General features: G+C 66.3%; 97 protein-coding genes and 1 riboswitch (2 of these 98 running past the window's edge). Of the genes, 32 read left to right on the forward strand and 65 right to left on the reverse strand.

All coding sequences use genetic code 11. From position 1 onward, the window contains the following. Both M622_RS21790 and M622_RS0119715 read right to left on the reverse strand, forming a co-directional pair. Nucleotides 1–709: the beginning of a YifB family Mg chelatase-like AAA ATPase gene (locus M622_RS21790; RefSeq protein WP_021247667.1), read on the reverse strand. The gene continues 791 nt to the left of window position 1, outside the view; the window shows 709 of its 1500 coding nt (coding positions 1–709); it begins with the start codon at nucleotides 707–709; the stop codon falls past the left edge of the window. A gap of 90 nt (nucleotides 710–799) precedes the next feature. After that, nucleotides 800–1102 carry an accessory factor UbiK family protein gene (locus M622_RS0119715; protein ID WP_021247668.1) on the reverse strand — a complete coding sequence of 101 codons (303 nt, stop codon included), beginning with the start codon at nucleotides 1100–1102 and terminating at the stop codon, nucleotides 800–802. 282 nt (nucleotides 1103–1384) lie between these two features. On the opposite strand from M622_RS0119715, the gene M622_RS21795 reads away from it, so the two are divergent. Then, the gene (locus M622_RS21795) at nucleotides 1385–1723 is read left to right on the forward strand and encodes a P-II family nitrogen regulator (protein ID WP_021247669.1); all 339 of its coding nucleotides are present in this window, start codon (nucleotides 1385–1387) and stop codon (nucleotides 1721–1723) included. 14 nt (nucleotides 1724–1737) lie between these two features. Beyond that, nucleotides 1738–3069, forward strand: a complete 1332-nt coding sequence (locus M622_RS21800; RefSeq protein WP_021247670.1) for an ammonium transporter — start codon at nucleotides 1738–1740, stop codon at nucleotides 3067–3069. A gap of 59 nt (nucleotides 3070–3128) precedes the next feature. Here the strand turns inward: M622_RS21800 and purU (M622_RS21805) are convergent, their stop codons facing one another. Both purU (M622_RS21805) and thrH read right to left on the reverse strand, forming a co-directional pair. Continuing rightward, nucleotides 3129–4004: a formyltetrahydrofolate deformylase gene (gene purU, locus M622_RS21805; RefSeq protein ID WP_021247671.1), complete on the reverse strand. Its 876-nt coding sequence runs from the start codon at nucleotides 4002–4004 to the stop codon at nucleotides 3129–3131. A 14-nt stretch (nucleotides 4005–4018) separates the two neighbouring features. After that, nucleotides 4019–4630 (reverse strand): bifunctional phosphoserine phosphatase/homoserine phosphotransferase ThrH, encoded by a 612-nt coding sequence (thrH, locus tag M622_RS21810; RefSeq protein ID WP_021247672.1) that lies wholly within the window; start codon nucleotides 4628–4630, stop codon nucleotides 4019–4021. Between the two features lie 201 nt (nucleotides 4631–4831). Here thrH and M622_RS21815 point away from each other — a divergent pair, with 201 nt between their 5' ends. Continuing rightward, nucleotides 4832–6034, forward strand: a complete 1203-nt coding sequence (locus M622_RS21815) for an HD-GYP domain-containing protein (RefSeq protein WP_031346066.1) — start codon at nucleotides 4832–4834, stop codon at nucleotides 6032–6034. A 31-nt stretch (nucleotides 6035–6065) separates the two neighbouring features. On the opposite strand, the gene M622_RS21820 is transcribed toward M622_RS21815, so the two are convergent. After that, nucleotides 6066–7997, reverse strand: a complete 1932-nt coding sequence (locus M622_RS21820) for an ATP-binding cassette domain-containing protein (protein WP_031346067.1) — start codon at nucleotides 7995–7997, stop codon at nucleotides 6066–6068. 87 nt (nucleotides 7998–8084) lie between these two features. Between M622_RS21820 and M622_RS21825 the strand changes: the two genes are divergently transcribed. After that, on the forward strand, nucleotides 8085–8798 hold the full coding sequence (locus M622_RS21825) for a hypothetical protein (RefSeq protein ID WP_021247675.1): 714 nt from the start codon (nucleotides 8085–8087) through the stop codon (nucleotides 8796–8798). Nucleotides 8799–8901: 103 nt separating this feature from the next. On the opposite strand, the gene M622_RS21830 is transcribed toward M622_RS21825, so the two are convergent. From M622_RS21830 to glyA, 8 genes are all read right to left on the reverse strand, one after another. Further along, entirely contained in the window at nucleotides 8902–9510 is a 609-nt protein-coding gene (locus M622_RS21830) for a 2-hydroxychromene-2-carboxylate isomerase (protein ID WP_021247676.1), read from the reverse strand. 45 nt (nucleotides 9511–9555) lie between these two features. Continuing rightward, nucleotides 9556–10014: a dihydroneopterin aldolase gene (folB, locus tag M622_RS0119720; RefSeq protein WP_084520634.1), complete on the reverse strand. Its 459-nt coding sequence runs from the start codon at nucleotides 10012–10014 to the stop codon at nucleotides 9556–9558. A gap of 86 nt (nucleotides 10015–10100) precedes the next feature. After that, nucleotides 10101–10739: a sarcosine oxidase subunit gamma gene (locus M622_RS21835; protein ID WP_021247678.1), complete on the reverse strand. Its 639-nt coding sequence runs from the start codon at nucleotides 10737–10739 to the stop codon at nucleotides 10101–10103. Then, nucleotides 10732–13758 (reverse strand): sarcosine oxidase subunit alpha family protein, encoded by a 3027-nt coding sequence (locus M622_RS21840; RefSeq protein ID WP_021247679.1) that lies wholly within the window; start codon nucleotides 13756–13758, stop codon nucleotides 10732–10734. The genes M622_RS21835 and M622_RS21840 overlap by 8 nt, the downstream gene beginning before the upstream one ends. Beyond that, a complete protein-coding gene (locus tag M622_RS21845) occupies nucleotides 13755–14078 on the reverse strand; it encodes a sarcosine oxidase subunit delta (RefSeq protein WP_021247680.1) in 324 nt (107 codons plus the stop codon). The genes M622_RS21840 and M622_RS21845 overlap by 4 nt, the downstream gene beginning before the upstream one ends. 15 nt (nucleotides 14079–14093) lie before the next feature. Next, a complete protein-coding gene (locus M622_RS21850; protein ID WP_021247681.1) occupies nucleotides 14094–15344 on the reverse strand; it encodes a sarcosine oxidase subunit beta family protein in 1251 nt (416 codons plus the stop codon). 33 nt (nucleotides 15345–15377) lie between these two features. After that, entirely contained in the window at nucleotides 15378–16757 is a 1380-nt protein-coding gene (locus M622_RS21855; protein WP_031346069.1) for an L-serine ammonia-lyase, read from the reverse strand. A 22-nt stretch (nucleotides 16758–16779) separates the two neighbouring features. Then, nucleotides 16780–18042 carry a serine hydroxymethyltransferase gene (glyA, locus tag M622_RS21860; protein WP_021247683.1) on the reverse strand — a complete coding sequence of 421 codons (1263 nt, stop codon included), beginning with the start codon at nucleotides 18040–18042 and terminating at the stop codon, nucleotides 16780–16782. Between the two features lie 290 nt (nucleotides 18043–18332). Between glyA and nhaC the strand changes: the two genes are divergently transcribed. Together nhaC and M622_RS21870 are read left to right on the forward strand one after the other, a co-directional pair. Next, complete coding sequence (gene nhaC, locus M622_RS21865; RefSeq protein ID WP_021247684.1) at nucleotides 18333–19841, forward strand: Na+/H+ antiporter NhaC; 1509 nt, start codon at nucleotides 18333–18335, stop codon at nucleotides 19839–19841. A gap of 74 nt (nucleotides 19842–19915) precedes the next feature. Continuing rightward, the gene (locus M622_RS21870) at nucleotides 19916–20992 is read left to right on the forward strand and encodes a GlxA family transcriptional regulator (RefSeq protein ID WP_021247685.1); all 1077 of its coding nucleotides are present in this window, start codon (nucleotides 19916–19918) and stop codon (nucleotides 20990–20992) included. 11 nt (nucleotides 20993–21003) lie between these two features. Here the strand turns inward: M622_RS21870 and M622_RS21875 are convergent, their stop codons facing one another. The 11 genes from M622_RS21875 to purU (M622_RS21925) all read right to left on the reverse strand — a co-directional run bounded on the left by M622_RS21875 (nucleotide 21004) and on the right by purU (M622_RS21925) (nucleotide 35849). Further along, a complete protein-coding gene (locus M622_RS21875) occupies nucleotides 21004–23412 on the reverse strand; it encodes an ATP-binding protein (protein WP_021247686.1) in 2409 nt (802 codons plus the stop codon). After that, nucleotides 23396–24184, reverse strand: a complete 789-nt coding sequence (locus M622_RS21880; protein WP_021247687.1) for a substrate-binding periplasmic protein — start codon at nucleotides 24182–24184, stop codon at nucleotides 23396–23398. Before M622_RS21880 ends, M622_RS21875 begins: the two co-directional genes overlap by 17 nt. Then, nucleotides 24181–24906: a response regulator gene (locus M622_RS21885; RefSeq protein ID WP_021247688.1), complete on the reverse strand. Its 726-nt coding sequence runs from the start codon at nucleotides 24904–24906 to the stop codon at nucleotides 24181–24183. Before M622_RS21885 ends, M622_RS21880 begins: the two co-directional genes overlap by 4 nt. A 288-nt stretch (nucleotides 24907–25194) precedes the next feature. Next, nucleotides 25195–26763 (reverse strand): BCCT family transporter, encoded by a 1569-nt coding sequence (locus M622_RS21890; protein ID WP_021247689.1) that lies wholly within the window; start codon nucleotides 26761–26763, stop codon nucleotides 25195–25197. Nucleotides 26764–27262: 499 nt separating this feature from the next. After that, nucleotides 27263–28036 (reverse strand): 5,6-dimethylbenzimidazole synthase, encoded by a 774-nt coding sequence (bluB, locus tag M622_RS21895; RefSeq protein ID WP_021247690.1) that lies wholly within the window; start codon nucleotides 28034–28036, stop codon nucleotides 27263–27265. 49 nt (nucleotides 28037–28085) lie between these two features. Continuing rightward, nucleotides 28086–28279: riboswitch (cobalamin riboswitch) on the reverse strand. 131 nt (nucleotides 28280–28410) lie between these two features. Beyond that, entirely contained in the window at nucleotides 28411–29289 is an 879-nt protein-coding gene (locus M622_RS21900) for a methylenetetrahydrofolate reductase (protein ID WP_021247691.1), read from the reverse strand. Nucleotides 29290–29490: 201 nt separating this feature from the next. Beyond that, nucleotides 29491–30945 carry a sodium:solute symporter family protein gene (locus M622_RS21905; protein ID WP_021247692.1) on the reverse strand — a complete coding sequence of 485 codons (1455 nt, stop codon included), beginning with the start codon at nucleotides 30943–30945 and terminating at the stop codon, nucleotides 29491–29493. 374 nt (nucleotides 30946–31319) lie between these two features. Further along, the gene (locus M622_RS21910) at nucleotides 31320–32090 is read right to left on the reverse strand and encodes a creatininase (RefSeq protein WP_021247694.1); all 771 of its coding nucleotides are present in this window, start codon (nucleotides 32088–32090) and stop codon (nucleotides 31320–31322) included. 150 nt (nucleotides 32091–32240) lie between these two features. Further along, nucleotides 32241–33485, reverse strand: a complete 1245-nt coding sequence (locus tag M622_RS21915) for a M24 family metallopeptidase (RefSeq protein WP_021247695.1) — start codon at nucleotides 33483–33485, stop codon at nucleotides 32241–32243. A gap of 265 nt (nucleotides 33486–33750) precedes the next feature. Then, complete coding sequence (locus tag M622_RS21920; RefSeq protein WP_021247696.1) at nucleotides 33751–34875, reverse strand: GlxA family transcriptional regulator; 1125 nt, start codon at nucleotides 34873–34875, stop codon at nucleotides 33751–33753. 110 nt (nucleotides 34876–34985) lie between these two features. Beyond that, on the reverse strand, nucleotides 34986–35849 hold the full coding sequence (purU, locus tag M622_RS21925; RefSeq protein ID WP_021247697.1) for a formyltetrahydrofolate deformylase: 864 nt from the start codon (nucleotides 35847–35849) through the stop codon (nucleotides 34986–34988). A gap of 301 nt (nucleotides 35850–36150) precedes the next feature. On the opposite strand from purU (M622_RS21925), the gene M622_RS21930 reads away from it, so the two are divergent. The 5 genes from M622_RS21930 (at nucleotide 36151) to M622_RS21950 (ending at nucleotide 42327) form a co-directional block, all read left to right on the forward strand. Next, entirely contained in the window at nucleotides 36151–36645 is a 495-nt protein-coding gene (locus tag M622_RS21930; RefSeq protein ID WP_031346075.1) for a formate dehydrogenase subunit gamma, read from the forward strand. After that, nucleotides 36642–38195 carry a formate dehydrogenase beta subunit gene (locus M622_RS21935; RefSeq protein ID WP_021247699.1) on the forward strand — a complete coding sequence of 518 codons (1554 nt, stop codon included), beginning with the start codon at nucleotides 36642–36644 and terminating at the stop codon, nucleotides 38193–38195. Before M622_RS21930 ends, M622_RS21935 begins: the two co-directional genes overlap by 4 nt. 77 nt (nucleotides 38196–38272) lie before the next feature. Next, nucleotides 38273–41206, forward strand: a complete 2934-nt coding sequence (gene fdhF, locus M622_RS21940) for a formate dehydrogenase subunit alpha (RefSeq protein WP_021247700.1) — start codon at nucleotides 38273–38275, stop codon at nucleotides 41204–41206. Beyond that, nucleotides 41199–42077 (forward strand): formate dehydrogenase accessory sulfurtransferase FdhD, encoded by an 879-nt coding sequence (gene fdhD / locus M622_RS21945; RefSeq protein ID WP_021247701.1) that lies wholly within the window; start codon nucleotides 41199–41201, stop codon nucleotides 42075–42077. The genes fdhF and fdhD overlap by 8 nt, the downstream gene beginning before the upstream one ends. A gap of 7 nt (nucleotides 42078–42084) precedes the next feature. Further along, entirely contained in the window at nucleotides 42085–42327 is a 243-nt protein-coding gene (locus tag M622_RS21950) for a formate dehydrogenase subunit delta (protein ID WP_021247702.1), read from the forward strand. A 38-nt stretch (nucleotides 42328–42365) separates the two neighbouring features. Here the strand turns inward: M622_RS21950 and M622_RS21955 are convergent, their stop codons facing one another. From M622_RS21955 to gshA, 4 genes are all read right to left on the reverse strand, one after another. Then, on the reverse strand, nucleotides 42366–43262 hold the full coding sequence (locus M622_RS21955; protein ID WP_031346076.1) for a DUF6279 family lipoprotein: 897 nt from the start codon (nucleotides 43260–43262) through the stop codon (nucleotides 42366–42368). 69 nt (nucleotides 43263–43331) lie between these two features. Further along, entirely contained in the window at nucleotides 43332–44399 is a 1068-nt protein-coding gene (locus M622_RS21960) for an FAD:protein FMN transferase (protein WP_021247704.1), read from the reverse strand. Continuing rightward, complete coding sequence (gene gshB, locus M622_RS21965; protein WP_021247705.1) at nucleotides 44399–45355, reverse strand: glutathione synthase; 957 nt, start codon at nucleotides 45353–45355, stop codon at nucleotides 44399–44401. The genes M622_RS21960 and gshB overlap by 1 nt, the downstream gene beginning before the upstream one ends. After that, nucleotides 45352–46650, reverse strand: coding sequence for a glutamate--cysteine ligase (gshA, locus tag M622_RS21970; RefSeq protein ID WP_021247706.1), 1299 nt, complete (start codon nucleotides 46648–46650; stop codon nucleotides 45352–45354). Before gshA ends, gshB begins: the two co-directional genes overlap by 4 nt. A gap of 328 nt (nucleotides 46651–46978) precedes the next feature. On the opposite strand from gshA, the gene M622_RS21975 reads away from it, so the two are divergent. The 9 genes from M622_RS21975 to M622_RS22015 all read left to right on the forward strand — a co-directional run bounded on the left by M622_RS21975 (nucleotide 46979) and on the right by M622_RS22015 (nucleotide 57726). Continuing rightward, a complete protein-coding gene (locus M622_RS21975) occupies nucleotides 46979–48073 on the forward strand; it encodes a branched-chain amino acid ABC transporter substrate-binding protein (RefSeq protein WP_021247707.1) in 1095 nt (364 codons plus the stop codon). A gap of 201 nt (nucleotides 48074–48274) precedes the next feature. Further along, a complete protein-coding gene (locus M622_RS21980; RefSeq protein ID WP_021247708.1) occupies nucleotides 48275–49189 on the forward strand; it encodes an ABC transporter permease subunit in 915 nt (304 codons plus the stop codon). Then, on the forward strand, nucleotides 49189–50520 hold the full coding sequence (gene livM / locus M622_RS21985; protein ID WP_021247709.1) for a high-affinity branched-chain amino acid ABC transporter permease LivM: 1332 nt from the start codon (nucleotides 49189–49191) through the stop codon (nucleotides 50518–50520). The genes M622_RS21980 and livM overlap by 1 nt, the downstream gene beginning before the upstream one ends. After that, nucleotides 50517–51380, forward strand: a complete 864-nt coding sequence (locus tag M622_RS21990; protein ID WP_021247710.1) for an ABC transporter ATP-binding protein — start codon at nucleotides 50517–50519, stop codon at nucleotides 51378–51380. Before livM ends, M622_RS21990 begins: the two co-directional genes overlap by 4 nt. Then, a complete protein-coding gene (locus M622_RS21995) occupies nucleotides 51380–52093 on the forward strand; it encodes an ABC transporter ATP-binding protein (RefSeq protein ID WP_031346078.1) in 714 nt (237 codons plus the stop codon). The genes M622_RS21990 and M622_RS21995 overlap by 1 nt, the downstream gene beginning before the upstream one ends. Before the next feature lie 60 nt (nucleotides 52094–52153). Next, complete coding sequence (locus M622_RS22000) at nucleotides 52154–53077, forward strand: DMT family transporter (RefSeq protein WP_021247712.1); 924 nt, start codon at nucleotides 52154–52156, stop codon at nucleotides 53075–53077. 102 nt (nucleotides 53078–53179) lie between these two features. After that, entirely contained in the window at nucleotides 53180–54154 is a 975-nt protein-coding gene (locus M622_RS22005; protein ID WP_052028652.1) for an MBL fold metallo-hydrolase, read from the forward strand. A 120-nt stretch (nucleotides 54155–54274) separates the two neighbouring features. Next, complete coding sequence (locus M622_RS22010; RefSeq protein ID WP_021247714.1) at nucleotides 54275–54469, forward strand: hypothetical protein; 195 nt, start codon at nucleotides 54275–54277, stop codon at nucleotides 54467–54469. Between the two features lie 53 nt (nucleotides 54470–54522). Beyond that, a complete protein-coding gene (locus tag M622_RS22015) occupies nucleotides 54523–57726 on the forward strand; it encodes an EAL domain-containing protein (RefSeq protein WP_021247715.1) in 3204 nt (1067 codons plus the stop codon). A gap of 56 nt (nucleotides 57727–57782) precedes the next feature. Here the strand turns inward: M622_RS22015 and M622_RS22020 are convergent, their stop codons facing one another. From M622_RS22020 to M622_RS40470, 3 genes are all read right to left on the reverse strand, one after another. Then, entirely contained in the window at nucleotides 57783–58091 is a 309-nt protein-coding gene (locus M622_RS22020) for a type II toxin-antitoxin system RelE/ParE family toxin (protein WP_021247716.1), read from the reverse strand. Between the two features lie 2 nt (nucleotides 58092–58093). After that, the gene (locus M622_RS22025) at nucleotides 58094–58360 is read right to left on the reverse strand and encodes a hypothetical protein (protein ID WP_021247717.1); all 267 of its coding nucleotides are present in this window, start codon (nucleotides 58358–58360) and stop codon (nucleotides 58094–58096) included. 115 nt (nucleotides 58361–58475) lie between these two features. Further along, on the reverse strand, nucleotides 58476–59072 hold the full coding sequence (locus M622_RS40470; RefSeq protein ID WP_021247718.1) for a PEP-CTERM sorting domain-containing protein: 597 nt from the start codon (nucleotides 59070–59072) through the stop codon (nucleotides 58476–58478). Nucleotides 59073–59522: 450 nt separating this feature from the next. On the opposite strand from M622_RS40470, the gene ycaO reads away from it, so the two are divergent. Continuing rightward, nucleotides 59523–61268, forward strand: a complete 1746-nt coding sequence (gene ycaO / locus M622_RS22035; RefSeq protein ID WP_021247719.1) for a 30S ribosomal protein S12 methylthiotransferase accessory factor YcaO — start codon at nucleotides 59523–59525, stop codon at nucleotides 61266–61268. Between the two features lie 87 nt (nucleotides 61269–61355). Here the strand turns inward: ycaO and M622_RS22040 are convergent, their stop codons facing one another. From M622_RS22040 to M622_RS22050, 3 genes are all read right to left on the reverse strand, one after another. Continuing rightward, nucleotides 61356–61679, reverse strand: coding sequence for a helix-turn-helix domain-containing protein (locus M622_RS22040; protein WP_021247720.1), 324 nt, complete (start codon nucleotides 61677–61679; stop codon nucleotides 61356–61358). Next, the gene (locus tag M622_RS22045) at nucleotides 61663–62046 is read right to left on the reverse strand and encodes a type II toxin-antitoxin system RelE/ParE family toxin (protein WP_021247721.1); all 384 of its coding nucleotides are present in this window, start codon (nucleotides 62044–62046) and stop codon (nucleotides 61663–61665) included. Before M622_RS22045 ends, M622_RS22040 begins: the two co-directional genes overlap by 17 nt. 63 nt (nucleotides 62047–62109) lie before the next feature. Then, a complete protein-coding gene (locus M622_RS22050) occupies nucleotides 62110–63348 on the reverse strand; it encodes an Eco57I restriction-modification methylase domain-containing protein (RefSeq protein ID WP_021247722.1) in 1239 nt (412 codons plus the stop codon). A gap of 221 nt (nucleotides 63349–63569) precedes the next feature. Between M622_RS22050 and cysK the strand changes: the two genes are divergently transcribed. Beyond that, complete coding sequence (gene cysK / locus M622_RS22055; RefSeq protein WP_021247723.1) at nucleotides 63570–64547, forward strand: cysteine synthase A; 978 nt, start codon at nucleotides 63570–63572, stop codon at nucleotides 64545–64547. A 118-nt stretch (nucleotides 64548–64665) separates the two neighbouring features. Then, on the forward strand, nucleotides 64666–65460 hold the full coding sequence (locus M622_RS22060) for a caspase family protein (RefSeq protein WP_021247724.1): 795 nt from the start codon (nucleotides 64666–64668) through the stop codon (nucleotides 65458–65460). A 17-nt stretch (nucleotides 65461–65477) separates the two neighbouring features. On the opposite strand, the gene M622_RS22065 is transcribed toward M622_RS22060, so the two are convergent. The 4 genes from M622_RS22065 to recB all read right to left on the reverse strand — a co-directional run bounded on the left by M622_RS22065 (nucleotide 65478) and on the right by recB (nucleotide 72655). Continuing rightward, a complete protein-coding gene (locus M622_RS22065) occupies nucleotides 65478–66377 on the reverse strand; it encodes an LOG family protein (RefSeq protein ID WP_021247725.1) in 900 nt (299 codons plus the stop codon). A gap of 92 nt (nucleotides 66378–66469) precedes the next feature. Next, nucleotides 66470–66712, reverse strand: a complete 243-nt coding sequence (locus tag M622_RS22070; RefSeq protein WP_031346080.1) for a hypothetical protein — start codon at nucleotides 66710–66712, stop codon at nucleotides 66470–66472. 61 nt (nucleotides 66713–66773) lie between these two features. Continuing rightward, nucleotides 66774–68801, reverse strand: a complete 2028-nt coding sequence (gene recD / locus M622_RS22075; protein ID WP_021247727.1) for an exodeoxyribonuclease V subunit alpha — start codon at nucleotides 68799–68801, stop codon at nucleotides 66774–66776. Beyond that, nucleotides 68798–72655 (reverse strand): exodeoxyribonuclease V subunit beta, encoded by a 3858-nt coding sequence (gene recB / locus M622_RS22080; RefSeq protein ID WP_021247728.1) that lies wholly within the window; start codon nucleotides 72653–72655, stop codon nucleotides 68798–68800. Before recB ends, recD begins: the two co-directional genes overlap by 4 nt. A gap of 329 nt (nucleotides 72656–72984) precedes the next feature. Between recB and M622_RS22085 the strand changes: the two genes are divergently transcribed. Then, complete coding sequence (locus M622_RS22085) at nucleotides 72985–73476, forward strand: Dps family protein (protein ID WP_021247729.1); 492 nt, start codon at nucleotides 72985–72987, stop codon at nucleotides 73474–73476. Nucleotides 73477–73533: 57 nt separating this feature from the next. On the opposite strand, the gene M622_RS22090 is transcribed toward M622_RS22085, so the two are convergent. The 5 genes from M622_RS22090 to M622_RS22110 form a co-directional block, all read right to left on the reverse strand. Beyond that, nucleotides 73534–74127 (reverse strand): IMPACT family protein, encoded by a 594-nt coding sequence (locus M622_RS22090; protein WP_021247730.1) that lies wholly within the window; start codon nucleotides 74125–74127, stop codon nucleotides 73534–73536. 11 nt (nucleotides 74128–74138) lie between these two features. Further along, on the reverse strand, nucleotides 74139–77597 hold the full coding sequence (gene recC, locus M622_RS22095) for an exodeoxyribonuclease V subunit gamma (RefSeq protein ID WP_031346082.1): 3459 nt from the start codon (nucleotides 77595–77597) through the stop codon (nucleotides 74139–74141). Nucleotides 77598–77701: 104 nt separating this feature from the next. After that, nucleotides 77702–79018: a GGDEF domain-containing protein gene (locus M622_RS22100; protein WP_021247732.1), complete on the reverse strand. Its 1317-nt coding sequence runs from the start codon at nucleotides 79016–79018 to the stop codon at nucleotides 77702–77704. Next, the gene (locus tag M622_RS22105; protein WP_021247733.1) at nucleotides 79015–79932 is read right to left on the reverse strand and encodes an ABC transporter substrate-binding protein; all 918 of its coding nucleotides are present in this window, start codon (nucleotides 79930–79932) and stop codon (nucleotides 79015–79017) included. Before M622_RS22105 ends, M622_RS22100 begins: the two co-directional genes overlap by 4 nt. Nucleotides 79933–79943: 11 nt before the next feature. Beyond that, nucleotides 79944–81956 (reverse strand): TonB-dependent receptor plug domain-containing protein, encoded by a 2013-nt coding sequence (locus M622_RS22110; RefSeq protein ID WP_052028656.1) that lies wholly within the window; start codon nucleotides 81954–81956, stop codon nucleotides 79944–79946. Nucleotides 81957–82158: 202 nt separating this feature from the next. Between M622_RS22110 and M622_RS22115 the strand changes: the two genes are divergently transcribed. Beyond that, entirely contained in the window at nucleotides 82159–83814 is a 1656-nt protein-coding gene (locus M622_RS22115; protein WP_021247735.1) for an ATP-binding domain-containing protein, read from the forward strand. A 35-nt stretch (nucleotides 83815–83849) separates the two neighbouring features. Here M622_RS22115 and M622_RS22120 read toward each other — a convergent pair whose 3' ends face one another. Next, nucleotides 83850–84461, reverse strand: a complete 612-nt coding sequence (locus tag M622_RS22120) for a hypothetical protein (RefSeq protein WP_021247736.1) — start codon at nucleotides 84459–84461, stop codon at nucleotides 83850–83852. 230 nt (nucleotides 84462–84691) lie between these two features. Between M622_RS22120 and M622_RS22125 the strand changes: the two genes are divergently transcribed. Continuing rightward, entirely contained in the window at nucleotides 84692–86008 is a 1317-nt protein-coding gene (locus tag M622_RS22125) for an enoyl ACP reductase FabMG family protein (RefSeq protein WP_021247737.1), read from the forward strand. A 79-nt stretch (nucleotides 86009–86087) separates the two neighbouring features. Here M622_RS22125 and M622_RS22130 read toward each other — a convergent pair whose 3' ends face one another. Then, nucleotides 86088–87473 carry a GTPase/DUF3482 domain-containing protein gene (locus M622_RS22130; RefSeq protein ID WP_021247738.1) on the reverse strand — a complete coding sequence of 462 codons (1386 nt, stop codon included), beginning with the start codon at nucleotides 87471–87473 and terminating at the stop codon, nucleotides 86088–86090. Further along, nucleotides 87470–88951 carry a DUF2868 domain-containing protein gene (locus M622_RS22135; RefSeq protein ID WP_021247739.1) on the reverse strand — a complete coding sequence of 494 codons (1482 nt, stop codon included), beginning with the start codon at nucleotides 88949–88951 and terminating at the stop codon, nucleotides 87470–87472. Before M622_RS22135 ends, M622_RS22130 begins: the two co-directional genes overlap by 4 nt. A gap of 195 nt (nucleotides 88952–89146) precedes the next feature. Here M622_RS22135 and M622_RS22140 point away from each other — a divergent pair, with 195 nt between their 5' ends. Then, nucleotides 89147–89623 (forward strand): hypothetical protein, encoded by a 477-nt coding sequence (locus M622_RS22140; RefSeq protein WP_021247740.1) that lies wholly within the window; start codon nucleotides 89147–89149, stop codon nucleotides 89621–89623. Nucleotides 89624–89707: 84 nt separating this feature from the next. Here M622_RS22140 and adeC read toward each other — a convergent pair whose 3' ends face one another. From adeC to M622_RS22155, 3 genes are read right to left on the reverse strand one after another with little or no spacing between them, the layout of a single operon-like run. Then, nucleotides 89708–91135, reverse strand: coding sequence for an AdeC/AdeK/OprM family multidrug efflux complex outer membrane factor (gene adeC / locus M622_RS22145; protein WP_021247741.1), 1428 nt, complete (start codon nucleotides 91133–91135; stop codon nucleotides 89708–89710). Nucleotide 91136: 1 nt separating this feature from the next. Beyond that, nucleotides 91137–94301, reverse strand: coding sequence for an efflux RND transporter permease subunit (locus M622_RS22150; RefSeq protein ID WP_021247742.1), 3165 nt, complete (start codon nucleotides 94299–94301; stop codon nucleotides 91137–91139). Between the two features lie 11 nt (nucleotides 94302–94312). Beyond that, nucleotides 94313–95512: an efflux RND transporter periplasmic adaptor subunit gene (locus M622_RS22155; protein ID WP_021247743.1), complete on the reverse strand. Its 1200-nt coding sequence runs from the start codon at nucleotides 95510–95512 to the stop codon at nucleotides 94313–94315. A gap of 180 nt (nucleotides 95513–95692) precedes the next feature. Between M622_RS22155 and M622_RS22160 the strand changes: the two genes are divergently transcribed. Beyond that, entirely contained in the window at nucleotides 95693–96304 is a 612-nt protein-coding gene (locus M622_RS22160) for a TetR/AcrR family transcriptional regulator (RefSeq protein ID WP_021247744.1), read from the forward strand. Nucleotides 96305–96313: 9 nt separating this feature from the next. Here M622_RS22160 and M622_RS22165 read toward each other — a convergent pair whose 3' ends face one another. The 8 genes from M622_RS22165 to M622_RS39540 form a co-directional block, all read right to left on the reverse strand. Next, a complete protein-coding gene (locus M622_RS22165; RefSeq protein ID WP_021247745.1) occupies nucleotides 96314–97597 on the reverse strand; it encodes a TRAP transporter large permease in 1284 nt (427 codons plus the stop codon). Further along, entirely contained in the window at nucleotides 97594–98085 is a 492-nt protein-coding gene (locus M622_RS22170) for a TRAP transporter small permease (RefSeq protein ID WP_021247746.1), read from the reverse strand. The genes M622_RS22165 and M622_RS22170 overlap by 4 nt, the downstream gene beginning before the upstream one ends. A gap of 95 nt (nucleotides 98086–98180) precedes the next feature. Further along, the gene (locus M622_RS22175) at nucleotides 98181–99212 is read right to left on the reverse strand and encodes a DctP family TRAP transporter solute-binding subunit (RefSeq protein WP_021247747.1); all 1032 of its coding nucleotides are present in this window, start codon (nucleotides 99210–99212) and stop codon (nucleotides 98181–98183) included. A 129-nt stretch (nucleotides 99213–99341) separates the two neighbouring features. Continuing rightward, nucleotides 99342–100244: an alpha/beta hydrolase gene (locus tag M622_RS22180; RefSeq protein ID WP_088178563.1), complete on the reverse strand. Its 903-nt coding sequence runs from the start codon at nucleotides 100242–100244 to the stop codon at nucleotides 99342–99344. A gap of 10 nt (nucleotides 100245–100254) precedes the next feature. Continuing rightward, a complete protein-coding gene (locus M622_RS22185; protein WP_021247749.1) occupies nucleotides 100255–100803 on the reverse strand; it encodes a redoxin domain-containing protein in 549 nt (182 codons plus the stop codon). Between the two features lie 37 nt (nucleotides 100804–100840). Beyond that, the gene (locus tag M622_RS22190; protein WP_021247750.1) at nucleotides 100841–102469 is read right to left on the reverse strand and encodes a bifunctional aminoglycoside phosphotransferase/ATP-binding protein; all 1629 of its coding nucleotides are present in this window, start codon (nucleotides 102467–102469) and stop codon (nucleotides 100841–100843) included. Nucleotides 102470–102606: 137 nt separating this feature from the next. Continuing rightward, nucleotides 102607–102945, reverse strand: coding sequence for a DUF5710 domain-containing protein (locus M622_RS22195; protein WP_021247751.1), 339 nt, complete (start codon nucleotides 102943–102945; stop codon nucleotides 102607–102609). Between the two features lie 137 nt (nucleotides 102946–103082). Continuing rightward, the gene (locus tag M622_RS39540) at nucleotides 103083–103598 is read right to left on the reverse strand and encodes a PepSY domain-containing protein (protein ID WP_021247752.1); all 516 of its coding nucleotides are present in this window, start codon (nucleotides 103596–103598) and stop codon (nucleotides 103083–103085) included. A gap of 251 nt (nucleotides 103599–103849) precedes the next feature. Between M622_RS39540 and M622_RS22200 the strand changes: the two genes are divergently transcribed. Together M622_RS22200 and M622_RS22205 are read left to right on the forward strand one after the other, a co-directional pair. Further along, entirely contained in the window at nucleotides 103850–104887 is a 1038-nt protein-coding gene (locus M622_RS22200; RefSeq protein WP_021247753.1) for an alcohol dehydrogenase family protein, read from the forward strand. Nucleotides 104888–104940: 53 nt separating this feature from the next. After that, nucleotides 104941–105840, forward strand: coding sequence for a DNA-3-methyladenine glycosylase family protein (locus M622_RS22205; RefSeq protein ID WP_021247754.1), 900 nt, complete (start codon nucleotides 104941–104943; stop codon nucleotides 105838–105840). Between the two features lie 102 nt (nucleotides 105841–105942). Here M622_RS22205 and M622_RS22210 read toward each other — a convergent pair whose 3' ends face one another. From M622_RS22210 to M622_RS22220, 3 genes are all read right to left on the reverse strand, one after another. Next, nucleotides 105943–106131, reverse strand: a complete 189-nt coding sequence (locus M622_RS22210) for a hypothetical protein (protein ID WP_021247755.1) — start codon at nucleotides 106129–106131, stop codon at nucleotides 105943–105945. 73 nt (nucleotides 106132–106204) lie between these two features. Then, entirely contained in the window at nucleotides 106205–109453 is a 3249-nt protein-coding gene (locus tag M622_RS22215; RefSeq protein ID WP_021247756.1) for an AAA family ATPase, read from the reverse strand. Continuing rightward, entirely contained in the window at nucleotides 109450–110625 is a 1176-nt protein-coding gene (locus M622_RS22220; RefSeq protein WP_021247757.1) for an exonuclease SbcCD subunit D, read from the reverse strand. The genes M622_RS22215 and M622_RS22220 overlap by 4 nt, the downstream gene beginning before the upstream one ends. A 235-nt stretch (nucleotides 110626–110860) precedes the next feature. On the opposite strand from M622_RS22220, the gene M622_RS22225 reads away from it, so the two are divergent. Continuing rightward, a complete protein-coding gene (locus M622_RS22225; RefSeq protein WP_021247758.1) occupies nucleotides 110861–111172 on the forward strand; it encodes a BON domain-containing protein in 312 nt (103 codons plus the stop codon). 301 nt (nucleotides 111173–111473) lie between these two features. After that, on the forward strand, nucleotides 111474–112850 hold the full coding sequence (locus M622_RS22230; protein WP_021247759.1) for a CHASE3 domain-containing protein: 1377 nt from the start codon (nucleotides 111474–111476) through the stop codon (nucleotides 112848–112850). Between the two features lie 33 nt (nucleotides 112851–112883). Here M622_RS22230 and M622_RS22235 read toward each other — a convergent pair whose 3' ends face one another. The 5 genes from M622_RS22235 to M622_RS22255 all read right to left on the reverse strand — a co-directional run. Next, a complete protein-coding gene (locus tag M622_RS22235) occupies nucleotides 112884–113282 on the reverse strand; it encodes a response regulator (protein ID WP_021247760.1) in 399 nt (132 codons plus the stop codon). 17 nt (nucleotides 113283–113299) lie between these two features. Further along, entirely contained in the window at nucleotides 113300–113935 is a 636-nt protein-coding gene (locus M622_RS22240) for a response regulator (RefSeq protein WP_021247761.1), read from the reverse strand. A 127-nt stretch (nucleotides 113936–114062) separates the two neighbouring features. Further along, nucleotides 114063–114227 carry a DUF1328 domain-containing protein gene (locus tag M622_RS39545; protein ID WP_021247762.1) on the reverse strand — a complete coding sequence of 55 codons (165 nt, stop codon included), beginning with the start codon at nucleotides 114225–114227 and terminating at the stop codon, nucleotides 114063–114065. A gap of 74 nt (nucleotides 114228–114301) precedes the next feature. Further along, nucleotides 114302–114499: a CsbD family protein gene (locus M622_RS22250; RefSeq protein ID WP_021247763.1), complete on the reverse strand. Its 198-nt coding sequence runs from the start codon at nucleotides 114497–114499 to the stop codon at nucleotides 114302–114304. A gap of 103 nt (nucleotides 114500–114602) precedes the next feature. Next, nucleotides 114603–115343, reverse strand: the 3' portion of a protein-coding gene (locus M622_RS22255; RefSeq protein ID WP_021247764.1) for a sensor histidine kinase family protein. 15 nt of this gene lie beyond the right edge of the window; the window shows 741 of its 756 coding nt (coding positions 16–756); its start codon lies beyond the right edge, outside the window; its stop codon occupies nucleotides 114603–114605.

The raw sequence follows: 115343 nt of genomic DNA on the forward strand, positions 1-115343 counted from the left end.
GTGGCAGCAGTCCGGGCAAGCGCTGCGCCAGCATGGACTTGCCCGTGCCCGGCGGCCCGAACAGCAGCAGCGAATGCGACCCGGCGGCCGCCACCTCCAGCGCTCGTCGCGCCTGCAACTGGCCGCGCACATCGGCCAGATCCGGCCCCGTCGGCGCGATCGCCTGCGGTGCGGTGCACGGCTGTGGCTCGAGTGCGCTGTGACCGTTCAGATGCGCGGCCACCGCGCACAGACTGCTTGCCGGCAACACCGTGGCATCACGCGCCAGTGCAGCCTCGGGCGCATTGGCCAGCGCCACCACCACACCGCGTTGCGCCCGCCCCGCGGCCAGCGCCACCGCCAGCACGCCGCGCACCGCGCGCAGCTCACCATTCAGCGACAGCTCGCCGCAAAATTCCAGACCATCCAGGAGTTTGGCCGCGACCTGTCCCGATGCCACCAGAATGCCCAGCGCAATGGCCAGGTCGAAGCGCCCGCCTTCCTTGGGCAGATCGGCGGGCGCCAGGTTGACGGTGATGCGCCGCTGCGGGAATTCAAACTGCGAGGTCTGCAGCGCGGCGCGCACGCGGTCGCGCGCCTCGCGCACTTCGGTATCGGGCAGCCCTACCAGGCTGAAGGCAGGCAGGCCGTTGGCCAGATGCACCTCGACCGTGACCTCGGGCGCATCAAGGCCGACGAGCGCGCGGCTGCGCACGAGCGCAAGAGACATGCGGTTCTCCGGACTGGGCAGAGCGCCAGTCTAGCGGACAACGCATCGATGACAAACAGATAAACCGGGCGTTCTGCCCGGCTGCGGAACTCAGGCCGGCTTGTCGGCCTTGTCGGCACTTTCAGCCGTACCGACATCGGCGGGCTTTGCAGCCACGACCGGCGGCGGGCCCTCGAGTTGGGCAATGCGCAATTCGAGCTCGGCGAGTTTCTGCCGCGCATGTGCCAGCACCTCGCGCTGCACTTCGAATTCCTCGCGGGTAACGAGATCGAGCTTGCTCAAGGCACTGCCGAGCATGGCCTTGACGTTCTTTTCAATATCGCGGGCGGGGCTGTTGGCGGCCAGCTCGGAGAGCTTGGCGCCGATGTCGTCGAGTAAGCGGGGAGTAGCCATGTGGAGTATCGATTACCGGTTGGGAATGGGAGAAAGTCTAGCACGCACATTGCACGCACCTGAGCCGAATCCGGGCATGCGGAGTGCGACGCACCGCGCTGGTGCATCACAGTCCAGATTTGTGCGCATGCGCCTTACACTTCAGCGCGCCCAGGGGCGATGCCGGGCCCGCAACCCGCCTGAATCCGCGCACAAGCAGGAGTTTACGCGTCCTGGCACGGCTAGTGCTTTACGACCTGTGTCACGACCACAATCCACCCGCCCTGCGCACTGGAGACCAGCATGAAATTCATCACCGCCATCATCAAGCCCTTCAAGCTCGACGAAGTACGCGAAGCCCTTTCCGCAGTCGGTGTCCAAGGCATCACGGTGACCGAGGTCAAGGGTTTCGGTCGCCAGAAAGGGCACACCGAGCTCTATCGCGGCGCCGAATACGTGGTCGACTTCCTGCCGAAGATGAAGATCGAAGCCGCCATTCCCGATGCGCTCCTCGAGCAAACCATCGAGGCCATCGAGCGCGCCGCATCGAGCGGCAAGATCGGCGATGGCAAGATCTTCGTGTTCGAGCTCGAACAAGTCATCCGCATCCGCACCGGCGAGACCGGCGCGGATGCCTTGTGAGGGAGAGCACGAAAATGCACAAGAACCCTGCACGCCTGCCGACCCTTGCTGTCGGTGGCACACTCGCGCTGATCTCGGCCGGGGCCTCGGCCCAGGATGTGGCCGCCGTCGCAGTCGAGGTCAACAAAGGCGACGTGGCCTGGATCATGACCTCCACCCTGCTGGTGCTGATGATGGCCCTGCCCGGCCTGGCGCTGTTTTACGGCGGCCTGGTGCGCGCCAAGAACATGTTGTCGGTGCTGATGCAGGTGATGACCGTGTTCTCGCTCAACGCCTTGTTGTTCGCGCTCTACGGCTACAGCCTGGCCTTCACCGAGGGCAATGCCTTCATCGGTTCGCTGGACAAGGTCTTCCTGTCCGGCGTGACGATCACCTCGCTCGCCGACACCTTCACCGCCACCGTAAAACTGCCCGAGTTCGCCTTCATCGCCTTCCAGGCCACCTTTGCCGGCATCACCGGCGCCCTCATCGTCGGCGCCTTCGCCGAGCGCATGCGTTTCTCCGCGGTGCTGATCTTCTCGGTGGCCTGGTTCACCCTTTGCTACCTGCCGATCTGCCACATGGTGTGGGGTCCGGGCGGCTACCTGCTCGAAGACGGCGCCCTCGACTTTGCCGGCGGCACCGTGGTGCACATCAACGCCGGCATCGCCGGCCTGGTGGGTGCCTACATGGTGGGCAAGCGCATCGGCCTTGGTCGCGTGGCAATGGCACCGCACAACCTGACCCTGACCATGGTGGGCGCCGCGCTGCTGTGGGTGGGCTGGTTCGGCTTCAACGCTGGCTCCAACCTCGAAGCCAACGCCGGGGCTGCACTCGCCTTCATCAACACCCTGCTCGCCACTGCGGCAGCCGTGCTGGCCTGGTCGCTGGGCGAGGCCCTGGTCAAGGGCCAGCCCTCGATGCTGGGCGCGGCCTCGGGCGCCGTCGCCGGTCTGGTGGCCATCACCCCGGCCTGCGGCAGCGTCGGCCCGATGGGCGCCATCATCATCGGCGCGCTCTCAGGCTTCATCTGCCTGTGGGGGGTGAATGGCTTGAAGCATGCACTCGGCGCCGACGACGCCGTCGATGTGTTTGGCGTGCATGGCGTGGGCGGCATCGTCGGCGCCCTGCTCACCGGTGTGTTCGCCGCGCCCGCGCTAGGTGGCACGGGTGGCGTAGACTTTGCCATCGGCCCCCAGGTCTGGATCCAGACCTACAGCGTGCTCATCACCATCGTCTGGTCTGCCGTGGTCGCCTTTGTCGCCTACAAGCTCGCAGACCTGACGGTCGGCCTGCGGGTGGCGGAAGAAGACGAGCGCAAGGGTCTGGACATCAGCGCGCACGGCGAAACGGCGTATCGGATGTAAGGAACCTAGGTGCTCAGCGACGGAACCGGCTGCCCGCCGGTTCCGCGCACCCGGAGCGCTCAGCGGAACACGATGGTCTTGTTGCCATGCACCAGCACGCGGTCTTCGAGGTGGTAGCGCAGGCCGCGGGCGAGCACGGTTTTCTCGATGTCCTTGCCGTAGCGCACCATGTCTTCCACGGCGTCGGAGTGGTCGATGCGGATCACGTCCTGATCGACGATCGGCCCCTGGTCGAGGTCGGCGGTAACGTAATGGCAGGTGGCGCCGATCAGTTTCACACCCTTGTCCCAGGCCTGGTGGTAGGGCTTGGCACCGACGAAACTGGGCAGGAAGCTGTGGTGGATGTTGATGATGCGCCCCGGATAGGCAGCGCACAGCGCGGGCGACAGGACCTGCATGTAGCGCGCGAGCACCATGGTGTCGCCACGCACCTCTTCAAAGATGCGCTGCACCTCGGCGTAGGCGGATTCCTTGTTGTCGGCGTTGACCGGCACGTGGTGAAAAGGAATGCCATGCCATTCGACAAAGCCACGAAAGTTGTCGTGGTTGGAGATCACGCAAGGAATCTCGATGTCGAGTTCCTTCGACTGCCAGCGCGCGAGCAGGTCGTACAGGCAATGTTCCTGCTTGCTGACCATCACCACCACGCGCTTCTTGACCGCAGAGTCGGTGATCTTCCATTCCATCTCAAGCTCTTCGGCGAGCGGACGGAAGCGCTCGCGGAACTCGGCAAGATGGAAAGGCAGGGAGTCGGCCTTGATCTCGATGCGCATGAAGTAGCGCCCGAGCGCCTCACCATTTTGTGGCAGTTCGGCGTGCAGTGAGGTCTCGAGGATCCAGCCCTTGTGTTCGGCGATGAAGCCCGACACCCGGGCGACGATGCCGACGCGGTCGGGGCAGGAGGCGGAAAGCGTGTAAAAACGTTGGCGATGCATGGTATCTCGTGAGTTCAGCCGGCGCGGGCGAAGGCGGCGTCGATTTCGGCGCGCAGGGCCGCGTAGTCGCGCACCACCGGATACTGCGGAAATTCGCGCACGACGTTTTCCGGTGGATGAAAGAGGATGCCGCCGTGGGCCTCGCCCAGCATGGCGAGGTCGTTATAGGAATCGCCCGCGGCCACGACCTTGAAGTTGAGTTCCTTGAAGCGTTTCACCGCCTCGCGCTTCTGGTCCGGCATGCGCAGGTGATAATTCACCAGAATGCCTTCGGCATCTGCTTCCAGGCTGTGGCAGAACAGCGTCGGCAAGCCGAGTTGCTGCATCAGCGGCCTGGCGAATTCATAGAAGGTGTCGGACAGGATCACGACCTGGTAAGCGTCGCGCAAGGCGTCGAGGAATTCACGCGCACCTTGCATCGGCCCCATGCTGGCGATGACCGCCTGGATGTCGGGCAGGCCGAGCTTTTTCTGCGCCAGGATGTCGAGGCGGTACTTCATCAGGGTGTCGTAGTTGGGCTCGTCGCGCGTGGTGCGGCGCAACTCGGGAATGCCGCTACGCTCGGCGAATTCGATCCAGATTTCAGGAACCAGCACACCTTCGAGGTCGAGACAGACGATACGCACCGGACACTCCTGCGGGCAAGATTTTGGCGAAGCCGCGATTCTAGCATCGACCCATCCACACCGAATCGCACGGTTTGCCCGGAGGCGGGCAGACGCATGCACGACGTGCGCGCTGTGCGCCATTACTCGAACCGGGCGGTCTTGCACTGGCACGAGGTGAACGCAAATTGGATACTTCCGGCAAATATCGCATTCAAGACCATGATCAAGCTCATCCCGACCGAAAAGCTCCAGACTGGCATGTTCATCCACGACCTCAACTGTGGCTGGATGGATCACAACTTCGTGCGCAGCCGCTTTGCCGTGAAAACCGAAGCGGTCGCGCTCAAGGTACGCGCGCTGGGCGTGAAGGAAATCTACATCGACACCGCGCGCGGGCTAGACATCGTCGAGGGACCGAGCCAGGAAGCCCAGGAGCACCAGGTCGACGCGGCGCTGCAGGCGCTGGCGACCACCAGCGCCTCGGACATGCCGCGCGTCTCGGTGCAGCGCGAAGTCGAGCGTGCACAAAAGCTGCACGGCGACGCCAACCGCATCGTGCGCGACGTGATGGGTGACGTCCGCCTGGGCAAGCAGATCCAGCTGGAGCAGATCGAGCCCCTGGTCGCGCGCATCGTCGACTCCATCTTTCGCCGCGCCGACGCGCTCATGCCACTGGCACGGCTGAAGGAGCACGACGAATACACCTTCCAGCATTCAGTGTCGGTGTGCGTGCTGATGACCTCATTTGCGCGCGCGCTGGAATTGCCGCGCGAGATCATCCACGAGATCGCGATCGGCGCCCTGCTCCATGACGTGGGCAAGGCCAAGGTGGCGGACGAGATCCTGAACAAGCCGGCCAAGCTCACCGACGCCGAGTTCGCCAAGATGAAGAACCACGTCGTGCAGAGCAAGATCATCCTGCAGGCCACGCCCGGCATCAGCAACATCGCGCTCGACGTCGCCGCCCAGCACCACGAGCGCTTCGATGGCACCGGCTATCCGAACAAGCTCAAGGGTGAGGAGATCAGCCTCTACGGGCAGATGGGGGCGATCGTCGACGTCTATGACGCGATCACCTCCAATCGCGTCTATCACAAGGGGATGATGCCGACCGACGCCATGCGCAAGCTGCTCGAGTGGAGCAAGTTCCACTTCAAACCGGAACTGGTGAAGGCCTTCATCCGCGCCGTGGGCATCTATCCGACCGGCTCCCTGGTGCGGCTGGAAAGCCGGCGCCTGGCGGTGGTGCAGGCGCAAAGCGCCGATCAGGTGATGCAGCCGGTGGTGAAGATCATCTTCCACACCCGCGGCTACTATCTGACCCCCGAAATCGTTGACCTGCGGCGCTCGCACGACCGCATCGTTGGTCACGAGGATTTCGCCACCTGGAACATCGACCCGCTGCGCTGGTTGCCGGAGTAGGACGGCACTGAGCCGACGCAGCGCTGCGGTTTCAGTCGGCCGGGATCGCGTCCAGCGTCTCGTGCAGCTCCAGCCAGCGCAGCTCCGCGTCCTCGATGCGCTGCACGAGTTCGGCCTGGCGCTTGTTCAGCGTCGGCACCTCAGCGGCCTGCTGCCCCGTGTAAAGCTCAGGGTCGGCGAGACGCGCATCAAGCTCGCTCTTTTCCTTGTTCCATGCCGCCAGGCGCTTGTCGATCTGCTCGATCTCCTTCACCAGCGGCCGACGTGCAAGGATGCGGGCTTGGCGATCGGCGCTGGCCTGCGCACGATCGGCCTTGCGTGTCGCCTTGTCGGCGGTCTGATCAGGACAGGCTGCCGCGGCCGCCACCACAGTGCGCCGGGTGGCGAGCCAGTCGCGGTAATCGTCGAGGTCGCCGTCGAAGGGCTGGATGCGGCCGTCGTCCACCAGCAGGAAGCGGTCGCAGGTGGCGCGCAGCAGGGCGCGGTCGTGTGACACCAGCACCATGGCGCCCTCGTAATCCTGCAGCGCCAGCGTGAGGGCGTGGCGCATCTCGAGGTCGAGGTGGTTGGTGGGTTCGTCGAGCAGCAGCAGGTTAGGCTTTTGCCAGATCAGCAGCGCCAGCGCCAGGCGCGACTTCTCGCCGCCGGAGAACGGGCCGCAAGGCGTCGTCGCCGGGGTGGAGCTGCCGCCCAGGCCGTCGCCGCGGAAATCAAAGCCACCGAGATAGTCGCGCAGCTCCTGCTCGCGAGTCAGCGGGTCGAGCCGCGTCATGTGCTGCAGCGCGGACTCGTCCGTGCGCAGGGTTTCGAGCTGATGCTGGGCAAAATAGCCGGTGATCAGACCCTTGCCCTCCAGGCGCTCGCCCGCCGCCAGCGCCAGTTCGTTGGCGAGCAGCTTGATCAGGGTCGACTTGCCCGCGCCATTGCGCCCGAGCAGGCCGACACGCTCGCCGGGGCGCAGCGTCAGACCGATGTCGGCCAGCACCATGCGCTCACCGTAGCCCACCGCGCCATCCTCGATCTGCAGCAAGGGGTCGGGCGCGGGCGGCGCGTCACGAAAACCGAAACTGAACGGCGTGTCGACGTGGGCGGCGGCGATGCGCTCCATGCGCTCGAGCGCCTTGATCCGGCTCTGCGCCTGGCGCGCCTTGGTGGCCTTGGCGCGGAAGCGGCGGATGTAGTCTTCCATGTGCGCGATGTCGCGCTGCTGCTTTTCAAACATCGACTGCTGCTGCAGCAGGCGCTCGCCACGCTGACGCTCGAAATCCGAATAGCCGCCGGTGTACAGGGTGAGCTTCTGCTGCTCGATGTGGGCGATATGGGTGACGCAAGCGTCCAGAAACTCGCGGTCGTGCGAGATCAGCAGCAAGGTGCCGCGATAGTCGCGCAGCCAGGACTCGAGCCAGATCACCGCGTCGAGATCGAGGTGGTTGGTCGGCTCGTCCAGCAGCAACAGATCGGAGCGGCACATCAGCGCCTGCGCCAGGTTCAGGCGCATGCGCCAGCCGCCGGAAAAGTCTGCCACCGGGCGCTCGATATCGGACTGCAGGAACCCCAGACCATCGAGCAACGAGGCTGCACGCGAGCGCGCCGCGTAACCGCCAATCTCGTGCAGGCGGGCGTGCAGCTCGCCGATATGGGTGCCGTCGTGTGCGTTTTCCGCCGCAAGCAGCTCAGCCTCGATGCGGCGCAGCTCGGCATCGCCATCGAGCACGTATTCGATCGCCGCCTGCACCAGGCCGGGGGTTTCCTGCGCGACGTGGGCAATCACCCAGGCGGGCGGCATGTCGAGGTCGCCCTGATCGGGATGCAACTGGTCGCGCAGCATGGCGAACAGGCTGGATTTGCCGCTGCCGTTGGCGCCGGTGAGGCCGACCTTCCAGCCCGGATGGATCTGCAGCGTGGCGCTCTCGATGAGCACCTTGACGCCGCGCACAAGGCGTAAATTTCGAAGACTGATCACAAACGTAAAGCGCCGCTGGGTGGCCGCGAACTGAAATAAAGGCGCTATTCTACGCGCCAAGCGAATCGTCTTCGGAAACCTGTGCGCATGTCCCGCTCCACCCTCCGTTCCGCCCTGCCCGTGCCCTTGCTTGCCCTCTCCATGGCCGTGTTGTTGACGCTGTCGCCGGGCACAGCAAGGGCCGCAGATACAAGCAGCGCCGCCCAGGACAGTGCCGACAGCGCGCGCATGATCGAGCTGCAAGCTCAGGCCAGGGCGCTGCGCGCCGAGGCCGAGGCCACCTTCCAGGCCGCGGAACCCGCCTGCTACAAGAAATTTCTCGTCAATCGCTGCATCGATCAGGCCAGGCAGCAGCGCCTGGAAACCATACAGCGTGCACGCGCGCTCGAATCCGAAGCGCATCAACTCAAGCTCGAGCAGCGTCAGCGCGCTGCAGCCGAAGCCCAAGCCGCCCAGCGTGACAGCACCGCCGGCGGTGACGCGGGAGCCGCAACAGACACCTCTGCGGACGAGGTGCACACACCGCCCGCCGCCACGGTCACGCCGCTGCCCTTGCCGGACGGCCGCATCACCCCTGACGCCGCGGCCGAGCGCATCCGCGCCGAGCGCGCACGCAGCGCCGCCGAAGCCGAGGCCGGCGCGCAGGCCGCGCGTGCAGCACGCGACGCCGAAAAAGCTGACAAGCGCGCCAGAACGGAGGCTGAGGCCGCAGCACGCGCCGCCGCCGCAGACCAGGACCGCGCGCGCTACGAAGAGCGCTTGCGCAAATACGAAGAAGAACAGGCCGCAAAAAAGAAATAAGCCGCCGTCAGCGCCTGCGCTCGCCAGCCTCGAACCGCGGCCTTCAGGGCGCTGCTTTCAGACCGCAGCTTTCAGGCCGCTGCGCAACCCATTGCCCAGGCGCTCACCCGGCGCCGTGACTGCGCGCCCAGGCCAGCGCATCATCGAGCCGGTCGTTACCCCAGAACAGCTCATCGCCGACGCGAAAACTCGGCGCACCGAACAGACCCAGCTCGGTCGCGCGCTCGGTCTGGCGGCGCAAGGCCAGCTTGTTGGCATCCGCTTGCGCGCGCTCGATCACCGCGTCAGCGTCCAGGCCCTGCGCGGACAGGATGTCGGCGATCACCGCGCGCTCGCCGATGTCGCGGTCCTCGGCAAAGTTGGCCTGCATCACCGCGCGCGAGAAGCTCGCCACCCAGCCCTCCTCCACGCCGACCAGCGCCACCCGCGCCGCCAGCAGGCTGCTGCGCGGAAAGCCGCTGGGCTTGCGAAAAGGCAGCTCATAGCGGGCGGCGAGGCGCTCGAGGTCACGCCACATGTAGCGCCCCTTGGGCGGATAGATGTTGAACGGCGAGTCGTTCCAGCCCAGGGCGAGGAACACCGGGCCGAGCAGAAAGGGCTTCCACTCCACCTCCACACCTGCCGCCTGCGCCAGCGGCTCGATGCGCATCACCGACAGCCAGGAATAGCTACTGGCGAACTCATACCAGAACTCGACGACGGGACGGGACACGGCAGCACTCCGAAGCAGAAATCAATGCCACCAATATAGCCCTGATCAGGCCCTGGTGGCGGCCGTCGTGGAATCACGGCGGCGACGGCGGATGCTCACGCCCACACAATCAGCGGCGTCGAAGATTCCCGGCTTGCACACACTGACCGCCACCGTGTGCAGGGGAAAGTCGTGCAGCAGGTTGTCGGCCACGTCCTGCGCAAAGGCCTCGAGCAACAAGCGCCGATTGAGCAGCGCCAGGCGGCGCACGGTGGCGACGACGGCGCCGTAATCGACCGCATCCTCGATCTGATCGCTGGTGCAACAGCGCGAATGCAAGAGCTCGAGCTCCAGATCCACCTGCAGGGGCTGGGGGCCCAGACGCTCATGCTCATAGATGCCGATGAGCGCCTCGACGCGCAGGCCGCGCACCGAAATACCGTCATTGCCGACCGGCACTGAGCGCGGCAAGGCGGACGGCGACACCGTCATCCTGGCCGCAGATTCGAAGGATTCAGTTTTCATTGGGTACGAACGCTGTAGGCAGGAAAAGGGTGCATGAAGCAGCTGGAGCTTTGCGACCGGGGCCTCTCAGCCCCGGTCGCTGCTCGTCAGCGCGCGACGAAGACGCCGTACTCCTCGCTGGCGTCGAGCAGCCAGCGGTACAGGTAGTCGGCGAAGCTGCGCCGGATGATCAGCTCCCACTGCGCCTCGCCCACACGGCGAATGACCGCCGTGCTCTTGGCCAGGGTGGTGCTGACGCCCTTGCCGACCGGGAAATTGCGCGGATGGAAGTCATAGCCGGCCGACTTCATCAACACCGCAAGCGCGGAGGGACCGCTCAACTCAAGCACGGTCTGCGCGCCGCTGACCTGCATCACCGCATAGTGACCGCTCAGGGCTTCACGCAGACGTGCTTCGGTCGCGTAGTCCTCGCCTTGCGGCACGACGATCAGCCACTCGTCAGGCGACATCCACTGCACACTGACACCGCGCTCGGCGTCACGTGACACCGGGCCCATCTTCAGCGGCAAGGGCAGACCCAGGGCCACCTCGACCCCGGCGCGGAAGCCCTCGTCGGCGGCCCTGCCGCGCAGGATCAGATGACCAAGCAGGGCGTGCTCGCGCACACAAACCCCCGCGCCTTGTGCCGAAGTGAGGGTGGCCACCGTGATGCGGCTGATGGCAAGCGGCGACTCGGCCTGAACTGCCACCGCCGGGTGGGCATTGAAAGTTGCTACATCAGACATGATGACGAGTTCCTTTTGGATCGTAGAAGACGGGGCTGACCACTTCGGCGGCATGCAACGAACCATCGCCACTCGACAGATAGACGGTCTGACCCATGCGCTCGCTACCCCCCTTGAGCAGGGCGAGCGCAAAACCATGGCCCAGCACCGGGCTGAAGTAGCTGGAGGTGACGTGTCCGTACATCGGCATCGGGATCTTGATCTCCTTCTCGAGCACGATCTGCGCGCCTTCCTGCAGCACCACCTTCGGATCGAGCGGCTTCAGACCGACGAGCTGCTTGCGGTCGGTGCGACGGGTATCGGGTCGTGACAGCGCACGACGGCCGATCCACGAATAAGGCTTCTTGTAGCCCACGCACCACTGCATGCCCAGATCCTCAGGCGTCACCGAGCCATCGGTTTCCTGCCCGATGATGACGAAACCCTTCTCCGCACGCAGCACGTGCATGGTCTCGGTGCCGTAAGGCGTCAGGTCGTACTTGGCACCCTTTTCGAACAAGGCCTTGCAAACATGCATCGCGTAGTTGGCCTGGACGTTGATCTCGTAGGAGAGCTCGCCGGTGAAGGAGATGCGGAAGATGCGCGCCGGCACCCCTGCCACCTTCGCCTCACGCCAGTCCATGTAGGGAAAGGCCTCCGCCGACACGTCGATGTCTGCCACTTCGGCCAGCAGCTTGCGCGCCTTCGGCCCGGTGATCGTCATCGCCACCCAGTTGTCGGTGGTGGAGTTGAAATACACCTCAAGCTCTGGCCACTCGGTCTGGTGCCACAGCTCCATCCAGTCCAGCACCCCGGCGGCACCGCCAGTGGTGGTGGTCATGTGGAAGTGGTTCTCGGCGAGGCAGGCAGTGACGCCGTCGTCCATCACCATGCCGTCGTCCTTGCACATGAGACCGTAACGGCACTTGCCGGGCTCGAGCTTGGTCCACGCGTTGGTATAGAGGCGGTTGAGGAACTCGCGCGCGTCCTTGCCCTGGATCTCGATCTTGCCCAGCGTCGACGCGTCGAGCATGCCGACACCCTCACGCACCGCGCGGCACTCGCGCTGCACCGCGTCGTGCATCGACTCGGTGCCACGCGGGAAGTACCACGGCCGCATCCACTGGCCGACTTCCTCGAACTTTGCGCCGCGCTCGAGGTGCGAAGCATGGAGCGCGGTGTAACGGCGCGGATCGAAGAGCTCGTCGCAATGGCGTCCGGCGATCGCGCCGAATGCGATCGGGGTGTAGTTCGGACGGAACACGGTGGTGCCGGTTTCGGGGATCGTCTGCTTGGTGACGCGTGCGGCGATCGCCATGCCGTTGATGTTGCCCAGCTTGCCCTGGTCGGTACCGAAGCCCAGACCGGTGTAGCGCTTGACGTGCTCGATCGACTCGAAGCCCTCGCGTGTGGCGAGCTCGATGCCGGCCGCAGTGACGTCGTTCTGCTGATCGACGAACTGCTTGGGTGCACGCATCGTCGGCTTGGTGTGCGGCACCTCGTACAGCGCCACCGCCTTGCCTTCGCGCACCGCCGCCACCGCGGGGGGGGTGACCGTAACTGCGTTCAGACCGGCCTCGGCGGCAGCGCGTGCGCCGGCCTCGAAGCCGTCCTCGAGCGCATCGCGCAAGGACCAGCGCCCATTGACGCCGCCGGCGGCGATCTGCCCGGGCACACCGCCCGAGACAAAGCCGAACAGGTCCTCGCGCCACACCGGACGGCGGCCGGTATGCGCCGCGAGGTGGATGACGGGGCTGTAGCCGCCCGAGCTGGCGATGGTGTCGCAGCCCAGCTCCTGGGTGCTGCCCATGACGCGGAAGCCCTCGATGTCGATGGCGGCCACCACGGCCGAGGTGACGCGCTTCTTGCCCTGCGCCTCGATCACCGCGCTGCCGCTGATGACACGGATGTTGCGCGAGCGCGCAGCGGCCACCAGATCGCCGTCCGGCTTGTCGCGTGCGTCGACGATCGCCACCACCGTACGACCGGCATCGTGCCAGTCGAGGGCCGCGCGGTAGCCGTGGTCGTTGGTCGTCGACAGCACCAGGGTCTTGCCCGGGATCACGCCGTAGCGGCGGATGAAGGTCGACACGGCGCCGGCGAGCATGTTGCCCGGAACGTCGTTGCGCCCATACACCAGCGGCCGCTCCAGCGCACCGGTGGCGAGCACGACACGCTTGGCGCGCACCTTGTGCATGCGTGCCCGGCTCTGGCGGCGGCCATTGGCCTGGGGCGCGAGGTCGGCCAGGTGCTCGGTGCGGCGCTCATGCAAGGTCACGAAGTTGTGATCGTGATAGCCATTGGCGGTGGTGCGCGCCAGCAACAGCACGTCAGGCAGGGTGGCGAGCTCGGCCAGCACCGTGGCCACCCACTCTGCGGCCGGGCTACCGTCGATCGACTCGCGGCTGTCGAGCAGCGAACCGCCCATCTCTTCCTGCTCGTCGCACAGGATGACGCGCGCACCGCTGCGCCCGGCGGCCAGCGCGGCGGCCAGGCCACTGGGGCCGGCGCCGACGATGAGCACGTCGCAGTGATGGTTCATGTGGTCGTAGATGTCCGGATCGCTCTCGACCGGGCTACGACCCAGGCCTGCGGCCTTGCGGATGTATTGCTCGTACTTCGGCCACGCCGAGGCCGGCGTCATGAAGGTCTTGTAGTAGAAGCCCGGCGGCATGAACTGACCACCCAGGGAGCCCAGCAGACCCATCACGTCGCGGTCTACGTTGGGCCAGCCATTGGTGCTCTTGGCGACCAGGCCGTTGTACAGCGCCTGCTGCGTGGCGCGCACGTTGGGCACCTGGCCCGCTTCGGTGGAACCCAGCTGCACGATGGCGTTGGGCTCATCGGCTCCAGCGGCCATCACACCACGCGGACGGGCGTACTTGAAGCTGCGATTGACGACGTCCACACCATTGGCGAGCAGGGCCGAGGCGAGCGTGTCGCCGGCAAAGCCCTGGAGGCTGACGCCATTGAAGTTGAAACTCAGCGGGCGCGTGCGGTCGATGCGGCCGCCGGTGCCGAGACGATTGCGTTGGCTCATTTTGCCGCTCCCTTGTCTGAGGCCGAGCCATTGCGCGACTCGGCGGTGACCACCGGTTGCTGACCGGGCTTGTAGGTTTCGAGGATTTCGTAGCTCACGGTGTCGCGTGTGACGTTGAAGAACTTGCGGCAGCCGACGGCGTGGAACCACTGCTCGTGATGCAGGCCACGCGGATTCTTGCGGAAGAACAGGTAGTTGCCCCAGTCTTCGTCACTGGCGCTTTCGGGCTCGGGCGGACGGGCGATGTGCGCCTCACCCTTGGAGCGGAACTCTTCTTCCTCGCGATGCTCGTCGCAATGGGGACAGTAGATGTGCAGCATGGTGTCGTGCTCCTGTCAGTGCGCAACGCCAGCGGCGCCGTGCTCGTCGATCAGCTTTCCGGAGATGAAGCGGTCGATGGTGAAGGGGGCGGCAAGCGGATGTGCCTTGCCGGCGGCGAGGGTGGCGGCGAAGACGTGGCCCGAGCCGGGCGTGGCCTTGAAGCCGCCGGTACCCCAGCCGCAGTTGAAGAACAGGCCGCCCACCGGCGTGGCCGAGATGATCGGGCAGGCGTCGGGCGTGGTATCGACGATGCCGCCCCACTGCCGGTTCATGCGTACGCGCGAGAAGATCGGGAACAGTTCGACGATGGCCTGCAGCGTGTGCTCGATGGTCTGATAGCTGCCGCGCTGGCCATAGCCGACGTAGCCGTCGATGCCGGCACCGATGACGAGGTCGCCCTTGTCCGACTGGCTGATGTAGCCATGGACGTGGTTGGACATCACCACCGTGTCCAGGATCGGCTTCATCGGCTCGGACACCAGCGCCTGCAGCGGATGCGACTCCACCGGCAGCTTGAAGCCAGCCATCTTCGCCAGCACGCCCGAGTTGCCTGCGGTGACCACGCCGACGGTCTTGGCGCCGATGAAGCCACGGCTGGTCTCGACGCCCAGCACCTTGCCGCCACTCGTGCGAATGCCGGTGACTTCGGTCTGCTGCAGCATGTCCACCCCCAGCGCATCGGCGCCGCGGGCAAAGCCCCAGGCCACCGCGTCATGGCGTGCGACGCCGGCACGCGGCTGCCAGGAAGCGCCCAGCACCGGAAAACGGCGATTGGCCGTGCAGTCCATGTGCGGCACGATCTCCTTGACCTGGCGCGCGTCGATCACCTCGCCGTCGATGCCATTGAGACGGTTGGCGTTGACGCGGCGATGGATGTCGCGCATGTCCTGCAGGGTGTGACCCAGGTTCATCACCCCGCGCTGCGAGAACATGACGTTGTAGTTGAGCTCCTGCGACAGCCCTTCCCACAGCTTCATCGCGTGCTCATAGAGCCACGCCGACTCGTCCCACAGGTAGTTGGAACGCACGATGGTGGTGTTGCGCGCCGTGTTACCGCCGCCCAGCCAGCCCTTCTCGACCACCGCAACGTTGGTGATGCCGTGCACCTTGGCGAGGTAGTACGCGGTCGCCAGGCCATGCCCGCCGCCGCCCACGATGATCACGTCGTACTCGCGCTTGGGCGCAGGGTTGCGCCACATGCGCTGCCAGTTCTCGTGGTGGCTCAACGCGTGCTTGACGAGTCCGAAGCCTGAATATTGTTTCATGAGGTGTTCTCCTTTGGCTGCCTGGCTGCGCGCTCAGCACTCGATGACGTTCACGGCTAACCCGCCGCGGGATGTTTCCTTGTACTTGTCCTTCATGTCGCGACCGGTCTCGCGCATGGTCTTGATGACCTCGTCGAGCGACACGAAATGCTTGCCATCGCCGCGCAGCGCGATGCGCGCGGCGTTGATGGCCTTCACCGAGCCCATCGCGTTGCGCTCGATGCATGGCACCTGGACGAGGCCGCCGACCGGGTCGCAAGTCAGACCGAGGTTGTGCTCCATGCCGATCTCGGCTGCGTTCTCGACCTGCTCCGGCGTGCCGCCCAGGACTTCGGCCAGCGCGCCGGCTGCCATCGAGCAGGCCACCCCCACTTCTCCCTGGCAGCCGACTTCGGCACCGGAGATCGAAGCGTTCTTCTTGAACAGCAGGCCGATGGCCGCGGCCGTCAGCAGGAAGCGCACCACGCCGTCCTCATTGGCGCCGGGCACGAAGCGGTAGTAGTAGTGCAGCACTGCGGGGATGATGCCGGCCGCGCCATTGGTGGGCGCGGTGACGACGCGCCCGCCGGCGGCGTTCTCTTCATTGACCGCCAGGGCGTAGAGGTTCACCCAGTCCAGCGTCGTCAGCGGATCGCGCAGCGAAGCCTCAGGCGCACTGGACAGCTTGCGATAGAGCTCGGCCGCACGCCGGCGCACTTTCATGCCACCGGGCAGAACGCCCTCGTTCTCGCAACCACGGCGCACACAGGCCTGCATCACCTTCCAGATGTGCAGCAAGCCGTTGCGCGTCTCCGCTTCGCTGCGCCAGTGCTTCTCGTTCTCCATCATCAGGCTGCTGATCGACAGATTGCTTTCCGCGCACTGCACGAGCAACTGGTCACCGGTGAGGAAGTGATAGGGCAGCTGGGTGTCGTCGAGCACGATGCGATCAGCGCCCGCCGCATCCTCATTGACGACGAAGCCACCGCCGACCGAGTAATAAACCCGGCTCGCCAATTCCACATCGTCCTCACCATAGGCGGTCAGGCGCATGCCGTTGGGGTGGAAAGGCAGACTCTGCCGACGCAGGAAGATGAGGTCGGTCTTTTCAGCGAAGTCGATCTCATGCATGCCCAGCAGCAGGAGCTTTCCGCTTGCACGGATGCGCGCCAGGCGCTCGTCTATCGAGTCCGGATCGACCAGGTCGGGCGCCTCGCCCAAGAGGCCGAGGATCACCGCCTTGTCGCTGGCGTGCCCCTTCCCGGTGGCGCCGAGCGAGCCATACAGCTCGGCACGCACCCGGCGCACGCTGCTCAGCACGCCCTCGTCCTGCAACCGGGTGACGAAGATCAGCGCCGCACGCATCGGGCCCACGGTGTGCGAGCTCGACGGCCCGATGCCGATCTTGAACATGTCAAATACGCTAATAGCCATTGTCGTTCTCCTGGCGCATCGTTCAACGGCTGGCGGGATACACCGGGAAGCGGGCACACAGGGCGCTGGCCTTCTCGCGTACCGCGGCAATCACCGACTCGTCGTCGATGTTGTCGAGCACGTCGCAGATCCAATGCGTCAGTTCCTTGGCCTCGGCTTCCTTGAAACCACGGGTGGTGATGGCTGGGGTGCCGATGCGGATGCCGCTGGTGACGAAAGGCGACTGCGGGTCGTTGGGCACCGCATTCTTGTTGACCGTGATGTGGGCCGCGCCCAGGGCGGCGTCGGCGGCCTTGCCGGTGATGCCCTTGGCGACCAGATCGACCAGGAAGAGGTGGTCATCCGTGCCGCCGGAGACGATGTTGTAGCCGCGCGCGACGAACTCGGCCGCCATGGCGCGGGCGTTCTTGAGCACCTGCTCCTGGTAGAGCTTGAACTCGGGCTGCAGCGCCTCCTTGAAGGCGACGGCCTTGGCGGCGATGATGTGCATCAGGGGGCCACCCTGGGTGCCCGGGAACACCATAGAGTTGAACTTCTTCTCCAGTTCGGGGTTCGAGCGCGCCAGGATCAGGCCACCACGCGGACCGCGCAGGGTCTTGTGGGTGGTAGTGGTGACGACGTCGGCGAAAGGCATCGGGTTCGGGTACAGGCCGGCCGCCACCAGCCCGGCGACGTGCGCCATATCGACAAACAGGTAGGCGCCCACGGCATCGGCGATGTCGCGGAAGCGCTGCCAGTCGATGACGCGCGAATAGGCCGAGAAACCGGCAACGATCATCTTCGGCTTGTGCTCGCGCGCCAGCGCCTCAACCTGGTCGTAGTCGATCTCGCCGGTCTCCAGGACGATGCCGTACTGCACCGGGTTGTAGATCTTGCCCGAGAAGTTGACCTTGGCGCCGTGGGTCAGGTGACCACCGTGAGCGAGGCTCATGCCCAGCACGGTGTCGTGCGGCTCAAGCAGGGCCATGTATACCGCGGCGTTGGCCTGCGAGCCGGAGTGCGGCTGCACGTTGACGTAGTCGGCGCCGAACAACTCCTTGGCGCGGTCGATGGCGAGCTGTTCGACCACGTCGACATGCTCGCAGCCACCGTAGTAACGCTTGCCGGGATAGCCCTCAGCGTACTTGTTGGTCAGCACGCTGCCTTGCGCTTCGAGCACACGCGGGCTGGCGTAGTTCTCGGATGCGATCAGTTCGATGTGCGACTCCTGGCGCACGTACTCGGCGTCCATGGCGGCCTTGAGTTCGTCGTCGAAGCCAGCGATGCGGTCGGTCATTGCAAACATGATGGGGTGTCTCCTCGTTGGTATTGAAATCCGTCGATCACGGCAGGCCCGTCCACACGACGACCTGATGGGAACCGATCTTAGGAACTTAGCCCCTGTCACTTTTGCCTGTATCCGTCATGCGTTTGCCCACTGCAGACAAAGACGCAAAAACCCGGCTAATGCGGTGATAAATGTAAATACGGCCAGCCCAGCCCTTGCACAACATTGCACAAGTCGCCGCAATGGCATTTACACGCCGACCGTAGTCTCCCCATTGACCGCAAGGTCACAATTACAAGGAGACACGCATGACTGCGAAAACGATAAAGCGGCCGACTCTCGGCCTCGCGCTGCTGCCCATCGTCCTGACCCTGGGCGTACTGGGAATCCAGCTGTTCTACTTCAAGGACTTCACCCCCCACGTCCCGCTCGCCTTCGGCCTCGCCATCACCGCCGCGCTGGGCTGGATGCAGGGCCATCGCTGGCATGACATGGAAGCGGGCGCGCTGCGCGTGGTCACCATCGGCCTGCAATCGGTAGCCATCCTGATGGTGGTCGGCATGATCATCGGCACCTGGATCGCCAGTGGCACCGTGCCCTACCTCATTCATGCCGGTCTGCAACTGCTCACTCCGGCCTGGTTCCTGGCCGCCGGCATGTTGCTGTGTGCGGTGGTATCCGTCTCGCTCGGCACCTCGTGGGGCACGGTGGGCACCGTCGGCCTGGCGCTGATGGGCATCGGCGCCGGCTTCGACATTCCGATGTACTGGACGGCGGGCGCCGTGGTTTCGGGTGCCTTCTTCGGCGACAAGGTCTCGCCGCTGTCCGACACCACCAACCTCGCCCCTGCCGTCACCGGCACCAATCTGTTCGATCACATCCGCAACATGATGCCGACCACGATTCCGGCCATGCTGATCGCCTTCGTCATCTACCTGATCGCCGGGTACGAGCTCGTCGATGGCCGCCCGGTGGACTTCGGCAAGATCGAGACCATCACCCTTGGCCTTGAGCAGAATTTCAAGCTGTCATGGATCGCGCTGCTGCCCGCTGCGCTGGTGCTGCTGCTGGCACTGAAGAAGATGCCGGCCATTCCGTCGCTGTTCGCGGGCGCGGTCGCCGGCGCGGTGATGGCGATGACACTTCAGGGTTCCGGCCTGCATGACGTGTTCGCCTACATGCAAAGCGGCTACTCGATCGAGACCGGCGTCAAGGAAATCGACAGCCTGCTCAACCGCGGCGGCATCCAGTCGATGACCTGGGTCATCACCCTGGTGCTGATCGCGCTCGGCTTTGGCGGCGCACTCGAACATACGGGTTGCCTCGAGGTCATCGTCGAGTCCGTGCTCAAGCGCGCACGCAGCTTCGGTTCGATGCAGGCCGCCGCCGTAGGCACCGCGGTTGCCACCAACCTCGTCGCCGGCGACCCCTACCTGTCGATCGCGCTGCCCGGGCGCATGTTCGCCCCCGCCTACCGCGGCAAGGCTTACTCAACCCTGAACCTGTCACGTGCCATTGAAGAAGGCGGCACCCTGATCTCGCCGCTCGTGCCCTGGAATGCGGGTGGGGCGATCGTCATCACCGCGCTGGGTCTGGGCGTGGCCGACGGCAACTTCGACAACCTGCTCTACATCCCGCTTGCTTTCGCGTGCTGGGTGTCACCGGTGATCGGTATCATCTATGCTTACCTTGGCTGGTTCTCTCCCAAGGCCAGTGCTGCTGAGAAGCAGCGCTGGCACGACCTGGGCGAAGCCATCCAGATCATCGAACCCCAAGCTGGCACAACAGGCCTGAAGCCCAGCCTGGCAACCGGCTGACCCGCCAGCACACGATCCGGGGGCCTGTTCGCCCCCGGATCGTGTCGCCGCGGCAGAGTGCACAAGGCGTGGCAATGAGCAACGGCGAGCAGTCAAAGACCGAACAGACCCCCGGCAACCGGCACTTCAACAGCCGCCTGCGCCACAGCAATCAGGCGTATCTGCGTGCACGTCAGAACGACAGTGAACACCCCCCGATCAGCCGGCGTATCGTCTTCGTGCTGCTCGAACACTTCTCGATGATGGCCTTTACCGGCGCGGTGGACACCATCGTCACCGCCAACCTGCTGAGCCGCACGCCGCTGTATCGCTTCCAGGCCTACAGTCTGGAGGGCGGCGCGGTGCTCAGCGATCTGGGCATCAACATCTCGGTCGACGGCGAGCTGAAATCACTCGACGCCAACGATCTCGACATGCTGATCGTCTGTGGTGGCTACCGCTCTGATCTGACTCCACACCGCCCGGTACTTGAACGCCTGCGTGCGCTCGCCTGGCATACGCTGACCATGGGCGGGCTGTGGAACGGCAGCTATCTGCTGGCCCAGGCCGGCCTGCTCGATGGCTATGCGTGCACCGTGCATCCCGACAGCCGGGCGGGCCTTGAGGAGAGCTTCCCGCGCGTGAAGCTGCTCCCCATGCCCTTCGTCATCGACCGCGACCGCATCTCCTCGGCCGGAGCCAACAGCGCCCTGAGCATGATGCTGGCCGTCATCCGCCATCAGCATGGCGACGACGTGGTGCGTGGAATCGAAGAGATCCTGGCCTGTGATCGGGTCGCTGACGACATCCCCGACCGTCCGATGTCCATCCTCGAAGGCAGCGCCACGCTGCCCGACGCCCTGCGTGCGATCCTCAAGCTGATGGAGAGCAATATCGAGGAGCCACTGAGCATCGAAGATCTCGCGCACTACGCGCAGGTTTCACGGCGCCAGATCGATCGCCTCTTCCACCGCCACATGAAGACCACGCCCTCGCGCTATTACCTCGAATTGCGCATCACCCGTGCCCGCCGCCTGCTGCTGCAGACCAATGCGCCGATCACCACTGTTGCCATCGCCTGCGGCTTCACCGGCGCGCCCCACTTCAGCCGCAGCTACCGCGACTTCTTCGGCGTCTCGCCCTCGCAGGCGCGCTCGACACAGCGCCTCTGAGCCAACCCCGCTCAACCCGGCCGCGTGCGCGCGGCAAATTCACGCGCTGCCGCCAGCTCAGCCTCGAAACCGGCATCGAACTGCTGCCACTGTGCGCGGCAAGCGAGCAGCTCATCGGCGGCGGCCATTCTTTCCATCGCCCTCAGGCTGCGCCCACTTGCGTCCAGACCGAGAAGCTCGCAACTGCCGGCGAGCTTGTGCGCGATCGCCTCGGTTTCGTACAGGTCTTCGGCTCTTAGCATCTCGGCCAGCTGTGTGCGCAAGTCACCCGCCTGCTCCATCATCTGCTCCAGCAGCGCCAGCAGGCGCGAGCGGCCGAACACACTGGCGTGAGTTGCGAGCAGGCGCGTATTGACGCTGCCGCCCTGGGCTGGCGCTGCCACCGCGCGCTCGGACCCCGGCACGGGCGCAGGGACAGGCGCATGCACCACCTCGGCCAGCACCCGACGCAAGCGCTCGAGCCGGATCGGCTTGGCCACCACCGCGTCCATGCCACTGTCGAGATAGTGACGAATGTCTTCCGGCGCGACGCTGGCCGTCAGCGCCACGATCGGCGTCGCGCTGTTGAGATTGCCGGAGCTGTCAGGCTCTGCGCGGATGCAGCGCGCCACCTCGGCACCGCTCATGCCAGGCAGGTGCATGTCCATCAGGATCACATCGAAGCCCTGCTGGCGGCACAACGCCAGCGCGCCCTGTCCGTCTTCGGCGGTGAACACGAGGTGCCCCGCACTTTCCAGCAGGCCGCTCAATACCTCGCGGTTGATGGCCACATCCTCGACCAGCAACAGGCTCAGGCTGTGGGCGTCCGCAAGCACCTCCTCATGGCGCGCCGCCCCCGCCTGCACAGCGTCCTCCCCCGCCACCAGAACTGCGCCCGCCCCGGCGTCCGGGCACGCCACCAGCGGCACCTCGAACCAGAAGCGGCTGCCCACTCCAGGTGTGCTGTCCACATCCAGCACCCCGCCCATGCCTTCGACCAGCTTGCGGCAGATCGCCAGGCCGAGGCCGGTTCCGCCAAAACGCCGGGTGATGCTCTCGTCGGCCTGCGTGAAGCGCTCGAATACGCGCTCCTTCTGTTGCGGCTCGATGCCGATCCCGCTGTCTTCGACCTCGAAGCGCAGCCCGCTCTGGTCCTGCATGCGGATCGCTCGCACGCGCACAATCACCCTCCCCGCTGCCGTAAACTTGACCGCATTCGACAGCAGGTTGCCCAGCACCTGGCGCAGGCCACCCACACTGCCGCGGTAGGTGTCGGGCAAGTCCTGCGCAATTTCGGCCTGCAGCAGCAGCCCTTTCTGGCGTGCCGCCGCATCATGCAGGAGCAGCTGCCCCTCCACCAGCTGGCGCAGCGAGAAGCTCAGCGTCTCAGGCAGGTAGGCCTCTTCCTCGAGGCGTGCATAGTCGAGGACCTGATTCAGGGTGGCCAGCAAGGACTCCCCCGACTGGTGCAATACTTCCAGGCGCCCGATGTTTTCAGTCGCGAGCGGGCGCTGACGCAAGAGCTGGATCATGCCCAGCATGCCATTCATCGGCGTGCGGATCTCATGGCTCATGGTGGCAAGGAACTGCGACTTGGCCCGATTTGCCGACTCGGCGGCCTCCTTCGCCGCGCGCAGGCTGCGCGTACGCTTGTCCACCTTGTCCTTGAGCTGGTCGCGGCTGAAGGCAAGCTGCTCATGGGCGCGCTGGCGGCGATTGATATCCTGCTGGATTGCCACCCGCATGTCGTTGAGTGCGGCCACCACCGCATCCAGCTCGTCGGGCGGTACGCTGGCCGCCCGCGCAAGCCGCAGTGGCGCATCGAGCCGCCCCTCGCCCAGCTGGCGGGCATAGCGCGCCATGCTCTCGAGGTGGCGGGTGACGAGCCACTGGAAGATCACCACCAGCACCCCGGCAATCATCAGGATGGTGAAGGTCTGGCTGAGGAAGATCGTCACTCCATTCCACGCCAGGCGCCCCAGCACCGCATCGAGGTCAACCTGGACCACGAGCCGACCAAGCTCGCGCATACCCTCGGGCGCCGCATGGCGCAGCGCGAAGATCTGATCACGCGTCGCCCCCGGCGAGCCTTGTGGGCTCAGCCTCATCTCCATCGCGGTGGCCGCGTCCGTTCCTTCCAGACGCACTGCGCTCACGTCCGGGAAATACAGGATGCCCTGCATCTGCAAACGCAACTGCTCGTCATCGACATCCCACAGGCTGCGCGCAAGGCTGGCTACATAGCCGCTACGGATGAGCTCGAAGCGCTGGTCGATGAGGCGCATCTCGCTGCGGTACTCGATGCCCAGTTGCAGCGCAGTCGACAACAAGGCGAAGCCCAGGCTGCAGGCCAGAACATAGATCGTCAGGCGATGGGCGAGCGGATGTTCCTGACGATAACCAGGTAGCCGGCCCAGGGCGCGTTCAATCCAGCCTTTCATCGCCATCCTCGGCGCTCACCGCCTCGGCCAGATAGGCCTCGGACTGGGTCTGCAAATAGCGCGCGATGCTGCCATCGGCGTGCAGCGCGGTCAGCCGCAGATCGATCTCGGGCAGCAGCGCCTCCAGCTCTGAACCCTTGCGTACCGCCACATGGTAGTACTCGGTGACCAGCATCTGCGGCAAGGCTTCGAGCACTTCGTCGTAGCCCAGACGGCGGCTCTGCAAACGCCCGCTGTCGCGCCCGATGGGCATGAAATCGATGCGCCCGAGCACGAGCTTGCGCACATTCTGGCGGCCGCTGGAAACGCGCTCCACTTTCAGCGCGGTTTCGGCAAAGCGGTCGAAACGCTCGCCGAAGCTGTCTCCCAACAGCAGCCCCACGGCACGCCCGCGCAGGTCTTCCCAGTCGTTGAACACAAAGCGTCGATCGCGGCGCACGAACAGCACGATCGGGTCAGCCACGAGGTAATGCGCGGAAAAGGCAAACTGCTGCTCGCGTTCGCGGTTGCGGTAGGCGGCAACGACGATATCGGCGCGGCCTTCGCGCACTTCCTGCAGGCAGCGCTTCCAGTTACCGAAAGCTTCGAGACGCACGTTCAGGCCGAGCTCGGCGAACAGCTCGCGCACCAGGGTGGGCGCGAGCCCGCGCAATTTTCCATCGGCCACCCAGGACACCGGCGGATAGGCAGGGTGGCCGCAAGCGATCAGCTCACGCCCGTGCGCCTGCAGCGCGCAGCCGCACAACAACAGTGCAGCCAGCAGGCGCTTCATGCGCGCGGACGGGGTGTCGGGCTGAATCGGTAACCGGCTCCATGCACGGTCAGGATGACCCTGGGGTTGGCCGCATCGTCGCGCAGCTTGCGCCGCAGGCGACCAACGAGCACGTCGACGGTGCGATCACTCGGCACCCATTCGCGGTTGCGGATCTGATCGAGCAAGGCATCCCGACTCATGGTCTGCCCGGGGTGGGCGAGGAAGGCGCGCAGCAGCTGAAACTCGCCTTCGGTCAGCGCACACAGCTCACCGTCCTCGAAACACAGCTGGCGACCATCGTCGTCCAGCGCACAGCCCTCGCACACTGGCACCACGACCCGCGCTGGCGGGGGGCTGTGCAGGCCCGCGTGGCGCACGCGACGGATCAGGTTCTTGGCACGCGCCAGGATCTCACGCGGGTTGAAGGGCTTGGTGACGTATTCGTCGGCGCCGCATTCGAGGCCGATGATGCGCTCGACCTCGTCCTGCCGTCCGGACACCAGGATGATGCCGACGTCCGAGCGCACCCGCAGCTCGCGCGTCAGCGTCAGGCCATCCTTGCGCGGCAGGCGGATGTCGAGCAATACCAGATCGACCATCTCGGCAGCCAGTTGCTGCTCCGCGTCCTCGGCCGTCGCGGATTCGCGCACCTCATAGCCCTCGGCCACGAAGTAATTGACCAGGCAGGCGCGAGTCACCGCATCGTCATCGACGACAAGAACCTTCGCATCGAGAGGCATGGACCTTGACTCCACCCACAGACCTTGAGGCCTTGCACGCTGGGAAACTGGAAACTGGACACTGGACACGCTGGAAAACCGCAGTTTGAAGCTAACACAGCCTCAAAGCCGGAGCTTGCCCGAACGTGACATTAATTTGACCTATGACGACATTTGCGCGCCGCCAGACGCCCTATCCCCTTCTCGCTCACCTGCAATGCAAAACTGGCCTGTCAGCCACATGAAGTGACTGCCAGGCCAGCGCTACATCTACATCAGGGCGTGCCTGTGACTGGCACGCATAAGCTCTCAGCTCTGAACATCCTTGAGCTTCACGCTCGGATCAGGGTTATTGATGATCTTCTCCAGTTCCCTGATCACGCTGTCTCTCTTCAGCAGCCGCCTGATCGTATTGACGATCATCAACAGGATCACGATCGAGAACGGGGCGCCGCCAATGATGGTGCCGGTCTGGACCGTATCGACGACGGCGCTGCCACCAAGAGTGAGCAGCACGGTGGTGACCGATGCGATGCTGAACACGAGGATGACGCGGAACCACGGACCGGACTGCTTGGGCGCCGAAACGAAATCAGCGAGCGCATACGTTCCCGCGTCAAGCGAGGTCACGTAGTAAGTGGCCACCAGTATCGTCGCTACCACCATCAGCAAGCTACCGACGATGGGCATCGCGTCCAGCATCACGAACAGCCCGCTGGAAACGTCGCTACTGACCGCGGCCGATACCGCACGACCGCCCAGGTCGTCGTAATAGATCGCGGCAGAGCCGATCACGCCGATCCACAGCATGACGATCAGTGACGGGATGATGGTGACGCCAATGACGAACTCACGCAGCGTGCGGCCGCGCGAAATGCGGGCGATGAAGCCGGCCACAAAGGGCGAGAACGCGATCACCCAGCACCAGATGAACACCGTCCACCAGCCGTTCCAGCTGTCCTTCCAGGACGCCAGCGTCGTCGTCGTGCTGGGCGCATCGGTCCAGAAGCTCATGGCGACGAAATTCGCCGCATAGGCGCCAAAGCTCTCGGTGACGTTGGAGACAATGAACAGCGTGGGGCCAAAGACGAAGACCGCAACGACCAGAACGATGCTCAGCACCGAGTTCGTCTCGCTGAGGATGCGCATGCCCTTGTTGATGCCGCAGAAGGCAGAGATCGCTGCAACGCTGCCGAAGCCGGCGATGACGACCAGCCAGAGTGCGGGGCCGGAAGTAAGACCGGTGAAGGAGGTGAGTCCCGACGAGAATTGCATGGCCGCAAAACCGAAGGAGGTGGACAGGCCGAGGATGGTGGCCATGATCGCCAGCAACTCGATGACCACTCCGGCACCACCGCGCGACCATTCCGGCAACATGTCGACAGTGGCTTCGCGGAAGGTCAGGGTCTTGCCCAGGTTGTGGTGCGAATAGGCCAGACAGACCGCCACCACGCAATACATCGCCCAAGCCGTGAACCCCCAGTGGAAGTAGGACCAGACCAGGCCGTTGCCCGCGAGGTTGGTGCCCAGCGTCTGCACCACCGGGCTTTCCTCACGCAGCATGATCGGCTCGGCCACCGACCAGAAGATCAGGCCGATACCCTGGCCACAGGCGAACAGCATCGAGTACCAGGCAAAGTTGCTGTACTCGGGCTTCGCATTGGGGCCGCCCAGACGCACACGGCTACCGATCTTGCTGAAGATGAGCCAGGCACACACCGCGACGGCAAAGAGCGAATACAACACGAACAACCAGGTGAACTGGCCGGTGACGAAGGTGCGCAGCGTGGAAATGACGGACGCAACACCGTCCGGATTCACCAGTACGCTCACAACCAGCGAGATGATGGCCAGCGGCGGCAGGAACTGGATGAGCAATCTGCTGATGTGCGGCAGATCACATCCAGTGAAGCGTGGAATTGTCACAGGATCGGAGGGTGCTCCCGCACTCACCGACTTGTTGTGCTCCGTTTTTTTGCTTGTCACTTTTGTCCACCTCTCGATTATTTAGTTTTTGGGCTTGGTAAAAATCAGCACGCCACCGGCGCCCTTGCAGCGAACACCTGCCCTTGAGCGACCGCGCCTTGCGGCGGGTCTGGCGACCTCTTTTTAATCAAACAAACTTATTGCTCAATAAGAAAAAGCCGTCGAGCACAGTATGAAAATGTCGGGATTCCTCGACTGTCCTGATACCGCCACATTTTTTCGCGTTATCGACATGGGGGACGGGGCGCAGATGCGCCGGAAGCGCAGGCGCAGGGCACGCAAAATGGCCCTGAGCACGCCGATAAGGGGCGCGCTCAAGGCCAGGGGTCAAGCCGCTAAGAGTGTTACAGAGTCAAACCAAGCTGAAGCCCGTCATAGGCGTGAACTGCGCTCAGCGCAGCGTAGACGGTTGCGCACGCACCGCGTCCAGCAAGCCTTCGCCCGCTTCGTCCGCCGCGCCCTGCCAGCCGTCGAAATGCAGCAGCGCGGGCAGCGCCATGCGCTCGATCCAGCCGGCCGCTTCCAGTTCGGGGCGGGCGTGGAAGTCGCGCACGTAGCCGATGCACAGGTAGGCGATCGGGATGATCTCTTGCGGGATGCCAAGCGCCGCGCGCAGCGCCGGCGGGTGCAGGATGCTCACCCAGCCCACGCCCAGGTTCTCCGCGCGCGCGGCGAGCCACAGGTTCTGCACCGCGCACACGGCGCTATACACATCCATCGCGCCGATGTGGGTGCGGCCGATCACCACCGGACCGTGGCGGCTGCGATCGCAGGTGACGCAAATATTGACCGGCGACTCGAGGATGCCTTCGAGCTTGAGATTGCGGTAGGTGGCACGCTTGTCCGCGTCGAACATCTGCTCGGCTTCAGCGTGGGCGGCAAGGAAGTCGGCATGGATCTTCGCGCGCACTTCGCGCGAGCGCACCACGATGAAATCCCAGGGCTGCATGAAGCCGACCGAAGGCGCGTGGTGGGCGGCGGTGAGCACGCGCGCGAGCACCTCGTCGGGGATAGGGTCGGGCAGGAATTCGCCGCGCACGTCGCGGCGGGTGTGGATGGCGCGATACACCGCATCGCGTTCGGCGGCGCCGAACTGCGGATCAGTCTGGAAGCGCGCGTGGTCGTCGTGAAGCGGCGCGCAATGCGCCGGGGTCGGGCTGCTCATGAAGTATTCCCCTTGTCGTCGAGCAGAAGACAGCCGCCGACCAGACGGCTGTACACAAGGCTTCGAGGCCGGCCTTCCGGCTGCGGATCATCTCATCCGGACGCCTTCCCGGCCCTTGCGAGCCAGTGGCTGGGCGAACCTTGCCCGGACAATCCCCTTCACGGCGCTGGGCGCGCGGTGGGTTTGCACCACCTTTCCGATTCTCCCGCGCCAGGCGCGGGCACCTCGAAGCAAACGAGGGCGCAAGCTTAGCGGCAAACCTGCGCGCGCGCCAAAAGGTGAACACTGCACAGGAGTGCACCCGAAGGCTCGCCACTTACGGCGCTGGCGGCGTCAGTCCCCTGCACTCACAGCGCCCAGCGCCACAACAACGCTCAGGCCACCTTGGCCGCGGCGGTTCCTGTGCCTGTTCCGCTGCTCGGCAGATTCAGGCTGCGCCAGATCTCGGCAACCCGGGCGTCGTCGTTGAGACTGAAGAAATGCAGGCCGGGCGCACCGAGCGTGAGCAGGCGCTCACACAGACGCACTGCGAGCTCGATGCCAAGCGCCCGGATCGAGGCCTTGTCGTCACCGTACGCCGCCATGCGCATGCTGATCCAGCGCGGAATCTCGATGCCACGGGCCTCGGAGAAACCCACCAGGCGCGAGAAACTGCCGATCGGCATGATGCCGGGCACGATCGGGATGGTGATCCCGGTGGCCGCACAACGCTCGATGAAATCGGCATAGGCATCGGGATTGAAGAAATACTGGGTGATGGCCGAATCGGCCCCGGCCTCGACCTTGGCCTTGAAATGGCGCAAGTCCTCATCGCTGTTGCGCGCCTGGGGATGACATTCGGGAAAGGCGGCAACATCCAGATGGAAGTGCGCTCCGCACTCGGCGCGGATGAAGCGCACCAATTCACCGGCAAACAGGAAATCCCCGCTGCCGCGCTGGCCAGAAGGCGCATCCCCGCGCAGGATCACCAGGCGGCGCACACCCAGCGCCCGATAATGCGCCAGCAAGGCGCGCACCGACGCACGCTGCATGCCGATCGCCGACAGATGCGGCACGCCCACCGCGCCTGCAGCCTGCACCTGCTCCAGCGCGGCCAGCGAAGCCTGCTCGGTGGCGCCGCCAGCGCCGTAGGTGACGGACACGAACTCCGGCCCCATCGCCTGCAGACCGGTGATGACCTGCTGCAGGCGCGCGCGCCCTTGGTCGCCCTGCAGCGGAGAGATTTCGACACTGAACTGGCGTGCGTGAGACATGGCTTTATCCCTGGGTTGGCAGTGAAAGCACGAAAAGGAGACGTCGCCGTGGGGCGTCGCCTCCTGCGCGCGCATCAGGATGGTAGAAGTGGCGCAGCGAGGCGATTTGCCTGTCCACGCCACACACTTGTCTGGATACGTCGCTCACCGACCTCGCGGGCGAGCTCTGCGGCAGTCGCCACCGCGCTCGCCCGGCCTCGATCAGGCGCGGCGAACCTGCACCTGGGCGCTGCCCCGGGTCGCCATCGACACCACGAAGTAGCACACCGACGATGCCAGGCAGCCGATCAGCGGGCCCTCGACCCAACCCATGTCGCTCGCCAGCATCAGGGTGCCGCTGGTGAGGAAGCCAACGATCATCGCCGCCAATGCCCCCGGCACCGTGCCCTGCCAGAAGGTCGAGATGAACACAGGACCGATCATCGCCGCGAGCAAGGTGCCCGAACCCAGGATGCCCAGCCACGACAGCATGAACGGCGGTGCGTACATCATCATGAACAAGCCAAGCAGGCCCAGACCGACCACCGCCAGGCGATTGATGGAGAGCGCACGCGGCGAGTCGTGCTGGGCATCCTTGAACAGCGCCAGCCGGATGTCGTGCGAGGTGGCCGAGGCGACCGTGTGCAGCATCGAGTTGGCCGTGGACTTCATCGCAAAGATGATGAACAGGGTGATGATGCCCTGCACCGCAGGGTGCATGAAGGTCTGCAGATACATCGGCATGGCCTGGTCTGCTTCAGCCAGTGCAGGCCCATAGGCGCGCATGTACAGGCCGACGATGGGGATCAGGCTCAGCACCCCGCCCATCAGCGCCACATACACTCCGACCCGGTGCATCTTCACGTCCGGGCGGAAAGCCAGGAAGCGCACCGCCATGTAGGGCAGGACCGCAGCAAACAGGAAGGCGTACGGCAGCACGAAGAACACCGAGCTCTTGCTGTCACCGTAAGGCGCAGCCGTTTCCGGATTGAGCAGCGAGGGATTGATGTCGTTGAGTCGGGTCACCCAGTCGCTCAGGTCGACGCTGAAGAACATCTGCCCGGTGATGACCAGGGCGCCCACGACCATGCCGCACACCATGATGGTGTCGGTCCAGGCCACGGCCGCCAACCCACCCCACATGGTGTAGATGATGATGATGGAGATCATCATCCACGCGCTGGTGGTCATGTCTATGCCCAGCCACGACGCGCCCAGCATGCCGACCGCCTTGATCTGGCTGACCATGAACACCATCAGCAGCACGATGGTGATGATGGCGGCCACGCCTTGCAACAGACGCCCGCCGTCACCGCCGCCATGGATTTGCGCGATGTATTCGGGAATGGTGTTGCTGCCCATCTTGAGCGCGCGCTTCTGCATCGAGTTGGCGAAGAACAGCACGGCAATCATCATCGCCGGGGCAAAGAAGAAGTTGCCCAGGACTTCGATCGCGCCGAACTCATGGGCCACGCCGGGCGAGCCCATGAAGCCCCATCCGCTGAAGCCGGTGGCGACGATGGTGCTCGCGCCGACAAAGGGGCCAAGACTTCGGCCAGCGAGCAGAAAGCCACCTTCGTCGCTTTCACTGACGGTACGCGACGACATCGCGCCCACGCCTATCATCACCGCGAAGGTGGCGATCATCAGCACCCAGTTGAGTGTGGTGTAGTCCATGATCTCACCTTCCGCCCTGACGGTTTTCACGCGAAGAACGCAACCACGCCGTACCGAACGCAATCGCCAGCATCACTGCATTGAGCAGCAAGAAAGTATCAACCACCCAGGAATTCATGTCTGTCTCCTCATTATTTTGGTTCGACACCGGCTTGGGCCGTGTCGACCGACCGAGACTCCGTCGCCGCCTTGGGGAGAACGCGGCGACGGGTTCGGCACAAAATCTCCCGCGCGCGGGAGCAAACCTCGATCAATGGGTGTTTTTTCTCCTGTCATGAGCGGCGCGCAGCGCGCAGGGCTCACCCGCGACCAGACATCGCTACAGGTGAATCACTGGACAAGCCAGGGCCGGCGCCGAAGCACCGGCACGAAGCTCAGTCGAAGGCGGTGGCCAGCTCGTGGCTGATGCCGTCGACGCAGACTTTCAGCAGGGTTTCGCCGTGTTCGGCCGAAGCCCGCTTCGCCGAGGACAGGCAGCCCGAGGCGGGGGTCCATTCCGGCTTGATGGGAAAGAAATCGTAGGGCGGGAACTCGGCCGGGGCGTGGTCGCAGACCTGCTCCATATCGACCAGGTGGGGATGCAGGTGCAGCATGAGCGAGGTCTCGAGCACGCCTCCATGCTCCACTGCCCAACCGGGAAACTCGCCCTGGTAGATGGCATCGATCGCGTCCTGGGTGACGAAGTCCCAGTACGACAGGACTACCGTGGAGAAATCGCGAATGCCGTCCCAGCGCAGCTCGCGCTGGGCAAGGTCGACGCCTTCGACGATGAAGGCGGAGTTCTCGTAGTGACCATTGACCAGCACGGTCTTGCGTACGCCGTGGCGCGCAAGCTCCTTCAGCACGTCCTTGATCGTCGAGGTCACGGTCTGCCCATCCAGGCTGGTCGTGCCCGGCATATGGTTTCCGCCGCCGCTCTTTTGCTGCGATTTGTAGCCGTAGGCGATGGCCGGCGCGACCAGGGCATCGATGCGCGCAGCGACCCGCTCGGAAATGGCAGTCGGCAACAGCACGTCCGGGTTCATGGACATGTGCGGGCCATGCTGCTCGAGCGCGCCGACCGGAATCAGCACCGGCGTCTTGCCGTCGCGGACCTTGGCGTCGTACACGGGCCAGGTCAGCTCGGAAATATGAACACTGTTCATCTCGTGGTCTCCTCTTCATTATTGGGCGTGGCGGATTCAGAGCGCTGAATGGCGCCCGCCGCGCTTGCCTTGAAACGTGTCCAGGGCAAGCCTGCGCCGGGTCAAGCCTTCACTGGCGCCTGACCCGGCGGCGGCTGCAGCAGACTACGCTCAAGCCTTGATGATGTTGTGCTTCGGACCGTAGCCAAAGCCGGTGATGTTTTCCGCACCGTTCTCGGTCACGACCAGGATGTCGTGCTCGCGGTAGCCACCGGCGCCCGGCATGCCTTCGGGCAGCATGATCATCGGCTCGATCGACACCACCATGTTCGGCTCGAGCACGGTTTCGATGTCTTCACGGAACTCCAGCCCGGCTTCGCGACCGTAGTAGTGCGACAGCACACCGAAGGAGTGGCCGTAGCCGAAGGTGCGGTACTGCAGCAGGCCGTGCTCGGCAAAGATCTCGTTGAGCTCAGCGGCGAGGTCGCAGCAGCGCACGCCCGGCTTCACCAGCTTCAGACCGGCCTCGTGCACCTTGACGTTGACCTCCCACGCCTTCAGCGAGGCGTCGTCGACGTGGTCGAAGAACATCGTGCGCTCGAGCGCGGTGTAGTAGCCCGAGATCATCGAGAAGCAGTTCAGGGACAGGATGTCGCCCTTTTGCACCTTGCGTGTGGTCACCGGGTTGTGGGCGCCGTCGGTGTTGATGCCCGACTGGAACCAGGTCCAGGTGTCCATCAGCTCCGAATCCGGGAAGCGCTTGGCAATCTCGCGGATCATCGCCTGCGTGCCGGCCAGCGCCACTTCGTGCTCGGGTGCGCCCTCGTGCACCGCTGCGGCCACCGCTGCGCCACCGACGTCACACACATTGGCGCCGTGCTTGATGAGGACGATTTCCTCATCGGACTTGATCATGCGCATGCGCATCGTGCCCGGGCCGACGTCGACCAGCTGAGCCGCCGGCAGCGCTGCCTTCAGCTTTTCCAGACGCTCGACCGGGATGTGGTCGAACTCCACCCCGACCCGACCCTTGTTGGGGATTTCCTGCTGCACGGCACGGAAATAGTTGTCACGGCGCCAGTCGGTGTAGACCACGTTGTAGTCACCGAAGGTGCGACGCCAGGGTTGGCCACCATCGATGTTGGCGCTGATCGACACCACCTTGTCCTGGGTCACGACCAGGCCGTAGGGGCGACCGAAGGAGCAGTACAGGAAGTCGCTGTAGTAGTTGATGTTGTGCATCGACGTAAACAGGATGGCGTCGATGTTGTTGGCGGCCATGTGGGCGCGCAGCTTGGACTGGCGGTTGATGTATTCCTGGTCGGAGAAAGTGTGCTTCACCTTTTCCCCGTTCTCGATGCGCAACAGATCCTTCATCTCGCTCATCGACTTGATGTCATTGGCCGCATTCGTCATCGCTTGTCACTCCTTTGGTTTCGGTCTTTGGTATCCAGCCTGCCGGTCGCACTCAAACTGCGTACTGACAAGGTGAGCCAATGCTAGAGAAGGCCGCAGGAGCAGAATTTCCGCCTGCCGACGTGCACTTGCGTAAAAACGACTTTTCCACGGATAGACGAAGTTAATGGCATCTGGCGATGTGCACGAGCCCCGTCCGGGGCACGCCACGCACAGGCTCAGGCGCGACAGGCGCGCGCCCGAGCGGGCGGAATGTCAGCCGAAATCAGTGCTGCGGAGCGTTTTCGTCGAGCGCGTCAGCGTCTTCATCGCGCGCGTCGCCGTCGCCGTGCTGGCCTGAAGTGGCCTTGGCGTCCGCGGTCACATTGGCGTACCGATCGCCATCGACAGCCTGCCGGCGGCGATCGGCGCTGGGCGAAATGCCGAAGCACGCGTTGTAGCGATGGGAAAAATGCGCAAAGGAGACAAAGCCGCAAGCCATGACGATGTCGGCAATCGAGCGGTTGGTGCGGGTCATGAGCTGGCGGGCGCGCTCCAGACGCAATTGCAGGTAGTACTGGCGCGGCGTGCAGTTGAGTGTTTCGCGAAACAGGCGCTCGATCTGCCGCGCCGAGAACTGCATGTGTTTCGCGATCTCCTCCATCGTCAGCGGCTCTTCGATGTTGCACTCCATGAGCTTGATGGCTTCGACCAGCTTCGGATGCGAAGTCGCGGCCACGTCACGCAGCGCGGTTCTTTGCCGCCCCTCCGAACCCCGGCAATCGTAGAGCAGCAGCTCGGCCACCGCCGCGCCGACCCGAGGCCCGCCCTCACCCAGACCGATGAGGTGGATCATCATCTCCACCGGCGCAATACCCCCGCTGCACGAGCAGCGGTTGCGGTCGACCTCGTAGAGCTTGGACGACACCACCAGGCGCGGAAAACGGTCGAGCAGCGAATCCATGTCTTCCCAGTGGATGGTGCTGCGATAACCGTCGAGCAACCCGGCGCAGGCCAGAAAGTAACTGCCGGTGTCCACTCCGCCCAGCGCCACGCCGTTCGCGGCCTGCGCTCGCAGCCAGCGCACGATGGGTTCGTTGCCCGTCGTCGGCAAGGGATTGGGGCCGAGCACCAGTATGGCGTCGAGCTCCATGGCATCATCCGCCGCGCAGTCAGGGGTGATGCACACCCCTGCACTGGAGCGCACCGAGGCGCCGTTGAGCGTGAGCGTGACGCACTGATAGAGGGCTTTTCTGGCCACCGTGTTGGCAAGACGCAATGGGTCGACCACTGCACCGAAACTGATCAGCGAGAACCCGGGCACGAGCAGAAAACCAACGCGCACCGGCTCGCCTGCGCCGCGCCCGCCCCAATGGCTGACGGCTCGATCCGAGCTCGACTCCTTGTCCAATTGCTTGTCTCCTTCCCCGCAAAGCCTCCGCTGGCGTGACGCCGCCGCGGGGCCTCGGTTTCCGTGGGATCTGGCGCCCCTGGCGGATTATTCTTGTATGTGAAAGCAGTTTAGATGAGAACCACCGTGCGCGTACCGTTGAGGAATACCCTGCGCTCGAGGTGGTAACGCACCGCGCGCGCCAACGCCTGGCACTCCATGTCGCGCCCCACCGACAGTAGCTGTTCGGCACCGCCGGCATGGCTCACGCGCTCGACGACCTGCTCGATGATAGGACCCTCATCCAGGTCGGTCGTCACATAGTGTGCGGTCGCGCCAATGAGCTTGACCCCGCGTGCGTAGGCCTGATGGTAGGGCTTGGCACCCTTGAAGCCGGGCAGAAAGGAGTGGTGGATGTTGATCGCACGGCCTTCGAGCTGGTGGCACAGCTCCTGCGACAGCACCTGCATGTAGCGCGCCAGCACCACCAGTTCGGCACCGGTCGAGTCCACGATCTGCATCAGCTTGGCTTCCTGCTCCGGCTTGGTCGCCTCGCTGATCGGCAGGTGATGGAAAGGCAGGCCATCGGCCGCCACCAGCGGACCGAGATCGGGATGGTTGGACACCACGCCGACGATGTCGATCTTCAATTCGCCAATGCGCCAGCGGTACAACAGGTCACGCAGGCAATGGTCGAGCCTGGACACCATGATCAGCACCTTCGGCCGCTCGGACAGCGCGTGCATCGCCCATTCCATCTGAAAACGCGCAGCGACCGGCTCGAAGTCAGCGCGCAGGCTTGACGGAATCACAGCAGCATCCGAACCCGGACGAAACACCGCGCGCACGAAGAAGCGCTGGCTCAGGTCGTCGTCGAAGCAGGAGAACTCATTGATGTAACAGCCGTGGCCATCCAGAAACCCCGAGATCGCCGCGACCTGGCCGGATTTGCTCGGACACGCCACCTTCAACACCCAACGCTGCTCTGCAGTCATGATTTTGTCTCCTCTGATTGTGGGCGCCAAACCTTAAGCCCACGCATCACGAACCACTTGTCTGGAAACGACAACTTGGACCTGAATAATGACAACTCCGTCGATGAAGGCGAGGTATTCGCAGCTCACGCTTCAAACCCGCCTCGCCAGCGCCCCCGCCACGTCGCGCGCTGATCACGCGCGGCCGATTCGCTCACCAAGCCCCCCCGGCAAAAACACGTGACCTGAAAACGATTTGCTTTGAAAGAACTCAAACCTCGCCTATCGTCCGCATTATCCGATGCCCCTGCGGAGTCCCGCCGTGACGAACCCATTGCCCACCCAAGCCCGCCTCCACGCCCTGATCGACGCGCACCGTGCCCGCCCGGGCGCCACCCTGCCCATGCTGCACGCCATCCAGGACAGCTTCGGCTACGTGCCTGACGAAGCACTGCCGATGATCGCCAGCGCGCTCAATCTGTCGCGCGCCGAAATACAGGGCGTGGTCAGCTTTTACCCCCACTTCCGCCGCAGCCCACCCGGCCGCCACATCGTTCAGATATGCCGCGCCGAGTCCTGTCTGGCGATGGGCGCGGAAGCGCTCGAGGCCCACGTCAAGGCACAACTCGGCGTCGACTTTCATCAGACCACCGCCGACGGCACGGTGACGCTGGAGCCGGTGTATTGCCTCGGCAACTGCGCCTGTTCGCCGGCGATACGGGTGGATGACGACATCTTCGGCCGCGTCAGCGCGCGCCGCTTCGACGCCATCGTCGAAGAACTCCAGCACCCCGCTGGCGAAGGAGCCTCGGCATGAGCGTCCGCATCTACGTCCCCATCGATTCCAGCGCGCTGTCGCTGGGCGCCGAGCAGGTCGCGCGCGCGATCCGGCACCAAGCCCAAGCGCGCGGCATCGCGATCGAACTGGTACGCAACGGTTCGCGCGGCCTGTTCTGGCTCGAACCCCTGGTCGAGGTCGACACCGCGCACGGCCGTGTCGCCTACGGCCCGGTGCAGGCGGAAGACGTACCCGGCCTGTTCGATGCCGGTTTTCACCAGGGCGAACAGGGGCACGCACTGTGCCAGGGCCAGACCGAACAGATCCCCTTCCTCGCCCGCCAGGAACGCCTCACCTTCGCCCGCGTCGGCGTGACTGATCCACTGAGCCTGGACGACTACCTGGCCCACGGCGGCTTTGCCGGCCTGAAGCGCGCAGTCGCGCTCACCCCCGCCACGGTGGTGCAGGAGGTCACCGACTCCGGTCTGCGTGGCCGTGGTGGCGCCGCCTTCCCCACCGGCATCAAGTGGAAGACGGTGCTCGACACGCCGGCAGCGCAAAAATACATCGCCTGCAACGCCGACGAGGGCGACTCCGGCACCTTTTCCGACCGCATGCTGATGGAAGGCGACCCCTACTGCCTGATCGAAGGCATGACCATCGCCGGCCTCGCAGTGGGAGCAAGCCTGGGCTACCTCTACCTGCGCTCCGAGTACCCGCACGCCCATCGCACCCTGCAGGTCGCCATCGAACGCGCTCGCGCCGCCGGCTGGCTGGGGACGAACGTGGCCGACAGCGGCCGCGCCTTCGACATCGACTTGCGCCTGGGCGCCGGCGCCTACATCTGCGGCGAGGAAACCTCGATGCTGGAGAGCATCGAGGGCAAGCGCGGTGTGGTGCGCGCCAAGCCGCCCCTGCCGGCAGTGTCCGGTCTGTTCGGCCAGCCCACGGTAGTCAACAACGTCATCAGCCTGGCCAGCCTACCCATCATCCTCGCGCGCGGCGCGGCCTTTTACCGCGACTACGGCCTGGGGCGCTCACGCGGCACCCTGCCCTTCCAGCTTGCGGGCAACCTGCGTCGCCCCGGCCTGGTGGAAAAAGCCTTCGGTGTGACGCTGCGCGAACTGCTCGAAGACTACGGCGGCGGCAGCGCCAGCGGACGAGCGCTGCGCACCGCGCAAGTGGGCGGACCGCTGGGCGCCTACCTGCCGGCGGCGCAGTTCGACGTCGCGCTCGACTACGAGCAATACGCCGCCATGGGGGCGATGGTCGGCCACGGCGGCATCGTCGCCTTTGACGACAGCGTGGACATGGCGAAGATGGCACGCCACGCGATGGCCTTCTGCGCCGAGGAGTCCTGCGGCAAGTGCACGCCCTGTCGCATCGGCTCGGTGCGCGGCGTGGAAGTCATCGACCGCATCATCGCCGGCGAGGAGCGCGACCGAAACCTCGCCCTGCTCGGCTCGCTGTGCGACACCATGCTCGCCGGCTCGCTGTGCGCGATGGGCGGCATGACCCCCTACCCGGTGCAGTCCGCACTGAAGCACTTCCCCGAGGACTTCGGCATCGACACCGCCGCAGGGGCGTGAGCCCAGCGCCGCGCCGGCCCCACCAAGGGACAAGCAGCGGGGCAAGCAAGGCGACAGTACAAGAGCAGGAGACAGCAATGACGATTTTTCGTGAACCCGACTACGGCACGCCGGCGCGCAGCTCCGCCGAGATGATCACGCTCAGCATCGACGGCGAAGCCGTGAGCGTGCCCGCCGGCACTTCAGTGATGCGCGCCGCCGAGCTCATCGGCAACCGCATCCCCAAGCTGTGCGCCACCGACAGCATGGAGCCCTTCGGCTCATGCCGCCTGTGCCTGGTCGAGATCGAAGGCCGGCGCGGCATGCCGGCCTCGTGCACCACGCCGGTGGAAGCCGGCATGGTGGTGCGCACCCACAGCACCCAGCTTGCCGAAGTGCGCCGCGGCGTGATGGAGCTCTACATCTCCGACCACCCGCTCGACTGCCTGACCTGCTCCGCCAATGGCAACTGCGAGCTGCAGGACATGGCCGGCGTGGTCGGCCTGCGCGAAGTGCGCTACGGCATGGAGGGGCGTAACCATTTCGATGCGCACAGCGCGGTCGCGCCCGACGTCTCCAACCCCTACTTCAGCTTCGACGCCGCCAAGTGCATCGTGTGCAGCCGCTGCGTGCGCGCCTGCGATGAAATCCAGGGCACCTTCGCGCTGACGATCTCGGGTCGTGGTTTCGATTCGCGCGTCACCGCCGGCATCGAGCAATCCTTCCTCGACTCGGACTGCGTGTCCTGCGGCGCCTGCGTGCAGGCCTGCCCGACCGCGACCCTGATGGAAAAGAGCGTCATCGAACTGGGCCAGGCGGAAAAGAGCATCACCACCACCTGCGCCTATTGTGGCGTGGGCTGTTCGTTCAAGGCTGAAGTCAAGGGCAATGAAGTGGTGCGCATGGTGCCGGACAAGGACGGCAAGGCGAACATGGGCCATTCCTGCGTGAAAGGCCGCTTCGCCTGGGGCTACGCCACCCACCCCGACCGCATCACCACGCCGATGATCCGCAACACCATCGACGAGCCCTGGCAGAAGGTGAGCTGGGAGACGGCCTTGAACCACGCCGCCAGCGAGTTCCGCCGCATTCAAAGCAAGCATGGACGCAACGCAGTGGGGGGCATCACCTCCTCACGCTGCACCAACGAAGAAACCTATCTGGTGCAAAAGCTGGTGCGCGCGGCCTTCGGCAACAACAACGTCGACACCTGCGCCCGCGTCTGCCATTCGCCCACCGGCTACGGCCTCAAGCAGACGCTGGGGGAGTCGGCCGGCACCCAGACCTTCGACTCGGTGCTGCAGGCCGACGTGGTGATGGTGATCGGCGCCAACCCCACCGAGGGCCATCCGGTGTTCGGCTCGCTGCTCAAGCGCCGCCTGCGCGAGGGCGCGAAGCTGATCGTGATCGATCCGCGCAGCATCGAGCTGGTCAAGACCCCGCACGTGCAGGCCGACTACCACCTCAAACTGATGCCGGGCACCAACGTCGCGGTGGCCAACGCGCTCGCCCACGTCATCGTCACCGAAGGCCTGGTCGATTCCGCCTACGTCGCCGCGCGCTGCGAGGATGCCGCCTTCCAGCAGTGGTGCGAGTTCGTCGCGCGCGCCGAGAACTCACCCGAGGCCACGGCGGCGATCACCGGCGTGGCGGCCGAGGCGGTGCGCGGCGCGGCGCGGCTGTATGCAAGGGGCGCAGTGAATACAAGCGCGGATGCAGGCGCAGACGCCTGCGCGAAGCGCCACAATGCCGCCATCTACTACGGCCTGGGCGTCACCGAGCATGCGCAGGGCTCGACCATGGTGATGGCGATCGCCAACCTCGCCATGGCCACCGGCAACGTCGGCCGCATGGGCGTGGGGGTGAATCCGCTGCGCGGCCAGAACAACGTGCAGGGCTCCTGCGACATGGGCTCCTTCCCGCACGAGCTGCCGGGCTACCGCCACGTGTCGGACTCGAGCACGCGCGGCCTGTTCGAAGCGGCCTGGGACGTGAGCCTCGACCCCGAACCCGGCCTGCGCATCCCCAACATGTTCGAGGCGGCGCTGGATGGCAGCTTCCGGGGCCTTTACGTCCAGGGTGAGGACATCGCCCAGTCCGACCCCAACATCCAGCACGTCGAGGCCGCGCTGCGGGCGCTGGAATGCCTGGTGGTGCAGGACATCTTCCTCAACGAGACCGCCAAGTTCGCCCACGTCTTTCTGCCGGGCTCGTCCTTCCTTGAAAAGGACGGCACCTTCACCAACTCCGAGCGCCGTATCTCGCGCGTGCGCAAGGTGATGCCGCCCCTGGCCGGCATGGCGGACTGGGAAGTCACGATCGCGCTCGCGCAGGCGCTGGGCTACGCGATGGACTACGCCCACCCGTCGGCAATCATGGACGAGATCGCCCGCCTCACGCCCACCTTCAAGGGCGTCAGCTACGCCCGCCTCGACGAGCTGGGCAGCATCCAGTGGCCGTGCAACGACGAAGCGCCCGCGGGCACGCCGATCATGCACGTCGACACGTTCGTGCGTGGCAAGGGCCGCTTCATGCTCACCGCCTACGTCGCCACCGATGAGCGCGCCAGCAAACGTTTCCCGCTGCTGCTGACCACCGGCCGCATCCTCAGCCAGTACAACGTCGGCGCGCAGACCCGGCGCACCGCCAACCTCGTCTGGCATGCTGAAGACGTGCTGGAGATCCACCCCCACGACGCCGAAGAGCGCGGCATCAAGGATGGCGACTGGGCGGGGGTGGCGAGCCGCGCGGGCGACACCGTGCTGCGCGCCAATGTCACCGAGCGCGTGCAGCCCGGCGTGGTCTATACCACCTTCCACTTTCCCGAGTCGGGCGCCAACGTCGTCACCACCGACAACTCCGACTGGGCAACCAACTGTCCCGAGTACAAGGTCACTGCGGTGCAGGTGGTGGCGGTGAATCAGCCTTCGGACTGGCAACAGCGCCACCGTGAGTTCAGCGCCCGCCAGCAGGCCTATCTCGAAGCCGCACGCGGGCAGCGCAAGACCGGCAAGGACCGCGTCGATGCTTGATCCACGTCTGCGCCCGGAGGGTTTCGCGATGTCAGCCGCAGCCGCCGACGACGACCTGCCCCCGCCCGCGGACCACGCCGTGGTGCAGGCGACGGCGTGGTCCGACGCCAATCCCGATGCGCCGCCGCGCGTGCTCGACGCCAGCCTGGTCGAGGAAACCGCGGTGGCGCTGGTCTACAACGGCATCTCGCACGCGGTGATGCTGACCACGCCCACCGATCTCGAGGACTTCGCCTACGGCTTCAGCCTCACCGAAGGCATCATCGCGCGCCGCCATGACATCTACGCCATGGACGTCGTGCACACGGCGCTGGGCATTGAAGTACGTATGGAACTGGCGAGCGCATGCTTTGCCGCGCTCAAGCTGCGCCGGCGCTCGCTTGCCGGGCGGAGCGGCTGCGGTCTGTGCGGCGTCGACAGCCTGGCCGCGGCGATGCGACCGGTGACACCGCTGTCACACCGCTTTGCGCTCTCACGCGCGGCACTGGCACGCGCGCTCGATGAACTGCCCCACGATCAGACGCTGCACCGCCTCAGTGGTGGCGCACATGCCGCCGCCTGGGTGGCGGCCGATGGCCGCGTGAAACTGGTGCGCGAGGACGTGGGCCGCCACAACGCGCTCGACAAGCTCATCGGCGCGGTGCTGCGCTGGGGCGACGACGCGCGCGCAGGCTTCGTGGTCATCACCAGCCGCGCCAGCCATGAGCTGGTGCACAAGACCGCCGCCGCCGGCATCGGCTGCCTGGCTGCGGTCTCCGCACCTACCGCGCAGGCGGTGCGCGAAGCCCAGGCCGCCGGCCTCATCCTGATCGGCTTTGCGCGCAGCACGCGTTGCACCGCCTATACCTTTCCCGAAACTCTCACTGCCTGAACAAGACATGGACATCGACAAGCTCGTGCGCATGGCCAACAGCATCGGCCACCACTTCGCCGCCTACCCCGACCGCGAGGAGGCCATGGCCTCGATCGCCCATCATATCGAGATGTCGTGGACACCCCAGATGCGGCGCGAACTGCTCAGCCACGCCAGCCAGCCTGCCAGCACCCACGGGCTGCAGGCGCTGGTGGCCGACGCGCTGGCGAAACACCTGGTCCTGCCCGCCTCCACGAGCGACGCCTGAAGCCGCCGCCCCGGGGGCGCTCGCGCTCATGCACGAGCTCAGCTTGCATCTGCGACCTGCGGCCCCGCACAGGCCAGGGCCCCGAACTGCGCGCCAAGCTCGTCAAGCTCGCCACGCACACGCTCACGCTGGGCCGGGGTGGCGGCATTGAACACATCGGCCAGCAAGCGCAGCGTCAGCTGCCGATTGTGCGCAAGCTGCGCTTGATACGCGGCCGGCGCCTCGGCATTGAACGGGGCCGCAAGGGCGGCGACGCGAGGCGCAAACTGCGCCGCCTGGTCGCGCACCGCCAGGGCATCGAGCACGCGCTGCTGCCACTGCCGCCGCCCGTCCAGCCACTGCTCGGTGGACGGGTGCAGCGCCACGCTCCAGGCCGCGACCAGGCGCTGTTGCTCGGCAGTGAGACGGCCAAACCAATTACGCAGGCGCTTTTCCATGCGCGTGATCTGAGCTGCGGCGCGCTCTTCGGCGCTGCCACCCAGATACTCCTCACGCGCCTCACGATCCTGACGCTCGAAGGCTGCGGCCAGCTCAAGAACCTGATCGTTGCTCAAGCCTGCGAGCAGTACCGCGGCGTCGGCGACGAGCACGCCGCGCAGCTCGTCCCACCACGCCTCGCCGCGCTGCACAAAGGGCTCGAGATCCGCCACCTCGACCTCATCGGCGGCCAGCGTGCTGCGCGCCTCGCGCAGCAACTCGACGTACTGCGGCAAGTGCGCGCGACAGTGCCAGTCGAGGCGTTGGCTCAGGCGTTGATCGAGCACATCGCGTTGCCCGGCGTTGAAGCTGACGTAGTCGCGCAAATACCAGGGCACCAGCCAGTCGAGCTGGGAATACGCAAAACGCGCGCTGCAAGCGCCCAGCAGCAAGACCGCGGTGAGCAGCAGCAGGGCTTGAAGCAAGCGTCGGGGGCGGACCTGGGTAGAGGCATTCATGAGCGCTCAGAGCCCGCAGTGGTCGACAAAGTTCGCCGGCACGCAAGGCCACAGCCGCTGTGTGCCGCCTCAATCGACAATAACGGGCTTGATGTCGCCGATGAACTGCAGGCGCGCACGCAAGGCCTTGGTGAGCTCAACGCTTCCGTCCTCAGCCACGCGCAAGGCATGATCGATGCCAAAACGTCGGGTCTGCTCGCGCCAGCCCGCACCCGCCAGATAGGCCGGCTTGCTGGCCGCGTCGGACAAAGTGCCGACCCCGGTCGCGCTGCCTTCGCGCGGTGTGACGAGCACGGTCAGCGACTGCGTGCCGTGCGCGGGCTGGCCGCTACGTGGGTCGAGAATGTGGGCGTAGCGCTCGCCGTCGAGCATGAAGTAGCGCTGGTAGTCGCCCGAGGTGCCGATCGCCTCGCCGTCATAGAGCGGCAGGGTGGCCAGCGGCGCGGGTTGGCGCGGGTGCTGGATGCCGATGCGCCAGGGCTGATCGCCCTTCTTGCCCAGCGCCAGCACGTTGCCACCGATGTTGATGAGCGCATTGGCCACGCCGCGCTCCTTGAGGATGGCCGCGGCACGATCCAGCGCATAACCCTTGGCATAGCCGCCAAAGTCGAGCTGCACCGCGGGGTTGCGACTTGCGATGCGATTGCCGTCGATGAGCACATCGGCCATGCGCGGGCGCGCATCCAGCAGCGCCTGCAGCTGAGCGGGGTCGGGGCGCACGGGCACGAAGCTGTCGGCGTGAAAGCCCCACAGCGCGACCAGGCCGCCCAGAGCCGGATCGAAGAGTTCGTCGCTGATGGCGGCGAGGTGCTGCGCGTCCTTGAGCATGGCAGCGAGCTCGTCCGACACGATCGCCGCCTCGCCACGCGCCAGCGCGGCGTTGAGGGTGCTGAGCTCGGAGGGTTCCCAGGCGTGGTAGGCGCGGTGCAGGCGATCGAACTCGCGCAGCACCGCCGCCGCCGCGGCATCGGCAGCGGCCTGGTCTTCGGCGTATACGGCGACATCGACACGGGTGCCGAAGACGAAAGCCTCGTGATGGAAGACTTCGGCGCGCGAACACGCACCCAGGAGCAACAGGCAGGCCAGAAGGCCCAGCCCGCGCAGCCAGACCGCCGCCATCGACATGGACGAAGCCATCAGCGGCAGGCCTGCTCCAGCTTGTCGATCACCAGACCGGCTACATCGAAGCCTTGCTGCGCGGCGATCTCGACCATGCAGGTCGGGCTGGTGACGTTGATCTCGGTGAGATGACCCCCGATGACATCCAGGCCGACGATGAGCAGGCCGCGTTCCCACAGGATGGGCGCAAGGTAGTCGGCGATCTCGCGCTCGCGCGCGGTGAGCGCCATCGCCACGCCGCGACCGCCGACGGCGAGATTGCCCCGCGTCTCGCCCGCCGGCGGGATGCGCGCCAGCGCGAAGGGCACGACTTCGCCACCGATGATGAGCACGCGCTTGTCGCCCTCGGCGATCTGCGCCAGATAGCGCTGCGCCATGATGGTGCGCGCGCCGTATTCGGTCAGGGTCTCGAGGATGACGTTGCGGTTGGGGTCGTCCTTCCTGACACGGAAGATCTGGCTGCCGCCCATGCCATCGAGCGGCTTGAGAATGACATCACCCAGTTCGTCGATGAAGGCGTTGATATCGACCGCGTCGCGCGCCACCAGGGAGCTCGCCATGAACTGCGGAAACTCGGTGATGGCGAGCTTCTCGGAGTGGTCACGAATCGCACGCGGGTTGTTGAACACGCGCGCGCCGGCCTGCATCGCGTCTTCCAGCAGCCAGGTGGCGGTGACGTACTCGAAGTCAAAGGGCGGGTCCTGGCGCATCAGCACCGCGTCGAACTCGGTCAAGGCCAGGGCCTGCTCCGCACCCGCGGCCTCGAACCACGGCGCATCGCCCGCGAGCAGGCGGATCGGCAGCGCGCGCGCCACCACCGCGCCGTCGCGCCAGGTGAGCGCGGCGCGCTGCAGCGCCCACACCTGATGACCACGCGCGGCGGCGGCGCGCATCATGGCGATGCTGGAATCCTTGTAGGCCGTGAGCGAGGCCAGCGGGTCAAGGATGAAGGCGAGTTTGAGCGCAGGGCTCATGCTGCTTCTCCGATCTCGTGCACCGGCTCGGTTTCCTCGATCTCGACCGAGGCCGCCAGCAGCGCCAGGCGCGCCACCACACCATAGGCATAGAAGCGGTTGGGCGGCGCATCCGGCGCCAGATCCACGTCGGGCATGATGCAGCTGGTGTCGAAGGCCAGCGGCTTAAACTGCATGCCGGGCGCGTTGAGGTTCTCGTTACGACCGCGCTCGGTGTGGATACGGTAGAAACCGCCCACGACATAGTGGTCCATCATGTACACCACCGGCTCGGCCACGCCCTCGCCGACGGTTTCGAAGGTGTGCACGCCCTCCTGGATGATGACCTCGTGCACCTGCAGGCCTTCCTTCACCACCGCCATCTTGTTGCGCTGGCGGCGGTTGAGACCGATGACCTCGGAGGCGTCGGTCACCGTCATCACGCCCATGCCATAGGTGCCGGCATCGGCCTTGACCACCACGAAGGGCTCGTCGGTGACGCCGTACTCCTTGTACTTGGCACGGATGCGGGTGAGCAGCGCATCGACCTGGGCGGCGAGGCATTCCTCGCCGGTGCGCTCCTGAAAGTTGATCTGGCCACAGACGCCGAAATCAAGATTGATACGCCACGGATCGATTCCGATCGTGGTGGCGAATTCGCGCGCCACGCGGTCGTAGCACTCGGCGTGCTTTGACTTGCGCCGCACATGCCAGCCCGCGTGCAACGGCGGGATCACCCACTGCTCGTCCAGCCCCTTGAGGACGGGCGGAATGCCTGCCGACAAGTCATTGTTGAGCAGCACGGCGCAGGGGTCGAAATTGTCCAGCCCCAGGCGCTTGCCGCTGCGCCGCAGCGGCTCGAGCGTCAGCGTGGTGCCGTTGTTCAGTTCCAGCACGGTGGGCTCGACGATGTCCGGCAGCAGGCTGCCGACCCGCACATCGAGTCCGGTGAGGCGCAGGATGGAGACCAGACTGGCCACGTTCTGCAGGTAGAACTGGTTGCGGGTGTGGTTCTCAGGGATCAGCAGCAGACTGCTCGCATCGGGGCAGATGCGCTCCACCGCGGACTGCGCTGCCTGCACGCACAAGGGCATGAAGGCGTCGTTAAGGTTGTTGAAGCCCCCCGGGAACAGGTTCAGGTCGACCGGCGCGAGCTTGAAGCCCGAGTTGCGCAGGTCGGTGGAGCCGTAAAAAGGCGGCATATGATCCTGCCACTGGGTACGGAACCACTTCTCGATTTCAGGGGCGTTGTCGAGGAACTGGCGCTCGAGCTCGAGCAGGGGACCGGTCAGGGCAGTGGTGAGGTGTGGAACCATGGTTGTGTCTCGGGCGATACCGTCGGCGGCAGGCAGGCGGCGAATTGATTGCCCGGAATGTTACACCAAGCCCCGTCCGGCTCAGGGCGCGAGCGCACGCGCACGCGTAATGAGCGTAATGAGGCTGCACGCATCAGGCCCCGTGCCTCGCCACCTCCGCCACCTCCGCCACCAGGCTGAGGGCGACAGAGCCGGATTATCCTGACCTAGGGCGATCACGGATGGCAAGGCGGGAGAATTGGCTTACCTTACGGGACGCAATCGCTGCGGCGCGCACCGCAGCGGTTCGATGCACCTCTTCCCACCGAAGCAAGAAAGGAGACCTCCCATGAAAAAAACCCTGCTCGCCACCGCCGTGCTCACCCTGGGCGGCTTCTCCGGCGCCGCGCTCGCCGACCTCACGGTCGCCATCGCCGGCCCCATGACCGGCCAGTATGCCTCCGCAGGCGACCAGATCCGCCGCGGTGCGGAAATGGCCATTGCCGACATCAACGCCCGGGGCGGCGTGCTCGGCGAAAAGCTGAAGCTGGAGATAGGCGACGACGCCTGCGATCCGAAGCAGGCGGTTTCAGTGGCCAACACCATGGTCAACAAGAACATCGTGTTCATGCACGGGCACTGGTGCTCGAGCTCGACCATTCCGGCCTCGGATGTGTATGTCGAGTCCGACATCCTCATGGCCACGGTGTCGACCAACCCGCAGGTCACCGAGCGCGGCCTGAAGAACGTGTTCCGCATCATGGGCCGTGACGACCAGCAAGGCCTGGTGGCGGGCAACTACATTGCCGACGCCTTCAAGGGCAAGAAGGTGGCGGTGGTGGACGACAAGAGCGCCTACGGCAAGGGCCTTGCCGACGAGATCGCCAAGGCGATGGAAGCCAAGGGCGCCAAGCCCACCCTGCGTGAATCGATCACCGCGGGCGAGAAGGACTACTCGGGCATCGTCACCAAGCTCAAGCAGGCTGGCGTCGAAGTCATGGCCTATGGCGGCTATCACACCGAAGTCGCGCTCCTGCTGCGCCAGGCCAAGGCGGCCGGGCTGGAGCTGACGGTGATGGGTGGCGACACCATGACCAACTCCGAGCTCGTCACCGCCGCCGGCGACGCCGCCGACAACGTGCTGTTCACCTTCTCGCCTGACGCGCGCAAGAACCCCGACGCCGCCCCCATCGTGGAGAAGTTCCGCGCCGCCAAGATCGAGCCCGAAGGCTATGTGCTGTATGCCTATGCTGCGATGCAGTTGTTCGAGCAGGCCGCCACCACCGCCAAGAGCACGAAATACACCGCGCTCGAGAAGGCGATGCGTGACGGCAGCTTCAAGACCGTGATCGGCGAGCTGAGCTTCGATGCCAAGGGCGACCAGAAGGCGCCGGGCTTCGTCGTATACCGCTGGCAAGGCGGCAAGTACGACTACGTCAAGTAATCACACTGCGGCTCCGCCCGCGGCCTGCACGCGCCGCCTGCCCACAAGGCGGGCGGCGCTGCCCTGACTCAAAACCGCTGGCTCATTACCGCTGACGCAATACCGCTGACCCAACAACAAGATGACGGCAAGCACACGCCCTGCACCGGCCGCGATGGCCACGCCGATGCGACGACCGACGCTGCCGCCACGGGAGACATCGTGGCCTACGCCCTGCAACAACTGATCAACGGCCTGACGCTGGGCTCGATGTACGGCCTCATCGCCATCGGCTACACGATGGTGTACGGCATCATCGGCATGATCAACTTCGCCCACGGCGACATTTTCATGGTGAGCGCATTCATTGCGGTCACCGCGTTCACGATTCTGGCCGCCGCCGACGTGACTTCGATTCCGCTCGCGCTCACCTTCGTGCTGATCGTGTCCATCTTCTTCACCTCGGCCTACGGCTGGGCAGTGGAGCGCACCGCCTACCGCCCGCTGCGCGGCTCGAGCCGTCTGGCGCCGCTGATCTCGGCGATCGGCATGTCGATCTTCCTGCAGAACACCGTGCAACTCACCCAGGGCGCGCGCGTCAAGCCCATCCCGCCGGTGCTCGAAGGCGGCGTGGTGCTGTGGGATGCGCCCGGCTTTGCGGTGCAGATCGGCTGGAGCCAGATCCTCATCATCGTCACCACGGTGATCCTGATGAGCGCCTTCACCTGGATGATCACGCAGACCCCCTTCGGTCGCCAGCAGCGCGCCTGCGAGCAGGACCGCAAGATGGCCGCGCTGCTCGGCGTCAATGTGGACCGCACCATCTCCTACACCTTCATGCTCGGCGCCGCGCTGGCTGCGGTGGCAGGGGTGATGGTCACGGTGTACTACGGCGTGGTCGATTTCTTCATCGGCTTTCTGGCCGGCATCAAGGCCTTCACCGCCGCCGTGCTCGGCGGCATCGGCTCGCTGCCGGGGGCGATGCTGGGAGGCTTGCTCATCGGCCTCATCGAATCCTTCTGGTCCGCCTACCTGTGGGCCGAATACAAGGACGTCGCCACCTTCGGCATCCTGTGCCTGGTGCTGATCCTGCGCCCCTCCGGCCTGCTCGGCCGGCCCGAAGTGGAGAAAGTGTGATGAGTGCCGTCGTCTTTGCGCGTCACGCGATGACGCCGGCCGAACGCTTGCGCGACGCCGCCTGGGTGGCTTTCGTCGGTCTGGTCCTCGGCATCCCGATGGTGGGCCTGACCACGGTGGATGCGGGCGGGCGGCTGGGGGTGGAGACCCGCTTCGGCCTGCTCGCCGCGGTGGTGGCGGCGGTGTTCGGCGGGCGTTTGCTGCTGCGCTGGGCCATCGACCAGGCGCGCAACCGCAAGCTCGAACGCGAGCGTGCCAGCACCGCCACCGCCGCCGATCGCGCCTCCGGTGCCCTCAAGCTGGTCAACTTCCTCGGCTGGGTGGCGCTGGGCACGGCAATCACGCTGCCGATCCTGTTCTCCGACAACCGCTACGTGGTCGACACCGCCACCACGGTGCTGATCTACGTGATGCTGGGCTGGGGCCTGAACGTGGTGGTGGGGCTGGCGGGGCTGCTCGACCTGGGCTACGTCGCCTTCTACGCGGTGGGGGCGTATTCCTACGCCCTGTTGTCGACCCAGTTTGGCTGGAGCTTCTGGGAGGCGCTGCCGGTGTCGGGGGCGCTGGCCGCCAGCTTCGGCATCCTGCTCGGCTACCCCATCCTGCGCCTGCGCGGCGACTATCTCGCCATCGTCACTCTCGGCTTTGGCGAGATCATCCGCATCATCCTGGTGAACTGGACCGAGTTCTCGGGCGGGCCCAACGGCATCAGCTCGATTCCACGGCCGAGCTTTTTCGGCCTGGACTTCACCCGCAGCCCGGCCGAGGGCGAACAGAGCTTTGCCGGCTTCTTCGGGCTGGAGTTCTCGCCCATGCACCGCCTGATCTTCCTCTACTACCTCATCCTGGTGCTGGCGCTGCTGACCCACGCCTTCGTCTCGCGCCTGCGCAAGCTGCCGGTCGGGCGCGCCTGGGAAGCCCTGCGCGAGGACGAGATCGCGTGCCAGGCGATGGGCATGAACACCACCCACATCAAGCTCTCGGCCTTCGCCATCGGCGCCATGCTGGGCGGTTTTGGCGGGGTGTTCTTCGCCGCGCGCCAGGGCTTCATCTCGCCCGAGAGCTTCGTGTTCACCGAGTCGGCCATCATCCTCGCCATCGTCGTGCTCGGCGGCATGGGCTCGCAGATGGGGGTGGTGCTGGCCGCGACCCTGCTGGTGCTGATCCCCGAGTTCGGCCGCGGCCTGGCGGAATACCGCATGCTGCTGTTCGGCCTGGCGATGGTGCTGATCATGGTGTGGCGCCCGGGCGGGCTGCTGGCGCATCGCGAACCCACGCTTCGCCTCAAGCCGCTGCAGCAGTCGGCGCCAGCGAAGGAGGCGGCACGATGAACACGCCCGCCACCACCACCTTGCTCTCGGTGCGCCAGCTCACGATGCGCTTCGGCGGCCTGACCGCGATCGATGACCTGTCGCTGGAAGTGCCCGCGGGCAAGATCACCGGCATCATCGGCCCCAACGGCGCGGGCAAGACCACGCTCTTCAACTGCCTGACCGGCTTCTACAAGCCGACCACCGGCAGCTTGCGCCTGAACCATCCACGTCACGGCGAAATACGCCTCGAAACCCTGCCCAGCCACCGCGTCGCGCGCGATGCGCAGGTGGTGCGCACCTTCCAGAACATTCGCCTGTTTCCGAAGATGACGGTGCTGGAAAACCTGATCGTGGCCCAGCACAACGTGTTGCAGCGTGCGTCCAAGTTCTCCATCGCCGGCCTGTTCAATCTGCCGGGCTACCGCCGTGCCGAGGCCGAATCCATCGCGCGCGCGGCGACCTGGCTGCGGCGCCTGGGGCTGGAGCAGCTTGCCGACCATGCCGCAGGCGAGCTGCCCTATGGCATCCAGCGTCGCATCGAGATCGCGCGCGCGCTGTGCGTCGATCCGCTGCTGCTGTGCCTGGACGAACCCGCCGCCGGCCTCAACCCGCGCGAATCGGCCGAGCTCAACGACTTGCTGCTCTATCTGAGCGGCGAGCTCGGCCTTTCCATCCTGCTCATCGAGCATGACATGAGCGTGGTGATGCGCGTCTCCGACCATATCGGCGTGATCAGCTACGGGCGCAAGATCGCTGAAGGCACACCGGAGCAGGTGAAGAATGATCCGCAGGTGATCAAGGCCTATCTCGGCGAGGACGACGATGAAGACGATTCTGAACAAAGGACGCACGCTGTCGCCGGAGGGGCCAACCCATGATGCTGTCAATGGAGGGCGTACACGCCCATTACGGCCACATCCATGCGCTGCGCGGCATTGACGTCGAGGTGCAGGTGGGCGAGATCGTCACCCTGATCGGCGCCAACGGCGCAGGCAAGTCGACGCTGATGATGAGCCTGTTCGGCAGCCCCAAGGCCACGGCCGGGCGCATCGTGTTCGACGGCGAGGACATCACCCGCGTGCCCACGCACGAGATCGCCCGCCGCGGCATTGCGCTGGTGCCCGAGGGGCGGCACATCTTTCCGCGCATGACGGTGATCGAGAACCTGCAATTGGGCACCGTCCATGCCGACGCGGCCAACTACGAGGCCGACATCGCGCGCATGTTCGCGATGTTCCCCATTCTCGAAGAGCGCCAGGCACAACGTGCCGGCACCCTTTCGGGTGGCGAGCAGCAGATGCTGGCCATCGGCCGCGCGCTCATGAGCCGACCCAAGCTGCTGCTGCTCGACGAGCCCTCGCTGGGCCTGGCGCCGATCTACATCCGCCGCATCTTCCAGATCGTGAAGGAACTCAATCGCAACCACGGCATGACCATCCTGCTGGTGGAGCAGAATGCCAACCAGGCGCTGCGCGTGGCCGACCGCGGCTATGTGCTGCAACACGGCGAGATCACCCTCGCCGGCACCGGCGCAGAACTGCTGGCCAGCCCGGAAGTGCGGGCAGCCTATCTCGAAGGCGGACACGCCTGAACGCAACACGTGATCACCGCCCCCGGGCGCTGAACCTGAAACCCCCACCCGCCTTTGTCCATGCCCTCCTCCCCTCCGTCCGCTCGCGGCGCGCTCACATCGGCGCGCTGGTTCCCCTTCGTCATCCTCGGCATCGGCCTCACCGCCATCTCCTTTGGCGCCATCCTCGCCCGCATCGCCCAGGCTGAAGGCGTCAGCTCGCTCGCGGTGGCAAGCTGGCGGCTGGGCTTCGCCGCCCTCATCATCACCCCGGTGGCGCTGCTGCAGTCGCGCCACGAGCTGACCCGGCTCACGCGTCGACAGCTGGTGATGGCACTCACGGCGGGCTTTTTCCTGGCGCTGCACTTCGCGACCTGGATCACTTCGCTCGAATACACCTCGGTGGCCTCGAGCACCGCACTGATGACGACCAACCCGTTGTGGATCGGGCTGGCCTCGTTCTTCATCTATCGCGAGACGCCCTCGCGCATGATGGTCGGTGGCATCGCCCTGTCCTTCACCGGCAGCCTGCTCATCTTCTGGAGCGACAGCCAGAGCGCGGGTGCGAGCGCGAACGCATTGCTTGGCAACCTGCTGGCGCTGGTGGGTAGCTGGTGCTTTTCTGCCTACCTCCTCATCGGCCGCCGCCTGCGCGCGGGGCTGGGGCTGCCGGCTTACATCTGGCTGGCGTATGGCGCGGCGGCGCTGTTCCTGTTTGCCGCCAGCAGCGCCGGCGGGGTGGAGCTGTTTGCGCTCTCGGGCACGGCCTGGCTGGTACTGGTGGCGATGGCGCTGGGGCCGCAGCTGCTCGGGCACAGCACCTACAACTGGGCGCTGCGCTATGTGTCGGCGACCTTCATCGCGGTGGTGACGCTGGGCGAGCCGGTGGGCAGCGCGCTGCTGGCCTTCATCATCTTCAATGAGGGCTTCGCGCCCCTGCAGTTTGTCGGCTTCAGCCTGCTGCTGGTGGGCATCTATTTCGCGGCCAAGGGTGAAAAGACCTGAGCCCCGGCGCCCTCGCCATGCCCTGAGGATGGCAGCAGGCGTTTTCATCCCCCCTGATGGCTATACTTTGGCCCATCACCGCAACCCGAGGCGAGGCAGACAATGAATATCAAGACCATGATGGCGTTCGTGGGCATCGTGCTGATGGGGCTGGTGCAGGCGGGCCCAGCGCACGCAGCGCCTGCAGGGACTGATATCGAACTGACGCCGGTGAAGCTGTCCGAACACGCATGGTATTTCCACGGCGAATCCGGCATGGCCTCCGCCGCCAACAAGGGCTACATGTCCAACGCCGGCTTCGTCGTCACCAAGGACGAAGTCGTCGTCTTCGACGCGCTCGGCAGCCCCGCGCTCGGCGAAGCCATGATCGCGGCCATTGGGCGGATCACCCCGCTACCGATCAAGCTGGTCGTGGTCAGTCACTATCATGCCGACCACTTCTATGGCCTGCAGGCCTTCAAGGCGCTCGGCGCCGAGGTGTGGGCACACGAGCGCGCAACGCATTACCTCAACTCGCCGGTGGCCACTGAGCGCCTCGCGATCCGTCAGCAGGACTTGTATCCGTGGGTCAATGAGTCCACACGCATGATCGCGCCCGACAAACTGCTCAGCGGCGGCATGAAGTTCAGCCGTGGCGGCGTCGATTTTGAAATCATCGATGCGCATGGCTCGCACGCCGACGATGACATCATGCTCATGGTCAGGCCAGACGGTGTGCTGTTTGCCGGCGACCTGTTCTTCTCCGGGCGCGTGCCCTTCGTGGGCGACGCCAACAGCGCGCAATGGCTGCTGGCGCTGGACAAGATGCTCGACTCAAAGCCCGCCATCGTCGTGCCCGGCCACGGCACTGCCTCGAGCGACCCCCGCCCCGGCATGGAAATGACCAAGGAGTATCTGCGCTACCTGCGTGCCGAGATGGGACGTGCGGTGGCCGACATGCAGACCTTCGATGAAGCCTACGAGGGCACCGACTGGTCACGCTACCAGGACATGCCTGCTTTCGAGGCCGCCAACCGCATCAACGCCTATGGCGTGTTTCTCGACATGGAAGCCGCGGCGCTGAAGGGCAGGAAATAGGCCCGGCACCTGCTTCACCAGCGCCTCACAGGCGACATTGCACAATGGCAAGCACTGGCTATCGTTGAAACAGAAGACAGGAACAGCGACGCTGGCCAGTCTCGTCAGGGAGAGCACGCCATGAACAAGCCCTACATCAAGACCCAGCGCCTGGCGGCCTTGTTTGCGCTCGGCGCCGTGCTGTTCAATTACCCGCTGCTGGCCCTGTTCAACCGCGCGGTGATGGTTGCGGGCGTGCCCCTGCTCTATCTCTATGTGTTCCTGGCATGGGCGCTGCTGATCACACTGCTGGCGCTCGTGGTCGAGAAGAAATAGTGGCCCCGCCGCGCAAGCCCTCGCCCTGCGCTGCCCGCACGGAGGACTGAACCTTGCCGGCGTGGATCATCGCTCTGCTGGTCGCGTCCTATCTTGGACTGCTCTTTGTCATCGCCTACTACGGTGACAAGCGCGCCGACGCCGGACGCAGCCTGATCGCCAACCCCTACGTCTACGCCCTCTCGCTCGGTGTCTACACCACGGCGTGGACCTTCTATGGCAGCGTCGGGCGTGCCGCCGCCAGCGGGATCGGGTTTCTGCCCGTGTATATCGGCACGACGGTGATGGTCGCCCTGTGGTGGACGGTGCTGCGCAAGATCATCCGCATCGCCAAACAGAACCGCATCACCTCGCTGGCCGACTTCATCTCCTCACGCTACGGCAAGAGCGCGGCCCTGGCCGGGCTGGTGACGGTGATCGCGGTGCTCGGTGTCACCCCCTATATTTCGCTGCAGCTCAAGGCCATCTCCACCACCTTCAACGTGCTGCGCGGCTACCCGGAGATACTGTCGCTCGCACACCATGGAGCGGACAGCATCTGGAGCGACACCGCGTTTTACGTCGCGCTCGCCCTGGCGGCCTTCACCATCGCCTTCGGCACCCGCAAACTCGACGCCGCCGAGCGTCACGAGGGCATGGTCGCGGCGATCGCCTTCGAGGCCCTGCTCAAGCTGCTGGCCTTTCTCGCCGTCGGCGCCTTCGTCACCTGGGGCATGTTCGGCGGCATCAGCGACATCTTCGCGCGTGCGGCGCAGCACCCCCGACTCGCCGACACCTTCGTCATCGGCGGCGGCTCGACCGACATCTATGAAAGCTGGGCCTCGCTGTTTTCGCTGTCCTTCGTGAGCATGCTGGCGGTGATGTTCCTGCCACGCCAGTTCCAGGTGGCCGTGGTCGAGAACGTGGACGAGGCGCACCTGAACAAGGCGATCTGGTTGTTTCCGCTGTATCTCTTCCTGTTCGCCCTCTTCGTGCTGCCGATCATGTTCGGCGGCATGCTGCTCTTCCCCGATGGCAGCGTGGATCCGGACACCTTCGTCCTCATCCTGCCCCTGCTCGCGCAGCAGGATGCCCTCGCCCTGCTGGTCTTCCTCGGCGGCTTCTCCGCCGCCACCGGCATGGTGATCGTCGAGTCCATCGCCCTGTCGACCATGGTCTGCAACGACCTCGTCATGCCGGTCCTGTTTTGCATCAAGGCCTTGCGCCTGTCCGAGCGCGCCGATCTGTCCGCGCTCCTGCTCGCCATTCGCCGCATCACCATCGTGTTCGGCATGTTGCTTGCCTATACGTATTACCGGGTGGCGGGCGAGGCCTACGCGCTGGTGGCGATCGGCCTCATCTCATTTGCCGCCGTGGCCCAGTTCGCGCCTGCAATCTTCGGCGGCATCTACTGGAAAGGCGGCACCCGCTGCGGCGCGCTGGCCGGGCTTGGCGCCGGCTTCGCGGTCTGGTTCTATACCCTGCTGCTGCCGTCTCTGGCGCGTTCGGGCTGGCTGCCGATGGATCTGCTCGAGCACGGGCCGTGGGGTATCGAACTGCTGCGCCCGCTCGCCCTCTTCGGTCTGGAAGGCCTGGACGAAATCAGCCACACCATGCTGTGGAGCATGTTCGCCAACATCGGCCTGTACGTGACGGTGTCCATCCTCACCGAGCAGAGCACCCTCGAGCACACGCAGGCGCTGCGCTTCGTCGATGTCTTCGCGGACGATCACGGCGCCGAACGGAGCTGGCGTGCGAGCGGCTCACTGCCGGATCTGCAGGCGCTGATGACACGCTTTCTCGGCGCCAGGAACGCCGAACAGGCGTTTGCGGACTATGCCAAGCGCAACGACCTGGAGAACTTGCAGGCGATCGACGCCAAGCTCGCGCATTACTGCGAGGCCCAGCTGGCCGGCGTCATCGGCGCCGCCTCGGCGCGCGTCATGCTCGCATCGGTGGTCGAGGAAGAGCTGTTGCGCGACAGTCTCACCGGCCTCCCCAACCGCACCCTGCTGCTGACCCGGCTCGCCGATGCCCTGAAGCACAGCCAGGACGAAGAGGCCGGGCGCCGCTTCGCCCTGCTGCTGCTCACCCTCGACCGCTTTCACCTCATCACCGACAGCCTGGGCGCAACCGTTGGCGACCAGCTCCTGACCGCCGTCGCACAACGCCTCGCGAGCCGCCTGGGCCCGGGTGACACGCTCGCCCGCGTTGGCGGCGAGAGCTTCGCCGTCCTCCTCGATGCCGCCCAGGATGCCGACGAAGCGGCGCGTTTCGCCGACAAGCTGCAGGCGGTGCTGGCAGCCGGCTTCAACGTCGACGGCCACCAGCTGTTCACCACCGCCAGCGTCGGCATCGCCCTCGGCCGCCCGGAAGACTACGCCGAGCCCGGCGACATCCTGCGTGACGCCGAAACCGTGACCCATGACGCCATGCGCCGCGGCGGCGAGCGCTACGCGGTGTTCGACGCCAGCATGCGCGAGCGCGTCGTCGCCCAGCTCGAAATGGAAACCAAACTGCGCCAGGCCATCGGTGACGGTGAAAGTTTCCGCGTCTATTACCAGCCCGTCGTCTCCCTGGAAACCGGGCTCCTGTCCGGCTTCGAGGCCCTGGTGCGCATGCGTCGCCCCGACGGCAGCATGGTGCCACCGATAGACTTCATCCCCCTCGCCGAGCAGACCGGGCTCATCGTTGGCATCGGCAGCTGGGTGCTGACCGAGGCCTGCCGGCAGATGCGGGCCTGGCAGCAGCGCTACCCCGATCACCCGCCGCTGCAGATCAGCGTGAACCTCGCCGGGCGCCAGTTCACCGAGCCCGACCTGGTCGAGCAGATCGCGGCCGTGCTGGCAGAAACCGGCCTCGACACCGCGAGCCTCAAGCTCGAAGTCACCGAGACCGTGCTGATGGAACACGTCGATGCGGCCACGGTGGTGTTGGAGAAGCTCAACACCATGGGAATCAGGCTGCTGATGGACGACTTCGGCACCGGCTATTCCTCGCTCTCCTACCTGCACCGCTTCCCGATCAAGACGCTGAAGATCGACGGCTCCTTCGTCTGCCGCATGGACGTCGACCGCAAGAACGCCGACATCATCCAGACCATCGTCACCCTGGCCCACACCCTGAACATGGACATCATCGCCGAAGGCGTCGAAAACGCCCGCCAGCTCGAGCTGCTGCGCGCGCTGAAGGTGGAATATGGACAGGGCTACCACTTCGGCAAACCGCTGGATGCGGAGGCGGCCGAGGCGATGATTGCGGCGCGGCCGGTGTGGTAGGGGGTAAGCACGCGCCAGCGCCTGTACCGGCGCGCCTCGCCCGAGGGCGAGTTGCCTTATCCGGCAGAATCCCGCTCGGAGTAGCCAGCCTCGCGCCGGCTGCGGATCGCCAGCACGAACACCGTATCAATCTCGTGGACATAGCGATACAAGGCCACATACCCATGTGAACGACGGCCGATCACCAGTTCGCGTTTGCTATTCGCCACCGGACGACCGATCAACGGGTTCTGCTCCAGAATTTCAACGGCAGCAATGATTTCGCCAAGGCGCTGACCAGGATTTTCTACCTCATGGCGGGCCAGGTGGTCGAGAATGCGATCGAAATCCTCCACAAACGCCGGTGCCAACTCGATGCGAGTCACCTTCAGTCAGCCAGCTTGCGCCCAACGGGGCGCTTCACGGCCTTGCCGTCGATGCGCGCTTCCAGATAAGCGCGCATGTCCTGCCACGGAATGGTTTTACCGGTGGCTGCATGCTGAGCATAACGAGCCTCCGCTACCGCATCGAAATCAGCACGACGCTCCGCTTGCTCCGCTTTCTCGGCGATCGCTTCGAGAATGAAAGCATGAGCCGTCGTTCCAGCGCCGCCGCTTGCGCTGTGCCGGCGCAGTTGGCGTTGTTGTAGTGGCATTTTTGAAAGTGCGTCCTGACAACAACAATCACTTGCGTGAACAACCGTCGAGCTTGAAGGCTTGCGCTCGCCTTTGCGGATTCGATTCGCGGCGTGCGCAACGCTCAGTCGGCAGTCAGCGGCGGCGGCGCAGGCCGGCCAAGCCAGCCAGAGCGAGACCCATCAGTGCAAGTGAACCCGGCTCGGGCACGCTCTGCCCAGGCTGCCCGCTGTACTCCACCAGATAGCCGTTGAGCTGATTGGGATTGCCAGGGCCACCGTGGTCGTTCCACCTGCCGGCCGACCATGCGTACTGCAGGTAGTCTTCCCCGCCACAGCAGTTGTTCGGTTCGCCCGGAGCCCAGTTGGTGTAACCGATATTGACGCCGCCCTGGCGGAATATCTGGCCCGCTTCCGGACCGTCCATCCACTTCCAGATGCCTTCATCGGCCTCGCTGGTCGGATCCCACTCATCCGAACCGCCGATCCAGGCCAGTCCGAACGATTGCATCTGCAGGAAAGCCTGCTCCTCGGCGCTGGTGATGGTTGCCAGATAGCCGTTAAGGCCGCTGTAGGTACTGGCCAGCGCATTGGCGCGCGCAGTCGTCCAGTTGACGTCGACCTGGACGAACTCGTACCAGTGCCCATTGGCCCCCGACCCGGTGGACCACTGCACAGGCGCAGCGCTGACCGCCGACGACACGAACAAAGCCAGAAGTGCGAGCTTTTTCATTTCCTTCACCACTCATCAGTTACGTTGCCTCGTCCTAAGCAAACAATATGCCAAATCTGCAAGCCAATGATTTTAATGAAAATGTAGTTTTAGGCAGGGTGACACTGTAAATCTCACCGACACCCCCGCGCTTGCTTCCCTCCCCTGCCCCTGTCCAGGGGAGGCACCCATCCACTGCCGGATGTCGTGCCTGACCCGCCCTCTTCTGACCAGCCCCCATCCACCCGATCCAACGCGACCACCTCACGCCCTTGCGCCGCTGACTGCGGGGGCCAGCCCGCCCTGACGCAAGCTCGACGGCAACCACGCCCTTGCGGCGAGTGGAAGAATCACCCAACACCGTCGCCTCGCTCTGGCACACTCGCGCTCGCACGGTGGACAAGTGCGTGGGCTTACGCGCCCCTGCTGCTCCACCATCACCAACACGCACCCGCTGACGCAGGACCACCCATGCAGACCGAACACTTCATCCCCGGCAAAGACGCCGCGCTCGAAACCACCATCGCCACCTTGCAAGGCCGCCTCGCGGCCGCCGGCCTTCATGTCGAGGAGCATTCCTGGCTGAATCCGCTGCCAGGCATCTGGTCGGTTCATCTGCGCGAGCGCGACTGCCCGCTGATGTTCACCAACGGCAAGGGCGCCACCCAGCTCGCGGCGCGCGCCAGTGCGCTGGGCGAGTTCTTCGAGCGCGCGTCCTGCAACTACTTCTGGAACCACTACTACCTTGGGCGGTACGTTGCCGAAGGCGAAGGCTTCGTGCACTACCCGCAGGAGCGCTGGTTTGTGCCGGGCGAAGATGGGGAGGGCGAGGAGCGCTGGCCGGCCGGGCTGCTGACTCCGGAATTGCAGCAGTTCTACAACCCCAACGGCGGCATCCCGGCCGCGGAGCTGATCGACTTCAACTCGGGCAATGTCGAGCGCGGCATCTGCGCCATCCCCTATGTGCGCCAGCGCGACGGAGCGACGGTGTATTTCCCCGTCAACATCATCGCCAACCTCTACGTCAGCAACGGCATGTCGGCCGGCAACAGCGCGCACGAGGCGCAAGCGCAGGCGCTGTCGGAGATTTTCGAGCGTCACATCAAATACCGCATCATTGCCGAGGGCCTGTGCCTGCCCGACGTGCCGGACGACGTCATCGCGCGCTATCCGCATATCGCCGCCGGTATCGCCGGGCTGCGTGCCGCCGGCTTTGGCATCCGGGTGAAGGACGCCTCGCTGGGCGGCAGGTATCCGGTGATGAACGTCACCCTGCTCCACCCGCAGGACCAGGGCTGCTTCGCCAGCTTCGGCGCCCATCCGCGCTTCGAAGTCGCGCTCGAGCGCGCGCTCACCGAGCTCTTGCAGGGCCGCGCGCTGGATGCGCTGGGCGGCTTCCCCGAACCGGGCTTCGATCTCGACGAGATCGCCAGCGCGCAGAACCTGGAAATCCACTTTGTGGACTCGAGCGGAATCATCTCCTGGAACTTCCTCGGCGCCGAACCCGACTTCGCCTTCCACGACTGGAACTTCAGCACCACCACCGCCGAAGACCATGCCTGGCTGCTCGATGCGCTGCATGCCGAAGGTCACGACGTGTATGTGGCCGAATTCGCCGCGCTCGGCGTCTACGCCTGCCGCGTGCTGGTGCCGGGCGTGTCCGAGATCTACCCGGTCGACGAGCTCGAGTTCGAGAACAACAGCATCGGCAACGCCCTGCGCGAGGCCGTGCTGAACCTCACCGACCTCGACGACGACGAGTGCGCCGATCTGCTCGACACCCTCACCGACAGCAAGCTCGCCGACGAGCGCCCGGTGGCGGCGCTGATCGGCCTGGCGCCGGGCAAGGACCCGTTCTGGTCCGAGCTGCGCGTGGGCGAGCTCAAGACCCTGCTCGCGCTGGCGATCGGCGACATCGATGCGATCATCGAAGGCTGCGAGTGGATCCGCCAGTTCAACCAGCTCGACGCCGATCGCCGCCGCGTGTATCGCTGCATCGAGGCTCTGGTGAACCTGGACGAACACCACGAGGACAGCACCGGGTTCGAGCCCGCGCTGCTCGACCTCTATGGCGCGGCAACCCTGGAGCAGGCCATGGCCTTGCTTGACGGCGAGCTACGCTTCTTCGATCAGCCCTCACCCGGCCTGGACCTGGTGGGCTGCGACATGCATCAACGATTGCTCGCGGCCTACGCGAAGGTGCAGGTGCTCAAGTAACAGGGCTCAGGGAACGCGCGTTCAGTCATGACGACTCCGTCGCCAACTCGCAACCCGGTTGGCGACGTAAGCCTTACCCACACTCGCTCAGATGAGCGCTTCGAGCCCCTTACGCTCCAGCAGATTGAGCAACTTCTGCGATGGGCCACTGGGATGCTTGTCACCCCGTTCCCACTGGCGTACGGCCGAGGGACTGGTGTTGAGCAGCGATGCCAGTACGGTCTGGCTCAACTGATAATGGTCGCGCAGGGAGCGGATTTTCTCGCCGTCGTATTCCGGGATCGGCGCCAGACACAAGGCATCGTATTGACGCATCTTGCGCTGATCGATGAAGCCCAGACGATGCAGGTCCGCTGCAGTCTCGTGCACGGCTTCCAGGATTCGGCTTGCACCTTTAGTCTTTTCGGTCATGGCAAATCTCCTGAAGTGATCCGTCCTGTGCTGCTACATCGAGTTCCGTGCCGGTGCGAGACAACAAGTCCTGCGCAATGCCCTGAAGCGCTTCTTTTTCTTCGGCACTGATGTTGGCTCGTTCGTTCTTTTCAAAACCAAACACAAAAAACCACCGATTGCCTCCGTTGGTCGCAACCAGCGTCCTCGCACCACCGCGCTTACCCCGGCCGGCCAACCCAACTCGCTTCTTGACTACGCCACCACCGAGATCACCGTCGATCAAGCCTTGAATCATCTCGCGAACTGCAGCGCACAGCGCCTCGTCAGTAAGCGCGGTCTTGCGCATCCAGCGATCAAAGCTGCGGGTTTTGAAGACTCGGCTCATCTCGAACTATACCACTTAGTGTCACACATTGAAGAGTGGCCTACAGGCATCGCCGGCACTGAACTAAGGCAGAAAAACCTGGAAACTCGCTGGCAAGGGCGCGTTTTCCAGGCTGCGCTGGGTGAACAGGTAGCGACCGTCGCACACGAAGCCAAGGTCGGCCCAATCGACCGCATTCAAGGCCGCGCGGAAAGCGCTGAGATCGACATCCGCGCGACGCGGAAACACCGCCAGCACGGCGCCGTCGTAGTCGGTGCAGGCATGGATGAAGAAGGGCTGCGCGACGCGTGTCTTTCCGTTCACATATACCCGCGGCTGCGTGCTGCGGTGGTGCATGCGGCCCCACATCCACCAGTTCGACTCGTCAAAGCGGGTGACCTTGCGCTGCAGCAGGCGCGTCTTGTGCGGTCTCAGCACGGCCGGGGCGGGCTCGCCCGGTTCGGTCCAGATCATGCGTCGGGTATGGCCGGTACTGACGGTGGATGAGCACACGAAGTCGCGATTGCCGTGCACCGCGTCGGCATACAGCTCATCCGCGCCCGACACCGCGCCGACCTTGACGAAGGCAATCTCGGACAGGCGCAGCGGGTAGTCACCACGCGCAAACATCAGGTGGCCGCCGCACTCGAGGAAGTGGCGCGGCTCCCAGACGGGCTGTGCGAGCGCCGCACCCAGGTCGTCGCCCACGCCGATCTCGCAATGGCGCATCGCGCGCGCGCTGGCGCCCTTCTCGAAGCGCCAGATCAGGCAGTTGGGCACGGCGTCGGCGAACACGCGCGCATCGCCCAGCTCGATCGCATCGGTGATGCTGCCGGCCTCGGCCAGCAGGCGGTTGAGCTTCACCGCCGAGGTCGCCTTGAGGAAGTCGCGCGGGGTGATGAAGATCAGCTCGCCACCAGGCTTGAGGTGGCGCAGGCATTTGTCGACGAAGAACAGATAGAGATTGGAGCGCGCATCCAGGCAGTGGCCGTGGCCGCCGCGTGCGATCAGGGCACGGGTGGAGGCCGGAATGTCCTGAAAGCGCACATAAGGCGGATTGCCGATGATGGTGTCGAACTGCTCGTGTTCGGGGTAGGCGAAAAAATCGATCGCCTGCGCGCCTGGCGGGCAGTGGTCGGGGTCGAGCTCCAGCCCCACCGCGCCGGGCAGGTGGCGGAGAAAGGCACCGTCGCCGCACGATGGCTCGAGCACGCGCCCCGTGTTGCGGCGCAAGGCCAGCATGGCGCGCACGACCGGCTCGGGCGTGAACACCTGGCCCAATGCGGCAATATCGCGCAGACCGAGGCCCAGTTGTTCAGACATGCGGGCCTCTGGCGGCGGAAAGGGCGCGAGGGCAAGGGAAGTGATCGGGGCAGAAAAACATAGGCCGCGATCTTACCAAGGCGCTGCCCTTGCAGGGCGGCGATGGGTGACCGCAAGGCGGTGGCGGTGCGGCGGGCATGGCGGCCACCCGCGCCCCTTGCCTATACTGCCCCCACGGGCGACAGCTTTCGGATCGCCTCCCAACCCACAAGGAAACCCACATGTCCCACTGGTACTCCGACAACCCTGAATCCATCGGCAACACCCCGCTGGTGCGCCTGAACCGCGTCACCGATGGCGCAGCCGCCACCGTGCTCGCCAAGATCGAAGGACGCAATCCGGCCTTCTCGGTGAAGTGCCGCATCGGCACCTCGATGGTCAAGGACGCCGAAGCCCGTGGTCGCCTCGGCCCGGGCAAGGAAATCATCGAGCCCACCAGCGGCAACACCGGCATCGCGCTCGCTTATGTGTGCGCCGCGCGCGACATTCCGCTCACCCTGACCATGCCCGAGACCATGAGCATCGAGCGCCGCAAGCTGCTGGTGGCCTACGGTGCCAGACTGGTGCTGACCGAAGGCGCAAAGGGCATGAACGGCGCGATCGCCAAGGCGAAGGAGATCGCGGACTCCGACCCCGGACGCTACGTACTGCTGCAGCAGTTCGAGAACCCCGCCAACCCGGCCATCCACGAAACCACCACCGGTCCGGAGATCTGGAACGACACCGATGGCGCGATCGACATCCTGGTGTCGGGCGTGGGCACCGGCGGCACCATCACCGGCGTGGCGCGCTACATCAAGAACGTGCGCGGCAAGGCGATTCAGGCGGTGGCGGTGGAGCCTTCCGCCAGTCCGGTGCTGTCGCAGACGCTGGCCGGCGAGCCGCTCACCCCCGGCCCGCACAAGATCCAGGGCCTGGGCGCCGGCTTCGTGCCCAAGGTGCTGGACCTGGCGCTGGTCGACAGCGTCGAGCAGGTGACCAACGAGGACGCCATCCTCTACGCCCGCCGCCTCGCCCGCGAGGAAGGCATCCTCGCCGGCATCTCCTGCGGCGCTGCAGTTGCGGCCGCGGTGCGACTGGCGCAGCGTGCCGAGAACGCCGGCAAGACCATCGTCGTCATCCTGCCCGACTCGGGCGAGCGCTACCTGAGCACGGCCTTGTTTGAAGGCCTGTTCGACGACAAGGGCGTGGCCATCTGAGTCGCTACCACCGCCAGCCTCGCACCCCGTGCCGGCTGGCGAACACGGGGCGAGGGGTCTAATCTCAGAGCGGATGCAGCGCGCATCAGGCGCGTGCGTCCGCTCTGAGGAGACGGCCATGACCAGGCGCGCACTTTGCATCGGCATCAACGACTATCCCGGCACCGGCAGCGACTTGAGCGGCTGCGTGAACGACGCCAGGGACTGGGCGTCCGAGTTGTACTCACGTGGCTTCGAGGTCGACTCGTTGATCGACGCCCAGGCCACGCGCGCGGCGATGACGAGCGCGATCCACACCCTCATCAGCAGCGCTCAGCGCGGCGACACCGTCGTGTTCACCTACTCGGGACACGGCACCTGGGTTGTGGATCAGGACGGCGACGAGGTGGATGGACGCGACGAGGCCCTGTGCCCCCATGACATCAGCACCCGGGGCGCGCTCCTGGACGACGAGATCCGCCAGCTCTTCGATCGCCGCGGCCCGGGCGTGCGCCTGCTGCTGATCTCGGACAGCTGCCATTCGGGCTCGGTGACACGCGGCGACGACAGCGCGCTCGACCCTGGTGGCCCGCGCGCGCGCTTCCTGCCGCCCGAAGCATGGATGAAGACCGATGAGCTCCCCGCCGCCGCGCGCGCCAGCACGCTCGCCGTGATCAGCGGCATTCGCCGCACCGGCTCGGACCTGTTGCTGGCGGGGTGCCGCGATCAGGAATACAGCTGGGACACTTCGTTTGCCGGCCGCCCCAACGGCGCCTTCACCTTCTACGCGCTCAAGACCCTGCGCGAGAAGAAACCCTCGACCTACGAGCAGTGGCATGCGGAGATCCGCAAATACCTCCCCACCAACCGCCTGCCCCAGGAGCCGCAGATCTTCGGCACGCGCACCGCGCGCAAGATGCGCATCCTCGACTGAGCCGCCTCTGCCCTTGCTCAGTTGCCCCGCATCTGCCGCGCCACCAGGGCCGGGTTGTCACCGTTGTAGGCGGCCTTGATCAGTTCCCAGGCCTCCTCGGCGGTCTCGGCGTAGTGGAACAGCTTGACGTCGTCCGCGTTGATCACGCCGTAATCGACGAGCACGTCAAAATTGATCAGGCTCTGCCAGAACTCGCGCCCGATCAGCACGATCGGGCGGCGGCGGATCTTGTGCGTCTGCGTCAGCGTCAGCACCTCGAACAACTCGTCGAGCGTGCCCAGCCCGCCGGGAAAGCTCACCAGCGCCACCGCACGCATCAGGAAGTGCATCTTGCGGATGGCAAAGTAGTGGAACTGAAAGCACAACTCGGGCGTGATGTAGGGGTTGGGTGCCTCCTCGAAGGGCAGGAAGATGCTCATCCCCATGCTGCGCCCGCCGGCCTCAAAGGCGCCGCGATTGCCCGCCTCCATGATGCCGGGGCCGCCGCCAGTGGCGACGATCACCGGCTCGCCCAAGGCATCGGCCTCGCGCGTGACCAGTTCGCCAAAGCGTTGCGCTTCGGTGTACCAGTGCGCATTCCTGACCATGACCTCGGCCTTGCGCAGGGCAGCCTTGTCGCCGCTGGCGAGCGCCTCGGCATGCATTGCCGCGGCCACGTCCGGCGCCTTGAAGCGCGCGCTGCCAAACACCACCACGGTTGACTCGACGCCTTGCTCCTGCTGGATCAGCTCTGCCTTCTGCAACTCGAGTTGCAGGCGCACAGGGCGCAACTCCTCGCGCAGCAGGAACTCGGAGTCGGCGAAAGCCATGCGAAAGGAGCTGTCCGGGCCGTCATAACGGCCATGGGGCTGGACGGCCTTGACCTCATCCTTGGCAGAGGGGAAGTTGCGGGCGCGGATCGGGGATTCTTGCTTCATTCAGGGGGTCCATTTCTTGTGCGAACACAATCCTCGATTGCGTTCAATGACTCCGCGCTGCGGAGTGGGTGCTTGCGTACGGCGCAGGCGCGTCATTTCGACTTGCGTGCTGCGCGCTCCTCGCGCGCCACGGCCGACAGATCGCGCAGATACCAGGCGGCGTAGGCATAGCCCACGACGGCGACGACGGCGGTGAAGATCAGGCTGCCGGCGAAGGGCGCACCTTCGAGCAGGTTGGTGACGACGACGACGCTCAGGTAGAGCGCGGCCACCATGCCGCCGAGAATACGAATGAGGGCAAAGGTCTTGCGTTGCTGAAGGGTCGGTGTGGCCATGGTCGGCAGGCGCTGAGCGCGCATCAGAGGGAAACAGGGCGCAGGGTAGCGGATTCGCGACTCAAGAGGAGAGCGCAGGCGAGCTTGCACCGGAAATACGTCTCGCAGTCCGTGCTGCGGCCGCTTCATGCAGGCGTTCGCGCAGCCCCGAGCTGCGCTGCGTGCGCAGCGCACAGCCGGCGACGAAGACCTCGCCCGCACCGGCCACACTCACCCGGCTGGCGGCACGGGTGACCGCGGTATAGATCAGCTCGCGCGTGAGCACGCGCACCGGCCGCGCCGGCAACACCAGCAACACCTCCTCGAACTCCGAACCCTGGCTCTTGTGCACCGTGAGCGCAAACGCCGTGTCATGCGCCGGCAGGCGCAGCGGCGCGATGGCGCGAAAACCGCCCTCTGCCGCGGGGAAGAACACGCGCAGCTCGCCTTGCGCCGTCGGCAGGCACAAGCCGATGTCGCCATTGAACAGGCCGAGCAGATAGTCATTGGCGAGCACGATCACCGGCCGTCCCGGGTACCAGCGCCCGGCCGCGCTGCGATCGGGCGCAATGCCGAGCGCAGCGCGCAGGTGTGCGTCCAGATGCGCATTGAGCGCATCCAGCCCACGCCCGCCGTCGCGCACCGCGACCAGCACGCGAAAACGCTCGAACGCGCGCATGGCGGCATCGACATCAACACCGGTGCCGATTTCGCCGACCTGCCCCCCGCTGCGCGCGCGCAGCGCCGCCACATAGGGCGCATAGCCGGCCTCGATGCGCGCCAGGGTCGCGGCGCCGAGGCGCGCGCCCCCATCCTCGATCCAGCTCGCCGAGGCATCCGCACCCGCCGCCAACCACGCCAGCGCCGCTTCACCACGACCGCCGCGGACCTCGGCGGCGAGCCGGCCGATACCGGAGTCGGCGCGAAAACGATGGCTTTCGGTGAGCCAGATCACCGCATCGGTGAGCGCGCTGCGGCTGGCTGCATCCGCAGCGGGGGCGTGCGTCTGCCCCGCGCTGCGCGCCGGCTCATCCGGGCTGTCCGCGGTGGCCTCAAGCGCGGCGCCCAGCACCGCCGCCGCGTCGGCACGCGCCATCACCTGCGCCAAGTGGGCCTGCATCGCGGCGCTGAAGCTGCGCTGCGCCGACAGCTCGGCAAACACCGCGCCGGCCTCGACCGCCGCGAGCTGGTCCTTGTCACCGAGCAGGATCAGGCGCGCCGTCGGCGGCAGCGCATCGACCAGACGCGCGGCAAGGGCGAGATCGAGCATCGACGCCTCATCCACCACCAGCACATCGAGCGCGAGCGGGTTGCCGCCATGATGGCGAAAGCGCCCCACCTCGGCGGTCACGCCCAGCAGGCGATGGACGGTGAAGGCCTCGTCCGGCAAGCGTGCCACCAGCGCCGCGGGCAGGCTGTGCGCGCGCTGGCGCAGGGCCTGCAGCATGCGCGCGGCGGCCTTGCCGGTGGGCGCGGCAAGCGCGATGCGCAGGCCGGGCCGGGCGTCGAGCAGGCAGGCCAGCAGCGCGGCCACCGTCGTCGTCTTGCCCGTGCCCGGTCCGCCGCTGATCACCGTCAGCCGCCCTTGCAGCGCGAGCGCAACGGCCAGCTTCTGCCAGTCCGGGCTGTCAGCGGCGCGCGGCGGGAACAGGCTGTCGAGCAGCGCAGGCGCACCGCCCTCAAGCGCGGGCGCTGCGCGCGCCACCAGGGCCTGCGCGAGCGCGCGCTCCTGATCGAAATGGCGGCGCAGATAGAGGCGATCGCCGCTATCGAGCACCAGCGGATGGGCCGAGACACCGTCGATCGCGTGCGCCGCATCGATCACCACCCCACTCGCGTGCAACTGGTGGCGTAGCTGCGCGAGGCGGGCGCTGGCGTCGCGCACGTCGTGCTCATCCTCCGCACCCGCGGCGACTGGCGCCTCGCCTGCAAGCTCCGCGCGCGCCTGTCTGAGCAGCACATCGAGCCCCACGCACACATGCCCGGCACTGGTGGCAAGCGCCAGCCGGCGCGCGGCAAGGTCGAGCACGGCAAGGCTGTCGGCAGGTGCCTGCAGCATCCGCGCCCAGGCCACGAGATGGCGCGCAAAACCTTCGGCGAGATCGTTCATGCCGGCTCCTGCACATCAGCGGTGGCAACACCTGCGAGCAGCGCGTCCAGCGACGCCAGCACCGCCGCCGGGCAGCGCTGATGGAACACGCCGCAAGGCACGCCATCGATCCGCCACTGCGGGCGCACGCCACGCACGAACAGATACAGCACACCGCCGAAATGGCTTTCGTAGTCGTAGCCCGCCAGGCTGCGCCCGAGGTGACGATGGAGCGCGACGCTGTAGAGCAGGTGCTGCAGGTGATAGCCGTGGGTCTGCATCGCCGTCTCCAGGCGCGCAGGCGCGTAGTCCTGCGGCTGCACGCCGAGGTGGTTGGACTTCCAGTCCAGCACCCAGTAGCGGCCATCGTGCTCGAAAATGAGGTCGATATAGCCTTTCAGATAACCGTCCAGATCCTTGAACGCGAGCCGCGGCACGACATAGCCCTGCGCCGCCAGCCAGGTATTGAGCGCGGACGCGCGGAGATCGGGCGCCGGCAGGTGAAAGCCGAGCTCGACCAGACAGCGCGCGGGCGCCACGGTGTTCAGGCGCAGCTCGGCACGCCCCTCCTCGCCGCAGCGGGTGTCAGCAGCGCGCTCGGCAGGCGCCGGCAGCAGGGAGGTGTTGAGCACCGCGTCGAGCAAGCTGCGCAGCATCGCTGCCAACGGTGCCTCGCCGGGCTTGGGCGCAGCGGGCAGCATCTGTGGATGGGCCGCGAGCGCGGCGGCGATCGCACTGTCCCAGGTGCCGGGATCGGTGAAGTCGATAGCCTCGAACAGGGCGTGGATGCAGTCCCCCGCAGACGGCCCGCGCGGAAAGCGCAGGATGTCGTCGGCCGCAGGCGTGAATACGGCGGCCGCTTCGGGTGCAGCTTCGGGTGCTGACAGGGCGGACGCGGCGGCGCCCAGCGCGTTTGCGTCGTGGTCCTGCGCGCCGTGCTCGTGGGTGGCGCCAAAGATCAGCGCGCTGAAGCTGCCGATGCGCCAGCCCGCCGGCAGTTGCGGCGCGCGCTGCGCGCGCGGGCGCTGCCCCCCGGCGTGGGGCGGAGCGAGCGCTGCGCCCTCGCCTGCAGGCAGATCGAGCAGCGCCATGGTGGGCGCGCCGCCGCGCGCGCTGGCGGCGACCAGCGCACGCCAGTGGGCGTCTATGCCGGCCGGCGTGGGCTTGTGGCTGGCCCAGGCATCGGCGTCCATGCCGGCGCCGGCCACCATCCAGTTGAGCAGGCTGCGCCCGCTCTCGGTATGGCTGGGGCGGCCGGAGCCGAGGCGGGCATAGCTGCCCACCACCACATAACAGCGCTGCACGGCGCGCGTGAGCGCCACATAGATCAGGCGCAAGTCCTCGGCCTGGCGCTCACGGCGCAGGCGGGCCTTGACTTCATCCAGGGTGAACGCGCCCGCGCGGTAGTCCAGCACCAGCTCGCCGTGCTCGTCGTGCCAGGGGCTCATCGCGCCTTCGCTGCTGCTGCGCACATGACCATCAAACAAGAAGGGGCAGAACACGACACCGTACTCGAGGCCCTTGGCGCGATGCACGGTGACGATCTGCACCAGGTTGCGGTCGGACTCCAGCCTGAGCTGGGTGGCTTCGCCGCTGCCGGCCTCGCGCCGCCGCGTCGCCAGCGTACGCAGCAAGAGCTCGGGCGAGGCGGCGCCGGCCGCTTGCTGCAGCAGTTCGGCCAGGTGCATCAGATTGGTCAGGCGGCGCTCGCCATCGGCGCGCGCCAGCAAGCGCACGGCGACGCCCTCGTCGCTCATCCATTGCCGCAGCATGATGCCAAAGCCCCGCGTCAACCACAGCTCGCGCCAGCGCACGAACGCGTCCAGGGTGGCGAGCAAGGCGGCCTCGTCATCGACCAGGCGCGCGAGCGCGGCGGCGTCGCGCCCCATCGCCGCGGTGGCGAGCGCGGCCTTCACCCGACGCTCGCGCAGCGGCTCGGCGATCGCCAGCAGCACGCGCTGCAGCTGCTCGGCGTCCTCGGTGTGAAACACGCTGGCCTGCGACAGCTCGACGCTGCCCACCCCGAACGCTGCCAGCGCGCGGCGCATGCGCGCACCCTGGCTGTGGCTGCGCACCAGCACGGCAATGTCGGCCGGGCGCAGCGGCTGCTCACCGATGCGCACCGTGCCCGCGCCGCCGGCGGTGAGCAGGCGGGCGATCTCGGCCGCGCTGGCATGGGCGGCTCGATGCAACGCCTGCGCGCGCGCAAGACGGCTGCCGCCCGGGTCGGCAGCCTCGTGCGCAGCGCCACCCTGCCCCTTCTGCGCCGCCTCATCAGCCACGGTCTGCACCGCATCGCTGGGGATGCGCCACAGCTGCAGCGGCGCCAGGCCTGCACCACCTGCGCTGTCGTCGACGAAGGGCGGGCGCGGCCGGCTGCCTTTGTCGACGCACACGTAGTCCAGCCCGTCCATCATGAACACCGCCGGGTTGGCGCCGAACAAGGCATTGCAGGCGTCGATCAGCGCCGGCGCCGAGCGCTGGTTGTGGCGCAGCGTGTAGCGCGCATCGGTGCGATCGCGCGCGCTCAGATAGGTGAACAGGTCGGCGCTGCGAAAACTGTAGATCGCCTGCTTGGGGTCGCCGACCAGGAACAGGCTGCCGTGACGACCCTCGGCGCGGTAGATGCGGTCGAAGATGCCGAACTGCAGCGGATCGGTGTCCTGAAACTCGTCGATGAGCGCCACCGGGTAGCGCGCATGAAGCGCGCCGGCGAGCCAGGGCTGGGCGCCGGAGTGCAGGGCCTGATGCGCATTCCACAGGATGTCGTCAAAGCTGATCTGGCGCTGCTCGCGCTTGCGCTCGCGCAGCCTGGCAACACAGCGCTCGATGCACTGGCGCAGCAGGCGCAAGCGTGCGCCATCGAGCACGGCGTCGACCGCGGCGCGTGCCTGCAGCAAGGCCTCGGCCGCGTCGAAGAACGCATGGCGCGGCGGAGCGCTACCGCTCTTGCGTCCGGCGGCGGTGCTGCGCTTTTCCAGTGTTGCGCTGGCGAGCAGGGCGAGCTTGTTGTCAGTGCCTGCAGGCAAGGGGTGCACGGCATTGGCCGCGCCCAGCCAGTCCGCCCATTGCTGCGCGGCGGTGGCCACCGACTTGGGCTTGTAGCTGTTGGCATTGAGGCCGCCGAGCGCGTCATTCACGCACTCGACCGCCTGCGCCAGTGCGCCCGCCAGCATGCGGGCTGCGTCATAGGCCTGGGTCAGCTTCAGTTCGGCATCGGCGAGCGCGCCTGCGTCGGCACCGTCCTCATCCCACAAGGAACGGGCGCAAGGCCGGCCCATGTGGCGCTGCAAGATGTCCGCCCAGGCCGCGGGGCTGTCACCGCACTGCAGCAGGTAGTCTGCGAGCAGGGGTGAAAGCTCGCCCCCCGCCACCTGCTGGCGCCAGAAGTCGTGCACCACCTCCAGACGCAAGGCGCTGTCGTCCTCGACCAGCTCCAGCTCATAGGGCAGGCCGGCGGCAAAGGGGGTGTCGGCGAGCGCGCGCTGACAGAAGCCGTGGATGGTGAAGATGGCCGCTTCGTCGAAAGTCTGCAGGGCGAGCTGCAGGCGGCGCTGCATCTGCGCGTGCTCGATGCCGCGTGCGAGCGTGGCTTCGATGAGTTGGCTCACGAAGGGGTCGGCGCCGGGCGCAGCGCCTTCGAGCACCTGCAGCATTTCGCCAATGCGCGCGCGGATGCGGCTGCTGAGCTCGGCGGTCGCCGCCTTGGTGAAGGTCACCACCAGCAGGGCTTCGACCGTCAGCTCACGCTCGAGCAGCAGGCGCAGATAGAGGCCGCAGATGTTCCAGGTCTTTCCGGTGCCAGCCGAAGCCTCGATGAGGCGGATGCCATCGAGCGGGCATTGGAAGACGTCGAATTCAGGGGCGGCGGACATCGCAGGCGTGAGGGCACGAAGACAGAGGGCAGTACAGCATGGAGCAAGGCAGTGGCGAGGGCGATATCGCGCCCGTGCGTGAGCCAGCGGACGATACCACGCCCCCTCCAATAGGTCTCCAGCATTCCACAAGCAGGGCAGGCATAGTCCGGAACTAACACCGGAATAGCCCGCTGCCCGCATGCCGGACGGGCGTTTGAGGGTATGCTGTGGACACGCTGATCCTCTGTCCGGGCACCGCGGCCCACGCGTCGCAGGGCGCGGGCGTGACGGGCTGAACGCCTCGAACCTCAGGCGGCCAATCGCCGCTGTTACTCAGGAGCATCGCCATGGCAAGCAAGAACACCCCCCCTACAATCGATATCGGCATTGCCGAGGCGCAGCGCAAGGAGATCGTCGCCGGACTGTCCGCGCTGCTGGCCGACAGCTACACGCTGTACCTGATGACGCACAACTTCCACTGGAACGTGACCGGGCCGCAGTTCAACAGCCTGCACAACATGTTCATGGACCAATACACCGAACAGTGGAACGCGATCGATGTCATCGCCGAGCGCATCCGCGCGCTGGGCTTCCCCGCGCCCGGCACCTACAAGGAGTTCGTCAAGCTGGCGTCGATCCAGGAAGTCGAGGGCGTGCCCAAGGCCAATGACATGATCCGCCATCTCGTCGCCGCCCAGGAAGCCACCGCGCGCACCGCGCGCAAGCTCTTCGCCACGGTGGACAAGGCCAACGACCAGCCCACCGCCGACGTGCTCACCCAGCGCATCGACGTGCACGAAAAGACCGCCTGGATGCTGCGCAGCCTGCTCGAAGAGTAAGCGCCCACACAGCAATGGCCGAGGGCAGACCGCTGATGCGTGGTCTGCCCTTTTTTATTAGGTTTCGTCCTCCAGCCACAGCAGCCGCCCCTGCCCGGCCTCATTGAGGCGGGCGACGAGCTCGATCGCCACCTCTTCGGCGAGGCTGAAGCGCAGTGTCACCGCCTGATCGTGACGGACATCGAGCAGGCTGGCGCCGGTCGCCTCCAGCTCACGGCGCAGCAGGCCTTCGAGCGCATAGGGCGCAACACAGCCCAGCAGCTTCAGGCGCACGATCGGCACCTTGGTCGCAGTGAGCAGGGCCTGGGCCACGGCGTCGGTGTAGGCGCGCACCAGCCCGCCGGCCCCGAGCTTGACACCGCCGAAGTAGCGCACCACGGTGGCGAGCACGCCGTCCAGATCCTGATGACGCAGCACCTCGAACATCGGCCGCCCGGCAGTGCCGCTCGGTTCGCCATCATCGACCGCCGCCGATTGCCCGCCCGCCAGCAGCGCCCAGCACACATGGCGCGCGCCGGGGTGTTGCGCCCATAGTTCGGCCACCACCTTCTGTGCGCTGGCACGGTCGGCCATGGGCTGCACACAGCCGATGAAGCGACTCTTCTTGATGATGAGTTCGCTATGAACCGGGCCGGCGAGGGTCTGTGCCATGACGTTTGCCCTCAGCGCAGACGAGGGTCGTCGAGATGTTCGAGGAGCGGGCGCAGGATGCGGCGCGCGAGCTCGAAGAAGCGCTCATCGGGGAGCTCTTGCTCGCCTCTGAGCGCGAGCCGATAGGCGGGATCCTTGCCTTCGCTGAACTCGGCGCTGCGCCCGCCCCTCCACTTCGTGAGCGCGGCGCCTACACTCTCGCCGGCGAGCATGTAGGCCCAGGCCGACTTGGGGAAGAAGTGCACAGGCTGAGTCAGCCCCTCACGGTAGAGCGCCAGCAGGCTTTGCAGCTCGGCGCGCGCGCGTGCGGGCGCCAGCGCCCGAAAGCGGAACTCGCCGTTGCGCGACAGGCCGCGTGCGCTCGCCAGCGCGCCGGCGGGCGGCACCGCGCACAGCAGCAGATGGGCCAGCCAGGTCGCCAGATAATCACCGACGCGGCTGTCGTCGTAGCGCGCATGCAGATAGCCGTCTGCATGCAGGTCGGTGAAGGCGGCGGACAAGGCCCAATCTTCTGCCTCCAGCGAGGTCTCGAAGCGGGCAAGATGCGGCGCCAGGCGCTCGCCGTGCAAGAGCTCATGCTGACGCTGGGCAAAGGCCTGCAGGCTGGTGAGCTCGCGCTCGAGCGCGCTCCGGCCGATGGCGCCGGCCGGATATTCGCCGCCGGCGCGGGCCAGCGCCCACAGCTCGGCGCAGAGGGTGGGGGCCAGCGCGTCACGACCCTGCAGCACTGGCAGCAAACGCTGCGCCAGGGCCTGGCGTGCGGGCCAGTCGGGCAGCATGGGCTCGACGTCGTCGAGCTCGTCCTCGGCCTCGGGCAGCTCGAGCCCGACCCGATCACGCAGCAGATAGCGGCAGGGGTTGGCAAGAAAGCGTGTCAGTTGCAGCATGCTCACTTCGCGCCAGGCCGCCTCGGGCGGCGGCAGCGGCGCGGCAAAGAAGGGCGTGTCGTCCTCGCCGTCGTCAGCGCTGCCTGCGCTCTCAGTGCTCTCGTCGGACTCACCGGCATCGCCGTGCGCGTCCTCATCCGTACCCATGGACAGCTCCGTGGCCACGCCTGGCAGCGAGGTTTGCGCCGTGCGCAAGCGGCTGGCGAGCGCGAGCGCGTAATCGGTGTTGAAGCTGCTCAGGCGCGCATCGCTGCGATCGGCTGCGATGAAGTAGTCGGCGGCGAAGGCCTGCAGGGGATGCCTGAGCAGCAGGCGCGCACGCGCGGCCTCGAGCGCCGGCGGCTCGCCGGCCGCGGTGGCGGTGGCGCTGGCGAGGACGTCGAGCAGCTCGTCGACCAGCACCGAGGGCGGCAGCTCCGAGCCGTCGCGCACGCTGCGCCCGACATAGGACAGATGCAGCACCTCGCGCGCGGACAGGATGAGGTCGAGAAAGAGGTTGCGGTCATCGAGCCGGCGCTGGCGGTCGCCGGCCTGGGGGCGAGCGGCCATGAGGTCGAACTCGGGCGCACGATCGCTGCCGGGGAAGGCGCCCTGGTCCAGGCCGATCAGGCACACCACCCGATAGGGCAGGCCGCGCAGCGCGGATAGCGCCGAAAAAGTGACCGTGCCGCCAGGTACGCCACCGCGCGCCGGGTCATCGAGCAGCGCGAGCAGGGCCGGATGCACCACCTCCAGCGGCAGCGCGGTTTCGAGCTCGGCCGCGGCGATGTTGTCGGCCAGGGTGGCGATGGCGGCACGCACTTCGCGCTGCGCGTCCGCGTACTCGGCACTGTCACCCACCAGGCGCTCGAGCACATCGTTGAGCAGCTGGCGCCAGGCGGCACCCGTGTGCGGGCGCTGCAATTGCGCGTGCAGCACGCGCAGGCTGTCGACGTAGCGCCAGAAGCTGCCGAGCGCAATTGCCGCCTGGCCCTCGGGCGCCGCCGCGCCTATGCGCCCGGCGAAGGGGGTGTGCTGCGCGGCCGTGCCCGCCGCCCAGGCCAGGAATAGACGATGCAGGCCTTCTTCAAGAGTGTGGGTGGGGGCGGGGTCGATCCGCGTCGCCCCATCGCCACCGCCCTGGCTGCCTGCGCTTGCCGCATCCAGCCCCCAGCGCACGCCCGCCGCGCGCATCCAGGCGTGGATCGTTTCCAGTTCGGCGGCGCCCAGGCCAAAGTGCGCTGCCACCGGCGCCTGCTGCAACAGGTCGAACACCCGACTGGCGGGGAATCGGCTGGCAGCCAGCTGCAGCGCCTGGTCGAGCACCTTCGCCAGCGCGTTGTCCTGCGTGCCGCCCAGGCCGGTGATGCGCCAGGGGATGCGGCGCTCTGGCGGGGCGGTGCCGAACACGGCCTCGATCAGCGCCGCCGCCTGCTCGAGGTCGGGTATCAGCACCACGATGTCGGACGGACGCAGGGCGTCTGGCGTGTTGGCGTGGAGCTTGAACAGGCCGAGCAGGCGGTCGTGCAGCACTTCGAGCTCGCGCGTGCGCGAATGGCAGACCTGCACCTCGATGCTGCGATCGGAGGCGGCCAGGCGCACACTGGCGGGCGCGAGCTGCTGCAGCTCGAGAATGGCGTTCTGCAGGCGCGCGAGCAGATGGCGCGCGGGATGGGGCGCAAAGGCGGCGTCCTCCTCCACTTCATGCTCACCTTCGAACAGCAGGCCGATGTGAGCGCGCGTCTGCTTGCCCCAGGCGGCGAGCAAGCTGTTGCCGGTCTCGAAGAACATGTCCTTTTGCTGCGCCGCCAGCCAGGACAGGCGGCGCGCGTCGACGATGTCGAACCAGAACTCGCGGCAGGGGTTGAGCACATACATGCGCACGTCCACCACGCGCGCCAGCTCGCGCAACATGTCGAGGTAGAGCGGCGGCAGCGCCGGCAGCGCGAACACATGCACCGTGGCCGGCAGGCCGACCGCGGCCAGCCCGGTCGCCGACATCGCCGTGACCCGGCGCAGGAAGGCCTGGGCCGGGTGCTCCTGACGCAGGCCGAGGCTGTCGCGGATCTGCCGCCACAAGGCCGCCTGCCAGGCCTCGTCTTCGCGCTCCACAGCTGAGGCGCTCGCCTCCAGCGCCGAGCCGCGGCCACCGGCCCAGATGTCCAGCCAGCGCGGGCGATAGGTCAGGTAGTGATCGAAGACGCGGGCGATGCGCTCGGCGAGCTCGAAGCGCATGCGCGCGTCCGCGGGTTCCAGATAGCGCGCCAGGCGGGGGTGCTGCGCCACCCAGGCGCCGTGTTCGTGCGTGGAATCGAGCAAGCCATGGATGCGCCAGGCCAGCACCGCGACCGCAAACGGCGAACTCTGCGGCACCGGTATCACACGCCCGATCTGTTGCCACAGCCACTGCGCCAGGTAGTCGCAGCGCAGGTTGGCGCTCACCCCTTCGCGATCGGCGACCGCCAGTTCGAGTTTGCGCCGCAGGGCGCTGCTGGGCACCACCACCTGGCGCTGGCCGAAGGGACCGGGCTGCTCGGCGCCGAGTTGGTCAAGCAGACTGTCGAGCAGGATTTCGAAGCGGTTCGAGAAGCTGAGATGGAGCATGAAAAGGCCTGCGCGCGCCGCTGTGCGGGCCAAACCGCCGGCACGGTGATCGGTGCCGCATTATACGGGCCACGCTGGACAAAGACCGTACGCGGGGTGCCGCGCTAAGCGCCACCGGCCGCGAGCACGCTGTACTCAGCCACCTGACCGCGGCCGTCGCGCTTGACGGAATAACAGGCGTGGTCAGCCTCGCGCAAGACCTCGGCCACGGTCGTCACCCTGCCATCGATCATGACGAAACCGATGCTGGCCCCAATGCGGAACTCACGCCCGCCCCACTCGAAGCGCAGGTCGGCAATGGCCTTGCACATGCCCTCGGCAACGCGGCGCGCGTCCTCGCGCGCACAGCCGCGCAGGATGAGCGCGAACTCGTCACCGCCAATACGACACACGAAGTCTTCACCGCGCAGGCGTTGGCGAAAAATATCCGCCACCGCGCGCAGCAAGGCGTCGCCGGCCGCATGCCCGGCGCTGTCGTTGACGTACTTGAAGTGATCGAGATCCACAAAGCACAGCGCGCCACGGTCGCCTGCCCGGCGCGAGGCGGCCACCGTCTCTTCGAGCGCACGCTCGAAGGCACGCCGATTCGGCAAGCCGGTGAGCGGATCGTGCAAGGCCTGATGGGCGAGCTGCTCGGTCGCCTCGTCGATACGGCTCTGCAGATTCTTGTGGGCGTTGGCGATGGAACGCGCCATGGAATTGAAGCCACGCTCGAGCGCGCGCAGCTCCTCGCCACCAGTGGTATCGGGCACCTGCACGTCGAGCTCGCCCGCCGCCATCCGGCGCACGGCTTGAGCCAGCCGCGCCACCGGCTCACCGACCGAGTTTGCGAGACGCAGGGCGAGGATGGTGGTGATGAACAGGGTGAGAAAGGCCATGCCGATGGTGAGGCTCTGCGCCATGCGCCGCTCCGCCTCATGCCCGCCGATATCGATTTCGACATACACCCAGCCCACCGGCGCCACCCCCTCAGGCTCCTGCCCCGGCGAGGTATTCAACTCATCGACCACCAGCGCCATGCTCCGCACCGGGGCGGCAAAGCCCTTGCGGCCCAGGCCCTCACTCAAACTCACCGCTGCACCCGTGCGGCGCACCTGCGCCACATCGAGGATGCGCGGCTCACCGCGCTGCGCGAGGAGACCACCGTCGCGGTCATACAGCACGGCAGCGGCGACGTCACCCTGGCTGCGCAGCGCACCGAGCACGTTGTCGATGATGTCTGAGCTACCCGAGATCACGCCGTATTCGGCCGCAGGAGCAAGAAAACTGACGATGGCCAGGCCACGCTCGGCGATCGCCCTCTCGGTCATGCGCTCACCACGCACGATCGAAGCACTGACCAGAGCCGCGAGCAACAGCGCCACCGGCAGCAGCACGGTGAGCAACAGCCGATTGCGCAGGCTAAGGCGTGAGGGCTTCATGACTTGTCACCCTTTTTCATCAGACGCAGCAATTCTTCATCGGACGGGAGCAAGATACCCAGCGCACGGGCCACCTGACGATTGACTGCGATCTCGAACGACTCGGGCGCACGGGGCGGCGGCAGCGTCAGCCGCCCTGGGGGGAGGCCATTGAGCCAATTGACGACATCGGTGGCGACCTGCTGCGGCGTGGTGAACACCGCCGCCAGCGCACCCGCGTCCACATAGGCGCGCGAGAAGGCAAACACCGGCTTCTGGAAACGATAGCTGGTGAGCAGAATGGCGCGCGCCGACGCGGGCTGGGACAGCAGCGCATCGGGAATGGCGACAAAGGCGTCGCTGCGCCGCAACACTGCCTCAAGGCGGGCGATCAGCTCCGCTTCGGAGGCTACGGTCGCCGCCTCCAGGTCGAACCCGGACGCAGCCGCCGCCTCCTGCAATGGCTTTGCACCGGCTTGAGCGTCGCCAAAGAGGGCGCCGACGTGCTCGCTCTTGGGCAGCACCGCACGCAACAGCCGCAACTGGCGCGCGGCGGGCTGATCGAGCGTGAACGCGGACAGCTCTGCCTGCGGATGGCGTGCGCTCAAGGCATCGAAACGTGCGCGCCCGAGCATGACGCCCAGCGTCGGCCGCGACGGCCTGCTCAGCACAGCCGCGAGCGCGGCCTCGCCATTGGCAACCACCAGATCGGCACCCGCCAGCGCCGCCTCGTCGAGCACCCCGCCCGCCCCGCCCGCATCAATCACACGATGCCCGCTCGCCACCGCGGCACCCACGAAGGCGTCGGCAAAGGCCTGCGCCGAGCCGCTGCGCTGCGACATCACCAGCGCCACCTCATACCCCGACGCCGCAAGCGGCAGGAACAACCAGGCACCGAGCAACAGGCGGTAGAGCGGGGCGCAGAGTCGACTCATGATCCGCTTTTCTACCAGCCCAGGCTCAGGCTGAGATACACGCGCGGCTCGTGGCGATACTTGCGCTCATAGAACTCCGGGTAGCGGCCATTGACGCTCTGCGCCACGATCGCGAACTCATTGTTTGAGCCTGGGTGGCCGAATGATCGCGCCAGCCTGAGGTCCAGCCGACGCGTATCGGGAACCCTGTCCCCGTCGTTGAGCCAGTACATGTCGCCGTGATGATAGAAACCTGCGCTCGCCGTCCAGCGTGACGCGAACTCCTTGATCAGCAACAGCGAGCTGATCGTGCTCGGCGCGCTGAGTTCAAAGTCGCCATCCGAGGCACCCGCTTTGGCATCGATGTCGATGACGGCGGTGGAGAAGATCACCCGCCCCACGCCAGGCTGGCGCCAGTCGAGCGAGAACTCGGCGCCATGCCGGGTCAAGGCCGCAGAGTTGACGAAGCGGAACTGCTTCGGCGGCCGATCGAAGGCGTGGGGAAAGGGCTCGTAGTTCGCCGGCGGTGGGCAGTTCGCCTGGTAGATCACGCAACTGCGGGTGTCCAGATAGCGCGAATAGCGCTCGTGGAAGGCGCGCAGGTCGAGCCCCAGGCCGATCTCCCGCCAGTGCGCGACGTAGCCGATTTCAGCATGTTCGACCCGCTCCGGCTCCACCGTATCGAAGGTACGGACGCCCACCCACTTGACCTTGTCCCCCACACGGATCACTTCTTCGGCGCTGGACTCGAAGAACGAGGGCGAACGGTAGGAAATGCCCGACGACACACGCACGGCAGAGGTGTCGCTCAAAGCGTAGTTGGCGCTCAGGCGGGGCGACAACAAGGTGCCGCTGAAATAGTGATCCTCGACCGTCGCCCCCATGTCGAGGGTGAGCTGGGTGGTGGCATCCCAGGTCAGGGTGCCGAACAACTGGCTGCTGCTTCCCTTCAGGGCATGATCGGCATTGAGGTAGTGCACCGACTGCACCGACTCACGGCGCACGCCGGCGCCGATCAGCATGCGCCACGCGGGCGCGAGACGCGCGGTGTATTGCAGTTCGAGTTCGTCACGCTGGCCGTCGGTGTTCATGTCGATCGGCACCAGCGGCGGCGTGCGCCTGACCCAGCCGGCGCGTACGCGCTCTGACTGATGGCTCAGATGCAGCGTGAGCTCGGCGTCGGCATCCAGGCTGCGCAGCCAGGAAAGATGGAAGAACTGCGAGCGCGTATCCTCATCGTGCAGCGGCTCGGCCAGGTCGAGATCATTGCCGCGCTCGGCAGAGCCCTCATTGACTGCGAGATGCAGGTTGATCTCGTCGTTGGCGCTGATCTGCTGCGTGGCGCTGAAGCTGACGAGCGTGTTGCGAACCGTTTCGGTCTCGGTCGGCACCCGCGTGCGGTCATCGAAGCGCGGACCAAAATTCTCCGCTTCACGCCGCGAGGCGGAAAACCGCCAGTCGATGCCATTGGCGGTCAAACCGTTGCTGCGAAAGGCAACATCGGTAAAGCCGCCCTGTCCGGCCTGAGTGGTGAGGCTGTAGCCGTCTTCGGTCACTGGCGAGCGCGTGATGATGTTGATCACGCCATCGAATGCATTGACGCCGTAGGCCGCGCCATGCGCACCTCGAACCACCTCGATGCGATCGATGTCTTCCACCCGGATCGGCAGATCCTGCCAGGCGGTGTCGCCGCGCAGCGGTCGATTCACGGTGCGCCCGTCAATCATCACCTTGAGGCGCCGATCATGGGCATCGGCCAACCCGTGCCGCGCAACGACAGGCGGCCCCTTCGGCCAGTCCGCCACCAGAAAACCCGGCACCAGTCGCAGCAGCTCGTGAATCTCGGTAAAGCCCGAGGCCTTGATCATTTCCCGGTCGATGATGCTGACCGCGACCGGCGCATCAAGCGGCGACTGCGCCATGCGCGAGGCCGTGAGTACGAGCGGCATGTCGTCAAAGAACAGGTCTGAGGCCTGCACCGCAGCGGGGCTGAGGCTGAGCACGGACATGAAACCAAGGAGGGCGCGATTGAAAGGCAAGGGCATGGCGGGCTGCAGAATGTAGCAACGAAGCATGCGCGAGAAGCACAAACCAGTCCAGTGCGGTTACCACTGCATCGCGACAATCCGCACGCTTGCAAGGCATCCTGCAGGCGGGCGACGCTTGCTAGACTGCCGCCATCGGCAGCGCAGGCCCGGATGCCTGGCCAGCGCTGCACCGCCTCACACACCAGGCACCGAAGACGACATGGCCCGTACTCACCCTGAAGGCTGGAAACAGCTCCCCGCCGCCGGCGCCCGTGGTCGCGAACGCGCCACCCTGGCGCAGCTCGCCCAGGCCCTGCCGCGCGCATGGACGATCTATCACGGCCTGCACTGGACGCGTGCCGAAGGCACGCAGATGGTATTTGGCGACATCGCCTTCGTCGTCGTCGGGCCCAGTGGGCGGGTGCTGCTGATCGAGCAACACGCCGGCTTTCTCGAAGAGAGCGCACAGGGGCTGCTGCGCCCGGGCAAGGCGCGCGCCCAGCTCCTCAGCCATGAACTCGCGCGCAGCGCCGACGCCCTGCGCAATCGCCTGCGCCCGGCGCTGGACGGCGCCGAGCCCGAACTCGACATCCTGCTCTATTGCCCCGACTACACCGTGCGCCAGCCCGGCAGCGCTGGCCTGGACCCGGCGCGCATCGTCGACGCGCCACGGCGCGACGCCTTCGTCGCCACCGTCGAAGCCCTCACCCGCGCCCACGACGACGAGGCGCCGGCCACGCTCGCACGGCTGCAGGCCGTGCACCGCTTCTTTGCCGATGTGCTGGAACTGGTGCCGGACGTGCAGGCCCACATCGGCCAGGCCGACGACCTGACCACCCGCCTCTCGGGTGGTCTGACCGAATGGGCGCGCCGCATCGAGATGGAGCCCCACCGCCTGCGCATTATCGCCACTGCCGGCAGCGGCAAGACCCAGCTCGCTCTGGCCGCCTATACCGACGCCCTCGCCCACGGCCGGCGCCCGCTCTACGTGTGCTACAACCGCCCGCTCGCCGACCACTTTGCGCGCATCGCACCCGCGGGCGGCGAGGTCGCCACCTTCCATCAGCTCTGCGACCGTCGCCTGCGCGACGCCGGGCGCAAGCCGGTCTTCGGTGCGCCGGGCGCCTTCCGTCGCATGGAGGCCGAGTTCGCGGCCCTGGTGAGCTCAGAGGTGGAAGCCGCCTGGCAATTCGACGAACTCATCATCGACGAGGGCCAGGACTTCATGGAAGCCTGGCGTGACGCCCTGCTCGCGCTGCTCAAGCCGACGGGCCGCGCCTGGTGGCTGGAAGACCCGCTGCAGAACCTCTACGACCGCCCTACCGTCGCCTTGCCCGGCTGGGTGCGGCTGAGCGCAGACACCAACTACCGCACCCCGGCCGATGTGCTCGCCTTGCTCAACGCCCGCCTGCCCCTGCCCGCGCCGATCCGCACGGGCAGTCCGGTGGCCGACAGCGAACCGGAGGTTCTGCCCTGGCACGACGACGCCAGCCTGATGGAGAGCACCAAGCGCGCGATCACGCGCGCGCTGGGCCTGGGCTTTCGCCGCGAGATGATCGTGCTGCTCACCTTTCGCGGCCGCGAGCACTCGCGCTTCACCCCGCTCGCGCAACTCGGCCCGCACCGCCTGCGTGCCTTCACCGGTCGCTACGACCTGCTCGGCGAGCCCGAGCACTCACACGGCGAGCTGCTGATCGACTCGGTGTATCGCTTCAAGGGCCAGTCCGCGCCCTGCATCATCTTCACCGAGATCGACTTCGACACCCTGGACGAACTCACCATGCGCAAGCTCTTCGTCGGTGCCACGCGGGCGACGATGAAGCTGATCATGGTGGCCTCCGAACGGGCGGCGGCGCAGCTTTCACCGCTGGACTGAGGCCCAGGCGCGCCCACCTTGGCGAAGCGCAGCGCCTAAGCCACCGCCCGCACGCTGAACACCGCGTCGTCGTCCCAGTGCTCAAGCAGGATGCGCTGCACGCGCTGCTGCCACAGCTCGCCGAAGCGCCTAAGCTGCGCCGCATCGGCCTCGCCGCGCAAGCAGCGACTGAAAAGCTCGGGAAGATCGGGGTGGCCGGGCACGTGCGAGAGATCACTATCGACATCCACCGCCGCGCCGCTGTCGAGCCGGGTGATGCGCATGGAGGGCGTGTTTTCACTGCCAAAATCGAGCAGACCACGGCGCATGAAACGACCGCCCACCCCCTTGAAGCCCGCCGCACCCGCGGCGCCGGTGAGCAGGGCCAGCACGCTGGCGGTGACGCCGGTGACGCCGTGATCGATCGCATCAGCCAGTTCGACGCGCATGCCGCCGCGCTCGGGAATTGAATCGGGGTAGAGCGCCACCAGCGCACGGCAGCCCAGCACATAGGCCGCAGCCACGGTCGGGCAGGAGTGCCCGGCCAGCTTGACCACATCCACATAGGCGTATTCCAGCACGCCACCTTCGGCGGCGCCGAGGAACTCGGCGAGGGGGTCACGCATCTTGAAGCGCGGCACGGCATCGAAAAAGGCAGGAAAGCTCACGGATCGGACTCCAAAAAGCGTCGCTGTTGCGACCATGCAGGAAGTGTAGGCAAGGATGCCTTACGGCGCCTTGATACGCCGCAGGTGCACGCTGCTCTTGTCCGCACTCCAGCGCCAGCTCCGACCCCGGCCGGCACCTCTTCAATGTAGTCGCTGGCGGGACGCGCGCCCGCGCCGGGTACAATTGCGCCTACTTTTTCCTCGCACCAGCCCGGCTGGCAGACATCGACATGAATAGCCCGATCTCCCTCAAGCAACTTCCGCAAACGCAGCTCTTTGGCAAGAACGATGTATTCGTGCTGTTTGGCGAACTCTTCGGCCGCGGTTACGCCAGCGGCCTGGTCAATGAAGCGCGCAAGGCAGGCATGGACATCGTCGGCATCACGGTCGGCCGCCGCGACGAGAACAACGCGCTGCGCGCCTTGAACGCCGAGGAGCTCGCCGCCGCCGAAGCCAACCTGGGCGGGCGCATCATCAACCTGCCGCTGATGGCGGGCTTCGACATGGATGCACCGGCGGGCGAGCCCACTCCCACCGATCTGCTCAACAAGATGACGCTGAAGACCTGGGAGCAGGACAAGCTCGACTGGGCCCACATCGACACATGCCGCGCGCTCGGCACCCAGCGCTTCAAGGACGGCGTGACCCAGGTCATGAGCGAGCTCGAGGGCATGATCGGCGCCGGACGCAACGTCCTCTTCGCCCACACCATGGCGGGAGGCATCCCGCGCGCCAAGGTGTTCATGGTGATCGCCAACCGCATCTACAAAGGCCGCGGCGAGCGCTTCATGTCCTCGCAGAGCCTGCTCGACAGCGATCTGGGCAAGCTCATCCTGCAAAATTTCGACGAAGTCTCGGCCAACACCTTCGAACACCTCATCGCAGGCAGTGCCGCGCTGCGCGCGCGCATCGAGGCCGAGGGTGGCCAGGTGCGCTACACGGCCTACGGTTACCACGGCACCGAAGTCCTCATCGGCGACGATTACCAATGGCAGACCTACACCAACTACACCCAGGGCTACGCCAAGATGCGGCTCGAGCGCATCGCGCAAGCGGCCTGGGACAAGGGCATCAAGGCCACGGTGTACAACTGCCCGGAGATCCGCACCAACTCGACCGACGTCTTCGCTGGCGTCGAGCTGCCGCTGATCGCGCTGCTGCGCGCACTGAAGAAGGAAGGCGGCGGCGCCTGGGCCGAGGCCCAGTGGCAAGCCTGCCGCGCGCTGCTCGCCGAAGGCGTGACCCTGGAAGACGTGCTGCAGAAAATCGCAGACTTCCACGGCAGCGAGGTGATGCAGCCCTACCGCGACTTCGCCGCCTGGCCGATGCCCAACAGCCCGGCCCAGGCCGACCTGCAGATCGGCACCTCGGAGGCCATCGTCAACATGCACAAGGACCGCGGCGCGCTCACCACCGACCTGCTCAGCACCCTGGTGCTGGAAGCGACCGGCGCCCTGATGCTGCGCGAAAGCGCCGCCCCCAGCGGGCCGGTGCTGTGGCTCAACCACGATATCATCGCCCGCCAGTTGAACCAGATCCACGCCTGAGCCTGGCCACCGCGCCCGCCCCCGCACAGGGCTGGGCGCCACGGATTCCTGCTCAAGCCACCGTCCGCAAGCCGGACGCTCAGAGCAGCGCCGCACTGAGCTCATCGATCGCAGCCTCTCGCTCCTCGTCGCCGTCCTCGTCCACCCACTCGGGATGGGCGCGCGCCCTTGCCAGCGCAGCGGGCAGGCTACCCTTGCGCCAGCGCTCGGCCACCTGGGCGCCTTCGATGCCGGCATCGGCCATCGGCTCACCGACCTCGATCGGGCTCAAAGCCGCATGACCGCGCCCCTCCAGCGCCAGCAACAGCTGGCGCTGACGCAGCGCGACCAGGCGCAGGATGGCATCGTCCACGCTGAGTTCGCGGTGGCCACGCAGCTTGGCGGCGATGCGCTCACCGTAGTGGCCGAAGGTCTGCCACAGCCCGCCGGCAAGCGCCCCCAGCGCAGCGGCAGCGCCCAGGGTGAGGCCACCGGTCATGAGGTCTATGCCCACCCCGGCCGCGGCCCCTGCCGCCGCCCCGGAGGACAGGCGAATGCCCATCTGGCGCAGGGTTTCGGGGTTGAACAAGTCGTCGTCCCAGCGCCCTTCAGTGAGCGGCAGCGCGCTGGTGCGGGCATCGTCGGCGCGGAAGCGGTACAGGCTCAGCAAGGCCTCGACGCAGGCCTGCTCGCGCCGACGCACACTGGCGCGCAGGCCGTCGACCGCGGCCTGCAGCGCAGGCGCGGAGGCATCGCTCAGGTGCTCGCGCCGCGCCGCCAGTTCCAGCAGCAACTCGGCCACCAGGCGGCGCGCAGCGTGTCGACGCGCTTCAGCTTCGCGCACGCGCGCGTCGACCAGTCGCTGCAGCGCCGGGCGGTATGCATGCATCAAGGTGGCCAGGGTGTCGAACAGCTCGCGCTCGCCATCCAGGGCCGGCGCCACGCTATCGAAACTGACCGCCACGTGCAGGCTGAGGCGGGCGAGCGCAGCGCGCCAGTCATCGACGCGGGCGTCAGGCGAGGCAACGAAATTGAGCACCGGCAGCAAGGGCCGCGCACACGCCGCGAGCAGGGCGAGCTCATCGCGGTGCTTGGGCAATACCGGATCGCGCGCATCGACGACGTAGAGCGCGGCATCGCTGGCGAGCATCTGGCGCAAGACCTTGGCCTCCTGCTCAAAACGATCATGGGCCTCAGGCGCAGCGAGAAAGCGCGCGACACGGTCGGGGCCATCGATGCGCTCGCCGGCCAGCGCCAGGGTATCGACAAACTCGAGCAGGGCGATGGCGTCTTCCATGCCCGGCGTGTCGAACAACTCGATCGCCGGCTCGCCGTCGGCAAGCAGGCGCAAGCCTTCGACGTGGCGGGTGGTGCCCGCCGCATCCGAGACCTCACCAAAGGCCACATCGCGCGCCAGGGTGCGCAACAGGGAAGTCTTGCCGGTATTGGTGTGGCCGACGACGGCAACTCGCAGGATCTCGCTCATGGCCTGTGCTCCGCATCCTGGGCCAGCAGCCAGTCGCGCGCGGCGGAGGCGTCGAGCAGCAGCGCTTCGGGCGCGAAGCCAAGCCGCGCCAGGCCTTCACGCCACTGCGGCAGCCGGCTGGCAGCAGGCTGTTCAGGCCCGGGAGCGGCCGCCAGCGCCCAGACCCGAGTGTCGAGCGCATGCTCGACGAGCTCGGCGATGAGCCCGAGATTGCCGCGATCGGGGGTGCGGCGCGGGTCCACCGCGATCAGCAGCCGGCGCGGCGGGTGGGCGGAGAAGCGCTGCAGCGCCGCCCGGCGCTGCTCGCCGCTGTCGAGCCGACCCGCATCGCAGCGTACAAAATCCTCGTTGAGCGCGCCCGGATGCGCCCCGACCAGCTCAGGCACGGACGGTGGCCAGCTCAGGTCGGCACCCAGCTCGAGCGCGACCAGCGCTGCCGCGCCCGCACCTTCTGGCGTTACCGCCGGTCGCGGCAACCAGCCACTGCGTTTGTGCTCGGGGTCGCGCACGCCGATGCGTTCGCTCTCGGGCAAGAGCAGCGGGCGCAGGCGGGCATAGCCCGCGCGGCTCAGGTCCAGACGCAGGGCGCGCAGCGTGCTCAGCCACAGGCCAGCACACGCCGCCGCCAGCAGCACCCGCGGCAGCACGCCATACACCAGCAGCGCACCCAGCAGCCACCCTGCCCAGGCGCGCCGCCCGCCCTCCTGCAGCATGGGCGCATCACCGCTGGCCGCCACCGTGGCCGCGTCGGGCACCGGAAACCCGAGCGCGGCCGGCAGCCTGCCAAGCACCTCGGTCAGTGACACGAACACATCGGCAGGCAGGATGGTGGTCTCCCACACGAAGCCATAAAGACGGGTGGCGAGCAGCGTCACCACGCCCAACGCGGCACCCAGCAGCGCAAGCGCCCACAGGCCGTGGCTGACCGCGCCCAGCCCCCAGCTCGCCACCCGTCCCTGGCCCAGCAGGCTGCCCAGGGCCAGCGGCAGATCCGCAGCTGCCGGCGAACGATCGAAGGCCGACACCAGCCACAGCCACAGCCGACCCAAAGCACCCCCCGCATGCGGCCCGACGCGCGCGCGGCGCGCCTGCAGCACGGTGGCCAGCACCCACAGCAGCAGGCTCAAGAGATTGACCCCCAGCAGCCCGCCCAGCGCCCACACCACATTCACCGCGCGGCTGCCATCGCCCAGCACCCCGGCCGCGGCGCCAAAGCCCAACACCAAGGCCAGCACCGCAGCACCGCCCAGGGCCAGGCGCGCGCGCCCGTGCCAGCGCAGGATGGCAGCGCGCCAGCCCTCGCGTGCGCCGAGTTCGGTGGCACGCCGCAACACGCGGGTCTCGAAGTCAGGGGCGGCAGTGCGTGCAGCGACCAGCGCACTGCGGTCCTCGAGGGCACCGTGGCGCTCTTCGTGGCGACGCACCAGCTCTGCCAGCCAGCGTGCCTCGAAGGGGGAAAGGGCAATAGGATCAGTCAAGGTTGAACAGGCCAGATGGAGGGACCCGATTGCGGGCCATACGCTGACAGGATAACAAGCACCGCCGCTGAGCCGCATCCGGATCAGCGTTCGGTGTCACCTGCGGCGGGCATCAATGCTAACCTTTCCGCGTCGGGGGCTGGGCTGCACGGCGCCCCCCCGCTTCATTCAACCGACTCTGTTACGGAACTCCCCATGACCCGATCGCCCCGTCTTCTGCTCACCCTCTTGCTGGGCGCACTGTCCGTCGCCAGTCCCGCGCAGGCCGAGTCCATGTCCTGCCCCAGCCTCGCTGAGGCGGTACAGGTGGCGGCCTGCCCGAGCGAAGAAGAACTGCGCTACACCTTCCTCGGCTTCTGCGGCGATGGCGCCCGCCTGTATGGCGGTGACGTGCTGACCTGCGCCACCTTTGAAAACTATCGCGCCGCCAAGAACTATGCGCTGTGGGAGTCGGCTGACGGCCAGTTCAGTGGCTACCTGTCATGCAATGTGGCGGCGGACACCATTCATGCATCCAAAGCCCAGCGCATGCACGCGCAGCGCAAGGGCAACCTGTCGCGTCTGATCTGCGACTACGACAATGAGCACCGCCTGATCCATCGTACCAAGGCCATCTGCAAGGTTGAAGCCGAGGATTGCAGCGCCGGCGAGTGCCGCGCCGTGTGCGAATAAGCCCACTGAGCACAGCCGCAGGGCGCGTCCAGCGCCTGCACTGCGCTCAGGCGCTGTCGACCACAGGGGCGATCGCCCCTAGCCTCACTGCCAGCCGCCGCCGAGCACCTTGTACAGTGCGACGCGGTTGCTCGCATCGGACAGGCGCGCGGCGATCAGGGCCTGCTCGGAGACATACAGCGAACGCTGGGCGTCGAGCAGGCCGAGGTAGCTGTCGACACCGGCCTCGTAGCGCGCCTCGGAGAGCTCGAAGCTCCGCTTTGCCGCTTCCACCAGCTTGCGCTGTGCATCGAGCTGCTCGCCCAGGGTGGCGCGCTCGGCGAGCGCGTCGGCGACCTCGCGGAAAGCCGACTGGATCGTCTTCTCGTACTGCGCGACATTGATGTCGCGCTGGATTTCCGCGACGTCGAGGCTGGCCTGCAGCCGCCCGCCCTCGAAGATCGGCAGACGAATCTGCGGGATGAAGCTCCACACCCCTGAGCCGCCATCAAACAGTCCTCCGAGCGATGCACTCGCGCTGCCGACGTTGGCCGTCAGCGTGATGCTCGGAAAGAAGGCGGCGCGGGCAGCACCGATGTTGGCGTTGGCCGCACGCAGCGCGTATTCAGCCTGCACCACATCGGGGCGACGGGTAAGCACTTCGGACGGTACACCTGGCGGCAGTTCGACAACACTGACGAGCGCCTCATTCAGGTTCTCGGCACGCAATTCAGCCGGCACCCCGGCGCCGACCACCAGCGCCAGCGCATTCTCGTCCTGGGCAAGCATTGCAACATAGCGCGCCGCATCGGCACGGGCAGTTTGCAACAAGGTCTCGGCCTGGTGCAGATCAAGTGCCGACACCGCGCCGGCGTCGAAGCTGCGCTGGGTCAGATCAAGCGATTCCTTCCGCGTATCGAAGGTGCTGCGCGCCAGGGCGAGACGCTCGCGCGTGGCAGCCACTCGCAGCCAGTTGTTGGCGACTTCGGCAACCAGACTGATCTGGGCGCTGCGGCGGGCCTCTTCGGTGCCGAGATAGGTTTGCAACGCCTGCTGCTCAAGGCTGCGCACACGACCGAAAAAGTCCAGTTCGTAGGACGCAAAACCCAGGTTGGCGCTGTACTGACGGTTGACGCCCGAGTCGCCAGTGGGGCTGAGATCACCCGGCACGCGCTGCGCGCTCTGGCCCCCGCCGGCCGAAATCGAGGGGAACAGGTCAGCGCGCTGAATGCCGTACTGCGCCCGCGCACGTTCGATGTTGAGCGCGGCGATACGCAAATCCCGGTTGTTTTCCAGGGCCAGCGCAATCACCTCGCGCAAGCGCGCATCGACAAAGTAATCACGCCAGACGATGGTGTCGGCTGGCGCTTGCGCAGCGTTGGCAGGCCCAGCATCGACGGCCGCCGATTGCGGAAAACTCGCCGGTACGGGCGCCGCAGGGCGCTCAAAAGTCGGGATCATCGAGCAGGCACCCAGCGTGGTGGTGGCCAGCGCGAGTGCGAGCGTGCGTAAAGGGTGGCGGGGCAGTCTCATGTCAGTTGTCCTCCTGGACGATAGGCTTGTCAGCCGAGGTGGCGTCATCGGCAGGTGCGTCCGCGAAGATGCGCTTGATCACGACGTAGAACAATGGGACGTAAAAAATGCCGAGCAGCGTTGCCGCAATCGTGCCGCCCAGCACGCCGGTGCCGATCGCGTTCTGGCTGCCGGCGCCGGCGCCAGTTGCGCGTGCAAGTGGCAGCACCCCGAAACCAAAGGCCAGTGAAGTCATCAGAATGGGGCGCAGACGCAGCCGTACCGCCTTCAGCGTCGCCGCAATCAACTCCGTGCCAGCCTCCATTTCAGCCTTGGCGAATTCGACGATCAGAATCGCATTTTTGGACGACAAGCCGATCGTCGCCAACAGACCGACCTGGAAATAGATGTCGTTCGACAAACCGCGCCCGGTCGCGGCAAGCAACGCACCGAGCACGCCCAACGGCACCACCAGCATCACCGCAAACGGCACTGACCAGCTTTCGTACAGTGCGGCAAGACACAGAAACACCACCAGCAGCGACAGCGCATACAGCGCCGGCGCCTGGGAACCACTACGGCGCTCCTCATAGGACGTGCCCGACCACTCAAAGCCGATGCCTTGCGGCAACTTCGCCATGATCTCCTCGACTGCTGCCATCGCTTCGCCCGACGACAGGCCAGGCCCGGCCTGACCGAGGATTTCCATCGACGACTGGCCGTTGAAGCGCTCCAGACGCGGTGAGCCGTAGGTCCAGTGCGAACTGGCAAAGGCCGAGAACGGCACCATCTCGCCCGCCTTGTTACGCACGTACCACTTGTCGAGATCCTCTTGCGACATGCGCGCAGGCGCGTCGCCCTGCAGATACACCTTCTTGATCCGGCCCCGATCGAGGAAGTCATTGATATAGCTGCCGCCCCAGGCGGTGGCCAGCGTATCGTTGATATCGGCCACGCTCACGCCCAAGGCACCGGCGCGGGCATGATCGATATCGAGCTTGAGCTCGGCGACGTCCTCCTGGCCGTTCGGTCGCACGCCGGTGAGACGCTTGTCCTGTGCCGCCATGGCGAGAAACTGGTTGCGTGCGGCAAGCAGCGCCTGGTGGCCAAGCCCTGCCCTGTCCTGCATCTGCACGGTGAAGCCGCCTGAGGTGCCGAGTTCGATCACCGCCGGTGGCACGAAGGCAAACACCATCGCTTCACGGATCTGCGCATAGGCGGCCATCGCCCGGTCGGCGACCGACTGGACGTCGGTCCCGGGCGCGGTGCGCTCATCCCAGTGGCGCAGGTTCACGAAGGCAATGCCCATGTTCTGTCCACTGCCGCCGAAACTGAAGCCGGCCACGGTGAAGATGGCGCGCACGGTATCCTGCTCGTTTTCCAGGAAGTGGTTCTCGACTTTTTCCAGCACGGCCAGGGTGCGCTCCTGGGTTGCCCCCGCTGGCAGCACGATCTGGTTGAACATGACCCCTTGGTCTTCTTCCGGCAGAAAGGAAGTGGGCATTTTCAGGAACAGCAGCACCAGTACACCGACGATGGCGACATAGATGGCGATGAAGCGCAGGCTGCGCCTGGACATGCTGCCGACGGCCGACTCGTAGCGCCGCGTCGTACGGTCGAACTTGTGGTTGAACCAGCGGAAAAAACGGCCCAGAAATCCGCTTCCGCTGTGCGCCTGCCCCTTATCCACCGGCTTGAGCAAGGTTGCACACAGCGCCGGGGTGAATACGATCGCCACCACCACTGACAGCGCCATGGCGGAGACGATGGTGATGGAGAACTGGCGGTAGATGACGCCGGTCGAACCGCCAAAAAACGCCATCGGCACGAACACCGCCGACAGCACGAGACCGATGCCGATCAAGGCACCGGTGATCTGATCCATCGAGCGCTTGGCGGCCTCCTTTGGCGACAAGCCCTCGTCTGTCATCAAACGCTCGACGTTCTCGACCACCACGATCGCGTCATCCACCAGCAAACCGATCGCCAGCACCATGCCGAACATCGTCAGCGTATTGATGGAAAAACCGAAGGCCGCCATGAGGCCGAAGGTCCCCAGCAGCACCACCGGGATGGCCATCGTCGGGATCAGCGTGGCGCGCAGGTTCTGCAGGAACAGGTACATGACGAGGAAGACCAGCACCACGGCTTCGATCAGCGTGTACACCACCGACTCGATCGAGATCTTGACGAAGGGCGTGGTGTCGAAGGGCACGACGTAATCCACCCCGGCCGGGAAATAGGTTTTCATCTCGTCGAGCTTGGCGCGCACGGCCTCGGCAGTCTCGAGTGCATTTGCGCCCGCCGCGAGGCGAATACCCATGCCCGCGGAGGTGCGTCCATTGAAGCGCGCGACCGTGCCGTAGTTCTCGGCGCCGATCTCGACCCGCGCAACATCACGCAGGCGCACCTCGCCACCCTGTGCGCTGGTGCGCAAAAGAATGTCCTCGAACTGACCCACGGTTTGCAGCCGACTTTGCGCCGTGATCGTGGCGTTGAAGCCCTGGCCGGGCACGGCCGGTGTGCCACCGAGCTGTCCGGCCGAGACCTGTGCGTTCTGCGCCAGCAAGGCGGTGCGCACATCCCCGGGAGTCAAGCGGTAATTGGTCAGCCGCGCCGGATCCAGCCAGACCCGCATTGCATACTGTGCACCGAAAACCTGCACTTCCCCCACGCCTTCGACCCGCGACAGCGGATCCTGGATCGTGGACACAAGAAAGTCAGACAGATCGAAGCGGGTCTGATCATCGCCCGACGACACGAAGCCGATCACCATGAGGAAGTTGGCGCCCGACTTGGCGACGGTCACACCCTGCTGCTGCACGGCCTGCGGCAGCAGCGGAAGCGAAGTCTGGATCTTGTTCTGAACCTGCACCTGGGCGATATCGGGATCGGTGTCGGCAGAAAAGGTGAGCGTGGTCGAGGCGTTGCCGTAGGCATCGCTGGACGAGCTCATGTACAGCAGGCCGTCGAGACCGGTCATCTTCTGCTCGACGATCTGCGTTACCGAATCCTCCACCGCCTTCGCCGAAGCGCCCGGGTAGCGGGCACTGACGACGATCGCGGGCGGTGCGATGGAAGGGTACTGGGACACCGGCAGCTCGTGAATGGAGAGCGCGCCGGCCAGCATGATGACGATGGCGATGACCCACGCGAAGATGGGTCGGTCGATGAAGAAGTGGGCCATGGCGTGCTCCCTCAGTTCGCTGCGGGCGCAGCGGCGGGTGCGGCTGCCGTGGCCGGCGCACCCTGCACTTCTTCGGCTTGCACCGAGGCGCCAGGGCGTACTTTCTGCAAGCCTTCGACGATGATGCGCTCGCCCGGCTGCAGCCCATCGGTCACCACCCATTGCGAGTCGAGGGACTGAACGACCTGCACCGGACGCGCCTGCACCTTGTTTTCGGCATCGACCACCATCACCAGCGCCTTGCCGCGCGCATCGCGCATGAGCGCGGCATGCGGCACCAGGATGGCTTCACTGCGCACACCCTGCGGCAGCCGCGCGCGCACATACATGCCCGGCAGCAGATCACCCTTGGGGTTGGGGAATTTGGCGCGCAGCGTCACGCTGCCGGTGTTTTCGTCCACCGTCACCTCGGAGAACGCGAGCGAGCCCGCGCTGGCGTACTCGCTGCCGTCTTCCAGCACGAGGGTGACCGGCACCGCGGCCTTGGCCTCGCGCTGCAAGGTGCCCGCCGCGAGGTCACGCCGGATGCGCAACATGTCGGCGCTCGACTGCGTCAGGTCCACATAAATGGGATCGAGCTGCTGCACCGTCGCCAGGGCCGCCGCCTGGTTGGCGGTGACGAGCGCACCCTGGGTCACGCTGGAGCGGCCGATGCGTCCGGAAATGGGCGATTTCACCTGGGTGTGATCGAGGTCGATCCTGGTCTTGTCGAGCGCGGCCTTCGCCGCCGAAATATCGGCCTGCGCCAGTTGCAGCGCCGCCTGTGCATCATCGTTGGCCTGCTTGCTCACCGCCTGGATGCGCACCAGCCCGGCGTAGCGCTCGGCCGTCACCTTCGCCACCTGCAGGTTCGCCTCGGCGCGGGCGAGGTTGGCCTTTGCGCTGTCGTAAGCGGCCTGATAGGGCGCGGCATCGATGCGGTACAAGAGCTGCCCGGCGCGCACTTCGCTGCCTTCGGTGAACGCGCGCTGCTGCACGATGCCGCCGACCTGGGGGCGCAACTCGGCAATGAGGTAGGCCGTGGTACGGCCGGGCAACTCGGTCACCAAGGGCACCAGCGCGGACTGGACTGTCATCACCGTGACCACAGGCGCCGGCGGCGGACTCGCGGCGTGCGCAACGGCATGGTCCTTGTTGCCACAGCCTGCGAGCATGAAGATGCTCAGGAGAGCGGCAGCGGGGACGAGAAGCGGATTGCGGCGGGTGTGCATGGGGGAAAGCCTCTCGAAAAGGACGGCGCGCTCACATCCTGGGTTCGTGGCCCGGTGCAGGCTGCTACGTCTCTTGGAATGGTTATTCTAGATTGAACGCTCATTCTATGTTAGGATTTGCTGCAGTGCAAGATAAACGATTCGCTTCCGACTGCGCGTCTCAAGCCGGAGTTCCAGAGAATGAACACCCCCCCCGCCACTGATCCCTCCCGTGCCGAAGCTCGCCGCCAGCAGATCCTGAGCGCGGCGGCGCAGTGTTTCCGCGAGCACGGTTTTCATGCTGCCAGCATTTCACGGATCTCGCGCCTGGCGGGCATGAGTGCCGGGCACATCTATCACTACTTCGAGAACAAGGAAGCGATCATCGCCGCCATCGTGGAACAGGACCTCGAGAGCCTGTTGCAGATGACCGCAGAGCTGCGTGCCGCCTGCGACGTCCGCCAGGCGCTGATCGCCCGCGCCGCGCAGGGCGTGATCGAGCAACTCGACCCGCTGACCGCGGGGTTGAAGCTGGAAATCGTCGCCGAGGCTGCGCGCAACCCGCGCGTGGCCGAGATCGTGCGCAACGCCGACACCGCCAGCCGCAAGAGCCTGGGCGAGACGATCCGCATCGTGCGCCAGCGCGCCGGACACGAGGACGACGAAGAGGCCATTGCCGGCATGATCGAGGTGGTGGCGACCCTGTTCGAAGGCCTGCTGCTGCGCACCTTGCGCCACCCGCAGCTAGACCACGCCCAGCTCACCCTTCAGGTGCAGGCCGCGATCGAAAACGTGCTCGCCCAGCCGTCCTGAGGCGGGCGATCACAGATAGCCCAGCCGCCCCGGCAGCCACAACGCCAGCTGCGGAAACGCGATCGTCAGCGTCAGGCCGCCGCACATCGCCAGCACCAGCCAGATCACCCAGCGGAAGGTCTGTTCCATGCCGATGCCGGCGATGCGCGAGGTGATCATCAGCGAGATCGCCATCGGCGGCGTGAACTGACCGATGGCCAGATTGATCGTCATCATCACGCCGAACCACACCAGATCCCAGCCCATCGCGATTGCGATCGGCACCAGTAGCGGCAGCAGGATGAGGAAGATCGAGATCGCGTCGAGGAACATCCCGGCCCCGAGCAAGAGCAGGTTGATCGACAGCAGCATCAGCCATTCGCTGGAATGCAGGCCGATCAGGGATTTGGCCGCTGCATCGAAGATGCCCAGGGTGTTGCCCGCCCACGCGAACACCGAGGCGATGCCGATGATCATCAGCACCACCGCCGACAGTTCGCCGGCATCGACCAGCACGCGGAACAGGTCGCGGAACGAGATGCTGCGATACACCACCATGCCGACGAAGATGCCGTAGGCCACGGCCACCACCGCCGCCTCGGTGGGGGTGAACAGCCCGGTGCGCAGGCCGCCGAGGATGATGACCGGCGCCAGCAAGCCCCACACCGCATCGATCAGGCTCTTGCCCAGCGGCGGACGCTCGGCCTTGAAGTCGCGCCCGAAACCATACTTGCGACTGATGATGATGGCCGGCACCAGCAGACACAGCGCGGCGATCATGCCCGGGAACAGGCCGGCGGCGAAGAGCGCGGGCACGGTCGCGGCCGGCACCATGACGCTGTAGACGATGAAGGCCACCGAGGGCGGAATGACGATCGCGGTCGAGCCCGCAGCGGCGATCAGGCCGGCAGAAAAACCTTTCGGGTAGCCGCGCGCAATCATCGACGGCAGCATCACCGCCGCCACCGCCGCCGCATCGGCCGGGCCTGAGCCGGAGATGCCGCCCAGCAGCATGGACACCAGCACCGCCACCACCGCCAGCGAACCCGTCCATTCGCCGACCATCGCGGTGACGAAGCGCACCAGGCGGATCGCCACCCCCGAGCGCTCGAAGATCATGCCGGCGAGGATGAACATCGGAATGGCCAGCAGCGGGTACTTGGCGATGCCGGCGTAGATGTTGGTCGGCACTGCGAGCTGGTCGAAGCCGGCCATCGCCAGCACGGTCACGCTCGCCACGCCCAGCGCCACCGCCAGCGGCATGCCCGCCACCAGCGCCGCCAGAAAAAGAACGATGAGGACGGTACCGATCATGCCCGCCCCCGCACGCGGGTGAGGATCAGGCGCAGCACCAGCGCCACCGCCAGCACCGGCATCCACACCGTGTACCACCACTGCGGCACGCCCAGCGCGGGCGAGGTCTCCTCGAAGCGGTACTGGTCCCAGGTGAGCACGCCAGCATGAAAGGCGATGAAGGCGAACAAGCTGGCGGTGACGGCAAACGACAGCCACTCCAGCGCCGCGCGCCCGGCCGGCGGCAGCTTGTCGGCGAAGAAGCTCACGCGGATGTGGCGATCGAAGGCGAAGGCCGCCGACGAGCCCACAAAGGACAGCACGATCAGCAGCGCGATCGAGAATTCCTCGGTGGCGGCAAAGGACTGCGAGGTGAAGTAACGCGCCAGCACGTTGCCGAAGCTGATCAGCACGATCAGGCCCATGACGACGCCGGACAGGGTCTGTTCGAGGGTGTAAGGGGCGGAGCGCACAGCGCTGTCGTCCTCGTGCGGCGGTTCGATGCTCATGGGGTCCAACTTTCTGTCAGCGTAAAAATGTCAGCATAAAAAAAGCCGGGCAGGCCGCGTACGGCGCTGCCCGGCCAGCTTGCGGCGCGTGGAGCTCAGCGCTTGGCGATGTCTTCTTCGGCCTGCTTCACCAGATCAGCGCCCACTTTCTCTGCCCACTCCTTGTAGACACCGGCCGTCGCCGTGCGGAAAGCATCGCGCTCGGCGTCGCTCAGGCGCACGACGGCAACCCCGTTGGCCTCGATTTCCTTCAGCAGCTTGTCATCGTCGGCCGAAATGCCGGCGCGAGCGCGGGCGATCTCCTCCTTGGCCGCCTGCTGCGCGGCCGCGGTCACGGCCTCGCGGTCGGCTTCGGTCCAGGAGTTCCACACCTTCTTGTTGACCACGAAGATCAGCGGATCGGCGACATAGCCCCACAGCGTGAGGTGCTTCTGGTCGACGGTGTGCAGCTTGGCGGCATTGAACACCGCAAGCGGGTTCTCCTGGCCATCGACCGCGCCGGTCGCCATTGCCGGCTGGGCGTCGGCCCAGCTCATCTGCGTCGGATTGGCGCCGAGGGCGTTGAAGGTGGCAAGAAACAGCGGCGAACCCACCACGCGCATCTTCATGCCCGTTAGGTCGGTGGGCGTGCGGATCGGCTTCTTCGAGTTCGACACTTCACGGAAGCCGTTCTCGCCCCAGGCCAGCGGCACCACGTCACGCTCGGCCAGCATCTCGAACATCTGCCTGCCGACGCGGCCCTGGGTGAGCGCGTCGATCGCCTTGTGGTCGGGCATCAGGAAGGGCAGCGCGAACAGGTTGAGCTCCTTCACCTGCGGCGACCAGTTGATGGTGGAGCCGACCGCCATGTCGATGATGCCCTGGCGCAGCGCGGTGAATTCCTTGGTCTGGTCGCCCGATACCAGCGAGGTGCCCGGATAGACCTTGATCTTGATGCGGCCCTCGGTCTTCTCGGCGACCAGATCGGCCCAGCGCTTGGCGCCCCAGCCCCAAGGGAAGGCCTCGCCGAGCACGGTCGACAGCTTGTATTCGTCCTGATACGGCTGGGCCGAAGCCGGCATCGCCAGGCCAAGTGCGGCCGACGTGACCAAGCCGGCGAGAAGGGCGGTGAAGCGGCGTTTTTGCATGAGACGTCTCCGTTGCTGACGGTGATTCGAGACGCGCGGCGGCGAACGCAGCGCAAGAGGAGGGGCAATTCTACAAACCAGGGGGCCTGCGGACCAGCGCAATATCACCGCATGTCCCGGATCAAGCCTTCAATGCCGCGCCAGCGCGCGCTGCAGAAAGCCCGTGAGCTGATCGATATGCCCTTCCAGATCGGCGAAAGAGTCGTGATTGCCCGCTATCGTCATCAACTCCACCGGGGTGTCGCCGCGCGCGGCGTATATCTGCCGTGCCTCAACGATCGGCACCACCTCGTCGTCCTCGCCATGCACCAGCAGGACAGGCCGCCGGATGCGCGCGATGGTGGTGAGCGGTGCAATGTCATCGAAGCGGTGACCGATGGTCTTCTGCACGTAGTCGAGGATGTAGCGCCCCAATGGGCGCTCGGGCAGGCGCTTGGCCGCCAGCAAGCGCCGCATCATCGCCACCGGGTGGGAAAAGGCGGCAACGCTCACCACCGCTGCGACTTGCGGCGTGCGCGAAGCGGCGAACAGCACCGCCCCCGCGCCCACCGAGTGCCCGAGCAGGGCGATGCGCTGCGGATCGATCCCGGGCTGGGCGGCCAGCCAGGCGAAAGCGTGCTCGGCGTCCTCGGCAAAGCGCGGCAAGGAGGTGAAGCGGTCGTCATCACTTGCGCCATGGCAGCGCGTGTCGATGAACAGCGCGGCAAAGCCGGCTTCATGCAGCGGCCTCGCCAACGGCAACATCATCGCCGCATTGCCACCCCAGCCGTGCACGACGACGACCGCCGCCTGCGGCCTATCCCGCTCTTGCTCCTGCTGCGGCGCGCGGATCAACCAGGCGTGCAGCTGCCGTGCATTCGCGGTCGCGATGCGCACCTCTTCCGCCTTCAGCCCGAGTGCCGCAGGAGAACTGTCATTCGCCACCCGTGGCGCCGCCAGGCCCTTGCGAATGCCCCAGTGCAGCAACGCCCGACTACCTGCCAGGCTGGCGACACCGGCGGCAAAGGCGGCAAGGAAGCCGCTGGTGAAGATCATCGCGGCTTCAGCCGAACAGCCCGGCCCACCACAGGCGGGCACGGATGCCCCACGCGGTGGTGTAGCCCACCGCGACCGAGCGGATCAGACCTTCACGGTCGAGTACGACGAAAGCCGGCACACCACGCAGGCCATAGCGGGCGGCGATGCTGCCGTCGGCATCAACCGCCGTCGCCCAAGCCAGATCCTTGGCCGCCAGGTAGTTCGCCACCGCAGCCTGATCGCCCGACTGCATCGCTACTGTGAGCACCGGCCAGTCCGCCTGCACGCCGTCCATGCTGGCTTGCTGCGCGGAGCAGATGCCGCACCAGTCGGCCCAGAAATACACCCCCACCGGACCATCAGGATGGCGCTCGCGCCACTCGGCCAGGCTCAGCTGCCCGCCGCTGGCGGCCGGTGCAGAAAATGCCGGCGCTGCACCGTCGGGCACATGCCGGGTCTGTACCCAGTGCATGCCGAGCACGATCGCCACCACAAACACCGCGTCGCGCCGGTAACGGCGCCAGCGCGAGGGTTTTGAAATCGACGAGGTGGTGGTGGAGTCTGCTTCGGACATGGCGGGCAATTCACCTCATCAGAGAGAGCGTAAGGGCTCAGCCACCCGGACGCGGGTCCGCGCTCGACCCAGCCGCGGGCCACAGCGCGCTCAAGGCCGCCGCCAGGGCCTGCCAGTCCGGCGCCGAACGTGTATCGATGTGCAGCGTACGTGCAAGTTCCCCGGCATCGAGCGCCTCGCGCGTCCTGCACTGGCTGTCGAGCACGGCGAGATCGGCTTCGGAAGCATCGGTTCCAGCCTGCGCGCGCTGGCGCACGCGCTCGCGCAAGAGCTCCAGCGGCGCATCGAAGGCCAGGATCACGAACGGCACGCCGAGCTCCTCGGCCAGCGCGGCAAAATCCTGACGCTGGGCGCGCTTGAGAAAACTCGCATCCACCAGCACCGCATGGCCCGCCTCCAGCACCGCGCGCGCCAGCTCTGCCAGTCGGGCGTAGGTGCGGATGCTGGCCTCGGCGGTGTACAGCCCGGCGTCCACGCCCGAGCCGCTGCGTGCTTCCGGCGCGAGCCCGAACAAGCGCTTGCGCTCGACATCGGCGCGCACCCGGATCACTCCGTGCGACTCCAGCAGCGGCTGCGACTGGCTGGTCTTGCCCGCCCCCGACAAGCCGCTGGCAATCAACAAGGCCGGCGCCGGCGCGCGCATCTGCGCGGCAGCAAGCGCGAGATAGCGCCCACACTCGTCCAGGCATTGCGCACGCGCCTCGCCCTCGAGCTGGGAAGCGCGGATGGCGCCGATCTTGGCGCGCACCATCGCCCGGTAGCTCAGGTAATAGGGCAGCACCCGCAGCCCGGCGTAGTCGCCACTGCGCTCCAGCCAGGCATTCAGGAAGCGCCCGCCAAGCGCGGTCTCACCCCGTGCCTGCAGATCCATGACCAGAAAGGCCACATCGGCGATGACGTCGGTCCAGCGCAATTCGGCACTGAACTCGATCGCATCGAACAGCCGCGCCTCGCCATCGAGCACGACCAGGTTGCCCAGATGCATGTCGCCGTGGCATTCACGCACCCGACCCTCGGCAAGTCGGGCATCAAAGGTCGATGCGAGCGCGGCGAACTGCGCGGTCGCCCAGGCTTCCACGCGCGCGAGCTCGGCGAGCAGGGCCGGATCCTGCACACGCTCGCGGATCTGGTCGAAATTCTGCTGCACTGGCGCATGCACCGCAGTCGCGCCGCCAAAGCGCCCACCGGGCTGCGCGACCGCGGCCGCGGCGTGGAAATCGGCCACGTGGCGTGCCAGGCGATCAAACAGCGTGGGCTCGAGCTGCCCCGCCGCAAGCAGGTTGGAGAACAGCCCGGCCTGGTCGAAGCGGCGCATGCGCACCAGATAATCGACCAGCGTGGCCTGCGCAGTGTCCGCGCCAGCGCCCTCCCCTGCCGCAGCGACCCTGATCCCCTGCGCTGTGCGCCACACCGGCACCACCGCGAGGTAGACCTCGGGCAAGGTGCGCTGATTGAGGCGCAACTCGTCCTCGCAGGCCACGCGCCGCCGCTCCAGGGTGCTGAAATCCAGAAAACCCAGGTCGAGCGGCTTCTTCAGCTTCCACGCGTACTCACCCGCAAGCAGCACCCAGGAGACATGCGTCTCGATCAGTTCCACGCCGCCCGCCGAGTCCGGCAGCACGCCCGGCTGCATCAGCGCGTGCATGAGTTGGTCGTCAATGTTCATCTGTCTTGTCCCTATTAAGATCGGCCCATCTTAGCCGAGACGGGTCGGGCCGCCCGACCACAGGGCACACCGACTCCAGCGCGGCGCGCACACCCAGTGCCGAGCGAGCCAAACTCCTCACCCTTGCTCACCCTCGATCAGGAAACACCTGGCAGCGCGGTGGCACGACACTTGTCGCACACCTCCCACGGCAGGCACTCGCACACACGCGCATGTTCGACGTAATGCCGGCCACGCTCGAAGGCGGTGGACGCATCCCGGTCCGGCGCCGGCGTGCGCTGCGCGCTGGGTGCAGAACGCTTGCTGGCAGCGGCGGACGTGGCGACGCCGACCTGAGGCGACGGCGACCAGCGCGCGAAGGGCGCGAGGTCTTCCTTGTCCTGGATGTACCACAGCTTCTTGCCCGCATCCCAGCGCGCACCCAGCTTCTTGGCCTCGTCCTTCTCCGCGAAGGGAACCTTCAGATTGAACCTCATGGCGTTTCCACAGCGGGCAATGCAGGCATTGCGGGCCGGCATTATAAACGCGCAAAACATGGCCCCCGGTGCCAAGGCAGCGGGGGCCAATGCAAGAGCGCGACGGGCGCCGACCGGATCGGCGCCCGCCTTGCCGCTCAGAAGCTGCGCAGAACCTTGGTGTTGATGACGTCGCCGCTGAACGGATCGACATCGATCTTCACGCGCTGGCCTTGCGCATCGGTGGCTTCCATCTCGTAGCCGTCGCGCTCGCGCTCGATCTCCACGAGCTGGCTATAGCCGGAGGCTTCGACCTTGACTTGTGCCTGATGCAAGGTCAGCCAGGTGGCCTGGTGGGTGTCGGTATCCCCGGCCTTGTCACGCTTGACCTTGGTCTTGAGCACATCGCCGGTGAAGGGATCGACATCGATCTTCACCAGACGCCCTTGCGCATCGACCGCCTTGATCTCGTATTTGTCGTGATCACGCTCGAGCTCGGAGAGGTCGCGATAGCCCATGGCTTCGACCTTGAGCTGGACTTCATGCACGCTGAGCCAGGGGGCCTGGGTGTTGCCGGCGATGTTGCTCTGAGCCATGACCGGGGCAAGGGCCGCTCCGCCGGCGACAATGACGGCGCTGAGGGCGAGGGTGGTGATGAGAGTTTGGGCACGCATGATGGTTTCTCCTGTTGCAGTTGCTATGGCTGCGGCCTTTGCTTCGACCGTGGAGCCATGTTGCGCCGGGAGAGCTGAACGCATGCTGAACGCAAAATCGCCGATGTACGGGCGGCTGCAGCGGAGGCACCCAGCATTGACTGAGGGCCGGAGGGCGCGCAAGGTGTTCCCGGCGAGATCACCGTCTCGTGGGCGCCTTGCTCTTACACCTCTCTGTGGGACCCGACCCAATGACTGCTCTCCCCTTGCACATGAAGGGCATACAACTCACCGGGCACGGCGGACCAGACAAGCTCGTGTTTCGCGACGACATACCGGCGCCCACACCCGGGCCGCGCGATGTGCTGATCAAGGTCAGTGCTGCAGGCGTGAACAACACCGACATCAACACCCGTATCGGCTGGTATTCCAAAACCGATGGTGACCGCAGCGACGCCAGCTGGAGCGGCGAAGGTCTTCACTTTCCGCGAATCCAGGGCGCGGATGCCTGTGGCAAGGTGCTTGCCGTGGGAGCGCAATCAGACCCCCGCCTGCTGCACAAACGGGTGCTGATCGAGCCTTGCCTTCAGGAGGCCGATGGCAAAGCGCTGGACCGGCCCTGGTACTTCGGATCCGAATGCGACGGCGGCTTTGCCGAATACACGGTGGTCGCCGCGCGGCATGCACATGCAATCGACAGTGCGCTGAGCGATGTGGAGCTGGCCTCCTTTCCCTGCTCTTACTCCACAGCGGAAAACATGCTGACGCGAAGCAGCGTGAGCGCAAGCGACGTTGTGCTGATCACGGGCGCTTCGGGCGGCGTGGGTTCGGCTGCCATTCAACTGGCGAAAGCACGCGGAGCGCGGGTGATTGCCGTCACCTCACCATCAAAGGCGGAGGCATTGCTGGCCTTGGGTGCAGACCGGACGCTGGATCGGAACGATGATCTGGCGCAGGCATTGGGCAAAGACAGCGTGGATGTGGTGATCGACCTCGTGGCGGGTCCGCCATGGCCCAGCCTGCTCGATGTGCTCAAGCCGTTTGGCCGTTACGCCGTCGCCGGCGCCATCGGCGGCCCGATGGTGACACTGGATGTGCGAACGCTTTACCTCAAGGATCTGAGTCTGTTCGGATGCACGGTGCTGGGCGAAACCGTATTTTCGAACCTGGTCCGGCGCATCGAGGCTGGCGACATCAAGCCACTCGTTGCCCAAACGTTTCGGCTCGATCAGATTCGCGACGCGCAAACGCAGTTCGAGACCAAGGCACACATTGGAAAACTGGTGATCACGATAGACACCGCCCGCTGAGTCAATCAAGCCGCTGGCAGCGCATGCGTCGCGCCCCATCCCGAGTACCCCCAATGCCCACCCTTTTGTCCTACACCCTCACCCTGCCGCCCGCCTTCCGCCCCGGCGACATTCTCGCCTTCCACCGCCGCGACGCGCAGGAAGTCGCCGAGGCGGTACGTGAGGCGTCCTTGCGCAAGGGTCTGGTCTGGAACGGACTTCCGGGGTGCCTGGAGTTGCACTTCCAGTCAGGTCGGGCGGACGCTACATTGACGATAGACGGCGCGGCGGGCGCGGGGTGCGCGGCACGCCTCGAAGCCATAGTGCAGCGCATGCTGGGTCTGACCCAGGACATCGAAGCCTTCGAACACCAGCATCGCCACCACCCGCAGGTGGGCGCGTTGATCGCCCGCCAGACGGGCTTGCGTGTGGCGCTCGCGGCGACGCCGTTCGAGGCCTTGACCTGGGCGGTCGCCGGGCAGCAGATCAGCCTGGGCGCGGCAGTTTCGCTGCGGCGCAAGCTGATTCTGGCGACGGGCGTGCGCCACTCGTCCGGCCTCATGTGCTACCCGGACGCGGAGCGGATCAAGGCGCTGTCGATGGATAGCTTGCGCGCCGCGGGCTTTTCCGCCGCCAAGGCGAACACCTTGCTCACCCTCGCCCGCCTGGTGGCGGACGGCGAGTTGCCGCTCGACGCATGGCTGCAGACGCTCCCGGTCGACGCCATCCGCGAACAGCTGTTGAGCGTGCGCGGCATCGGCCCGTGGACGGTCGCTTACGCGCTGTTGCGCGGTTTCGGCTGGATGGACGGTTCACTGCATGGCGATGCGGCCGTGCGCCGAAACCTGCAGACCGTGCTGGGTGTGGAGGAGAAGATCAGCGAGAACGATGCGCGCGCCTGGCTCGCCGCGTTCTCGCCGTGGCGCGCGCTGCTTGCCGCGCACCTGTGGGCGCAAAGTGCCGCAGCTCCGTGACGGATCGCCTTCACCGCGCGTTGGACTGCAGCGTGATCCATCACGAGAAAACGATTCAAGCGGACCCTGCCAGCGACTGTATCGACCAGATCAGTCGCGGCATCAGATGTGCGCTCGGGGCGGCTCCACTTCGTTACCAAGCTCCAGTTCGCCCAGCCAGACATCCGCCTCGGCGCCAGTGACATGCAGTCCCGTGCTCTGATAATGTTCCCAAGCGTCGAGCGCTTCCTTGCGGACGACCTCGCGCTGCTCTTCCCGTGTCACATACCGTTCCATGGCCTCGCCCATCATCAGCACACCGGACGACGGTGCGGGTCAACCAGCTTGCGAACATGCGCCCTCAACGTCAAGTCGTAGCTCACCCTCACTTCACCCCCCGCAAGCGCACCCGACTGCCCCGCAGCCCGGGCACCACCTCGATCGCGACATCGATCTGCTGCTTCATCTCCTCGACGTGCGAGATCACGCCCACCGTGCGGCCGCGTTCTTGCAGGTCGATCAGAGCCTTCATCGCCATGTCGAGCGATTCGAGGTCGAGGCTGCCAAAGCCCTCGTCGATGAACAAGGTGTCGAGCTGCACACCGCCGGCGTAGGCCTGGACCACGTCGGACAGGCCGAGCGCGAGCGAGAGCGAGGCCATGAAGCCTTCGCCGCCGGACAGGGTGCTGGCCGGGCGGTTGCGGCCGGTGTATTCGTCGAAGACTTCCAGATCGAGGCCGGCGGCGCGGCGCGCGTCGGCAACGTCCTCGCGGCGCTGCAGCTGGTAGCGACCGCGACTCATGGCGGACAGGCGCACTGAAGCGGCGCGCAGCACGTCATCCAACAGGGCAGCGAGCACGTAGCGCTGAAAGGTGAGATTGCGGCCGTTGTTGCCGTTGGCGATGTCGGACAAGTGGCCGACGACAGCGTACTCGGCCTCGATGGCGCCGGATTCGTGCGCGATTTCGTCGAGGCGGGCGAGCGTGTCGGTGAGCGTGGCGAGCGCAGCCTGCGCGCGTCCCAGTTCGGCGAGCACGGACTCGAGCTGTTCGCGACTTGCCGTGGCTGCGCCATCGAGCAGCGCCAGGTCGGGGCGGACGAGGCCGACGACGCCTTGCGCCGCGCGTGCAGCACGCTCGCGGGCGGCGGCCAGGCGGTCATCGGCAGCGCGCAGTGCAGCCTCGAGCGCGGTGAACTGCGTGGGCGGCAGCAGGGCCGCGCGCCAGGCGGCTTCAGCCGCGGCAAGCTCTGCAGTGGCGCGGTGGGAGGAGTCGTCTGGCGATGAGTGCGACCCTTCGCCTGCAGCCAGCGCCGCGCTCGAATCGGCGGTCGGCGTCGGCCAGAAGCCCGCGCCTTGCAAGGCCTCGGCAAACTGCTGGCAGGCGTCCTCGACGCGCAGCGCCGCCGCCTGCACAGCTTCGGCCAGCGTGGCGTGCTGGGCGCGGCGGGCCGCGTCGAGGCTGGCGGCTTCATGGTGAGCGGACTGGGCTTGCTGCAATGCCTGCTCAAGTTGCTGCTGGGTAGCGTGCGCGGATGCGATGGCGGTCTGCAGCGCGGCCGGAGTGCGCAAGGCTTCGGGCACGCCGGCACGGCGCTCTTCGGCCAAACCTCGTGCTGTGCGGGCGGCGCTGGCGGCTTCGGCAGACTGCTGACGGGCGTGCTCGCAGGTGGTCACTGCGCTGGCAAGTTCGCTCTCGGCCGCCTGCAACTGCGTGCGCAGCGGCGTGAGCTCGGCTGCGGCGGCGCGTGCGGCTTCCAGCTGACGGCGCAAGACTGCGGGTGAAGCGGCGGCGGCGGCTCCTGCACCTGCAGCCACATCCACGACCGCGGACGGGGATTCGGGTGCGCCAGCCGTCTTGCCCTGCGCCGCGTCTGCGTGCTGTTTACTGACTGAATCGGCGTCAGACTGCAGCGCCGCTTCACGGGTGGCGATTTCCGCAGCGGCGGTGGCGCGCACCAGCTCAGCGGCATTGAGCGTGCGCCGCGCCTCTTCCAGCGCCACCTCGGCCGCACGCGCACGCTCGGCCGCAAGCTGCAGCGCCTGATCCGTGGGCAGTTCGCCCTCGTGCTGCGCCGGCGCCGGGTGAGCGCTGCTGCCGCACACCGGGCAGCCCTCGCCCTCGTGCAGATGGCGCGCGAGGATGGCGGCCTGGGCCTGGCGCCAGTGGCGGTCGAGTTCGGCAAGCGCAGTGCGAGCGCCGGTCAAGGCCTGCTGTGCGGCGTCGAAGACCTGCCTGGCCTTGGCTTCTGCCGCCTGGCGGAGGGCGAGCTGCTGGCTGGCACGCTGCAGCGCAGCCTGCGCTTGGGCGCGCGCTTCGGCCTGTTGCAGGCGCAGCGTCAGCGTGCCGACATCAGCCGCCAGCGGCTGCAAGCTGTCGATGCGCGCGAGCAGCGCGGCGCGGCGGGTGAGCAGCGCCTCATGTCGCGCCAGCGCTGCGGCGAGCGCCTTGGCAGCGGCCGCGGCTTCGGTCTCGCAGCGGGTGGCGTCGGTTTCAGCCTGGGCGAGGCGGGTGACGGCTTCCGCCAGCGCTTCCAGGCGCATGCGTTCGCGCTGGGCGGCATCGCGCTCTGCGCCGCGCGCAGTCTCGGCGCGCAGCGCGGCTGCGGTGAGGGTGAGACGACGGGCGGCTTCGGCCGCGTCCTGGCGCGCTTGTGCTGCGCGCTGCTGTGCATCAAGCGCGCCACGGCGCGCGGCGGCGAGGGCCTTGTCGGCGGGCAGCAGCTGTTGCGCGCGGCCGGCCTGGGCCAGTTGCACACGCTGAGCTTCGACTTCGCCCCTGCCGGCTTCCAGCGCCTGTAGCGCAGCGCTGGCGTTGGCGGCCTCGACGAACTGCACGTCGATGGCTTGCCCTTGCTGCAGCGCAGCGCGCGCAGCGGCATCCTGCGCCCGCACGCGCTGCACGTCCTCACTCAGTGCGCCCAGCGCAGTGTGCACGCTGACACGCTCGGCGATGAGCGCATCCACACTGGCGGCACCGGCCTGGTCGAGCAGGGTCTGACGCCGCAACCTGGCCTTGTCGGCGCGCTCGCGCAGGACGGCGGCCTCGGCCTTCAGTGCATCCTGCACGCGCTTGTAGGCCGCGGTGCCGAACAGGGTTTCGAGGATGCGTTCGCGCTCGGCCGAGCTGGCGGCGAGCAGCTTGCGGAACTGGCCTTGCGGCAGCAGCACGACCTGGCGGAACTGTTCGGCCTTGAAGCCGAGCAAGTCTTCAATGAGCGCGCTGACCTCGGTGGTCTTGTGCGCCAGTGGCGACCAGGTCTCGCCGTCGGTGTCCAGACGCGACAGCTCGGCCTTGGCCAGCACCTTGACCAGCTTGTCGCCGCGCAGCGCGGCGCGCTCCTGCTCGGGCACGCGGCGCACGCGGTAGCGCCGTTCGCCGAGCGCGAACTCGAATTCGAGCTCGGTCTGCAGCGCGACGTCGGCATGGTGGCTGCGCATCTCGCGCGCGCTGCGCTCGCCGCCCGAGGTGTCGCCATAGAGCGCGTAAGTGATGCCGTCGAGGATGGAGGTCTTGCCCGCGCCGGTGGGGCCGGAGATCAGGAACAGCGCGCCCGGCGGCAGCCGGGTGAAGTCGACTTCCTCGCGCTCGGCGAAGGGGCCGAAGGCCTGCAGGATCAGTTTGAGCGGCTTCATGCGTGGCGTGCCTCCAGCTCCAGGCCTTCGACGATGCGCTCCAGCGTCGCGCGCCCGGCCGCATCGAGCGCCACGCCGGTGGTTTCCTGGTGAAAGCTGGCAAACAGGTCGGCGATGCGCACGCGACGGTGGTCGCCGTCGGCGCGCCCGGGGCCGTGTCCGGTGAGCGCGGGGCGCTCGATGGCGAGCGCGTTGGGATAGGCGCTGCGCAGCTTGCCCATGGCGTCGAGCAGCGCGCCACTGTCGGTGAGGCGGGCGAGGATGTAGTCGTCGCGCCCGCGATCGGCCGCCGCCGCAGCGAGGATGGCATCGAGCTCGCCGCTGACGATGCGCAGGTCCCGACGCGGCGTCAAGGCGATGCGCTCGACGGTGCACGCCCCATTGGCGTCGAGTTCGACCAGATTGACCGACTTGCTGTGATCCGCTTCCGAAAACGAGTACTTGAGCAGTGAGCCGGAATACTGGATGCGCGCCTCGCCCACCTGCTGCGGGCGGTGCAAGTGGCCGAGCGCGACATAGTCGAAGCCGTCGAACAGCGCGGCTGAAACCGCGCCGCTGCCACCGACCGACAAGGGTCGCTCGGACTCGCTTTCACTGCCACCGAGCACGAAGGCGTGCGCCACCACCACGCTGCGCGCACCAGCCGGGTGAGCAGCGCGTGCGGCACGCAATTGGGCGGCGAGTGCCGCCTGATGCGAGTCGATGAGGGCTGCAGCGCTGTCGTCCTCACTGCGCAGCGTGCCGCCCAGAGCGGCGCGCACCACGGCGGGCTCGACGTAGGGCAGCGCATGAATCGCCACCGCGCCATGGGCGTCGTGCAGCACCACGGCTTGCGCCTGCGCGTCCACCACGCCACGCACGCTCAGCCCCGCGCCGCCCAGCAGGCTGGCACCAAAGGCCAGTCGATCGGGGCCGTCGTGGTTGCCAGCGATCATCACCACCGGGATGCGCAGGCCCTGCACCAGCTCGGTCAACACCAGATCGAGCAGGCGCACGGCCTCGGCCGGCGGCACCGAGCGGTCGTAGATGTCGCCTGCCAGCAAGATGGCGTCCGGTCGCAACTCGGCGGCAAGGCGGACGAACTCACGCAACAGATGGGCCTGGTCTTCGAGCAGGGAGACGCCGTGATGAACGCGGCCGAGATGCCAGTCGGCAGAGTGTAGAAATCGCATGCGAAATTACCAGAAGAGAAAACGGCAGCAACAGTAGGGCGTAATCGGGTACGCAGAGGGTGATGGCAGCGACGCTGGGAAGCATCGAGCGCAGAGGCACTGACGGAATCGTCCTACAGCGTTATCCGCACTATCGGACATTCTTTTGCTGGCGCCGAGGATACATTTGAATTGCATCTGGCAGGCAGGGAACGCCTCCCCGCCGCAGACAACCAAAAACGCCCAGGAGCGCACCATGAAAAATACCGCCGTCACTCTCGCCCTATCGGGTCTACTCGCCTTCACCGCAGTCGGTTGCGCTGTCACCCGTGATCAATCCACCGTCGGCGAATATGTCGATGACACCACCGTGACCACCCGCGTCAAGGCCAAGCTCGCCGAAAATCCGACCGTATCGGCGATGTCGATCAGCGTCGAGACACTGAAAGGCACCGTGCAGTTGTCGGGCTTTGCCAAGAGCGCCGCAGAACGCAACATGGCCGGCGACCTCGCACGCAACACCTCAGGGGTGAAGGCAGTCAAGAACGACATCGTGATTCGTCCGTAAGCGGGGCCACGACACCACGGTAGAACGGGGGAGCGATCCCCCTTTTTCACGTTCACGCTTTGCTCGCCATGCCCGGCGCGGAGCGTAAATTGACACGGCTGCAAGTTCGTCGGCGCACTCGTTCTCCGCGACGAGCTTGGGCGCTGAACGTGGGAAAGCAGTAGGCATCGTGTCAGCTAACACCTATTTACACCCTTGCGGAACCATTCCACGCCTGCACTCGCCCATCCTTTGGCAACATTCGGCATCGGGGCCGTGTGTGTTCCGACACCCTGCATCGCCCCTGCTCTGGAGAGCTGCCGTGCTGCGTCCGACCACCCTTTTGCTGCGCACCTCGACCCTGCTGCTGGCGGTGGTGCTCGTGCTCGGGTTCGTGCTCGGGTTGGCGTGGCTGCTCACTGCACAGCGCCACGCCGAGACCAACCAGCAGGCACTGCAGACCTTGCAGCAACAGACCCTCCGCCTGGCCCACCTGGACACCTTGCTGGTGCGCCTGCTCGACGCCGAATCCAGCGTGCGTGGCTTCATGATCACCAATAACCCGGTCTATCTGGGGTCGTATCAGAATGGTGGCAGCGAAGTCGAGAGAACACTCGCCGAACTCAGGAGCGACCGCTGGTCGGACGGTACTCAACGCGCCAGCTTCGAACAGCTCGCGCAATTGGTCGAAGGGCGCTGGAAACTGCTCACCGCCAACATCGAACGTGGCGCAGTGTCGCCCACCGATGGCGCCAGCGGTGGCATTGGCAAGCAGATGACGGACGACATCCGCCGCCTCGTCGATCGCCTGCGCGCCGAGACCGAAGCGGAGATGAATGCCACCCTGTTCGCGTCTTTCGGGCGCTTTGCCGAAGCGCGCAAGACGACGAACGTGATGGGCATGGGTGTGCTCGTGCTGCTGTTGACAGTCGTCGTCCTGCTCTATCGCCAGGAGGGCCTGCGCAACCGGCTGGCGACCGTGCTGCGATCCGAAAACCGGCGCCTGCAGGAGGAGGTCGACGCGCGTACGGAAGAGCTGCGCAATCTGGCCAGCTATCTGACCGAGGCGCGCGAAGCCGAGCAGGCCCGCGTCGCGCGCGAACTCCACGACGAACTTGGCGCCCTGTTGACTGCAGTAAAGCTGGATGCGGGCTGGATCGCGCGCAAGCTGCCGGCGGATGAGCAGGACTCCGCTGCGTCGCTACGGCGACGCTTCGACCACCTGCTCGACACCTTGAACGAGGTGATCACGATCAAGCGCCGTGTGGTGGCCGACCTGCGCCCGCCGCTGCTGTCGGACCTTGGTCTGGTCGAGGCCTTGCGTTCGCTCACACAGTCGTGGAGGAGTGGGGACGACGAGTGGCAGATCGAGCTCACCTTGCCCGAAGCGCTACCCGAACTGCCCGCCGCGACTTCGCTCGCGCTCTATCGCATCGCGCAGGAGGCTCTGACCAATGCGCGCCGCCACGCCAGCGCTGATCATGTCAGGCTGAACCTCGAAATGGATGAGGGACAGCTCGTGCTGCGCATTGAAGATGATGGCAGCGGGTTTGACAGCTCAGCCCGGGAACTGAACCGTCACGGACTGGCGGGCATTGCGCACCGTATCCAGATGCTGGGTGGCCAGCTCACGATCGACAGCAAACCGGGACAGGGCACCTGCATCGAAGCCCGCGTTCCGATCGCGCCGGAGGCCTGAGCTGGCGCAACTCAGCCAGCCAGCAAGCGCGACTCAGTGCCTGGCGACCGCGGCCTGAATGAAGTCCAGAAGATCGTCGAGCTGAAAGGACTTGTCGAAGAAGTGCTCGGCGCCCAGGGCGGTGCAGCGCGCCCGAACCGTGCTGTGACCGTGGTTCGAGAACACTACCGCACGCGGCCGGCCAAAGCGCTCGGGCTCGGCCTTGAGCCGGCTCAGCACGCCCAGGCCACTGCCTGCACGCAGCTCAAGGTCCACGATGGCGAGATCGGCCTGATGCTGCTCGAGCTGACTGAGCGCGCCTTGCTCGTCGGCGGCATCGGCAACAACTTCGACCCCTTCGAGCTCATCGAGCATTTCCCTGAGCATTGCGCACAGGAGGGGCGAGTCTTCGATGAGTACGATGCGAAAGCGACCGCGGTCTGTATCAGGCATGGACTTGCACCTTGCATTCAATCGAGGATGAGGCCGTGGCGCAGGGCATAGGTGGCGAGTTCGGCGTTGCTGGCCACACCGAGTTTTTCCAGCAGACGGGAGCGATAGGTGCTGACCGTCTTCACACTGAGATTGAGCACGAGCGCAATGTCCGACACTGACTCGCCCTTGGCCAGACGCAGGAAGACCTGCAGTTCGCGATCGGAAAGCTTCTCGTGCAGCGCACCGGGCACGCCATCGCTGAGCTGCCGGGCCATGAGCTCGGCCGTGCGCGGCGACAGGTAGCGCCGACCTTGCGCCACGGTGCGGATGGCATTGACCAGCTCATCACGCGAACAATCCTTGCAGATGTAGCCATCGGCGCCATTGCGGATCATTGCCAGCGCATAGCGCTCTTCGGGAAACCCGGACAACACCAGGATGCGCAGTTTGGCGTAGCGCTGGCGCGCGACGCGCAGCACATCCACCCCACTTTGGCCTGGCAGTGACAGATCGAGCAGCAAGACGTCGGTCTCGTGCTCGCGCAAGCCTTGCAAGGCTTCTTCGCCGCTTGCCGCCTCGAACGGGAAGACGAAACCCAGCTCGTCGGCGAGCATCTCGCGAAAGCCTGCGCGCACGATCTGGTGGTCATCGACGATGGCGATACGCAGCATGTCATGCAATCCGGTAGTTGATCATGGGCCAGAAGAATAGCCGACGCACCGCTTCCATCACCGGTCGTCGGCTGGCGCTTGTTCCAGTCCATCAGCCCCTCGACGGGACTCAGGCGCGGGCAGCGCGTCATCGACCCCTGGAGGCGTTGATGAGGAAGCTTGCGACGGCCATCACCAGGAAGACGACGAAGAGGATCTTGGCGATACCTGCCGCACCTGCGGCGATGCCGCCGAAGCCAAACACGGCTGCGATGAGGGCGATGACGAAAAAAATGACGGCGTAGTGCAACATGGTGTCCTCCTTGATCGGGAAAGCGCGGCGGCGCAGGGTCGCGAAGATCTCCGCGCGGCGCCGCGAGCGCTGATTTACAGACGGCTCTCCCAATCCTTCACCTGCTTTTCAGCTTCCTCGCGGGTGACGCCGTAACGCTCCTGGATACGGCCCGCCAGTTCGGTGCTGCGTCCGGCGATGACGTCGTAGTCGTCATCGGTGAGCTTGCCCCATTGCTGCTGGACCTTGCCCTTGAGCTGCTTCCAGTTGCCTTCGATGGTGTCCTTGTTCATAGCCGTTCTCCTTGAGGGTGAAAGTGCAGCCTGATGTCTGCTGCGAAGTGCTTGTGCATCCGACTCACAGCTGCACTTTAGGCGCAGACCTCTTTCCACCCCATCAGCCCGCGCCTAAACCGGCGTCGGACGATTCCGACAAGGCCGGAATGCCGAGCGCAGCGGGCAGCGCCAGCGTGCCCAGCGCTGTCGCGTGAGCGGAGTCGGATTCGAAGCGCGCGCCGAATATGCGGCACAGCGCCGCCACCCCGGACGGCGTGAGGCGATCGCGTGCGGTCTCGATATCCGCATGCGGAACGTCCGCATGCGGTCCGCCCTCCGCCGCCTTATCCGCTTCGAAATGCCAGCTCAGCCGCGCGCCGCCTGCATTCGCTGTGCATTCGACGACAAGTGTCGAAGCGCGAGGAGCGTGGTCCAGGGCAAGAAAGAAGCCGGCATGCAGCAGCAGGCGCAGAGCTTGCGCGGGATAGGACAGCGACTGCGGAGCACCTGAATCACGAAGCTCGAGACCTATGCCACGCGCGGAAAAAAACAGGTTGAAGGTGGCCATCGCCGCCGCCAGCGCGCCGTCGAGCGCGACCGGGGTGTCATCGCTCTGCTCCAGCCACCCGCACGCTTCGACTTGCGTCTTGCGCACCGCATCAAGCGCGGCGATCACCTCGTCCACCATCGCCTGCAGGCGCTCACGCGCGAGGGTCGCGGCGCCCAGCTGGCGGCGCAGCATCTGCAGGCGCAGGGAAGGGATCAGCAGCGCGCCTGCCAGATCGTGTCGCAGCGGCGAGGCCATGCGACGCATCACGGCCAGCAGGGTCGCGTTCGCCGCGGCGCGTTCATGCTCGCCTGT

This window comes from Thauera terpenica 58Eu (genome assembly GCF_000443165.1).
Taxonomy (GTDB): Bacteria; Pseudomonadota; Gammaproteobacteria; order Burkholderiales; family Rhodocyclaceae; genus Thauera; species Thauera terpenica.

Bases quoted from the DNA above. Each gene is read 5' to 3' on its own strand.
- M622_RS21885 (WP_021247688.1), bottom strand. From the start codon at position 24,906: ATGCCTCTCGATGCGAAGGTTCTTGTCGTCGATGACGATGCGGTGACT.
- M622_RS22175 (WP_021247747.1), bottom strand. From the start codon at position 99,212: ATGCAAAAACGCCGCTTCACCGCCCTTCTCGCCGGCTTGGTCACGTCG.
- M622_RS22115 (WP_021247735.1), top strand. From the start codon at position 82,159: ATGGCCCGTACTCACCCTGAAGGCTGGAAACAGCTCCCCGCCGCCGGC.
- M622_RS22105 (WP_021247733.1), bottom strand. From the start codon at position 79,932: ATGAGTCGACTCTGCGCCCCGCTCTACCGCCTGTTGCTCGGTGCCTGG.
- M622_RS21955 (WP_031346076.1), bottom strand. From the start codon at position 43,262: ATGAATGCCTCTACCCAGGTCCGCCCCCGACGCTTGCTTCAAGCCCTG.
- M622_RS22140 (WP_021247740.1), top strand. From the start codon at position 89,147: ATGACCCGATCGCCCCGTCTTCTGCTCACCCTCTTGCTGGGCGCACTG.
- recC (WP_031346082.1), bottom strand. From the start codon at position 77,597: ATGCTCCATCTCAGCTTCTCGAACCGCTTCGAAATCCTGCTCGACAGT.
- M622_RS21990 (WP_021247710.1), top strand. From the start codon at position 50,517: ATGAACACGCCCGCCACCACCACCTTGCTCTCGGTGCGCCAGCTCACG.
- bluB (WP_021247690.1), bottom strand. From the start codon at position 28,036: ATGAGCAGCCCGACCCCGGCGCATTGCGCGCCGCTTCACGACGACCAC.
- M622_RS22155 (WP_021247743.1), bottom strand. From the start codon at position 95,512: ATGCACACCCGCCGCAATCCGCTTCTCGTCCCCGCTGCCGCTCTCCTG.
- M622_RS22150 (WP_021247742.1), bottom strand. From the start codon at position 94,301: ATGGCCCACTTCTTCATCGACCGACCCATCTTCGCGTGGGTCATCGCC.
- M622_RS21880 (WP_021247687.1), bottom strand. From the start codon at position 24,184: ATGAAGCGCCTGCTGGCTGCACTGTTGTTGTGCGGCTGCGCGCTGCAG.
- M622_RS21910 (WP_021247694.1), bottom strand. From the start codon at position 32,090: ATGAACAGTGTTCATATTTCCGAGCTGACCTGGCCCGTGTACGACGCC.
- M622_RS22240 (WP_021247761.1), bottom strand. From the start codon at position 113,935: ATGCTGCGTATCGCCATCGTCGATGACCACCAGATCGTGCGCGCAGGC.
- recB (WP_021247728.1), bottom strand. From the start codon at position 72,655: ATGTCCGCCGCCCCTGAATTCGACGTCTTCCAATGCCCGCTCGATGGC.
- ycaO (WP_021247719.1), top strand. From the start codon at position 59,523: ATGCAGACCGAACACTTCATCCCCGGCAAAGACGCCGCGCTCGAAACC.
- M622_RS21975 (WP_021247707.1), top strand. From the start codon at position 46,979: ATGAAAAAAACCCTGCTCGCCACCGCCGTGCTCACCCTGGGCGGCTTC.
- M622_RS22050 (WP_021247722.1), bottom strand. From the start codon at position 63,348: ATGTCTGAACAACTGGGCCTCGGTCTGCGCGATATTGCCGCATTGGGC.
- M622_RS22205 (WP_021247754.1), top strand. From the start codon at position 104,941: ATGCCCACCCTTTTGTCCTACACCCTCACCCTGCCGCCCGCCTTCCGC.
- M622_RS22045 (WP_021247721.1), bottom strand. From the start codon at position 62,046: ATGAGCCGAGTCTTCAAAACCCGCAGCTTTGATCGCTGGATGCGCAAG.
- M622_RS21845 (WP_021247680.1), bottom strand. From the start codon at position 14,078: ATGCTGCACATCTACTGTCCCCATTGCGACGAGCATCGCGAGGAAGAA.
- M622_RS22060 (WP_021247724.1), top strand. From the start codon at position 64,666: ATGACCAGGCGCGCACTTTGCATCGGCATCAACGACTATCCCGGCACC.
- M622_RS22125 (WP_021247737.1), top strand. From the start codon at position 84,692: ATGAATAGCCCGATCTCCCTCAAGCAACTTCCGCAAACGCAGCTCTTT.
- M622_RS21870 (WP_021247685.1), top strand. From the start codon at position 19,916: ATGAGCAACGGCGAGCAGTCAAAGACCGAACAGACCCCCGGCAACCGG.
- M622_RS21935 (WP_021247699.1), top strand. From the start codon at position 36,642: ATGAGCGTCCGCATCTACGTCCCCATCGATTCCAGCGCGCTGTCGCTG.
- M622_RS21905 (WP_021247692.1), bottom strand. From the start codon at position 30,945: ATGGACTACACCACACTCAACTGGGTGCTGATGATCGCCACCTTCGCG.
- M622_RS21855 (WP_031346069.1), bottom strand. From the start codon at position 16,757: ATGGCTATTAGCGTATTTGACATGTTCAAGATCGGCATCGGGCCGTCG.
- M622_RS22165 (WP_021247745.1), bottom strand. From the start codon at position 97,597: ATGATCGGTACCGTCCTCATCGTTCTTTTTCTGGCGGCGCTGGTGGCG.
- M622_RS22025 (WP_021247717.1), bottom strand. From the start codon at position 58,360: ATGCCACTACAACAACGCCAACTGCGCCGGCACAGCGCAAGCGGCGGC.
- livM (WP_021247709.1), top strand. From the start codon at position 49,189: ATGAGTGCCGTCGTCTTTGCGCGTCACGCGATGACGCCGGCCGAACGC.
- M622_RS22225 (WP_021247758.1), top strand. From the start codon at position 110,861: ATGAAAAATACCGCCGTCACTCTCGCCCTATCGGGTCTACTCGCCTTC.
- M622_RS22170 (WP_021247746.1), bottom strand. From the start codon at position 98,085: ATGAGCATCGAACCGCCGCACGAGGACGACAGCGCTGTGCGCTCCGCC.
- M622_RS21960 (WP_021247704.1), bottom strand. From the start codon at position 44,399: ATGGCTTCGTCCATGTCGATGGCGGCGGTCTGGCTGCGCGGGCTGGGC.
- M622_RS40470 (WP_021247718.1), bottom strand. From the start codon at position 59,072: ATGAAAAAGCTCGCACTTCTGGCTTTGTTCGTGTCGTCGGCGGTCAGC.
- fdhF (WP_021247700.1), top strand. From the start codon at position 38,273: ATGACGATTTTTCGTGAACCCGACTACGGCACGCCGGCGCGCAGCTCC.
- gshB (WP_021247705.1), bottom strand. From the start codon at position 45,355: ATGAGCCCTGCGCTCAAACTCGCCTTCATCCTTGACCCGCTGGCCTCG.
- folB (WP_084520634.1), bottom strand. From the start codon at position 10,014: ATGAAAACTGAATCCTTCGAATCTGCGGCCAGGATGACGGTGTCGCCG.
- M622_RS22100 (WP_021247732.1), bottom strand. From the start codon at position 79,018: ATGAAGCCCTCACGCCTTAGCCTGCGCAATCGGCTGTTGCTCACCGTG.
- M622_RS22040 (WP_021247720.1), bottom strand. From the start codon at position 61,679: ATGACCGAAAAGACTAAAGGTGCAAGCCGAATCCTGGAAGCCGTGCAC.
- adeC (WP_021247741.1), bottom strand. From the start codon at position 91,135: ATGAGACTGCCCCGCCACCCTTTACGCACGCTCGCACTCGCGCTGGCC.
- recD (WP_021247727.1), bottom strand. From the start codon at position 68,801: ATGAACGATCTCGCCGAAGGTTTTGCGCGCCATCTCGTGGCCTGGGCG.
- M622_RS21850 (WP_021247681.1), bottom strand. From the start codon at position 15,344: ATGAAACAATATTCAGGCTTCGGACTCGTCAAGCACGCGTTGAGCCAC.
- M622_RS22215 (WP_021247756.1), bottom strand. From the start codon at position 109,453: ATGAAGCCGCTCAAACTGATCCTGCAGGCCTTCGGCCCCTTCGCCGAG.
- M622_RS22110 (WP_052028656.1), bottom strand. From the start codon at position 81,956: ATGCCCTTGCCTTTCAATCGCGCCCTCCTTGGTTTCATGTCCGTGCTC.
- M622_RS21800 (WP_021247670.1), top strand. From the start codon at position 1,738: ATGCACAAGAACCCTGCACGCCTGCCGACCCTTGCTGTCGGTGGCACA.
- M622_RS21995 (WP_031346078.1), top strand. From the start codon at position 51,380: ATGCTGTCAATGGAGGGCGTACACGCCCATTACGGCCACATCCATGCG.
- M622_RS22130 (WP_021247738.1), bottom strand. From the start codon at position 87,473: ATGAGCGAGATCCTGCGAGTTGCCGTCGTCGGCCACACCAATACCGGC.
- M622_RS21900 (WP_021247691.1), bottom strand. From the start codon at position 29,289: ATGTCTCACGCACGCCAGTTCAGTGTCGAAATCTCTCCGCTGCAGGGC.
- M622_RS39540 (WP_021247752.1), bottom strand. From the start codon at position 103,598: ATGCGTGCCCAAACTCTCATCACCACCCTCGCCCTCAGCGCCGTCATT.
- M622_RS21840 (WP_021247679.1), bottom strand. From the start codon at position 13,758: ATGAGCCAACGCAATCGTCTCGGCACCGGCGGCCGCATCGACCGCACG.
- M622_RS22065 (WP_021247725.1), bottom strand. From the start codon at position 66,377: ATGAAGCAAGAATCCCCGATCCGCGCCCGCAACTTCCCCTCTGCCAAG.
- M622_RS22090 (WP_021247730.1), bottom strand. From the start codon at position 74,127: ATGGCACAGACCCTCGCCGGCCCGGTTCATAGCGAACTCATCATCAAG.
- cysK (WP_021247723.1), top strand. From the start codon at position 63,570: ATGTCCCACTGGTACTCCGACAACCCTGAATCCATCGGCAACACCCCG.
- gshA (WP_021247706.1), bottom strand. From the start codon at position 46,650: ATGGTTCCACACCTCACCACTGCCCTGACCGGTCCCCTGCTCGAGCTC.
- purU (WP_021247671.1), bottom strand. From the start codon at position 4,004: ATGCATCGCCAACGTTTTTACACGCTTTCCGCCTCCTGCCCCGACCGC.
- glyA (WP_021247683.1), bottom strand. From the start codon at position 18,042: ATGTTTGCAATGACCGACCGCATCGCTGGCTTCGACGACGAACTCAAG.
- M622_RS22200 (WP_021247753.1), top strand. From the start codon at position 103,850: ATGAAGGGCATACAACTCACCGGGCACGGCGGACCAGACAAGCTCGTG.
- M622_RS22070 (WP_031346080.1), bottom strand. From the start codon at position 66,712: ATGGCCACACCGACCCTTCAGCAACGCAAGACCTTTGCCCTCATTCGT.
- M622_RS22220 (WP_021247757.1), bottom strand. From the start codon at position 110,625: ATGCGATTTCTACACTCTGCCGACTGGCATCTCGGCCGCGTTCATCAC.
- purU (WP_021247697.1), bottom strand. From the start codon at position 35,849: ATGACTGCAGAGCAGCGTTGGGTGTTGAAGGTGGCGTGTCCGAGCAAA.
- M622_RS21950 (WP_021247702.1), top strand. From the start codon at position 42,085: ATGGACATCGACAAGCTCGTGCGCATGGCCAACAGCATCGGCCACCAC.
- M622_RS21815 (WP_031346066.1), top strand. From the start codon at position 4,832: ATGATCAAGCTCATCCCGACCGAAAAGCTCCAGACTGGCATGTTCATC.
- M622_RS21825 (WP_021247675.1), top strand. From the start codon at position 8,085: ATGTCCCGCTCCACCCTCCGTTCCGCCCTGCCCGTGCCCTTGCTTGCC.
- M622_RS22210 (WP_021247755.1), bottom strand. From the start codon at position 106,131: ATGATGGGCGAGGCCATGGAACGGTATGTGACACGGGAAGAGCAGCGC.
- M622_RS22185 (WP_021247749.1), bottom strand. From the start codon at position 100,803: ATGTCCGAAGCAGACTCCACCACCACCTCGTCGATTTCAAAACCCTCG.
- M622_RS39545 (WP_021247762.1), bottom strand. From the start codon at position 114,227: ATGTTGCACTACGCCGTCATTTTTTTCGTCATCGCCCTCATCGCAGCC.
- M622_RS21835 (WP_021247678.1), bottom strand. From the start codon at position 10,739: ATGTCTGATGTAGCAACTTTCAATGCCCACCCGGCGGTGGCAGTTCAG.
- fdhD (WP_021247701.1), top strand. From the start codon at position 41,199: ATGCTTGATCCACGTCTGCGCCCGGAGGGTTTCGCGATGTCAGCCGCA.
- nhaC (WP_021247684.1), top strand. From the start codon at position 18,333: ATGACTGCGAAAACGATAAAGCGGCCGACTCTCGGCCTCGCGCTGCTG.
- M622_RS22160 (WP_021247744.1), top strand. From the start codon at position 95,693: ATGAACACCCCCCCCGCCACTGATCCCTCCCGTGCCGAAGCTCGCCGC.
- M622_RS21795 (WP_021247669.1), top strand. From the start codon at position 1,385: ATGAAATTCATCACCGCCATCATCAAGCCCTTCAAGCTCGACGAAGTA.
- M622_RS21875 (WP_021247686.1), bottom strand. From the start codon at position 23,412: ATGAAAGGCTGGATTGAACGCGCCCTGGGCCGGCTACCTGGTTATCGT.
- M622_RS22235 (WP_021247760.1), bottom strand. From the start codon at position 113,282: ATGCCTGATACAGACCGCGGTCGCTTTCGCATCGTACTCATCGAAGAC.
- M622_RS22195 (WP_021247751.1), bottom strand. From the start codon at position 102,945: ATGAGGTTCAATCTGAAGGTTCCCTTCGCGGAGAAGGACGAGGCCAAG.
- M622_RS22010 (WP_021247714.1), top strand. From the start codon at position 54,275: ATGAACAAGCCCTACATCAAGACCCAGCGCCTGGCGGCCTTGTTTGCG.
- M622_RS22085 (WP_021247729.1), top strand. From the start codon at position 72,985: ATGGCAAGCAAGAACACCCCCCCTACAATCGATATCGGCATTGCCGAG.
- M622_RS22250 (WP_021247763.1), bottom strand. From the start codon at position 114,499: ATGAACAAGGACACCATCGAAGGCAACTGGAAGCAGCTCAAGGGCAAG.
- M622_RS22190 (WP_021247750.1), bottom strand. From the start codon at position 102,469: ATGAACATTGACGACCAACTCATGCACGCGCTGATGCAGCCGGGCGTG.
- M622_RS22000 (WP_021247712.1), top strand. From the start codon at position 52,154: ATGCCCTCCTCCCCTCCGTCCGCTCGCGGCGCGCTCACATCGGCGCGC.
- M622_RS22005 (WP_052028652.1), top strand. From the start codon at position 53,180: ATGAATATCAAGACCATGATGGCGTTCGTGGGCATCGTGCTGATGGGG.
- M622_RS21915 (WP_021247695.1), bottom strand. From the start codon at position 33,485: ATGACGAATGCGGCCAATGACATCAAGTCGATGAGCGAGATGAAGGAT.
- M622_RS0119715 (WP_021247668.1), bottom strand. From the start codon at position 1,102: ATGGCTACTCCCCGCTTACTCGACGACATCGGCGCCAAGCTCTCCGAG.